The organism is Sedimentitalea sp. (assembly GCF_039973035.1).
GTDB lineage: Bacteria > Pseudomonadota > Alphaproteobacteria > Rhodobacterales > Rhodobacteraceae > Sedimentitalea.
Genome location: NZ_JBDWLR010000106.1, coordinates 1 through 115,037 on the forward strand (window position 1 = coordinate 1; position 115,037 = coordinate 115,037).

General features: G+C 61.4%; 107 protein-coding genes and 3 pseudogenes (1 of these 110 running past the window's edge). 48 read left to right on the top strand and 62 right to left on the bottom strand.

The features are described from left to right. From trbB to ABJO75_RS28160, 12 genes are all read left to right on the top strand, one after another. On the top strand, positions 1 to 986 hold a 986-nt coding region (gene trbB / locus ABJO75_RS28105; protein WP_348432671.1), incomplete at its 5' end, for a P-type conjugative transfer ATPase TrbB. Continuing rightward, complete coding sequence (locus tag ABJO75_RS28110) at positions 976 to 1,350, top strand: TrbC/VirB2 family protein (protein ID WP_348195795.1); 375 nt, start codon at positions 976 to 978, stop codon at positions 1,348 to 1,350. The genes trbB and ABJO75_RS28110, both read left to right, overlap by 11 nt. Continuing rightward, positions 1,343 to 1,642: a conjugal transfer protein TrbD gene (locus ABJO75_RS28115; protein ID WP_348195796.1), complete on the top strand. Its 300-nt coding sequence runs from the start codon at positions 1,343 to 1,345 to the stop codon at positions 1,640 to 1,642. The genes ABJO75_RS28110 and ABJO75_RS28115 overlap by 8 nt, the downstream gene beginning before the upstream one ends. A 6-nt stretch (positions 1,643 to 1,648) precedes the next feature. After that, the gene (locus ABJO75_RS28120) at positions 1,649 to 4,099 is read left to right on the top strand and encodes a conjugal transfer protein TrbE (protein WP_348195797.1); all 2,451 of its coding nucleotides are present in this window, start codon (positions 1,649 to 1,651) and stop codon (positions 4,097 to 4,099) included. A 19-nt stretch (positions 4,100 to 4,118) separates the two neighbouring features. Beyond that, positions 4,119 to 4,868 carry a P-type conjugative transfer protein TrbJ gene (gene trbJ / locus ABJO75_RS28125; protein WP_348195798.1) on the top strand — a complete coding sequence of 250 codons (750 nt, stop codon included), beginning with the start codon at positions 4,119 to 4,121 and terminating at the stop codon, positions 4,866 to 4,868. Further along, entirely contained in the window at positions 4,865 to 5,086 is a 222-nt protein-coding gene (locus ABJO75_RS28130) for a hypothetical protein (protein ID WP_348195799.1), read from the top strand. The genes trbJ and ABJO75_RS28130 overlap by 4 nt, the downstream gene beginning before the upstream one ends. Beyond that, entirely contained in the window at positions 5,067 to 6,230 is a 1,164-nt protein-coding gene (trbL, locus tag ABJO75_RS28135; RefSeq protein ID WP_348195800.1) for a P-type conjugative transfer protein TrbL, read from the top strand. Before ABJO75_RS28130 ends, trbL begins: the two co-directional genes overlap by 20 nt. A gap of 8 nt (positions 6,231 to 6,238) precedes the next feature. Then, positions 6,239 to 6,901 carry a conjugal transfer protein TrbF gene (locus tag ABJO75_RS28140; protein WP_348195801.1) on the top strand — a complete coding sequence of 221 codons (663 nt, stop codon included), beginning with the start codon at positions 6,239 to 6,241 and terminating at the stop codon, positions 6,899 to 6,901. Between the two features lie 19 nt (positions 6,902 to 6,920). After that, entirely contained in the window at positions 6,921 to 7,745 is an 825-nt protein-coding gene (trbG, locus tag ABJO75_RS28145; protein WP_348195802.1) for a P-type conjugative transfer protein TrbG, read from the top strand. Between the two features lie 5 nt (positions 7,746 to 7,750). Beyond that, positions 7,751 to 8,218, top strand: coding sequence for a conjugal transfer protein TrbH (gene trbH, locus ABJO75_RS28150; protein ID WP_348202942.1), 468 nt, complete (start codon positions 7,751 to 7,753; stop codon positions 8,216 to 8,218). Beyond that, positions 8,215 to 9,507 (top strand): IncP-type conjugal transfer protein TrbI, encoded by a 1,293-nt coding sequence (gene trbI / locus ABJO75_RS28155; RefSeq protein WP_348195803.1) that lies wholly within the window; start codon positions 8,215 to 8,217, stop codon positions 9,505 to 9,507. The genes trbH and trbI overlap by 4 nt, the downstream gene beginning before the upstream one ends. Positions 9,508 to 9,587: 80 nt before the next feature. After that, positions 9,588 to 10,292 carry an autoinducer binding domain-containing protein gene (locus ABJO75_RS28160; RefSeq protein WP_348208665.1) on the top strand — a complete coding sequence of 235 codons (705 nt, stop codon included), beginning with the start codon at positions 9,588 to 9,590 and terminating at the stop codon, positions 10,290 to 10,292. 57 nt (positions 10,293 to 10,349) lie between these two features. Here the strand turns inward: ABJO75_RS28160 and ABJO75_RS28165 are convergent, their stop codons facing one another. From ABJO75_RS28165 to ABJO75_RS28205, 9 genes are all read right to left on the bottom strand, one after another. Next, a complete protein-coding gene (locus ABJO75_RS28165; protein ID WP_348195805.1) occupies positions 10,350 to 10,676 on the bottom strand; it encodes a transcriptional repressor TraM in 327 nt (108 codons plus the stop codon). A gap of 296 nt (positions 10,677 to 10,972) precedes the next feature. Further along, positions 10,973 to 11,641, bottom strand: coding sequence for an acyl-homoserine-lactone synthase (locus ABJO75_RS28170; protein WP_348195806.1), 669 nt, complete (start codon positions 11,639 to 11,641; stop codon positions 10,973 to 10,975). A gap of 83 nt (positions 11,642 to 11,724) precedes the next feature. Next, a complete protein-coding gene (locus ABJO75_RS28175; protein WP_348195807.1) occupies positions 11,725 to 12,462 on the bottom strand; it encodes a LuxR family transcriptional regulator in 738 nt (245 codons plus the stop codon). Positions 12,463 to 12,567: 105 nt separating this feature from the next. After that, positions 12,568 to 13,596 carry an MBL fold metallo-hydrolase gene (locus tag ABJO75_RS28180; RefSeq protein WP_348195808.1) on the bottom strand — a complete coding sequence of 343 codons (1,029 nt, stop codon included), beginning with the start codon at positions 13,594 to 13,596 and terminating at the stop codon, positions 12,568 to 12,570. A 75-nt stretch (positions 13,597 to 13,671) separates the two neighbouring features. Then, positions 13,672 to 14,682 (bottom strand): type I pantothenate kinase, encoded by a 1,011-nt coding sequence (coaA, locus tag ABJO75_RS28185; RefSeq protein WP_348208668.1) that lies wholly within the window; start codon positions 14,680 to 14,682, stop codon positions 13,672 to 13,674. Positions 14,683 to 14,704: 22 nt separating this feature from the next. Further along, complete coding sequence (locus tag ABJO75_RS28190) at positions 14,705 to 16,402, bottom strand: electron transfer flavoprotein-ubiquinone oxidoreductase (protein ID WP_348195809.1); 1,698 nt, start codon at positions 16,400 to 16,402, stop codon at positions 14,705 to 14,707. 107 nt (positions 16,403 to 16,509) lie between these two features. Further along, positions 16,510 to 17,373 (bottom strand): pantoate--beta-alanine ligase, encoded by an 864-nt coding sequence (gene panC, locus ABJO75_RS28195; RefSeq protein ID WP_348195810.1) that lies wholly within the window; start codon positions 17,371 to 17,373, stop codon positions 16,510 to 16,512. Beyond that, positions 17,370 to 18,215 (bottom strand): 3-methyl-2-oxobutanoate hydroxymethyltransferase, encoded by an 846-nt coding sequence (panB, locus tag ABJO75_RS28200; RefSeq protein ID WP_348195811.1) that lies wholly within the window; start codon positions 18,213 to 18,215, stop codon positions 17,370 to 17,372. Before panB ends, panC begins: the two co-directional genes overlap by 4 nt. A gap of 527 nt (positions 18,216 to 18,742) precedes the next feature. Continuing rightward, entirely contained in the window at positions 18,743 to 19,534 is a 792-nt protein-coding gene (locus tag ABJO75_RS28205; RefSeq protein WP_348195812.1) for a CoA ester lyase, read from the bottom strand. 118 nt (positions 19,535 to 19,652) lie between these two features. On the opposite strand from ABJO75_RS28205, the gene ABJO75_RS28210 reads away from it, so the two are divergent. Next, positions 19,653 to 20,779 (top strand): IS3 family transposase gene (locus tag ABJO75_RS28210; protein ID WP_348195813.1). Its coding sequence is split into 2 segments (ribosomal slippage): positions 19,653 to 19,917 and positions 19,917 to 20,779, totalling 1,128 coding nucleotides; the frame shifts between segments, so codons are not numbered across the junction. Between the two features lie 231 nt (positions 20,780 to 21,010). Here the strand turns inward: ABJO75_RS28210 and ABJO75_RS28215 are convergent. The 10 genes from ABJO75_RS28215 to ABJO75_RS28260 all read right to left on the bottom strand — a co-directional run bounded on the left by ABJO75_RS28215 (position 21,011) and on the right by ABJO75_RS28260 (position 30,130). Continuing rightward, positions 21,011 to 22,207: a hypothetical protein gene (locus ABJO75_RS28215; protein ID WP_348195814.1), complete on the bottom strand. Its 1,197-nt coding sequence runs from the start codon at positions 22,205 to 22,207 to the stop codon at positions 21,011 to 21,013. Between the two features lie 27 nt (positions 22,208 to 22,234). Further along, positions 22,235 to 23,044, bottom strand: coding sequence for an enoyl-CoA hydratase/isomerase family protein (locus ABJO75_RS28220; protein ID WP_348195815.1), 810 nt, complete (start codon positions 23,042 to 23,044; stop codon positions 22,235 to 22,237). 33 nt (positions 23,045 to 23,077) lie between these two features. Next, positions 23,078 to 24,229 carry an acyl-CoA dehydrogenase family protein gene (locus tag ABJO75_RS28225; protein ID WP_348195816.1) on the bottom strand — a complete coding sequence of 384 codons (1,152 nt, stop codon included), beginning with the start codon at positions 24,227 to 24,229 and terminating at the stop codon, positions 23,078 to 23,080. Further along, entirely contained in the window at positions 24,226 to 25,353 is a 1,128-nt protein-coding gene (locus ABJO75_RS28230; protein WP_348195817.1) for an acyl-CoA dehydrogenase family protein, read from the bottom strand. The genes ABJO75_RS28225 and ABJO75_RS28230 overlap by 4 nt, the downstream gene beginning before the upstream one ends. Then, a complete protein-coding gene (locus ABJO75_RS28235; RefSeq protein WP_348195818.1) occupies positions 25,340 to 25,789 on the bottom strand; it encodes a MaoC family dehydratase in 450 nt (149 codons plus the stop codon). The genes ABJO75_RS28230 and ABJO75_RS28235 overlap by 14 nt, the downstream gene beginning before the upstream one ends. Continuing rightward, the gene (locus tag ABJO75_RS28240) at positions 25,786 to 26,505 is read right to left on the bottom strand and encodes a transglutaminase family protein (protein WP_348195819.1); all 720 of its coding nucleotides are present in this window, start codon (positions 26,503 to 26,505) and stop codon (positions 25,786 to 25,788) included. The genes ABJO75_RS28235 and ABJO75_RS28240 overlap by 4 nt, the downstream gene beginning before the upstream one ends. A gap of 67 nt (positions 26,506 to 26,572) precedes the next feature. Next, on the bottom strand, positions 26,573 to 27,706 hold the full coding sequence (locus ABJO75_RS28245) for a CoA transferase (RefSeq protein WP_348195820.1): 1,134 nt from the start codon (positions 27,704 to 27,706) through the stop codon (positions 26,573 to 26,575). An 11-nt stretch (positions 27,707 to 27,717) separates the two neighbouring features. Next, positions 27,718 to 28,575, bottom strand: coding sequence for a MaoC/PaaZ C-terminal domain-containing protein (locus ABJO75_RS28250; RefSeq protein ID WP_348195821.1), 858 nt, complete (start codon positions 28,573 to 28,575; stop codon positions 27,718 to 27,720). Positions 28,576 to 28,597: 22 nt separating this feature from the next. Next, the gene (locus ABJO75_RS28255; protein ID WP_348195822.1) at positions 28,598 to 29,749 is read right to left on the bottom strand and encodes an acetyl-CoA acetyltransferase; all 1,152 of its coding nucleotides are present in this window, start codon (positions 29,747 to 29,749) and stop codon (positions 28,598 to 28,600) included. Positions 29,750 to 29,752: 3 nt separating this feature from the next. Beyond that, a complete protein-coding gene (locus ABJO75_RS28260; RefSeq protein WP_348195823.1) occupies positions 29,753 to 30,130 on the bottom strand; it encodes an OB-fold domain-containing protein in 378 nt (125 codons plus the stop codon). 96 nt (positions 30,131 to 30,226) lie between these two features. On the opposite strand from ABJO75_RS28260, the gene ABJO75_RS28265 reads away from it, so the two are divergent. Both ABJO75_RS28265 and ABJO75_RS28270 read left to right on the top strand, forming a co-directional pair. Continuing rightward, positions 30,227 to 31,396: a CaiB/BaiF CoA-transferase family protein gene (locus ABJO75_RS28265; protein ID WP_348208673.1), complete on the top strand. Its 1,170-nt coding sequence runs from the start codon at positions 30,227 to 30,229 to the stop codon at positions 31,394 to 31,396. A gap of 4 nt (positions 31,397 to 31,400) precedes the next feature. Beyond that, complete coding sequence (locus tag ABJO75_RS28270; protein ID WP_348195825.1) at positions 31,401 to 32,567, top strand: CoA transferase; 1,167 nt, start codon at positions 31,401 to 31,403, stop codon at positions 32,565 to 32,567. A 25-nt stretch (positions 32,568 to 32,592) separates the two neighbouring features. Here the strand turns inward: ABJO75_RS28270 and ABJO75_RS28275 are convergent, their stop codons facing one another. The 27 genes and pseudogenes from ABJO75_RS28275 to ABJO75_RS28405 form a co-directional block, all read right to left on the bottom strand. Next, positions 32,593 to 33,750, bottom strand: coding sequence for an acyl-CoA dehydrogenase family protein (locus ABJO75_RS28275; protein ID WP_348195826.1), 1,158 nt, complete (start codon positions 33,748 to 33,750; stop codon positions 32,593 to 32,595). 260 nt (positions 33,751 to 34,010) lie between these two features. After that, a pseudogene (locus ABJO75_RS28280) lies at positions 34,011 to 34,172 on the bottom strand (IS3 family transposase); the annotation flags it as partial. Then, positions 34,158 to 34,307: pseudogene (locus ABJO75_RS28285) on the bottom strand (transposase); the annotation flags it as partial. The pseudogenes ABJO75_RS28285 and ABJO75_RS28280, both read right to left, overlap by 15 nt. A gap of 40 nt (positions 34,308 to 34,347) precedes the next feature. Continuing rightward, positions 34,348 to 34,506 (bottom strand): annotated as a pseudogene (locus ABJO75_RS28290) (transposase); the annotation flags it as partial. Between the two features lie 320 nt (positions 34,507 to 34,826). Continuing rightward, positions 34,827 to 35,855, bottom strand: a complete 1,029-nt coding sequence (locus tag ABJO75_RS28295) for an IS110 family transposase (protein ID WP_348195827.1) — start codon at positions 35,853 to 35,855, stop codon at positions 34,827 to 34,829. Between the two features lie 316 nt (positions 35,856 to 36,171). After that, positions 36,172 to 37,098, bottom strand: a complete 927-nt coding sequence (locus tag ABJO75_RS28300) for an FAD-binding protein (RefSeq protein WP_348195828.1) — start codon at positions 37,096 to 37,098, stop codon at positions 36,172 to 36,174. Continuing rightward, positions 37,098 to 37,856 carry an electron transfer flavoprotein subunit beta/FixA family protein gene (locus tag ABJO75_RS28305; RefSeq protein WP_348195829.1) on the bottom strand — a complete coding sequence of 253 codons (759 nt, stop codon included), beginning with the start codon at positions 37,854 to 37,856 and terminating at the stop codon, positions 37,098 to 37,100. Before ABJO75_RS28305 ends, ABJO75_RS28300 begins: the two co-directional genes overlap by 1 nt. A 44-nt stretch (positions 37,857 to 37,900) precedes the next feature. Next, positions 37,901 to 38,683: an enoyl-CoA hydratase/isomerase family protein gene (locus tag ABJO75_RS28310; RefSeq protein ID WP_348195830.1), complete on the bottom strand. Its 783-nt coding sequence runs from the start codon at positions 38,681 to 38,683 to the stop codon at positions 37,901 to 37,903. A gap of 11 nt (positions 38,684 to 38,694) precedes the next feature. Further along, complete coding sequence (locus ABJO75_RS28315; RefSeq protein ID WP_348195831.1) at positions 38,695 to 39,471, bottom strand: enoyl-CoA hydratase-related protein; 777 nt, start codon at positions 39,469 to 39,471, stop codon at positions 38,695 to 38,697. Between the two features lie 90 nt (positions 39,472 to 39,561). Then, the gene (locus tag ABJO75_RS28320) at positions 39,562 to 40,812 is read right to left on the bottom strand and encodes an ABC transporter substrate-binding protein (protein WP_348195832.1); all 1,251 of its coding nucleotides are present in this window, start codon (positions 40,810 to 40,812) and stop codon (positions 39,562 to 39,564) included. 82 nt (positions 40,813 to 40,894) lie between these two features. Then, positions 40,895 to 42,139 carry an ABC transporter substrate-binding protein gene (locus tag ABJO75_RS28325; RefSeq protein WP_348195833.1) on the bottom strand — a complete coding sequence of 415 codons (1,245 nt, stop codon included), beginning with the start codon at positions 42,137 to 42,139 and terminating at the stop codon, positions 40,895 to 40,897. A gap of 34 nt (positions 42,140 to 42,173) precedes the next feature. Then, complete coding sequence (locus ABJO75_RS28330) at positions 42,174 to 42,986, bottom strand: ABC transporter ATP-binding protein (RefSeq protein WP_348202946.1); 813 nt, start codon at positions 42,984 to 42,986, stop codon at positions 42,174 to 42,176. 11 nt (positions 42,987 to 42,997) lie between these two features. Continuing rightward, positions 42,998 to 44,071, bottom strand: coding sequence for a branched-chain amino acid ABC transporter permease (locus ABJO75_RS28335; RefSeq protein WP_348195835.1), 1,074 nt, complete (start codon positions 44,069 to 44,071; stop codon positions 42,998 to 43,000). 4 nt (positions 44,072 to 44,075) lie between these two features. Beyond that, positions 44,076 to 44,963, bottom strand: coding sequence for a branched-chain amino acid ABC transporter permease (locus ABJO75_RS28340; protein ID WP_348195836.1), 888 nt, complete (start codon positions 44,961 to 44,963; stop codon positions 44,076 to 44,078). Continuing rightward, positions 44,964 to 46,883 (bottom strand): AMP-binding protein, encoded by a 1,920-nt coding sequence (locus tag ABJO75_RS28345; protein WP_348195837.1) that lies wholly within the window; start codon positions 46,881 to 46,883, stop codon positions 44,964 to 44,966. Further along, the gene (locus ABJO75_RS28350; RefSeq protein ID WP_348195838.1) at positions 46,876 to 47,766 is read right to left on the bottom strand and encodes an ABC transporter ATP-binding protein; all 891 of its coding nucleotides are present in this window, start codon (positions 47,764 to 47,766) and stop codon (positions 46,876 to 46,878) included. Before ABJO75_RS28350 ends, ABJO75_RS28345 begins: the two co-directional genes overlap by 8 nt. Further along, complete coding sequence (locus ABJO75_RS28355) at positions 47,727 to 48,584, bottom strand: SDR family oxidoreductase (protein WP_348195839.1); 858 nt, start codon at positions 48,582 to 48,584, stop codon at positions 47,727 to 47,729. Before ABJO75_RS28355 ends, ABJO75_RS28350 begins: the two co-directional genes overlap by 40 nt. 104 nt (positions 48,585 to 48,688) lie before the next feature. Further along, positions 48,689 to 49,843: an acyl-CoA dehydrogenase family protein gene (locus tag ABJO75_RS28360; RefSeq protein WP_348432690.1), complete on the bottom strand. Its 1,155-nt coding sequence runs from the start codon at positions 49,841 to 49,843 to the stop codon at positions 48,689 to 48,691. An 8-nt stretch (positions 49,844 to 49,851) separates the two neighbouring features. Beyond that, on the bottom strand, positions 49,852 to 51,066 hold the full coding sequence (locus tag ABJO75_RS28365) for a CoA transferase (RefSeq protein WP_348195841.1): 1,215 nt from the start codon (positions 51,064 to 51,066) through the stop codon (positions 49,852 to 49,854). A gap of 607 nt (positions 51,067 to 51,673) precedes the next feature. Continuing rightward, entirely contained in the window at positions 51,674 to 52,252 is a 579-nt protein-coding gene (locus tag ABJO75_RS28370) for a biotin transporter BioY (protein ID WP_348195842.1), read from the bottom strand. Between the two features lie 45 nt (positions 52,253 to 52,297). Continuing rightward, on the bottom strand, positions 52,298 to 53,464 hold the full coding sequence (locus ABJO75_RS28375; RefSeq protein WP_348195843.1) for an acyl-CoA dehydrogenase family protein: 1,167 nt from the start codon (positions 53,462 to 53,464) through the stop codon (positions 52,298 to 52,300). After that, a complete protein-coding gene (locus ABJO75_RS28380; protein ID WP_348195844.1) occupies positions 53,461 to 55,464 on the bottom strand; it encodes a biotin carboxylase N-terminal domain-containing protein in 2,004 nt (667 codons plus the stop codon). Before ABJO75_RS28380 ends, ABJO75_RS28375 begins: the two co-directional genes overlap by 4 nt. Further along, entirely contained in the window at positions 55,461 to 56,255 is a 795-nt protein-coding gene (locus tag ABJO75_RS28385) for a crotonase/enoyl-CoA hydratase family protein (RefSeq protein WP_348195845.1), read from the bottom strand. The genes ABJO75_RS28380 and ABJO75_RS28385 overlap by 4 nt, the downstream gene beginning before the upstream one ends. A 9-nt stretch (positions 56,256 to 56,264) precedes the next feature. Further along, entirely contained in the window at positions 56,265 to 57,863 is a 1,599-nt protein-coding gene (locus ABJO75_RS28390) for a carboxyl transferase domain-containing protein (RefSeq protein ID WP_348195846.1), read from the bottom strand. Positions 57,864 to 57,866: 3 nt separating this feature from the next. Beyond that, positions 57,867 to 58,496 (bottom strand): TetR/AcrR family transcriptional regulator, encoded by a 630-nt coding sequence (locus ABJO75_RS28395; protein ID WP_348195847.1) that lies wholly within the window; start codon positions 58,494 to 58,496, stop codon positions 57,867 to 57,869. 174 nt (positions 58,497 to 58,670) lie between these two features. Next, complete coding sequence (locus tag ABJO75_RS28400; RefSeq protein ID WP_348195848.1) at positions 58,671 to 59,501, bottom strand: SDR family oxidoreductase; 831 nt, start codon at positions 59,499 to 59,501, stop codon at positions 58,671 to 58,673. 24 nt (positions 59,502 to 59,525) lie between these two features. Continuing rightward, complete coding sequence (locus ABJO75_RS28405) at positions 59,526 to 60,710, bottom strand: lipid-transfer protein (protein WP_348195849.1); 1,185 nt, start codon at positions 60,708 to 60,710, stop codon at positions 59,526 to 59,528. Between the two features lie 336 nt (positions 60,711 to 61,046). On the opposite strand from ABJO75_RS28405, the gene ABJO75_RS28410 reads away from it, so the two are divergent. Further along, positions 61,047 to 61,658 carry a transferase hexapeptide repeat family protein gene (locus ABJO75_RS28410; protein WP_348195850.1) on the top strand — a complete coding sequence of 204 codons (612 nt, stop codon included), beginning with the start codon at positions 61,047 to 61,049 and terminating at the stop codon, positions 61,656 to 61,658. Positions 61,659 to 61,712: 54 nt separating this feature from the next. On the opposite strand, the gene ABJO75_RS28415 is transcribed toward ABJO75_RS28410, so the two are convergent. From ABJO75_RS28415 to ABJO75_RS28435, 5 genes are read right to left on the bottom strand one after another with little or no spacing between them, the layout of a single operon-like run. Then, positions 61,713 to 63,320 (bottom strand): carboxyl transferase domain-containing protein, encoded by a 1,608-nt coding sequence (locus ABJO75_RS28415; RefSeq protein WP_348195851.1) that lies wholly within the window; start codon positions 63,318 to 63,320, stop codon positions 61,713 to 61,715. 2 nt (positions 63,321 to 63,322) lie between these two features. Further along, complete coding sequence (locus ABJO75_RS28420) at positions 63,323 to 63,826, bottom strand: biotin/lipoyl-containing protein (RefSeq protein WP_348195852.1); 504 nt, start codon at positions 63,824 to 63,826, stop codon at positions 63,323 to 63,325. Further along, a complete protein-coding gene (locus ABJO75_RS28425) occupies positions 63,826 to 65,295 on the bottom strand; it encodes a biotin carboxylase N-terminal domain-containing protein (RefSeq protein WP_348195853.1) in 1,470 nt (489 codons plus the stop codon). Before ABJO75_RS28425 ends, ABJO75_RS28420 begins: the two co-directional genes overlap by 1 nt. Before the next feature lie 10 nt (positions 65,296 to 65,305). Next, a complete protein-coding gene (locus tag ABJO75_RS28430) occupies positions 65,306 to 67,105 on the bottom strand; it encodes an acyclic terpene utilization AtuA family protein (RefSeq protein ID WP_348195854.1) in 1,800 nt (599 codons plus the stop codon). A 19-nt stretch (positions 67,106 to 67,124) separates the two neighbouring features. Further along, entirely contained in the window at positions 67,125 to 67,910 is a 786-nt protein-coding gene (locus ABJO75_RS28435; protein WP_348195855.1) for an enoyl-CoA hydratase-related protein, read from the bottom strand. 136 nt (positions 67,911 to 68,046) lie between these two features. Between ABJO75_RS28435 and ABJO75_RS28440 the strand changes: the two genes are divergently transcribed. Genes ABJO75_RS28440 through ABJO75_RS28465 form a run of 6 tightly spaced genes read left to right on the top strand, consistent with a single transcriptional unit; the run spans position 68,047 to position 73,026 of the window. After that, positions 68,047 to 69,261, top strand: a complete 1,215-nt coding sequence (locus tag ABJO75_RS28440; protein ID WP_348195856.1) for an acyl-CoA dehydrogenase family protein — start codon at positions 68,047 to 68,049, stop codon at positions 69,259 to 69,261. A 14-nt stretch (positions 69,262 to 69,275) separates the two neighbouring features. Next, complete coding sequence (locus ABJO75_RS28445) at positions 69,276 to 70,475, top strand: acyl-CoA dehydrogenase family protein (protein ID WP_348195857.1); 1,200 nt, start codon at positions 69,276 to 69,278, stop codon at positions 70,473 to 70,475. Positions 70,476 to 70,483: 8 nt separating this feature from the next. Next, positions 70,484 to 71,335 carry an SDR family oxidoreductase gene (locus tag ABJO75_RS28450; RefSeq protein ID WP_209181572.1) on the top strand — a complete coding sequence of 284 codons (852 nt, stop codon included), beginning with the start codon at positions 70,484 to 70,486 and terminating at the stop codon, positions 71,333 to 71,335. Further along, positions 71,328 to 72,131 carry an enoyl-CoA hydratase-related protein gene (locus ABJO75_RS28455; protein WP_348195858.1) on the top strand — a complete coding sequence of 268 codons (804 nt, stop codon included), beginning with the start codon at positions 71,328 to 71,330 and terminating at the stop codon, positions 72,129 to 72,131. Before ABJO75_RS28450 ends, ABJO75_RS28455 begins: the two co-directional genes overlap by 8 nt. Positions 72,132 to 72,143: 12 nt before the next feature. After that, complete coding sequence (locus tag ABJO75_RS28460) at positions 72,144 to 72,623, top strand: PaaI family thioesterase (protein WP_348202925.1); 480 nt, start codon at positions 72,144 to 72,146, stop codon at positions 72,621 to 72,623. Between the two features lies 1 nt (position 72,624). Further along, positions 72,625 to 73,026: a PaaI family thioesterase gene (locus ABJO75_RS28465; protein ID WP_348195861.1), complete on the top strand. Its 402-nt coding sequence runs from the start codon at positions 72,625 to 72,627 to the stop codon at positions 73,024 to 73,026. Here ABJO75_RS28465 and ABJO75_RS28470 read toward each other — a convergent pair. Then, positions 73,015 to 74,370: a TetR family transcriptional regulator gene (locus tag ABJO75_RS28470; protein ID WP_348195863.1), complete on the bottom strand. Its 1,356-nt coding sequence runs from the start codon at positions 74,368 to 74,370 to the stop codon at positions 73,015 to 73,017. The genes ABJO75_RS28465 and ABJO75_RS28470 overlap by 12 nt on opposite strands. Positions 74,371 to 74,508: 138 nt before the next feature. On the opposite strand from ABJO75_RS28470, the gene ABJO75_RS28475 reads away from it, so the two are divergent. From ABJO75_RS28475 to ABJO75_RS28495, 5 genes are all read left to right on the top strand, one after another. Beyond that, on the top strand, positions 74,509 to 75,270 hold the full coding sequence (locus ABJO75_RS28475; protein ID WP_348195865.1) for a glucose 1-dehydrogenase: 762 nt from the start codon (positions 74,509 to 74,511) through the stop codon (positions 75,268 to 75,270). A gap of 114 nt (positions 75,271 to 75,384) precedes the next feature. After that, entirely contained in the window at positions 75,385 to 77,322 is a 1,938-nt protein-coding gene (locus tag ABJO75_RS28480; RefSeq protein ID WP_348195867.1) for an AMP-binding protein, read from the top strand. Then, the gene (locus ABJO75_RS28485; RefSeq protein WP_348195868.1) at positions 77,319 to 78,173 is read left to right on the top strand and encodes an SDR family oxidoreductase; all 855 of its coding nucleotides are present in this window, start codon (positions 77,319 to 77,321) and stop codon (positions 78,171 to 78,173) included. Before ABJO75_RS28480 ends, ABJO75_RS28485 begins: the two co-directional genes overlap by 4 nt. Then, positions 78,157 to 78,897, top strand: coding sequence for a helix-turn-helix domain-containing protein (locus ABJO75_RS28490; protein WP_348195870.1), 741 nt, complete (start codon positions 78,157 to 78,159; stop codon positions 78,895 to 78,897). Before ABJO75_RS28485 ends, ABJO75_RS28490 begins: the two co-directional genes overlap by 17 nt. A 22-nt stretch (positions 78,898 to 78,919) precedes the next feature. Beyond that, on the top strand, positions 78,920 to 79,375 hold the full coding sequence (locus ABJO75_RS28495) for a PaaI family thioesterase (RefSeq protein ID WP_348195871.1): 456 nt from the start codon (positions 78,920 to 78,922) through the stop codon (positions 79,373 to 79,375). A gap of 81 nt (positions 79,376 to 79,456) precedes the next feature. On the opposite strand, the gene ABJO75_RS28500 is transcribed toward ABJO75_RS28495, so the two are convergent. Both ABJO75_RS28500 and ABJO75_RS28505 read right to left on the bottom strand, forming a co-directional pair. After that, complete coding sequence (locus ABJO75_RS28500) at positions 79,457 to 80,977, bottom strand: AMP-binding protein (RefSeq protein WP_348195873.1); 1,521 nt, start codon at positions 80,975 to 80,977, stop codon at positions 79,457 to 79,459. Positions 80,978 to 81,004: 27 nt separating this feature from the next. After that, the gene (locus ABJO75_RS28505) at positions 81,005 to 83,038 is read right to left on the bottom strand and encodes an NADPH-dependent 2,4-dienoyl-CoA reductase (RefSeq protein ID WP_348202945.1); all 2,034 of its coding nucleotides are present in this window, start codon (positions 83,036 to 83,038) and stop codon (positions 81,005 to 81,007) included. Between the two features lie 96 nt (positions 83,039 to 83,134). Here ABJO75_RS28505 and ABJO75_RS28510 point away from each other — a divergent pair, with 96 nt between their 5' ends. From ABJO75_RS28510 to ABJO75_RS28595, 18 genes are all read left to right on the top strand, one after another. Then, positions 83,135 to 84,316 carry an acyl-CoA dehydrogenase family protein gene (locus ABJO75_RS28510; RefSeq protein WP_348195876.1) on the top strand — a complete coding sequence of 394 codons (1,182 nt, stop codon included), beginning with the start codon at positions 83,135 to 83,137 and terminating at the stop codon, positions 84,314 to 84,316. Beyond that, positions 84,313 to 85,092 (top strand): enoyl-CoA hydratase/isomerase family protein, encoded by a 780-nt coding sequence (locus ABJO75_RS28515; RefSeq protein WP_348195878.1) that lies wholly within the window; start codon positions 84,313 to 84,315, stop codon positions 85,090 to 85,092. Before ABJO75_RS28510 ends, ABJO75_RS28515 begins: the two co-directional genes overlap by 4 nt. Before the next feature lie 10 nt (positions 85,093 to 85,102). Further along, complete coding sequence (locus ABJO75_RS28520) at positions 85,103 to 86,263, top strand: acyl-CoA dehydrogenase family protein (protein WP_348195880.1); 1,161 nt, start codon at positions 85,103 to 85,105, stop codon at positions 86,261 to 86,263. Between the two features lie 26 nt (positions 86,264 to 86,289). Further along, entirely contained in the window at positions 86,290 to 87,681 is a 1,392-nt protein-coding gene (locus tag ABJO75_RS28525; protein ID WP_348195881.1) for an AMP-binding protein, read from the top strand. Beyond that, positions 87,678 to 89,285, top strand: a complete 1,608-nt coding sequence (locus ABJO75_RS28530) for a carboxyl transferase domain-containing protein (protein ID WP_348195882.1) — start codon at positions 87,678 to 87,680, stop codon at positions 89,283 to 89,285. The genes ABJO75_RS28525 and ABJO75_RS28530 overlap by 4 nt, the downstream gene beginning before the upstream one ends. A gap of 10 nt (positions 89,286 to 89,295) precedes the next feature. Beyond that, positions 89,296 to 91,302 carry a biotin carboxylase N-terminal domain-containing protein gene (locus tag ABJO75_RS28535; protein WP_348195884.1) on the top strand — a complete coding sequence of 669 codons (2,007 nt, stop codon included), beginning with the start codon at positions 89,296 to 89,298 and terminating at the stop codon, positions 91,300 to 91,302. Positions 91,303 to 91,306: 4 nt separating this feature from the next. Then, positions 91,307 to 92,266 carry a hydroxymethylglutaryl-CoA lyase gene (locus ABJO75_RS28540; protein WP_348195885.1) on the top strand — a complete coding sequence of 320 codons (960 nt, stop codon included), beginning with the start codon at positions 91,307 to 91,309 and terminating at the stop codon, positions 92,264 to 92,266. Positions 92,267 to 92,278: 12 nt separating this feature from the next. Continuing rightward, positions 92,279 to 93,193 (top strand): SDR family NAD(P)-dependent oxidoreductase, encoded by a 915-nt coding sequence (locus tag ABJO75_RS28545; protein ID WP_348195887.1) that lies wholly within the window; start codon positions 92,279 to 92,281, stop codon positions 93,191 to 93,193. Continuing rightward, entirely contained in the window at positions 93,193 to 93,987 is a 795-nt protein-coding gene (locus ABJO75_RS28550; protein WP_348195889.1) for a citryl-CoA lyase, read from the top strand. Before ABJO75_RS28545 ends, ABJO75_RS28550 begins: the two co-directional genes overlap by 1 nt. A gap of 3 nt (positions 93,988 to 93,990) precedes the next feature. Beyond that, positions 93,991 to 95,154: an acyl-CoA dehydrogenase family protein gene (locus ABJO75_RS28555; protein ID WP_348195891.1), complete on the top strand. Its 1,164-nt coding sequence runs from the start codon at positions 93,991 to 93,993 to the stop codon at positions 95,152 to 95,154. Between the two features lie 10 nt (positions 95,155 to 95,164). Beyond that, positions 95,165 to 96,010, top strand: a complete 846-nt coding sequence (locus ABJO75_RS28560) for a MaoC family dehydratase N-terminal domain-containing protein (protein ID WP_348195892.1) — start codon at positions 95,165 to 95,167, stop codon at positions 96,008 to 96,010. 223 nt (positions 96,011 to 96,233) lie between these two features. Continuing rightward, positions 96,234 to 97,013 (top strand): ABC transporter ATP-binding protein, encoded by a 780-nt coding sequence (locus tag ABJO75_RS28565; RefSeq protein ID WP_348195893.1) that lies wholly within the window; start codon positions 96,234 to 96,236, stop codon positions 97,011 to 97,013. Between the two features lie 4 nt (positions 97,014 to 97,017). After that, positions 97,018 to 99,015 (top strand): AMP-binding protein, encoded by a 1,998-nt coding sequence (locus tag ABJO75_RS28570; protein WP_348195895.1) that lies wholly within the window; start codon positions 97,018 to 97,020, stop codon positions 99,013 to 99,015. 15 nt (positions 99,016 to 99,030) lie between these two features. Continuing rightward, positions 99,031 to 99,915: a branched-chain amino acid ABC transporter permease gene (locus ABJO75_RS28575; RefSeq protein ID WP_348195896.1), complete on the top strand. Its 885-nt coding sequence runs from the start codon at positions 99,031 to 99,033 to the stop codon at positions 99,913 to 99,915. Positions 99,916 to 99,918: 3 nt separating this feature from the next. Further along, positions 99,919 to 100,971: a branched-chain amino acid ABC transporter permease gene (locus tag ABJO75_RS28580; RefSeq protein WP_348195897.1), complete on the top strand. Its 1,053-nt coding sequence runs from the start codon at positions 99,919 to 99,921 to the stop codon at positions 100,969 to 100,971. 35 nt (positions 100,972 to 101,006) lie between these two features. Next, positions 101,007 to 102,245: an ABC transporter substrate-binding protein gene (locus ABJO75_RS28585; protein WP_348195899.1), complete on the top strand. Its 1,239-nt coding sequence runs from the start codon at positions 101,007 to 101,009 to the stop codon at positions 102,243 to 102,245. Between the two features lie 61 nt (positions 102,246 to 102,306). Further along, positions 102,307 to 103,098, top strand: coding sequence for an ABC transporter ATP-binding protein (locus tag ABJO75_RS28590; protein ID WP_348195900.1), 792 nt, complete (start codon positions 102,307 to 102,309; stop codon positions 103,096 to 103,098). A gap of 12 nt (positions 103,099 to 103,110) precedes the next feature. Continuing rightward, on the top strand, positions 103,111 to 103,899 hold the full coding sequence (locus ABJO75_RS28595) for an SDR family NAD(P)-dependent oxidoreductase (protein WP_348195901.1): 789 nt from the start codon (positions 103,111 to 103,113) through the stop codon (positions 103,897 to 103,899). Positions 103,900 to 103,921: 22 nt separating this feature from the next. Here ABJO75_RS28595 and ABJO75_RS28600 read toward each other — a convergent pair whose 3' ends face one another. Beyond that, entirely contained in the window at positions 103,922 to 105,025 is a 1,104-nt protein-coding gene (locus ABJO75_RS28600; RefSeq protein ID WP_348195902.1) for a CaiB/BaiF CoA-transferase family protein, read from the bottom strand. Between the two features lie 112 nt (positions 105,026 to 105,137). Here ABJO75_RS28600 and ABJO75_RS28605 point away from each other — a divergent pair, with 112 nt between their 5' ends. From ABJO75_RS28605 to ABJO75_RS28615, 3 genes are read left to right on the top strand one after another with little or no spacing between them, the layout of a single operon-like run. Then, complete coding sequence (locus tag ABJO75_RS28605; protein ID WP_348195904.1) at positions 105,138 to 105,926, top strand: enoyl-CoA hydratase-related protein; 789 nt, start codon at positions 105,138 to 105,140, stop codon at positions 105,924 to 105,926. Between the two features lie 17 nt (positions 105,927 to 105,943). Then, positions 105,944 to 107,182 carry a thiolase family protein gene (locus ABJO75_RS28610; RefSeq protein WP_348195905.1) on the top strand — a complete coding sequence of 413 codons (1,239 nt, stop codon included), beginning with the start codon at positions 105,944 to 105,946 and terminating at the stop codon, positions 107,180 to 107,182. A 15-nt stretch (positions 107,183 to 107,197) separates the two neighbouring features. Further along, positions 107,198 to 108,364 carry an acyl-CoA dehydrogenase family protein gene (locus ABJO75_RS28615; RefSeq protein ID WP_348195907.1) on the top strand — a complete coding sequence of 389 codons (1,167 nt, stop codon included), beginning with the start codon at positions 107,198 to 107,200 and terminating at the stop codon, positions 108,362 to 108,364. A gap of 271 nt (positions 108,365 to 108,635) precedes the next feature. Here the strand turns inward: ABJO75_RS28615 and ABJO75_RS28620 are convergent, their stop codons facing one another. From ABJO75_RS28620 to ABJO75_RS28650, 7 genes are all read right to left on the bottom strand, one after another. Next, a complete protein-coding gene (locus ABJO75_RS28620) occupies positions 108,636 to 110,021 on the bottom strand; it encodes an MmgE/PrpD family protein (RefSeq protein ID WP_348195908.1) in 1,386 nt (461 codons plus the stop codon). Between the two features lie 547 nt (positions 110,022 to 110,568). After that, positions 110,569 to 111,597 carry an IS110 family transposase gene (locus ABJO75_RS28625; RefSeq protein WP_348195910.1) on the bottom strand — a complete coding sequence of 343 codons (1,029 nt, stop codon included), beginning with the start codon at positions 111,595 to 111,597 and terminating at the stop codon, positions 110,569 to 110,571. Between the two features lie 105 nt (positions 111,598 to 111,702). Beyond that, a complete protein-coding gene (locus ABJO75_RS28630; RefSeq protein WP_348195912.1) occupies positions 111,703 to 112,338 on the bottom strand; it encodes a glutathione S-transferase family protein in 636 nt (211 codons plus the stop codon). Positions 112,339 to 112,348: 10 nt separating this feature from the next. Beyond that, complete coding sequence (locus ABJO75_RS28635) at positions 112,349 to 113,248, bottom strand: SDR family oxidoreductase (protein WP_348195913.1); 900 nt, start codon at positions 113,246 to 113,248, stop codon at positions 112,349 to 112,351. 40 nt (positions 113,249 to 113,288) lie between these two features. Next, positions 113,289 to 113,786 carry a luciferase family protein gene (locus tag ABJO75_RS28640; protein ID WP_348195915.1) on the bottom strand — a complete coding sequence of 166 codons (498 nt, stop codon included), beginning with the start codon at positions 113,784 to 113,786 and terminating at the stop codon, positions 113,289 to 113,291. An 8-nt stretch (positions 113,787 to 113,794) separates the two neighbouring features. Beyond that, positions 113,795 to 114,610, bottom strand: a complete 816-nt coding sequence (locus ABJO75_RS28645; protein WP_348195916.1) for a class III extradiol ring-cleavage dioxygenase — start codon at positions 114,608 to 114,610, stop codon at positions 113,795 to 113,797. 66 nt (positions 114,611 to 114,676) lie between these two features. Further along, positions 114,677 to 115,037 carry the 3' portion of a DoxX family protein gene (locus ABJO75_RS28650; RefSeq protein ID WP_348195918.1) on the bottom strand. The gene runs 47 nt beyond the window's last position, so 361 of the gene's 408 nt are visible here — the last part of the coding sequence; its start codon lies beyond the right edge, outside the window — the gene reads right to left on this strand; the stop codon is at positions 114,677 to 114,679.

A 115,037-nucleotide genomic window follows, 5' to 3' on the forward strand; every position in this document is an offset into this window, starting at 1 on the left:
AATGGAGTTCGCCAATGAGCTCCTCGTCTTCCCATGCCCGGCTGGTTCGCAAACTGCGTGATGCCCTCGGCGAGGTTATTTGTGCTGCGCTTGAGGATGCCGACGTCGTCGAGGTGATGCTTAACCCGGATGGCCGCTTGTTCGTGGAACGGTTGGGGGAGGGGATCGAAGGCATCGGGGAGCTGGCACCAGGTGCGGCCGAGATCATCATCGGTAGCGTCGCCCATGCGCTGCAGACCGAGGCTGACGAAGACAGGCCGATCATCTCAGGGGAACTGCCGATCGGCGGGCACCGCTTCGAGGGACTTCTGCCGCCAGTGGTCAGCGCTCCGAGCTTCACAATCCGCCGCCGGGCCTCACGGCTCATTCCCTTGGCCGACTATGTGACCGCCGGCGTGATGACGAAACTGCAGGCCTCGATCGTCCGGCAAGCGGTTCGCGATCGCCTCAACATTGTCGTGTCGGGCGGCACGGGGTCGGGCAAAACCACGCTCGCAAACGCGGTCATCGCCGAGATCGTCAACGATACGCCGGCGCACCGTCTGCTCATCCTCGAGGATACGGCCGAGATCCAATGTGCAGCCGAGAACGCCGTGGCCTTGCACACATCCGATACCGTCGACATGGCGCGGCTTCTCAAGAGCACCATGCGTTTGCGGCCCGATCGCATCATTGTCGGCGAGGTCCGCGACGGCGCCGCGCTCACCCTGCTCAAGGCGTGGAACACCGGCCATCCGGGCGGCATCACCACGATCCACGCCAACACGGCTCATTCCGCCTTGCGTCGGCTCGAGCAGCTGACGGCCGAGGTCAGCCAGCAGCCGATGCGTGAAGTCATAGGGGAGGCCGTAGACCTCGTCATTTCCATCGAACGGACCGCGACCGGACGGCGCGTGCGCGATGTCGTCCGCGTCCACCAGTACGCGGGCGACCGCTACGAGACCGATCATCATTCCCAAATCGACGAGGACAGCCATGCCGCATAATTTCCAGCGTAACCCGATCCTGAGATTTTCACTTGTCGTGCTGTTGGTGGCAGTTGCCACACCGGCGCTCGCCAGTTCGGGCGGCGGCCTGCCCTGGGAAGGACCGCTGCAGCAGATCCAGGAATCCATCACCGGACCGGTGGCTGGCTTCATCGCGCTCGCCGCGGTGGCAGTCGCCGGCGGCATGCTGATCTTCGGCGGCGAGCTCAACGATTTCGCGCGTCGTCTGATGTATGTGGTGCTCGTCGCCGGCATCCTGCTCGGCGCGACACAGATTGTCGGCTTGTTCGGCGCCTCGGGTGCCACGATTGCCCTCCCTGGTCAGGCGGACCTGAGTGCGGCGGGGGAGGGGAGTGATGGCTGAATCCGTCGCTCCCCTCGCTCATTCGCGTATTCACCGCGCCCTGTCCCGGCCCAATCATCTGATGGGCGCTGATCGTGAACTCGTGCTTCTTACGGGATTGGCGACGGTCATCCTGATGTTCGTGGTTCTGACCTGGTACTCGGTGCTCCTGGGGCTCGCCATCTGGATCGCCGTGGTCGGGGTCCTGCGCATCATGGCAAAGGCCGATCCGATGATGCGGCAGGTCTATCTGCGCCATATCGGTTACCGGCCGAGCTACCGGCCGACCTCGTCGCCCTGGCGGAGGTACTGAGCCGTCATGGTCGCGCTTCGTCAGTTCCGGGATACCAAACCGTCATTCTCCGACCTGCTGCCCTATGCGGGCCTGGTCGATGATGGCGTGATCCTGTTGAAGGACGGCTCGCTGATGGCGGGCTGGTATTTCGCGGGGCCGGACAGCGAGAGCTCGACCAATATCGAGCGCAACGAGGTGTCGCGCCAGATCAACGCCATCCTAGGACGGCTGGGATCGGGCTGGATGATCCAGGTCGAGGCGGTTCGCGTGCCGACCACAGCATATCCCGCGCGCGAGGCCTGCCACTTTCCCGATCCCGTCACCCGCGCGATCGACGAGCAGCGGCGTGCGCATTTCATGGCGGAGAGGGGACACTACGAGAGCCAGCACGCCCTGATCCTGACCTATCGGCCGCCGGAGCCCCGGCGTTCGGCCATGGCGCGCTATGTCTATTCAGACGAGGCGAGCCGGACCGAAACCTACGCCGATAGCGTGCTGACCTCGTTCAAGACCTCGATCCGCGAGGTCGAGCAATATCTCGGCAACGTGTTGTCGATCCGCCGCATGGTGACGCGCACTGTGACCGACCCAGATTCCGGACACGAAGCCCGCTATGACGAGCTCTTCCAGTTCATTCGCTTCTGCATCGTCGGCGAGAGCCATCCGGTCCGCCTTCCGGCGATCCCGATGTATCTGGACTGGCTGGCAACGGCCGAGTTTCACCACGGCCTGTCACCCATGGTCGATGGACGGTTCCTCGCCGTCGTCGGGATCGACGGGTTCCCGGCCGAGAGCTGGCCGGGGATCCTCAACACGCTCGACCTGATGCCGCTGACCTATCGCTGGTCGAGCCGGTTCGTCTTCCTTGATGACCAAGAGGCGCGGCAAAAGCTCGAGCGCACCCGAAAGAAATGGCAGCAAAAGGTCAGGCCCTTCTTCGACCAGCTCTTCCAGACTCAGAGCCGTGCGGTCGACCAGGACGCGCTGACCATGGTTGCCGAAACGGAAGATGCAATTGCCGAAGCCTCGTCGCAATTGGTGGCCTATGGCTATTACACGCCGGTCATCGTCATGTTCGATATCGATGATGCCCGGCTGCAGGACCAGGCCGAAGCCGTCCGGCGTCTGATCCAGGCCGAGGGTTTTGGCTCCCGCATCGAGACGCTCAACGCCACCGAAGCCTATCTCGGCAGCCTGCCGGGCAACTGGTATGCGAATGTCCGCGAACCCCTGATCAATACCCGCAACCTCGCCGACCTCATTCCCGTCAATTCCGTGTGGGCCGGCAGCGCGACCGCGCCTTGCCCGTTCTATCCTCCCAATGCTCCGCCACTGATGCAGGTCGCCAGCGGCAGTTCTCCTTTCCGGCTGAACCTACATGTCGACGATGTCGGCCACACACTGATCTTCGGACCGACGGGGTCGGGCAAGTCGACGCTGTTGGCACTGATTGCAGCGCAGTTCCGGCGCTATGAGCACGCCCAGATCTTTGCATTCGACAAGGGCAAGTCGCTCTACCCGCTCACGACTGCGGCCGGAGGCGACCATTACGAGATCGGGGCAGGGGAGGGGGAAGAAGCTCTTGCCTTCTGTCCGCTTGCGGACCTGACGTCCGAAGCGGACCGCGCCTGGGCGAGCGAATGGGTCGAGACGCTGATCGCAATTCAGGGCGTTTCGATTACCCCGGATCATCGCAATGCGATCGCGCGTCAGATCGGGCTGATGGGTTCGGCACGGGGACGGTCTCTTTCGGATTTCGTCAGCGGTGTGCAGCTGCGCGAGATCAAGGACGCGCTACAGCACTACACGGTCGACGGCCCGATCGGGCAACTTCTCGATGCCGAAGAGGATGGACTGCGGCTCGAGACGTTCCAGACCTTCGAGGTCGAGGAACTCATGAATATGGGGGAGCGCAATCTCGTGCCGGTCCTCCTTTATCTGTTCCGGAGGATCGAAAAGCGTCTCACCGGCGCGCCGAGCCTGATCATTCTCGATGAAGCTTGGCTGATGCTGGGGCATCCGATGTTCCGCGACAAGATCAGGGAATGGCTGAAGGTGCTGCGCAAGGCGAACTGCGCCGTCATCATGGCCACCCAGTCGATCTCGGATGCCGAGCAGTCCGGCATCATCGACGTCCTGAAGGAAAGCTGCCCGACCAAGATCTGCCTGCCGAATGGCGCCGCCCGGGAGCCCGGCACACGGGAATTCTACGAGCGCATCGGGTTCAACGAGCGGCAGATCGAGATCGTCGCGACCGCCATTCCAAAGCGCGAATACTACGTCGCGTCACCGGAAGGCCGGCGGCTGTTCGATATGGCGCTTGGCCCGGTGGCGCTCGCCTTCGTCGCAGCGTCGTCCAAGGACAATTTGAAACGCATTGACGAGCTCCGGCAATCGCACGGTGCCGAATGGCCGCGCCATTGGCTCGAAGAAAGGGGAGTGGATGATGCCAAACGCATTCTCACGCAAAGCTAGATTCGCAATCGCAGCATTGATGTCGGTCTCGACGTTCTCGAATGCACAGGCCAGCGTTGGTGGACTCGGCGGTGCGACCGAATGGACGCAGATCCTCAACAACACCGAGCTTGTCAGTCTGGTCGGATCGTCGGCTGAGCAAGTGCAGAACCAGATCACGCAGATCACTCAGCTGGCGGAGCAAATCCAGAACCAGCTCAAGATCTACGAGAACATGCTGCAGAACACGCTGACCCTGCCCAATCATATCTGGGGTCAGGTCGAAAGCGATCTGATGCGGCTGCAAAGCCTGGTCAATCAGGGCCAGGGGATCGCGTTTTCGATGGGCAATGTCGATGACGTGCTGCGGCAGCGCTTCCAGAGTTTCGCCGATTTCAAATCGGGCCTCGCGAATGGCCAGACCTTCTCGTCGAGCTATCAGGACTGGTCGGACACCAATCGCGACACGATCGCGTCGACCTTGCGTGCGGCCGGTCTGACGGCCGAACAATTCGGTTCGGAAGAAGCAACGATGAACCAGTTGCGGTCAATGTCCGAGAGTTCTGTGGGCCAGATGCAGGCGCTGCAGGTCGGCCACGAGATCGCGGCGCAGCAGGTCGCCCAGGCGCAGAAGCTGCGTGGACTCGTCTCCCAGCAGGTGACGATGATGGGCACCTGGTATCAGTCTGAACAGGCGGCCAGGGACCTCGCACAAAACCGCCGGGAGGAGTTTTTCAACTCGACCGCACCTTCGACCTCTGGCGGCCAGACCATGGAGCCACGCTGGTGAGCAGGACCTTGATCATCGTTGCGACCGTCACTGTGGTTGTGATCGCCGCCGTCTCCGTCTGGGTCGCCATCCGTCCGTCTGACGATATCGGCCAGACAGCATCGCCGGCGACGGTGCCTCAGAAATTCGACACAACGTCGGGACAGGAAATGAAACCGCGTTGGAATGCGCCGGCGGGGCAGGGGAACGGAGGAGCCGATGGCGCGGCCGACAACTAGAGTTGCCCTTCTTACAGTCGCCTTCCTTGCCTTTGCTGGTCCCGCGCTGGCGCAGGACGGATCGTTGCTGACGACGCTTGAGAACGAGATCGCCGACGCGGCTCAGGGCTGGCAGACGACGATCCTCAATGCAGCGCGGTCGCTGTTCTGGATCCTCGCTGGCATCGAGGTCGGGATCGCGGCAGTCTGGCTTGCGATCGCCGCCGCATCGCTCGATACCTGGTTCGCCGAGCTGGTGCGGCGCATCATGTTCATCGGTCTGTTCGTTTTCATCCTCGAGCAGGGTCCGGACCTGACCAAGGCCGTGGTCGACAGCCTGTTCCAGATCGGGGCGGGCGGCGGCTCGGCCTCGCCTGCGAATGTGTTCAATGCCGGGCTGCAGGTCGCGAGCGCGTTGTCATCGAAGGCTCAGTTCGGGCTCTTCGAGGACAACGCGCTGGCGATCGCCGTCGTGTTTGCCATGGTGATCGTGGTGGTGTCGTTCAGCCTGGTCGCAGCGATCTTCGTTGCCGTCATGGCGGAGATGTATGTGGGCCTGCTCGCCGGCATGATCATGCTGGGGCTTGGGGGCAGCTCGTTCACCAAGGATTTCTCCGTCCGGTATCTCGTCTACGCCTTCTCGGTCGGGATGAAACTGATGGCGCTGGTGATGATCGCCCGCATCGGCTCCGAGGTCCTGATCGATCTTGCCAATGCACCATCGGGCGGGGACGAGTTTCTGGCGACCCTCGCCATCGCCGGAATCTCGGTCATTGTCTTCGTCATCGCCATGTATGTGCCCAATATCATTCAGGGGATGGTGCAGGGCGTCTCGGTCACCGGTGGCATGGAGGTCATCCGCCATGGCGGTCAGGCCGCGAGCTTTGCCGCCGGCGGCGCCGCGCTCGCGGTGGGCGGTGCAAGGGCAGGGGGCGCGGCCTTCTCCGACGCCAGGGCCTCGGGCAGTTCATTCGGTGCCGCGGCGCTCAAGGGGATGGCGACGGGTGTCGGCGCCGCCGGTGGCGCGGCCGCATCGGCAGCGCGCGACAAGGCGATCGGTGTGCCGGGAACATGGGGCGCATCCACGCTTGGGCTCGCCAACGCAAAACTCGATCAGTCTCAGGGCCGGCCGGCACGCCGCCCCTCGAGCGACGATAAGGCTTGAGGTGAGGCATGGCCCGGACACCAACGATTGATAATCCCTATATCGCGGCGCGGATGGAGTGGAACGAACGCTACGGTTCCTACGTGAAAGCAGCCTCCGCCTGGCGCATCGTCGGCATTACCGGCATGCTCATGGCGGTGATCGGCTTCTCCTATGCGCTCTATCAGAGCACACAGGTCAAGCTCGTCCCCTATATTGTGGAAGTCGACAAGCTGGGAACGGCCGCAACGGCCGGATATCCGCAACAGATCGAATATGCCGATCCGCGCGTGGTGCGTGCGACGCTCGGCAGCTTCGTCACGAACTTCCGCTCAGTCACACCCGATACCGTCGTCCAGAAGCAATATATCGACCGCGCCTACGCGCATCTCAGATCGTCGGACCCGGCAACCGAGAAGGTCAATGCCTGGTTCCGGAGCAACTCACCCTTTGACCGCGCGCGTGAGAAGACGGTGGCGATCGAGGTCAACAATATCATTCCGCTCTCCAACCAGAGCTACCAGATCGACTGGACGGAATATGAGCGTGACCGGCAGGGCAGGGAAATCGCCACGAGGCGGTTCCGCGGCATTGCGACGGTGACCCTGACGCCGCCCCAGGACGAGGCGGTCATCCGCCTCAACGCGATCGGCCTTTACCTGAAGGATTTTGACTGGACGGCGCAATTGTGAGTGCCGCGGAGGGAATTGAATGAAGAAGAACACGAACCGCGGACCCATCCTGTGCGCAGCCCTCTTGGCGGCGCTGGATGCTTCGCCAAGCTCCGCGCAGCAATTGAGCGGAAACGAAACCCGGGGCACTGAGCTTTCGGCGCAATGGCAGCACGGGCCGGGCGTCGTCGCGCGCGGTCCCGATGGCAAGGTGATCTTCCTGTTCGGAGAAATCCAGCCTTCGGTGGTCTGCTCGCCGCTACAGGTCTGCGACATCGAATTGCAGCTAGGCGAGATCGTCCGTGACGTCCTGCTCGGCGACACGGTGCGCTGGAAGGTCGAGCCGGCGACATCGGGCGCACCGAATGCCCAGGCCGTCCACCTGATCGTCAAGCCGTCCGAGGCGGGCCTCGTGACCTCGATGGTCGTCACCACATCGCGGCGGACCTATCATATCCAGCTCAAATCCCATCATCGCGATTACATGGCGCGGGTCGGGTTCGAATATCCCGAGGACATCAATGCCCGTTTTGCCGAGATCAACGCCCGCATCGAGGCGAGCGTCGTGCCGGGGGCAGGGGTGCCGGCCGAGCAACTGGATTTTGGCTTTCATATGAGCGGATCGGCGCGCTGGCGGCCGACGCGGATCTATAGCGACGGGACGAAGACCTACATCCAGTTTCCTTCGTCACTGGCTGGACAGGACGCCCCGGTGCTGTTCGTTGTGTCCGGTGGCGAGAACCGGATCGTCAACTACCGTATGAACGGCTCGATGATGGTCGTCGATTTCAACATCGACCGCGCGATCCTCGTGTCTGGTGTCGGAATGCGCCGGCAGAAAATCACCATCAGGCGGGGAGGGTAGTCAGGATGACCAAGGTTCGTTCTTACTTCCGCTCGATGGTCCTTGTGGCAGGGCTTAGCACGCTCGCTGCGTGCCAGACCATGAGCGGTGCGGGTCTCACCACCAGCGAGGTCACGGCCGAGCTGACGCCAGAGAGCGCCGGCGCGATCAGTGAAGACATGGTGGCCAAGCTGGCCGAACAGATCGGGCCGGGCAGTACGACGATCGCGTTGCTCTCCGACGGATCCGTGTTCGGCGCCGCGCTCGAAGCGTCGCTTAGAAGCTGGGGCTATGCCGTGGTCACCGACCAGGAGACGGGAGAGGCGATCACGGAACCGCTCGCCTATGTCGCCGATCCGTTCGAAGGAGGGGTGCTTGTGCGGCTCTCGACCCGGAAGGCCGAGTTGACGCGCATGTACACGCTCACCGCCGAGGGTGCGACACCCGCCAGCCCGCTCTCGGTGATGCAGCGTGGACCGGGTGAGGCGATATGACGGAATCGCTCAAACTTGGCGGATCATCTGAGGGGCCGAAGATCAGGCGGCTGAACCGTGTCCCCATCATCCTGGCGATCGCGCTCGTGGTCATCTTCTTCGCCGTGATCTTTTACGGTCTGTCGTCTCGCGGCCTGCGCTTCGGCGACGGCCAGATCGAGCCGTCCTCGGCGCAGCCGGCTTCCAATGATGCGGAGCGGCTCAAGCAGGGTGTGCCCGACGGGATCATCGGCGAGCCGCAACCGGCCGTGCAGCTGCAACCGGTGCCTACCGCCGATCCTGACCCGGCCCGCAATCCCTTCGAGAGAAACGAAGAGGAAGCCGCGGCCCCGCCGCAGGCACCGGCGCTTGAACCCGAGGAGGTCTGGCGGGCGAGGTTGCAGCGCGAATTCGACGAGCAGATGCTGCGCGAATATAACCGCCAGCAGATGGCAAGCATCCAGGCGGATGAGGCGGCTGCGAACTCGCCGATCGCCATCAACCTGCAAGGACTTGAGACCGGCAGCGACACGACGCCGGCGGCAGTCCCGCAGCCAGGTTCCGCTATTAATCGCGGGACAAGCGCCCTGGATCTTTACAGCGTCGCCCTCCAGGCGGGGATCGGCCAACAAAACGCCGATCCGAACGGCCAGGCGGCAAAACAGGAATTCTTCAATCAGGACATCGCCGATCTCGGCTATCTGCCAAATTCGGTCGTGCCGCAGATGTCGCCGTTTGAGCTCAAGCGCGGATCGGTCATCCCGGCCACGCTGGTGACCGGCATCAATTCCGACCTTCCCGGGCGCATCACCGCACAGGTCTCGCAGAACGTCTATGACAGCGCGACCGGGCACCGGCTTCTCATCCCGCAAGGCGCGAAGCTCTTCGGCCGCTACGATTCCGAGGTCTCGTTTGGGCAGAACCGCGTGCTGGTCATCTGGACCGACATCATCTTCCCGAACGGATCGACCCTGCGGATCGGCGGCATGGCTGGCACCGATGCCGCCGGGTATGGCGGCTTCCGGGACAAGGTCGACAATCACTATCTGCAGACATTCGGCTCTGCGATCCTGGTGGCGTTGATTGGCGCCGGCACGGAAATGCTGCTTCCCAAGGATCAGGGCAATTCTTTGAATGGCAACAGCCCCCCGGACGCCGCCCGCAGATCATTCGCCGAGACGTTTGGCCAGATTTCGGAGCAAACCGTATCGAGAAATCTCAACGTCCAGCCGACCCTCGAAATTCGGCCGGGCTACCCTTTCAACGTCCTGGTGGATCAGGACATCGTGTTTCCGAAGGCATATCCATGAGCTTGAGGTCGGAGGTCCTCGTCTCAACGCGTCACGGAGGCTGTGTTCGCAGCACCTTACAATGTCGGATTTTGATCATATTGAACGAGCTACTTTTGCATTTGATCGATACGCTTTCGCTGCCGCTCGAGGAGCGGGCGGCGCGTCGAGTGTTGCGCAATTTTGCCGAAGATGCCGGGTTCGAGTTCTTTGCGTATCTGAACCTTCGGGGGCAGGAGAGCTTCGCCGTATCGAACTATCCCCAGGAATGGCAGGACCGATACGTTCAAATGAATTATCTTCGGGTTGACCCCGTGGTTACGACGGCGAAGCACGGTCCGCCGATCTTTCTGTGGTCGGCCGAAGAGGCAAGGCGGCTTGGTCGGAGGGACGTGACACAGTTCTTCAAGGATGCGGAACGGTTTGGCATACGATCGGGCTTGTCCGTCTCGGTTCCGGTCGGCTTCAAGGACCGCATGGTCTTCACCCTTGCTTCAGACAAACCGAGCGTGTGTATTGATGAGGAACCGGACCCCGTGACCGCCGCGATCGCTGTGGCGTTCGTTCATTCTCGCCTGGGATCCGCAACGCGTGACGCAGAATTGGCGTCGGACATTCGATTGTCACCGCGAGAGGCGGAATGCCTGCGATGGTTCGCAGACGGCATGTCCATGCCGGATATCGCGGATACGCTCGGGATTGGCTACAGATCAGTGCGATCCTATCTCGACGAGGCGACACGGAAACTTGACGCCGGCAATAGTCGCCAGGCTGCAACAATCGCTACCCGGTTAGGCTTGATCTGAGCACGTACGGATCAGGTGGCACATGCCGCATAAGTTTCGTTATGGAACTGAAGACAGTCAGTGAAGCCCGGAGTCCGGCGGCACCTCCGGCACGTGGCCAAGCGTATCGACGACGATCCGGACCAGTTCGTGATACAGCTTCAACTCGAGCAACGCTAGACGGTAGCTGTGCCTCAGATCTTCGTTATCGCAGCCCCTCGAAGTCGGCTTCTCGAGCTGCTCGAACAGCGATTGCGCATGATCGACAAGCCGGCGATTCTTGACGATGACATCAACCGCGAGGCGCGAGAGTTCGTCATTTGACAACCCTTCGAGGATGGTCACGATCGGTCGGTCATTGACCTGACCAGGTTGAAAACTACTGATCGACGCTCGGTTCGGCATTCACGGCCCGCGGCTTGCGCCGCGGTGCGCCCCCGCGACAAGATAAGATCTCGACCCCAAGCCGGGGGTTGGAAAACCGCCACAGACGGTCCTGCGACCTTTAGCACCGAGGCACCTGGACATGCGTCACAGGCCCCCGGCCGTTGGCCAGAGGATCCTCGGTGCCGCATCGGCCGGCACCAAACCGCTGTGGTGGGGTTTCCAAGCCCCGGAACGGCGCGTACCGTCCCGAGGCCTTAATATTCCATCCGGTCGCCGCTTACCAGCCATGCGAACCGAATTGCAACATCATCGTGTCAAGCGACGTGCCGTTCCGCTAATCCTTCTTCCGGTTGCCTTGACGGGCCGGCAAGGACAGTCGAAGGAAGATCGCCCACGGCGCCAAGTCGGCTGCGCATCGTATCCGTCATCTCGAAGACGCCGGCATAAGTCATGGTCTTGCCGATGCGCGTCGGCGTCCCGATGACCTCATACGGACAGTCCGCGGCCCGGAAAATCCTTGCCATGCGGGCGTCGAACACCGAAACGACATGGTCGATGCCCGCACTCCGGCAGACCTCGACGATGCCGCAGAGCAGCTCCAGGGTCGTCTTGTGAACGATGTGGTTGGCTTCCGCTCGTTCGGCCACTGAGAAGACACGCGGATTGATGGCGAAGCGCGAGCTTTCCCAGATCAGCGGGCTCTCCGGCGCACCGCCGGGAACCAGAACCGAAAACACGTCGCGCAGCATGTAAGGTCCGGTTGTCGGCAGCAGGCGGACAGCACCCCGGAGTACGCCGGTTTCGTCGTTGACTGACATAAGATATAGGGGATCTTCGTCGTCGAAGCGGTCGGTTTCGCGGCCGTCATTGACGCTCACCTCCCATCCGAGCCGGCTGGAAAACACCTCCGCGCGCATGCGGAACATCTGATCGATAAGGACAGGATGCTTTTGCCGGTCGATACTTTCGATAGTCATGATCATTTATGGTCTCCGTTGGTGTGTTCACAACGGAAGACCAAGTATCGGCTGACGGGTAGCCTTGTTATCCGGTCAAACGGCCGGATTTACACGATTTGCGAGAACAAACCGGTCTGATAAGCGATAGAGACAGCATGGGTGTTACTGCTCGCATTGAGCTTGTAGCGGCAGCTCTCAAGATAACAGCGCACAGTATGTTCGGAGAGACCAAGAATGACCGAACATTCCCAGGCTGTCTTGCCATCGGATATCCACTGCAGGCATTCAAGCTCACGTGGTGTGAGCTTCGCACGCAAGACCGGCTCCCCCTCAAGCTCCAGCACCTTGTCATGCAAATGCACCGCAAGGAGTTGGAAGTCGCGCATGTATTCGATTTTCTCTTGCTCCCATTCCCGTTCGGACAGATCCGATGTGACGCTAAACAAAGCGCGGTCGCCTCGTCGACCATGGACTGGAATGGTCAAACCGCGTCGACCAAGGCCGAATTCAGCGGCCTCTCCAAAGAAGGTCTTGAGCGCCCCTTCCAGTTTTCCGAACTCGTCCCAGTCCAGCGGCAGCAGCCGGCGCATTCCCGTCTGGATGACGGGATCAATTTTCACATAGCCCCGGTCTTTGTAGTGTTCCACCCAATTCGGGGAGTAGGTTACAGCAAGGTAAGGTTCTCTATTCGAAGCGCCGGACATACCAGCCCCCAGATAGGCGGCAGACCGGACGCCATGGCGGGAAGCCAGGCTTGCCATGACGGCATTCAGAGCCGCGCTAGTTGCAGCGTTGGTGATTTCACATAGGGAATTGACCAGATTGTTGTTTTCAATGAGTTTCATATGGACAGCAAATCCTTTTCACTACCGAGAGTGACTTAACAGCCGGCTCCGGGTTTCGCCCCGAGTTGGCGTCCGCAAACCCGCCCCCCCGGTCATTCGGGACGGTTAGCTTGTGCGGTAGCGGGCGACACCGTCACCGACAATGACTTTGGCCAGTTCCGCACGACGCAGCATGCGATTGATATGCGCGAGCGTTTCGGAAAACGCGAATCCGAATTGGTGCAAGTCCAGTTCGCGATGAAAGATCACAGGCACCAGTTCATTGGCCGTCATGGGCCGATCCAGCGTCGCCTCGCGGATCAGATCGCAACGCCGTTCGTGATGCTCGAGCAGTTCGTTACAACGCGCATGCAGGCCACGAAACGGCAGTTGGTGGCCGGGCAGGACGAGAGCGTTGTCCGGCACGTTGTCGCGGATCTCCCGCGCAGTTCGCAGGAAATGGCCGAGAGGGTCTCCATCGGGCTCGCTCGGCCAGACGGCGACATTCGGCGAAATCTTTGCAATCACCTGATCTGCGCAGAAGAACAGCCGATCCTCGTCGCAATAGAGCATGACTTGCTCGGGCGCGTGCCCGTCGCCCGTAAAGATCCGAAATCGCCGTTTACCCACCAACAGCGTATCGCCCGAGACCAGACGCAGGAAGCTATTCGGAAGCGCCGAGACCATCCGCAGGTAGTTGAGGCCATTGGTGCCCATCAGGTCGGCAACTTCGTTGGAAACACCGTGATTGGTGTAGAAATCGTGGAACTGCCGGTTCTTCACCGATTCCGGATCGAGCGCCAGATTGGCGCAGGCGAGATAGGCGGTCTGGCTTGTGGCCAGCGGAACGCCGGTTTCGCGACACAGCCAGCCTGCCATCCCGATGTGGTCCGGATGATGGTGCGTAACGATCAGTCGGGTCAATCGGGTTCCGGCGAGCGGTCCCGCAAGCAGCGCTTTCCACAATTCGATCGTGCGGTCGTCATGGATACCCGCATCCAACACGCACCAGCCGTCGCCATCCGCGATCAGGTAGATGTTGATATGATCGAGACGATATGGCAGCGGCATGCGCAACCAGAGAACGCCGGGGGCTACTTCCAGAAGCGCACCATTGGCCGGCGGCTCCGGATATGGAAAACGATAGTTTGTCATCACGTTCCCTATTCCCGGGATTTTTCTGCACCGGTCCGGCAAGTTCGATACCCGCACGGTATTCACTGGACGAACCTAAAGCTTCCTGAGGAGGACTTCCTCGACGAGGTGGTTCGCGCCCTTCTTGAGGATCAGGTCGGCGCGCGGCCGCGTCGGCTGGATGTTTTCTTTCAGGTTCTTCAGGTTGATATTGGTCCACAATCCTTCCGCGATGCCGAGCGCGGCGTCCTCCGACAGTTCCGAATAGCGATGGAAGAAGGATTTCGGGTCGCGGAATGCCGTCTGGCGCAGCCGCATGAAGCGGGTCACGTACCAGTCGTGTATCTGCTCCTCGTCGGCGTCGATATAGATCGAAAAATCGAAATAATCCGAGACGAAAGGCACCATCTTGCCGTCTTCCGGCAGATCGCGAACCTGCAGAACGTTGATCCCTTCGAATATCAGGATGTCGGGGCGGTCAATCGTGACATATTCGTCCGGCAGCACGTCATAGACCATGTGCGAATAAAGCGGCGCACGCACCGAGTGTTCACCTGCCTTGATCGCCGAGAGGAAGCGCAGCACCGCGCCGACATCGTAGCTCTCGGGAAAACCCTTGCGCTCCATCAGCCCCTGTTCGCCCAACACGGCGTTGGACAGCAGAAAGCCGTCTGTGGTGACTAGATCGACCTTCGGGCTCGACGGCCAGCGTCCCAGCAACTCCTTAAGGAAACGCGCTGTGGTCGACTTGCCGACGGAGACCGAGCCGGCGATGCCAATGATAAAGGGCGTCTTGATCGCCCCGTCGATGTTGAGGAACTGCTGGCGCTGCTCGAACAGGCTTTGCGAGGCCTCGACAGGCGAATAGAGCAGCCGCGACATGGACAGATAGATGCGCCGCACCTCGTCGAGATCAACCGGGTCGTCGAGCGAGCGCAGCCGCATGACCTCATCCTCGTAAAGCGTTAGCGGCGTGTCAGCTCGGAGTTCCGCCCACATCGCCGCTGGGAAGCGGCGGTACGGCGATAACTCCAAGCCGGAAAGCTGGTCAGATGGGCGCGATTGCGTCGGGATTCCGCTTCTCTTGTCGACCCGGTCCATCAACATCGCCGATTACTCCCTTGAGCATTCACATAACGCTGTAAACCGGCCCCTCGCCGCCCTGCGGCACCGTCCAGTTGATGTTCTGGTTCGGATCCTTGATGTCGCAGGTCTTGCAGTGCACGCAGTTCTGCGCGTTGATCTGGAAGCGGACATTGTCGCCCGGCTTGCGGTCAGCGTCGGCGGGAACCGAGTTGCCGTCGGCATCGATCCACTCGTAAACGCCGGCCGGGCAGTAGCGAGCCGAAAGTCCTGCGAAATCAACATATTCCGAAGATTTCTGAAGGTTCTCGTCCTTGACCTTGAGATGGACCGGCTGATCCTCCTCGTGGTTGGTGTTCGACAGGAACACCGAGGACAGGCGGTCGAAGGTGAGCACGCCGTCGGGCTTGGGATAGGCGATCGGCTTGAAGTGCGACGCCTTTTCGGTTGCGGCATAGTCCGGCTTGCCGTGTTTCAACGTGCCGAGCGGCGACCAGCCGCCGGTCAGCTGGGCGATCCACATGTCGATGCCGCCGATGCCGACGCCGAGCACGGTTCCGAGACGCGACCAGAGCGGCTTGACGTTGCGGACCCGCTTCAGGTCCTTGCCGATCTCGCTGCCGCGCCATTCGTTCTCGTAGGCATCAAGCGCGTCGTCATTGGCCTTGCCGGCGGCAAGCGCCTCGGCGACCTTGTCGGCGGCGAGGATGCCGGAGAGCACCGCGTTGTGCGAGCCCTTGATGCGCGGCACGTTGAGGAAACCGGCCGAGCAGCCGATCAGAGCGCCGCCCGGGAAGGAAACCTTCGGCACCGACTGCCATCCGCCCTCGGTGATGGCGCGCGCGCCGTAGGCGATGCGCTTGCCGCCCTCGAAGGTGCCGCGGATCGCCGGATGCGTCTTGAAGCGCTGGAATTCCTCGAACGGGTAGAGATACGGGTTCTTGTAGTTCAAATGGACGACGAAACCGACCGCGACGAGATTGTCCTCCAGGTGATAGAGGAACGAGCCGCCCCCGGTCGTCATGCCGAGCGGCCAGCCGAAGGAGTGCTGCACCAGCCCCTGGCGGTGGTTCTCCGGCTTGACCTCCCAGAGTTCCTTGATGCCGATGCCGAACTTGGCGTAGTCGCTCTCGGCATCCAGCTTGAAATTGGCGATCAGCTGCTTGGCGAGCGAACCGCGCACGCCCTCGCCGATCAGCGTGTACTTGCCATGCAGCTCCATGCCGCGGGCATACATCGGGCCCGGCGTGCCGTCGCGCTGGACGCCCATGTCGCCGGTGGCGACGCCCTTCACCAAGCCGTCCTCGTTATAGAGCACCTCGGCGGCGGCGAAGCCCGGATAGATCTCGACGCCGAGCGCCTCCGCCCGGCCCGCCAGCCAGCGGCAGACATTGCCGAGCGAGACGATGTAGTTGCCGTGATTGTTCATCAGCGGCGGCATGGCGAAATTCGGCAGGCGGATCGAGACGGCGGGGCCGAGGAACAGGAACTGGTCGTCCTTCACCTCGGTCTTGAAGGGATGATCCGGGTCGTCGCGCCAGTCGGTGATGAGCTTGTCGATGCCGACTGGATCGACGACTGCGCCCGACAGGATATGCGCGCCGACCTCGGCGCCCTTTTCCAGCACCACGACGGACAGATCGGCATTGGCCTGTTTCAACCGGATCGCGGCGGCAAGACCGGCCGGTCCGGCACCGACGATCACCACGTCGAATTCCATGCTTTCGCGCGGTTCGGTTTTCATTTCGGTCTCTCCACTAGCTTGCTCTGCTGAATCCCTCCCCGCGGGTTCCAAGAATTATCCCAACCCAATACAGGAATAAAGTATGTAATAAAAGAAATATTCTATCTCTACTTTGATGCCTCCGTTTTTGTGACTATGACATTGTCAATTAACCTTATTCCGCCAAGCCAAACCGCCGATAGTATCCGAGTAGGCTGATCAGCTTTTACCAATGGAATAAGTTTATATTCATCGCATAGCTCTAAATATTCGACAGATTGAAACCCTTGCGCAAGAATACACGAGCGCGCACGGTTTAAACATTGTGCAATAGGCTCGCCTGCAACAATCTTGTCTGCTGCTTGAAAGAGCTGTCTGGCGAGAATCGGCGCAATTGCCCTTTCGCTAGCCGATAAACGTAAGTTCCTGGACGACATCGCTAGCCCATCTTCTTCGCGCACGGTCGGACAGCCAATGATCGCGACAGGTATGTCGAGATCGGCGACGAGCCGCCGCACCACCTGCAACTGCTGGAAGTCCTTCTCGCCGAAGAAGGCGAAATCCGCGTCCGTCTGCATAAGCAGCTTTGCAACGACCGTCGCGACGCCGTCGAAATGGCCCGGACGATACGCGCCGCACAGGCCCTCACTGACACCGGAGACTGAGACCGTCGTCGCGAAACCCGCTGGATACATCTCTTCACCGTCGGGACAATAGAGGAGATGCGCGCCGAGCGGCGTAAGCTTCGCTGCGTCTTCCTTTTCGGTGCGCGGATAGGCCGCGAGATCTGCCGCGCTGTTGAACTGCTTCGGGTTAACGAAAAGCGTCACGATCACCCGGTCGGAGGTGTCCAGCGCCGCCTGTACCAGGCTCAAATGCCCCGCGTGCAACGCCCCCATCGTCGGCACGACGGCAATGCTCTCTCCTTTGGAGCGCCACTCGGCCACGGTTCGCTTCAACTCGTCGACCGTTCTGGCGATCGGTACGCTCATCTGTTTCCTCCCACTGACGCGCCCGGCGCGGCCTCCACGAACACGTGCTCCCCGCCCGGAAACCGCCGCGCGGCCACCTCCTCGGCGTAGGACTCGATCGCCGCATCCGCTTCACTCCCCAGTTCGGCGTAGCGCTTGACGAACTTCGGCCGGAAGTCGCTGAACATGCCGAGCATGTCGTCAACGACCAGCACCTGTCCGTCGCAGGCCGGCGACGCGCCGATGCCGATCGTCGGCACGGGAATTTCCTGCGTGATCGAGCGGGCAAGGGGTTCCGTCACCTTTTCCAGCACCACGGCGAACGCGCCGGCCTCAGCGACCGCACGGGCATCGCGCCGGATACGTTCGGCGCCCTCGCCGCGTCCCTGCACCTTGTAGCCACCGAAGGCGTTGACCGCCTGCGGCGTCAGCCCCACGTGCCCCATCACAGGGATGCCGCGCGCGGTGAGAAAGCGGATCGTTTCGCGCATGCTCTCCCCGCCCTCCAGCTTGACCGCCGCGCAGCCGGTTTCGGCCATCAGCCGCGCCGCGTTGCGGAACGCCTGCTCGGGGGTTTCCTCGTAGGAACCGAACGGCATGTCTATGACCAGCAGCGCTGTCTCCACGCCGCGCCGCGCTGCCTTGCCGTGCAACACCATCATCTCCATGGTCACGCCGAGCGTCGACGGGAGCCCGTGCAGAACCATGCCGACGCTGTCGCCGACCAGGACGATGTCGCAATGCGCGTCGCAAAGCTTCGCGACCGGGGTCGTGTATGCCGTCAGACACACCAGCGGCGCTCCACCCTTGCGCGCGATGATGTTAGGCACCGAGATGGGCCTCGACTTACCTGGAACGCTCATATGTCAAATACAAACAGGATTGAATTGATGATTCTCCGCCCATCGCCATGCCCACAGAGAGAACGAGGCTCTCGTTGAAGGCATGAAATATAGCACTCTGATGTTATTCTTAAGATAACAGGTCCTAAGTTCAAGAACGATCGATTTTTTGCCCTGATCGGAGTCTGATAAGTAATTTATATTTCATATTTACATCGCATGTTTAATGGTTTTCTGTCTATCTGGATCATTGAGCGCGGTCGGACCCGAGATTTCGCTGAGAAGCTCTCCCACCCCCGAATGGCACATCCAATCGCCTACAGGTGAAAATCGCGAGGAGCTCGGTACATCACTGACTCTCTCTGGTGTACTCCTGCGGTGCCCAAGAAAAGAGCGCGGTTCAGATGAATTCATATACCCAGCCCTTGACATTCCTCTCTGCATGCTCGCTGCTTCCATAGCAAATCCTCCTTGCTATCCTTGTTGGCTGCTTACAACATGGCGTATTTATTCTAGCCATATCCTTTTTGTAAGCTTCGACGATAACATTATCTCCGCTCCACGGTCGCAAGAACGGTTCGGGCCCGGGCGCGCGCAGGCTCGTCCACCATGATACCGTCAATAGAGACAGCACCATCGCCGGTAGCTATTACCCGATGCGCCCAGTCAATTTCTGACTCTGTTGGCGCGAATGCGCGTTTTACTTCCGCGATTTGGCTCGGATGAATACAGAGCTTTCCGGTCATACCAAGATTGCGCGCGTGCGCTGCGTCGTCATAGGCAAGTGCTCTATCATTCAACTGCATCGTTACTCCATCGATTGGCGCCATGATTCCGGCAAGACGCGATGCCAGAACCAACTCGGACCTTGCCGGCAAGAGGACTTCGCGCAGGTGTCCGCACCCCATATCAGCGCAGAAATCGATCGACCCGAATGCGAGACGAGCCACCCCTTTCTGCGCCGCAATGGCGCGAGCCTGCGCCACACCCCGCGCCGTCTCGATAAGTGCTATTAGTGGATTGCCGTTCAATTTGGAAACAACGCCTGCCACTTCCTCGGGATACTCCGATTTGGGCAGCATGACTGCCACTCCACGCAAGTTGCTCACTGCGGCAATATCGGCCTCGTGCCATTTCGTGCCTCTGCCGTTTATCCGGACGATGACCGGAAGACTGGTGAAATCGCAGTCAATGTTCGCCCGCGCGACCTCCTTGTGATGTTCCGCCACGGCGTCCTCAAGATCAAGGATTACCGCGTCTGGACGCGAAAGCACTGCTTTGGGAAATAGCGTGGGCCGTGACGCGGGGACAAACAGCGGCGCTTGTATAAAGCCTACCATTCAGCGAACGCCTCCATTGCTATTGGACCATCGCGACGTGAGGTCCACAATTGGAATAGCCCCCTGAAAGTGGTCCGCCAACTGGGATAGATTTGTCCCGCGAATTGGAGGATCAGCGATGGCTGGGAAACGAGAGAAGCCCGAAGAAATTGTATCGAAGCTTCGGCAGGTTGAAGTGCTGCAGGGACAAGGGTCGACAATTGCCGAAGCGGTGCGCCAGATCGGCGTGACGCAGCAGACGTTCTATCGATGGCGTAAGCTGTATGGCGGGATGCAGCGATCTCAGCTCACTCGGCTGAAGGAACTGGAGAAAGAGAACCAGCGGCTTCGGCGGGCGGTGTCTGACCTGACCTTGGACAAGCTCATTCTGACCGAGGCGGCACGGGGAAACTTCTAAGCCCTTCGCGTCGCAGGAAATGCATCGACCATGTGCGGCGGGAGCTTGGCGTATCGGAACGCCGCGCCTGCCGCACGCTCGGGCAGCACCGATCCACGCAGCGCAAGGTGCCCCAGGGTCGGGCCGATGAAGAACGCCTGACCGACGACATCATCGATCTGGCTGACCAGTACGGGCGCTATGGATATCGGATGGTCACCGGTCTGTTGAACAACGCGGGCTGGCATGTGAACCACAAGCGCGTGGAGCGCATCTGGCGACGTGAAGGGCTGAAGGTCCCACAAAAGCAGAAGAAAAAGGGACGGCTCTGGCTGAATGAAGGGTCGTGCGTGCGTTTGCGGCCCGAACGGCCAAACCACGTTTGGTCCTACGACTTCGTCCAGGATCGCACAGCTGATGGTCGGGTCTACCGGACGCTCAACATCATCGACGAATACACCAGGGAGGCGCTCATGATCCGCGTCGATCGCAAACTCAACTCAACTGACGTGCTGGATGCGCTGACGGACCTGTTCATCCTGCGCGGTCCGCCGGAATACATCAGATCCGACAATGGCCCCGAGTTCATTGCCCAGAAGGTGCGCGACTGGATCGCGGCGGTCGGTGCCAAGACGGCCTACATCGAACCAGGGTCACCTTGGGAGAATGGATACTGCGAAAGCTTCAACGCTCGGTTCCGCGATGAACTCCTCAACGGAGAGCTGTTCTATAGCCTGCGGGAGGCCCAGATCCTGATCGAGCAATGGCGAGTTCACTACAACACGGTCAGGCCGCACAGCGCTCTGGGCTACCGCCCACCCGCGCCGGAAAGCATCGTCCCGATAGACCAGAGGCCCGCGATGCACTAACAATCAAACCGGACCACCCGATAGGGGCACACCACGGGCAGGACACCGAACGCGACATGTTTCTTCTGATGTTACAACTCGCATCGCGTCACCTGCCACGACTGCTGTCCCCGACATCGGGTGGTTCTCCGCATATGAAAACCTGTGTCACATTTACGCCCTGATCAGGTCTTAGTGCTGAGCCAGCCTTGAGCTTTAACATTACAGTCCTGTATGGCGAAGTCTGCGCCATCAACCATCCTTCTGGTTGACGATTAGTGGAGCGTTTTCCGGCAGCGACTGAACAACAGCGACGTCGTCGGCGCGAATGCGGGCATGCAACTTAAACGCTTCGTTGGCGGCCTCACGGCCGGCTTGCTCGTCCGCGCACTCTTCCAGCACTAGGGACAGGCGGACCGTGTCGCGGTCGTTCTCGCGGGTCACGATGGCTTGAGCCGCCTTGGCACCCGGCGTGGCGATGACAACCTCCTCGACCACGCGCGGATAGACGAAGATCTCGCGCACCTTCACCGCCGCTCCGACCCGACCCTGCAACGCCGACAGGCGGCTGACACTGCCATCCGCGTTGCTGTCCAGCGCATAGGCGCTGTCGCCGGTGCCAAACCGGATCATCGGCCAGGTTGCGTGTCGTGCGGTCACAACGATCTCGCCCCGCGCGCCCTGAGGCAGCTGTTCGCCGCTGACCGGATCGCAGATCTGCACCACGCAATCCGGATGCACGACATAGCCCTCGCCCCCATCTTCATAGGCCACCAAACCGAGATCCGCGGTAGCATAGGCCGCCCAGGTTGACACGCCATAATCGGCCTCGATCCGGCGGCGCTTGGCCATCCAGTCGCCCATTTCGCCGCCAAGAAAGGCGGTCTTCACCTTCCAGGCATCGCGGCCATAGGTTTCGATCACCTTGTCCGCCAGGGTTAGAAAGAACGCGGTCGAGGCACAGATCGAGGTCACGCCGGTTTCAACGACGATCTGCGCCTGAAGCTCGGTGTTGCCAACCCCGCCGGGGATCACCGTGGCGCCCGCGGCCTGCGCCGCCTCATCAAAGAGCAGACCCGCCGGCACCAGGTGATACATCCAGGTATTCAGGATGATGTCGCCCGCCCCGACCCCGGCGGATTTGAACAGCAGGTCCAGCCCATGGCCGCCACCGCCCGGCAGCGCCGGCTCAAAGATTGGACCGGGAGAAACATAGATCCGCCCGATATCCTTCATGTCCGCGGCCAGGAACCCGCCAAAAGGCGGGTTGTCCCGCTGAAGCTTCAGAAGCTCCTCCTTCGTCATCACCGGCAGACGCGACAGGTCCTCCAGCGATGTCATGGCTGCCGGATCGAACCCGGCCGCCGCAAATCGCGATTTCAGGCCCGGGGCCTTTTCGGCCGCGGCGGCATAGGCTTGCGCGATGTCTTGATAGATGCTCTCGGACATGACCATACCTCCTCGACCCTGCGCCCCTTAAAGCGGACAGTCCTTGCGAAAGTTCGGCGCTCGCTTCTCGCGGTGCGACAGAACGCCTTCCTTGACGTCCTCGCTCATGAAGCCAAGCATTTCAAGCGCGGTCGAGGCATCGAAGATCGGCCCGGCCTGACGAAGCCAGTTGTTCAGCGAATACTTGGTCCAGCGGATCGCGCTTTGCGACCCGTTGGCCAGTTCGACAGCCGTATCCAGGGCGATCTGCTGCAGCTCGTCATCCTCGACGCACATCGAGACCAGCCCGATGCGTTCGGCCTCTTCGCCCGAAACCGGCTTGCAGGTCATCAGATAGTATTTGGCCTTGGCCATCGAGGTCAGCAGCGGCCAGATGATCGCCGCGACGTCGCCCGCGGCCACGCCCAGCCGCGGGTGTCCGTCGACGATCTTGGCCCGTTTGCCCGCGATCGAGATGTCGGCCAAAATTGCGACCACCAGACCCGCACCGGCGGCCGGGCCGTTGATGGCGGAGATGATCGGCTTATTGCAATTGATGATGTTGTAGACGAGGTCCTTGGCCTCTTTCCACGTCTTCATGATCTCGTGCGAATTGCCGATCATGCTTTCGATCAGGCTGAAATCGCCGCCGGCCGAAAACGCCTTGCCCGCGCCGGTCACGATGACCGCATTGATATCGGGGTCGCGATCGATGTCGATCCACATATCGGTCATCTGGGTATGGGTTTCTGCATCGACCGAGTTGAAGCTCTCGGGCCGATCGAAAGTGATGCGCAGGACGCGATCCGCCGGGTAGTCAAATTTCAGCTTGTCATACTTCGCATAACGGTTTGACACTGTGGGGTTCCTCCCTTGGACGTTGGTATCGGTTCAGCCCGGCAGTCCGAGGACTGCCTTGGACAAGATGTTGCGCTGGATCTCGTTCGATCCGCCGTAGATCGTGGTCGGCCGGGCCTTGTAAAAGCTGGCCAGGACATCGACGCTGACATTTCCGACCTGAAGCGGGCCGATGGTGCCACCATCCGGTCCGGCCGCCTCGATCATCAACTCGGTGATGCGCTGAAAGCACTCGGTCACCCAGATCTTGAGCATCGAGACATCCGCGCCCAGCGTTTCGCCACGCTTGAGCTGATCGGCGAACCGGGAATAGAGCGCGGCGTGGTCTTCCACGTCGAGCGCGGCCTGGGCAAAACGGTCGCGGAACACCGGATCGTCAAACGCCCCGCGGCCGCGGGCGAAAACCTCCAACTGACCCAGAGCATTCTGCGCAAGGCTGGGCGAACCGATGAAGATACGCTCGAAACTCAGGAGCGCCTTGGCCATCGTCCAGCCCTTGTTCAGCTCGCCCACAAGGTTCGCGCGAGGCGTGCGGGCATCGTCGAAGAAGACCTCGCAGAACTCGGTTTCGCCGGCCAGCGTCCGGATCGTGCGCACCTCGACCCCGGGCTGGTCCATCGGCGCCAGAATAAAACTAATGCCCTGCTGCTTTTTCGGCGCGTCGGGATCGGTCCGCACCAGCATGAAGATATGCGTGGCGTCATGCGCCATGGTGGTCCAGATCTTCTGGCCATTGATGACAAAGTCATCCCCGTCGATCTCTGCGCGGGTGCGCAAGTTGGCCAGATCGGACCCGGCGCCTGGCTCGGAATAGCCCTGACACCAGATGTCTTCACAGCTCAGGATCCGCGGCAGCCAATAGTCCTTTTGCGTCTGGGTACCGAACTTGATGATGAGTGGGCCAACCATCTGCACGCCCATGTCGCGCCCACGGTTCACACCCCAGCGTTGCTGTTCTTCGTAAAAGATCAGAAGTTTCGCGGCGCTCAGCCCCATGCCGCCATACTCGGCGGGCCAGGCCGGAGCGACCCAGCCCTTAGCATGGAGCTTGCGATGCCAATGCTCGACCTCGGCAAAGGTCGGGCGGTGCGGAAGGTGGCGCAATTCCTCGGGGTACTCGGATTCAAAGAACTGATGGACCTCGCGGCGGAAATTCTCGTCGGTCATCGCATTCCAGTCCGTCATCTTTCCGCCCCCTCCTTGTCGCGGGCATCAAGCCAGAGCCGCCGGTGATAGGTGTCGTCCCCGAGCCAAGCCGACAGCACCAGCGCCCGGTTCAGGAATAGCCCGATGTCGAATTCGTCGGTATATCCGACCGCCCCGTGAAGCTGGACCGCATCGCGCGTGATCTTCTTTGCCGCCGCGCCGGCGCGAGCCTTGGCGCGGCTGGCCAGGCGGGCACGCGCTTGGGGTCCGGCCGCGGCACGGTCCATCGACGACAACACCTCGCGCACCGCTGCGTGGGCGACCTCCTGCATCACATACAGGTCGGTAGCGCGGTGCTGGATGACCTGAAAGGCACCGATGGGCTTGTCGAACTGTTCGCGAGTCTTGACGTAATCAAGCACGATCTCGAAGGCACGACCGCTTAGCCCGACAAGCTCGGCCGCGGCCAGCGCGGTGGTGTCGCTGACCGCTTCGGCCAGAGCCGCCTCGACCGCCGCCCCCTCGGCCAGAAGCTCGGCCGGCGTCGCCGAAAAGGACAGTTCGCCCAATGCGCTGCCATCGGCCTGCCGGCGGCCTTCGACGTTCAGCCCGGCCGCGCCCGCCTCCGCATAGGCAAGAACCGCGCCGCCGTCGCCTTCGGCCACCACCAGATAGCCGTCGGCCCCGACCGCACCGGCGATCCAGGCTTTCGCGCCGGTCAGCCTGCCGCCCGCAAAGCGGCAGTCCCTGCCCGGCGCGACCCCCGCCGCGCCGCGTTCCTGCCAGGCCGTCGCCAGCACGGTTTCGCCCCCGATGGCCTTTTCCAACATCCCGTGATCCGGGCAAAGACGGTACAAGAGACCGATCGTCAGCCCGATTGTTGCCACCACAGGTTCGGGGGCAATGACACGGCCGACCTCCTCGGCCAGCACGCCGGCAGCAGCAAGACCCATGCCCAGGCCGCCGTTTTCCTCCGGCACCGCGACGCCGAAAACGCCAGCGCCGGCAAGTTCGGTAATCATGCCGTCACCCCACCGACCACCGGCATCGCGCAGTTTTCTGGCGCGGTCGCTGCCGCCTGCCCGGGCGAACAGGGTTTGGGCGCTTTCCCTCAGCAGGCGCAGGTCTTCCTGATCCTGGGTGTTGTCTTCAGTCTGTTTCATTTGGTTTTCGCTTGATCATGACAGGCGTGTCTGTGGAGAAAACGACCTCGCCCGCCGGGTTCTTGGCACGCAGCGTATAGTGGAGAACACCCCGGTCGGGCTTGCTGCGCGACGGCGTGACCGAGTTGACCTGCATCTCGATATCGAGCGGTTCATCGGGGCGAACGGGGCGCGACCAGCGCAGATTGTCAAAGCCCATGCCGCCGATATTGGCCACGTCGACCATCATTTCGATCATGATGGGCTTGAACGCCTCCAGCATGGTCTGAAAACCGGAGGCAATCAGGCTTCCGTGCATGGCGGTGGCATAATCCTCGTCGGTATGCAGCCGCTGCGGGTCCCATTCCAGGGCAAAGGCCTTTATCGACTCCGCGCTCATCGGTGCACTTCGAAAGCGAAACACCTGGCCTGGATGGAAATCCTCCAAGTATTTCATGACTCGCCTTCTACCGAGAACCCGGCATCATAGCCCTTGGACCCGTTGGCAATACGAACGCGGTTGAACTCCTCCAGCTGGGGATAGGTTTCCCGGAAAACGCGCAGGAACTCCGTTATCGGCGCATCGAAAAAGAGACCACGGTCGTTCACGTATTCCATGTGCCGATTGTTCTTTTCGTCGAACTCGTGGAACAGGGCATCGTGATGGCCGTCGAAGACCAGCGGTTTCACCCCGAACCTTTCGCACAGCTCGATATTGAAGGCTGGAGTGACCTTGTAGACCTCGTCATCCAGCCACAGCTGTACATAGCCGTGATAGATGAACAGATCCGTGCCCATCAGCTCTTGCAGTTTGGGTGTGTTCAGGTGGTTGCGGACATCGGCAAAACCCAGCGCCGCCGGTATGCCCGCGGCCCGCAGACAAGCCGCTAGAAGAATGGCCTTGGGGACGCAGAACGCCGCCTCGGCGCCCGCGATCCGACTGGCTCGATAAGAATCCTCGTCCAATGCAAAACAATATGGGTCGTAACGGATGCCATCGCGTACCGCCTCGAAAAGGCGGATCGCCTTGTCCCGGTCGATTGCATCCGCAGGCAGATCACGCAATGCTGAGGAAACGAAATCCTGCACTTCCACGCTGTCGCTCTCAACAAAGCGCGATGGCATCACATACTGACCGGCCTCAGCAGACAAGCCCTCCTTGGACTGTGCCATCGCAACTCTCCCTCATATTTCTAACAAATGTTAGAATAATGTCCGAAAGCCCACGCGTCAACGGGATTCATTTCGGCTCAAGTTCCACCACAGCATGGCGCGCATTGTCTTCTCCCAAAGATGGCGCGCGACCGATTTGATCCGCCGGACCACGAAAACCGGGCGCGATCGGCAATGGCAGGGCCGGCACCTTGGTGCCGGCAATCGCCAGCTTCCGGCCGAACACCCCGCGCGCCGCGAAATGCGGGTCTGCGGCGGCCTCGGCAGGGGTTTTCACGACCGTACAGCAACAATCCGCCTCCTCCAGAAGCGGCGCCCAATCGGACGAAGGCCTCTCTGCCAAACGCCGCGCCACTTCTGCAGCGCAGGTTTCCGGATCAGCCCAATCGTCGCGCAGATCGGCCGGCTGGCCGATCACGTCGCAGAAGGCCTGCCAGAATTTCTCTTCCAGCGCGCCAACCGCGACCTGCCGTCCGTCGCCTGCAGTATAGAGCCGGTAGCGCGCAAGCCCGCCTGTCAGCCGGCTGCCGCCGCTGTCGATGTCCTGGCCAGCGATCACGCCTTCGGCATGGGCCCAATAGGCAAAGGCAAAGGCGCCCTCGGCCATCGCGATATCCAGGTGGATCCCCTGCCCGTTCCGGTCGCGAGCCCGAAGCGCGAGCAGGATGTTCATCACGGCAGGATAGGTGCCGCCGCCAACATCGGCGATCAGACCAGATGGCATCGTCGGATGATCGTCGGGGCCCCGGCTGAGCGACAGTACGCCCGAATCGCCTGCATAGTTCAGATCGTGCCCGGCGGACGCCGCCTTTGGCCCGGTCTGGCCATAGCCGGTGATCGAGCAATAGATGAGCCCCGGATTGATCCGGCGAAGGGTGTCATACCCCAGCCCCAGCCGATCCATGACGCCTGGGCGAAACTGTTCGACCAGCACATCGGCGTTCTCGATCAGGGGGCGCAGCGATTCCACCGCGCCCTCTGCCTTCAGATCAATTGCTACTGACCGCTTCCCATGGTTCAGCACGGCAAAGCCGATGCTTTCACCATTTAATTTGGGATTCGCATGGCGCGCGCCCTCGCCTGTACCGGGGCGCTCGAACTTGATCACCTCAGCGCCGGCCTCGGCCAACATCAGCGTCGCCATCGGACCCGGAAGAAGGGTGCTGAAATCGAGCACCAGGATATCGTCGAGCGGCTGCATCTTTCCCGCCCTCACGCGAACCTGGCGGCCCCATTGTTCAGGACCACCACCTCGCGTAAAGGAACCGAGGCACGGAACCGGGCCTCGCCCCCGTCTTCCCAGATCTCGAACCGCACGGTTTCACCCGGATAGACCGGCGCCGAGAACCGCACATCAAGCCCGACGAGACGGCTGGCGTCGTAGTCCAGCAGCGATTTGAGGATCGCGCGCGCCGCCAAGCCATAGGTGGCCAGCCCATGCAGGATCGGCCGGTCGAACCCGACCGAGCGCGCCACGTCGGGATCGGCGTGCAGGGGGTTGTAATCGCCGCTGAGCCGATAGATCAGCGCCTGCCGCGGCAGCGTTTCGATGTCGCAGACATGATCGGGTGCGCGGTCGGGCAACTCGGCAGGCGTCGGTCCGGGGCGGTTTTCCCCGCCGAAGCCGCCGTCACCACGGCAAAAGGCCGACATCGCTACGCGAGCCAGCTTTTCGCCGGTATCGGCGTCGATGATTTCGCGGCTTTGATAGATGACGGCGCCTTTGCCCTCGCCCTTGTCGGAGATGAAGTCGATCTTGCTGCGACCGACGATATTGCCCTTCACCGGCAGCGGCTTGTAGATGTCCAGCCACTGCTCGCCATGCAGAACCTTCTGCCAGTTCACGCCGGTTCTCGGGTCGCGTAGCCAGAACCCCGGATAGCCCATCGTGACCGCCATGGACGGCACCGCCTTCAGCCCGTCCTCGTAGACATAGGCCAGTTCCTTCTTGTCGGTCGGGTCTTCGCCGAAACCCAGCCCGAGCGCATAGAGAATCGTGTCTCTTTCGCTCAGCGTCTGTTCGATTTCCTCGAAATCCCAATTCGAAAGCGCCTCGAAATCCAGTGGCATGTTTCTTCCTCCCTAGAACGCCCTACAGCGTGTTTCCCGATCCCAAGATCGCCGTGACCTGGCTGGACAGAACGCCGCCATTGCCGTGGGCAAGCGCCAGGTCGATATTCTCTAGCTGCTGTCCGGGCGCGTCGCCACGAATCTGCCGCGCGGCTTCGATCACGGTAAAGATGCCGTACATCCCCGGATGCACACAGGACAGCCCGCCGCCATTGGTATTCACCGGCAGCACCCCGCCCGGGGCGATGCGTCCACCCTCGACAAAGGCGCCCCCTTCGCCCTTGGCGCAGAACCCGAGATCCTCCAGGAACAGGATCGTATTGATCGTGAACGCGTCATAGAGCTCGACCAGGTCTATATCGCCCGGCGCCACTTCGGCCGCCGCGAAGGCGCGCGCGCCGGATTCGCGGGCCGCGGTGGTGGTGAAATCCCGCATCTGTGATATCTGCCGGTGCGAACTGGCTGCGGCGCTGCCCAACAGATAGACTGGCGGCTTCGGACAATCCCTGGCACGGTCGGCGCGCACCATCACCACCGCGCCGCCACCGTCAGTCACCAGGCAACAGTCGCGCACAGTCAGCGGGTCGCCTACCATGCGCGCGGCCAGCACGTCCTCGCGGCTCAGCGGGCCGCGATCGAACGCTTCGGGATTGAGCCGCGCCCAGGCGCGCGCGGCCACCGCCACATCGGCCAGTTGCTCGCGGGTGGTGCCGTATTCGTACATATGCCGGGCCGCGGCCATCGCATAGGCAGAGATCGGATAGCGCGGCTTATACGGGGCCTCGTATTCGGGTGGGCGCGAGGCCGTCACCAGCCGTCCCGACGCGGTTCTCTGATTCGAGCCATAGACGATCAGCGCGACGTCGCACAGTCCCGCATCGAGCGCCATCGCCGCCGAGGTCAAGTAGTTCACGAAGGACGACCCGCCGGTCATCGTACCATCGACGAATCGCGGCTGGATACCAAGATACTCGGCCGCCATCAGCGCCGGCATGCTGTCTTCCATCATGGTGCAGAACAGCCCGTCGACATCGGCCAGCGACAGCCCCGCGTCGGCCACCGCCGCCAGCCCGGCCTGGGCCATGATGTCATAGGCGGTCAGGCCACGCGCCTCGCCGAATCCGGCATGGCCGGTGCCCACGATGGCAGTCTTTCCCCGCAAACCTCCCGTCATCGCTCAGCCCTCCACCGGCCTGCACAGCACCGCAGGCTTTCCGTCGATCTCGCCGACATAGACGGTGACCGCCATACCGATCGCCACATCCGCGGGCGCGACCCCCTCGACCCGGCTCATCATCCGCACGCCTTCCTCCAGCTCGACCATGCAGATGTTGTAGTCCCCGCCCTGCTCGGACCTGCGGCGCACCACGGTCGTCGTATGCACCTCTCCACAACCGCTGGCCTTGTGCCAGGACAACGCCGTTTCATGGCAATGCGGGCAGACGACGCGCGGGAAGAAATGAAATTTTCCGCAACTGTCGCATTTTGGGAGCGCGATCTCGCCATCCGCCAGCGCGCGCCGGAATACCTGATCCGATCCGGTCTTGTCTTGCATTATGGCCCTGCTTTTAATTGCCATCCGAGTGTGTTGATATCATTTCTAACAGATGTTAGATTTTATTCAAGCTGGTAAGTCGAAAGCGAGAAGATCATGAGCAATCAGAATTGCGGGCCGCAGGCCGGACCTTTGGCCGGCACCCTGGTCGTCGCGCTGGAACAGGCCGTCGCGGCGCCGTTCTGCACGTCGCGGCTGGCCGATGCCGGCGCACGGGTGATCAAGATCGAACGCAAGGGAGCCGGCGATTTTGCCCGCGGCTACGACACTGCGGCACATGGCGAAAGCGCCTATTTCATCTGGTTGAACCGCGGCAAGGAATCGGTCGCGCTGGACATCAAGTCCGGCGAGGACCGCGCGCTGCTGCTTGCGATGCTGGAACGCGCCGATGTGTTCATCCAGAACCTTCTGCCCGGCGCGCTGGAAAAGCTCGGGCTCGATTCGGCGACGCTTCGCGAACGGTTCCCGCAGCTGATCACCTGCGACATCACCGGATATGGCGCCGACGGGCCGATGCGGGATGCCAAGGCCTACGACCTTCTGATCCAATGCGAAAGCGGCCTGGCATCGGTCACCGGGACGCCGGACGGCCCTGGCCGGGTGGGGGTGTCGGTGTGCGACATCTCGACCGGCATGACCGCCCATGCCGCGATCTGCGAGGCGCTCGTGGAGCGCGGCCGCACAGGCCGGGGAACCGGCGTTTCGGTGGCGATGTTCGACACGCTCGCGGACTGGATGGCGGTGCCGCTGGTGTTTCACGAATACGCGAACCGGCACACGCCGCGGGTCGGTCTGAGCCACCCCAACATCTGCCCCTATGGCGCGTATACCTGCCGCGATGGCGAACAGATCGTGATCTCGATCCAGAACGAAAGGGAATGGGCGCGGTTCTGCGACACGGTGCTGTCACAGCCGGACCTGGCCACGGATCCGCGTTTTGACAGCAATGACAGCCGCAACAGCAACCGGGGCGTGCTGCAGCCGATGATCGAGGCCGCCTTTGCGGCGCGGGACCGGCCCGACATGCTCGATCTGCTGGCGCGCTCGATGATCGCCTATGGCGCGGTGAACGACATTGCCGCCCTGTCCCAACACCCCCAGCTCGACCGCACGACCATCGCGTCGCCCGCGGGCGCGTTTCGCATGCCCGCGCCGCCGATCAGGCGAAGCGGGGGGAATCCGGCGCTCGGCCCCTCGCCCGGCTTCGACGCGGATGGCGCGGCGATCCGGACGGAATTCGGCGCGATGTCCAGAAAGGACCGCTGAGACCATGAAAACGGAACCCAAGGCATCGATTCTCGATGGCGTGACGATCGTCGACCTGACCTCGGTGGTGTTCGGCCCGCTGGCGACCCAGATGCTGGGCGAGCTGGGTGCCGACGTGATCAAGGTCGAAAGCCCGGAGGGCGACCTTTTGCGGCAGGTCCAGCCGTCGCGGAACAAGAAGATGGGCGCGGCCTTTCTCGGCACCAACCGCAACAAGCGCAGCGTCGTTCTCGATCTGAAGACCGCTAACGACCAGGGACGCTTGCGCAGGTTGCTTGCCGATGCGGATGTGATGATTTCCAGCATCCGGCCCGCCGCGCTCGCGCGCCTGTCTCTCGACCCCGAAACCCTGCGGCGCGAGAACCCGAACCTGATCACCGTTTCGGCCACAGGCTACGGCCAGGACGGGCCCTATGCCGATCGGCCCGCCTTCGACGACATCGTACAGTCGGTTTCGGGGCTGGCCAGCCTTGCCGCCCTGCGCGACCCCAACGCGCCGCCTGCCTATGCGCCGACAATCCTGGCCGACAAGCTGGGCGGCGTGACCGCGGCCTATGCGGTGATGGCGGCGCTGTTTCACCGCGAACGCACCGGCGAGGCACAGCATGTCGAAGTGCCGATGTTCGAAACGCTTTCTTCCTTCCTTCTGGTCGAGCATCTCGACGGTGCCACGTTCGAGGAGACTCCGCAGGATTTCGGCTATGCCCGTATGCTGGTGCCGCACCGCCGACCAGTGCAGACACGGGACGGCTACATCACCATCCTACCCTATACCAATGTCCAATGGGCACGTTTTTTCCAGGCGGTCGGCCGCACCGACATGGTCGATCATCCCTGGGTGACGGACATGGATGCGCGCAGCCGCAATATCGGCGCGGTCTACGACATGGTGGCCGAACTGGCACCGACCCGGACCACCGATGAATGGATGGAGCTGATGCAAAAGGCCGACATCCCGGCGATGCCGGTGCGAAACCTTGCCGATCTGCCAGCCGATCCGCATCTTGCCGCGACAGGCTTCTTTCAGCGGCTGGACCACCCCAGCGAGGGCACGATTTGGGCGACACGCCCGCCGGTACGGTTCTCGGCCACGCCGGCGCGGTCCGACCACCGCCCGGCGCCCCGCCTGGGCGAGCATACCGCCGAGATCCTGGGGGCCGGCGACGACTGACGCCGCACCGGCCCGGTGGCGCGGGTCAGATGTCGATCGACCGCGCGATCAGTTCCTTCATGATCTCGTTGGTGCCGCCATAGATCATCTGCACCCGGCTGTCGGCGTAGAGCCGCGCGATCGGGAACTCCATCATGAAGCCATAGCCGCCATGCAGTTGCAGGCATTCGTGCATGACCTCGTTCTGCGTCTGGCTGCCCCACCATTTCGCCATCGACGCGGTAGCCGCATCCAGCCTGCCGGTTTCCAGGCGGGCTATCCCGTCATTGACGAAGCTGCGCAGCAATTCGGCCTTCGTCTTGCATTCCGCCAGCTTGAACCGGGTGTTCTGGAAATCCATGATCCGGCTGCCGAACGCCTTGCGGTCCTGGACGTATTTCACCGTCTCGGCGATTGCGAAGTCGATGAAGCCAAGCGCGGTGATGCCGATCATCAGCCGTTCCCAGGGCAGTTGCTTCATCAGTTGATAGAACCCCTGCCCCTCCTCCTGGCCCAGCAGGTTCGCCATCGGCACCCGCACATCCTCGAAGAACAGCTCGGCCGTATCCGACCCCTTCATGCCGAGTTTCTTCAGGTTCCGCCCGCGGCGAAACCCTTCGGCATCCTCGGTTTCCAGCACGATCAGCGACACGCCCTTGGCCCCGGCGCTGCGGTCGGTTTTGGTCACGATCACGATGATGTCGGCGGTGTGCCCGTTGGTGATGAATATCTTCGAGCCGTTGATTTTGTAGTGATTGCCGTCCTTCTCCGCATAGGTCTGGACGTTTTGCAGGTCCGAACCCGTTCCCGGTTCGGTCATGGCGATCGCCGCCACGCTCTCGCCGCTGATCAGTCGGGGCAGCCACTTCTTCTTCTGCTCTTCGCTGCCATAGGCGTCCAGGTAATGGATCACGATGCTCTGGATACCGTACCCCCAGCCGGTGTCGCCGGTGCGCCCCTGTTCGTAGACAGTAAGCGCGTCGAAACCGATGCCGCCGCCGAACCCGCCATATTCCTCGGCGATGGAACCGCCCATGACGCCCTGTTTGCCAACCTCGCGCCAGAAATCGCGGTCGACGATCCCCTGTTCGGCCCATTTGTCGACATTCGGCGCCATCTCGGCGTCGAACAGCTTGCGCGTCGTTTCGGCGAACATCCTGTGTTCGTCCGAAGCCCAGGCCGAGGAATTCGTGATCAGCGACATTGTGAAACCCGTATGTTTGCGGTTGCGTTGCAAAAATCTAACAAATGTTTAATTTTTCAGCAACCGACCTGACCCGTGGAAAACGCCGTGTCACGCGCTTTCTCATCGGCAGCGAAATGAGCTTTCGCGACATGCAGGTCCTCACGCGAGTTGTTGGGCTTCAGCACCCGCCGTGCTCGCGGTTCGCCGTAGAAAATAACATTATGCCCCTTCGCCGGTCTTGATGTGTTTGGACTTGTCCGGATTTTGTGGAGCGGCTTTCACTCTGCGATGGCCATTTCGGCCTCGAATGATACCGGCGATTCGTATCCCAGAGCGGAATGCCGCCGACGTGGATTGAAAATGCCATCGATATGTCGGCCAAGAGCCAGTTCTGCGGCGGTGCGGGTCTGGAAGATCGTTCTTCAGACCAGTTCGTTCTCCTTGCGAAGTCGTGCCAGTTCCTTGGCCGTATCCTCGTGCGGACCGGCCAACAAATCAGCTTCCCGGTATTGCCGCTTCCAGCGCGTCAGGCTCGATAATCCGATCCCCAAGTCGTCCGCAACCTGCATAACCGTTGACCTGATCCTCGTCGATCTCCGGCTTCGGTCGGCCCGCGCCCGAAGCGCCTTCGAGCAACACACGCTTCCACTGATGGATCATCGTCGGGTGAACACCGAACCGGCTTGCCAGTTCCGATACCGTCTCCTCGCCCTTTACTGCTTCCAGGGCGACCTTCGCCCTGAAGTCCGGCGAATGCTGCTTGCGTTTCGACATCTCTGATCTCCTTCTCGTCGAAGACCAGCAGACAACAAATCGTAGCTTACGTCAGTGTCCGATTTCCGGGGGGTATGTATGAACTGCCTTCCCCTGCAAGCGATTTGTCGATGCACCGCTGACCCTGCTTCTATGTATTCGGTCTGTTTGTGAGGCCATTCGATCTGCCCCTGACCAAGATGGGAAGTCGCGCGTCCTGTGTCTCGTTAGCTCATCGGCACTCGGGGGCCATGCTCCCCGTCAGACTTACAGAACGCCGATTGGTCGTTGGTCCATCTCCTTCTCGCCCGCAGATTCCTCTATTTTTCGTCTCGCTGGACTTACGAACCGACCAGCGCAGCGGCTCGGTATCGTTCGCCTTTCGTCAAGACGGCCCAGGCAATGCGCGCTAACTTGTTGGCCATGGCAACCGTAGCGACGTTCACATGCGCTCGCTCCTTCAGACCATCCGCCCATCGCGTTATCGGCGACGTCCTGTCGCGCACGAGATGCAGCACCGTTCGTGCGCCGTGGATGAAGAGTTTGCGCAAGTAGCGATTGCCGTGCTTCGAGATACCGATAAGCTTTGCCTTGCCAGCCGTCGTGATTTGTCGCGGAACAAGGCCGAGCCAAGCAGCGAGATCGCGGCCCTTGCCGAAGCTGCTGCCGGTACCGACGGCCGCTACGAGGGCCGAGGCGATCGTCGGACCAACACCGGGGATCTCCATCAGCCGCCGCATGTCGGCGTTTGTCTTGGCGAGTTCCTTGATCTCGGCATCGATGGCCGCAACCCGGCGGTTGATGTCTGCCAGTTCTGTTGCCATGTCCGACAACATCAGGACGATGCGGTGCGATAGATCGACAGTGCCCCCCGCCGCCAGAATTGTCAGTTCTTTCTGAAATACGTGACGGCCTGTACCGACACGAATACCGCGTTCCATCAGAAAGCCACGACCTTGATTGATCAGGCGCGTCCTATCCGACACCAGACGTTCCCGCGCACGGTGCAAAGCCTGGAGGTCGAGTTGCTCTTCAGATTTGATTGCAACGAACGACATTGTTGGTCGGGTGGCGGCTTCGGCGATCGCCTCTGCATCGCGGTCGTCATTCTTGTGAACCTTCACATAAGGCCGGACATACAGCGGCGACATCAATCGGGGCTCATGCCCATGTTGGAGGCAGAAGCGCCCAATGTGATGTGCGCCCCCGCAGGCCTCCATCGCGACAATACAAGCCGGCAACTCCGCCAGAAAATCCAGCAGTCGAAACCGTTGGATGCGTTTGCGGAAAATCACAGCGCCGCTGGCATCAAGCCCCGCAAGGCTGCAAACCGTCTTGCCCAGATCAATCCCAAGAACCGTGATATCCATCAGAATGCTCCTTCTTCTCCACCAAACGCGCGACAATAGCTGCGTCTCGGCGGGAAGGCAGTTCATTCCATTAGCTCAAATCCGGCACCGCCTTGATGACAGCTTACGTTCCGTGTCTGGACTTTGGCTTATACGGCAAACTATTCTGCAACGAGAATCAGCACGCGAACGTCGCGTAACTCACCGCAAGACGAAACGCCGGGTCCGGTGGGCGCTTACTCTGACACCAAAAGAGGCCCCGGTCTTGCCGGAGCCTCCAATCGTTTCCAAACAGGCCGGGATGGCGGGCCTTTTCATATTCGAAGTGGAACTGGACTTACAGCTTTTCGATCAGTTCGGGTACAGCGGAAAAGAGGTCTGCGGCGAGGCCGAAGTCGGCGACCTGGAAGATCGGCGCTTCTTCATCCTTGTTGATCGCCACGATAATCTTGCTGTCTTTCATTCCCGCGAGATGCTGGATGGCGCCGGAAATGCCCACTGCGACATAAAGGTCAGGAGCCACCACCTTGCCGGTCTGTCCGACCTGCCAGTCATTCGGTGCAAAGCCCGAATCCACTGCAGCACGCGACGCGCCGACGGCGGCGCCCAGTTTGTCGGCCAGCCTCTCGATCAACGCAAAATCGTCTTTGGAGCCGACACCGCGACCGCCGGAAACGACCACGCCGGCCGAGGTGAGTTCAGGGCGGTCGCTCTCGGCAACCTTGTCTTCAACCCATTCAGATAGCTCTGGGTTGTGCGCGGCACCGATTGTTTCAATGCTCGCCGAGCCGCCATCGCCGGCAGCGTCGAATGTCGATGTCCGGAAGGTCACAACCTTGGTTACATCCTTTGACCTCACGGTCTGTACTGCGTTGCCTGCGTAGATGGGGCGCTCGAATGTATCGGCGTCAACGACCCCGGAGACATCTGAGATAACCATGACATCAAGCAACGCAGCCACACGGGGCATGATGTTTTTGGCATCGGTCGTGGCCGGTGCGCAAATATGGGAAAAGTCACCGGCTAATGAAGTGATCAGAGCGGCTGTCGGTTCGGCTAGGCGGTGCCCGAGCGAGGCATCTTCGGCCACAAGCACCTTGGCGACATCGTTGATCCTGGCCGCGGCTTCACCCGCCGCAGCTGCCGAAGCGCCGGCGCAAAGCACCGTGACATCGCCAAGCGCCTTGGCAGCGGTAACCGCCTTTGCCGTAGCGTCGAAGGCGAGTTCGCCATTGTTCACTTCTGCCAGTAGTAGGACTGCCATCAGATTGCTCCTGCCTCTTTGAGTTTCGAAACGAGCATGTCGACCGAGTCGACCATTTCGCCCCCCTTGCGTGCCTTTGGCTCGGCTATCGAAACGACCTCGAGGCGCGGACTTACATCGACGCCATAGTCTTCCGGGGTCTTTTCATCCAAATGCTTCTTCTTCGCCTTCATGATGTTGGGCAGTGAGGCATAGCGCGGCTCGTTCAGGCGCAGATCGACAGTCACGACGGCCGGCATCTTCACTTTGATCGCCTGCAGACCGCCATCGACCTCGCGGGTGACCACCGCATGATTGCCGTCTATCTCGACCTTCGAGGCAAAAGTCGCCTGGCTCCAGCCCAGCAATGCAGAAAGCATCTGGCCGGTCGCATTCATGTCATTGTCGATCGCCTGTTTGCCGGCCAGCACGATTCCCGGCTTTTCTTCGTCGATAATGCTCTTGAGGATCTTGGCAACGGCCAGAGGTTCGATATCCGTATGAACGTCTTTGGCGGCAACCACCAAAATCGCCCGGTCGGCACCCATGGCCAAGGCGGTACGCAACGTTTCCTGCGCCTGCTTGACACCAACGGAAACGACAACAATCTCTTCCGCCTTTCCCGCCTCTTTCAACCGGATCGCCTCTTCCACGGCAATCTCATCGAACGGGTTCATTGACATCTTCACATTGGCAAGATCGACATCCGATCCGTCCGCCTTTACGCGGACCTTCACGTTGTAATCGATCACGCGTTTGACGGGCACAAGCACCTTCATAACTGCGGTCTCTCCATAAGTCTCTTGATGTGGCCTCGACCGTGTCAGCGGTCTTTGAACTCTGGTTTTCTTTTCTCCGAGAAAGCCAACATGGCCTCTGGAAAGTCATGCGCGCAAAGCAGAACGCTTTGAGTATCGCGCTCGATGTCCAGCGCTTCGATGTAGCTGCACTCGGCCGAAGCGCGCATGACGCGCTTGGCCGTCTGCACACCGAACATCGGATGCGCCGCAATCTCCCGGGCGATCTCCACGGCGCGGCTTTCGACCTGCCCCGAGGGAACGCATTCCTCGACCACGCGAAGCTCTCTTGCCGCGCGCCCGTCGAGTTCACGCCCCGTCAGCACCAGCATCCGGGCGACGCCCGCGCCAGCCCTTTGCTGCAACAACCAGCTCGACCCGGTATCAGGACAGCCTCCAACACGGGCAAACACTTCGCAGAGGCGCGCATCTTCTGCGGCAACGACAATGTCGGCCGACAGCGCAAGGCTCAATCCGGCCCCATAGGCAACGCCATTCACGGCCGCGATCAGGGGCTTGCGAAAGAGATAGGCGGCGCGCCCGCCATCGTGGACTTTTTCGACCATTTCCGATGTGGCCCTGGCCCCTTTGGCGATTTCCGACCGAAACCCGACCAGATCGCCACCGCTGCTGAAATGATCGCCGCCGGTCATCACCACGGCGCGAACGCCGTCGTCCCGATCAGCCTCGCGCAGGTTCTCGATCAGCGCGTCGACAAAGGCAATGCTGTACGGGTTCCGCTTCCCGGGTTGGAGAAATCGTAGAATGCCGATGGGGCCATCCCTGTCCAGGCGCATCAGCTCGCTCATCGCGGTCTCCTTCAGGTTCCGGTCCACACCGGCTCGCGCTTTTCGGCAAAGGCCTTGGGACCTTCGATGGCGTCATTGCTGGCATAGACCACTTCGTGCAGGCGCTTGCCCTCTTCCAAGCCGCCCGCGCAGCCCAGATCCATTGTGGCGCGTACGCTCGCCTTCGCGGCGATCACCGATAATGGCGCGCCCTTGGCGATCCGCGTTGCCAGATCCCGGGCGCGGGCGCGCACGGCGTCGGGCGTATCTTCGATATAGTTGGTGAATCCGTATTCGTGCAGCCGCTCGATCGGAAACAGGTCGCCGGTCAGGACGATCTCCATCAACACGGGTTGCGGCAGCATCGACAGCGCCGGCGACGCCCAGGGCGAACCGCGGCCGATCTTGACTTCGGTAATGCCGACCTTGGTGCCCTTCAAACCGACACGCAAATCGCAGTTCAGGGTCAGCATCATGCCGCCTGCCATCAGCGATCCGGTCATCGCTGCGATGATCGGTTTCTTGCAGGCACGCATGGTCTCGTGAAAGGGATCGCGCATTTTGGTCAGGATATCCACGCCTTCGGCGCGCGCGATCTGGGTGGCTTCCTTAAGGTCGAGCCCGGCGCTGAACACGCCGCAATCTGCAGAGGTTAGAATCGCCACGCGGATCGCATTGTCGGCCTCGACCCTTTCCCAAGCCTCGGTCAGCCCGTTGGTGGCCGCCACGGAAAGAGCATTCTTGCGCTCTGGACGGTTGATGCAAACCGTCGCAATCCCTTCTTCAACCGTCACTTCGATCGGGTTCATATTCCTGCCTATCTTGATCTGGGAACCGCTTTCGGCCAGCGGACAGCCGGGGGGCTCCCCGCGGCACAAAGGCCGCGGGGAGGATTGGTATTATTCGACCGTGAACTTCGCGGAGCTTTCCTTGATAACCTCCCACACCACATCGGTGTAGTCAGCGCTCCAATCGGTCAGCGGAACCCAAGTCTCGCCGTTCCACTGCTCGACACGGGTTTTGCCACCACCGCCGTGATCGGATGCGGTCACCGTGACCGGAGCCATGAGCCCGTTGCCGTCGAAATCGGAGATCGATTCATAGGCGGTCTTCATGCTCTCCGGCGTCACCGGCCAACCGTTCTGCTTGATGGCCAGACGGACGGCTTCGAAACCGACGGAATAGATCGCCATACCGGTGTTGTAATACACGTCACGGACAAGGGTTTCCGGGCCGCTACCTTCACCCTTCGCATAATACGTTTCGAGCATTGTTTTCACGATCGGTACTTCCTGGCCGCCGGCCACGTTGGTCCCGCGGAGAATGCCCTTGGCGTCGGCCGCACCGATGTTGTTGATGTCGACTTCGTTCAGCCAGTTCACCGACAGATAACGGTCGATCGGGTATCCGTTTCGCCGCATTTCCTTCGCGGCAACCACGTGACCACCGGCGAGCAGCCAGCTGATCACATAGTCGGGCTTGTCGCGGCGAATTTTACTCCAGGCGCCGGACTGATCCGAACCGGGCAGCGGAACCGGATAGAGTTCGAGTTCGAATCCTTCCTTTTCGGCCAGTGTCTTGAGAATCTCGATGGGTTCCTGGCCGAAGGGATAATCGAGGTAAATGAACCCGATCTTGGCCTTGCTCAGATCGCCGTTCATCTGGCCCTTGATGAAGGCGACATCGTTTGCCGCCTGCTGCCAATAGGTCGGACCGACAGGAAATATCCACTTGAACACCTCGCCGTCGACGGCATCACCGCGACCGACGAAGGACTGCATCAGGATGTTCCCATCCTTCATCACCCGCGGCAATACGGCATTCGTCACCGGAGTCGACAGCATGTTGAAGATGGAAACACCTTCACGCTTGAGCTGTTCATAACACTCCACGCCCCGCTGGGGTTCATTACCGTGATCGCGAATGACAACCTCAACAGGATGCCCTTCCACACCGCCATTTGAATTGACGTACTTCGCCAAGTCCTGCGCCGCCTGTGCGACCTGCGGAGAGATAAAGGTATAGGACTTGCTGAGATCGAAGCATAGGCCGAAACGCACCGGCTCTTTGTCTTGTGCGGACGCCTCGGTAGCCCCTAACGCCAACATCGTGGCGAAGGCGGCCGTAGTAACAGTAGACAGAAGTTTCATTTCATTTCTCCCTGGTTGTGGTTTTGTCCGGTCGCCCTGCATCTCCTCATTCGGACGCCGAACAGGCTGAATTGATGCTGCATCATTTGCCGAACTTCGATGAGCTTTCCTTTACTACCGCCCAAACTTGATCCGAATATTCGGAAAGCCAGTCAGTCTGTGGGACCCAGGCTGTGCCGTCCCACATTTCGATCCTTGTTGCTCCGCCGCCTCCGTGGTCTTGCGCGGTAACGGTGATCGGAGCCATCAATCCGTTCGCATCAAAGCCTCGTAGCGACTCTAATCCGGCACGGTAGGAATCGGGCGTTATGGGAAGCCCTTGCAGCTCAACTGCCTTGCGCGCGGCCTCGAACATGATCGAATACATCGCGAGGCCTGTATTATAGAAAACGTCCTGGGTCTTTTCGATCGGACCGTTCCCGTTGCCCTTATCATAGAGCTCGGCCATGATTTCCTTGTAGAGCGGTATGTCCTGGCCGCCGACCACATTCGTCCCGCGCTTGATGCCGATGGCGTTCTTTGCGCCGATGTTGGCGATATCTACTTCGTTCAGCCAGTTGACCGAGATATATTTGTCCATCGGGATACCGTTCCGCTTCATTTCCTTTGAAGCGACGACATGTGCACCGCCAAGCATCCAGACGACAATCTGATCGGGCTTGTCGCGGCGTATCTTGGACCAGACACCTGACTGGTCATTGCCGGGAAGCGGCACCGGGTAGAGCAGAAGCTCGAAACCTTCCTTTTCGGAAAGCGTCTTCAGAATCTCGATCGGCTCCTGGCCGAAAGGATAGTCAAAATAAACGAAGCCAACCTTGACATTCGATAAGTCGCCGTCATGCAGCTGTTTAATATATGCAATGTCATTTGCCGCTTGGCCCCAATAAGTAGGCCCGATCGGATAGACCCAATCGAAGACAGTCCCATCAACCGCGTCGCCCCGCCCAACAAGGGACTGCATGAGGACGCGTCCGTCCTCCATTGCCCGCGGCAGAACCGCAAGCGATACGGGTGTCGACAATGTATCGAATACAAACACTCCTTCGCGGCTCAACTGTTCGTAGCATTCCACGCCTCGTTGCGGTTCATTGCCGTGATCGCGCACGATCACTTCAACCGGCTCGCCTCCGATCCCGCCTTTGCGGTTCACAAGCGCTGCCAGATCTTTCGCGGCTTGAGCAACCTGCGGCGTTGCAAAGGTATAGGCCTTGCTCAGATCGTAGCAGACACCGACCCTGAATGGTTCGGCCAATGCAGCTGCAGGTATGGACATTGCCATCCCGAAGACGATGGTAGAAATAAATGCGGCACTGCTGAGTAGTTTCATGTTTACCTCCCGTAGAAACGACCGGGGCGCCCGGTCAACTCAACCACCGTTTACGCCGACTGTAATGTTTCACGTTGTGGAAATTGCTTCCCTCTTTGCCACCGAGGTAGAAGTCCTGAATGTCGGAGTTCGACTTGAGCGCCTCCGCCGTGTCATGCATGACAACTCGGCCGTTCTCGATCAGGTATCCGTCGGACACGATCTCCAGCGCCGCGAGTGCGTTTTGCTCCACAAGAAGAACTGACAAGCCCTCTTCCCGATTGATTTTCTTGATCATGTCGAAGATCTCGGCCACCAGGAACGGGGCAAGTCCAAGGCTTGGCTCGTCAAGCATCAACAGGTCCGGTTGCGTCACCAGAGCCCGGCCAATGGCGAGCATCTGCTGTTCGCCACCAGACAGATATCCCGCAAAGGAGTTGCGCCGCTCGGCCAGTCGAGGAAAATAATTGTAGATCCTGTCTTTCTCCGCATTCAACGCAGCCCTGCTCATGCCGAGTGGCGCCGCGGCGATCAGGTTTTCATCGGGTGTGAGATGTTCGAAAACGCGACGGCCTTCAATGACATGGCAAATGCCCATCTCCACTCGTTTTTGCGCGAGAGCCTCGGTGATAACGGTTCCGCCAAAACGGATCTCACCGCGGCTGATATGACCACGCTCGGCTTTCAACAGGCCGCTGATTGCCTTGAGTGTCGTGCTTTTGCCCGCCCCGTTTGACCCCAGAAGAGCAACCATCTTGCCCTTGGGAACCTCGATCGAGACGCCTTTGATTGCCAATAGAACGTTATCGTACAGCACTTCGACACTGTTCATCGACAAAATGGGCTCGGCGACAGTCTGGTCTTCCATCGACATGAATTCTATTTCCTAAGCTGATCAAACGGCCAAACCATTAGGTAATCCCGGATGTTGCCGTAGAGTTTTCCAAGACCAAGAGGTTCGATTAGAAGTATGATGACAATCAGCGCGCCGTAGACAGCGTTGGGGATATGCGCGAGTGTTTCGACGTTGAGTTGCATCCCCAACTGCTCAGAGGCGGCGACCACCACCCCGTTGACCAATCCTGGAACCAAGAGAATCAGCGCGACACCAAAATAGGATCCAATGATGCTCCCCAAACCGCCAACGATAACCATCGCCAGCGCCTGGATTGAAACCGCCACCGAGAACTGCTCCGGTGCAGCCAGGAAGAAGAAGGTCGCAACGAGCAAGGCGCCACTAACGCCGCCGATAAAGGACGACATCGCAAACGCCACGATTTTGTAGTAAAAGCTGTACACGCCCAGAATGGCAGCTGCATAATCCTTTTCGCGAACCGCAACCAAGGCGCGTCCAAGGCCGGTGCGCTTGAGGTTCAGCATGAAGATGGTGACCAACAGACACCAGGCGAGCGCCACATAGTACAGACCTGTATCCGACGTGATTTCCTGGCCAAGCAATTTCAGCGTTGGCGCCTGCAGTGAGGCATGCGAACCGCCCGAAATCGCCGGGGAGTGCGTCAGCACCCAGTCCATGATGAACTGCATGGCCAATGTCGTCAGTGCAAGATAGAGGCCCTTGGCCCGCAATGCCGCGAACGCGAACAAGCTGCCAATTACCGAAGCGGAAAGCCCGCCGATGATCAGCGCGAATTCCCACGGCACCCCAAAGCGGGCTGCGTGGATCGCCGAATATGCGCCCACCGCCATGACCGCCGCGTAACCCAAATGCAGCTGTCCCGCCCAGCCGGTCACAAGGTTCAACCCAAGCGCCGCCGAAGTCCAGATAAGCCAAGGCAACATGTAGCTGTTAACGTATAGCGACGGAGCGATAAACGGCGCGGCCACGCCAAGTATAAGGAAGGTCAGAGCCAGGTTCCGGTCAGCGGGAACCTTGTAAATACGGCTGTCCGAGATGTAATTGGTGTGATACACACCAGAAAGGCGGTAGAACATTCAATTACACCCTTTCTATGTCGTGGCGTCCGAACAAGCCGTGCGGACGGATCATGATTGTGAGAATGAGAACCGCGGCTACAATCAGTTCACGACTTCCGCCACCCACAAGCGGATCTAAGAAGTCTGCTCCGACGTTTTCGACAACGCCAAGAATGATACCCGCGACTACGGCGCCCAGGATGCTGTCGAGCCCGCCCAGCACAGCCACCGTCAGGCCTTTCAGCAGCAGCAGCGAAAGAGCTTGGTCCACACCCTGTATCTCGCCCCAAATCACCCCGGCGGAAACCGCGACAACAGATGCCAAGCCCCAGGAAAGCCCCACCCCTCGCTCAACCGAAATTCCGACTGACCATGACGCCATGTAATCGTCGGCTATCGCGCGAAGCTTGACGCCCAGGCGGGTGCGGAAGAAGAGCAGGAAGGCGGCGAGCAAGATCACCGCGACGACCGATCCGACGAGATGAATCCTGCTGATCAGGATATCCCCGAGAAACAGCGGTTCATAACTGATGCCCAGTTCCATCGATCTCGACGTCCCGCCCCAGACCGCAAGTGTTGTCCCGCGCAGGAAGATGTCGAGGCCCAGCGTAAGCATCAGGATCATCACGACAGGGCGCCCAGCAAGGCGCCGTAGCGCAACACGTTCAATTCCAAAGCCAAGTCCGAACATGATGGCGATCGCGAGCGGAATCGCCAGCCACAGCGGCATGCCGACGTCACGCGCCAATGCCAGAACGACATAGGCACCAACCATGGTCAGCCCGCCTTGGGCAAGGTTTGGCACCGAGGAAGCCTTGTAGATCAGTACAAGACCGATCGCGAAAAGCGAGTAGAGCAAACCTGTGAGGGCCCCGTTGATCGCGAGTTCAGCTAGGAAAACCGGATCCATCTATACCTCCCTGATGGGGAGGGTCCGCTCGACCTTCCCGATTTCGCCGGACTCATAAGTCACCTGGGCACTCACTCGAACTTCGCTGCGGCCATCGTAAAGCGCCCCGATCACGACGTCGTATCGAGCCTCGACCACGCTCCGGCGCAACTTGCGTGTCCGGGTTATCTCGCCGTCGTCTGGATCGAACTCCTTGGGTAGACTTACGAAGCGCTTGATTTGCAGTGGCTCGGATATCACGGCGTTCACTCGCCGAAAGGCTTCGTGAAGAAGCGTGGCAACCTCGTCGCGCTGGGAAAGATCCGCATACGAGACATAAGGCACACCATTGACCTCGGCCCAGTGCCCGACAGCATCGAAATCGATGCAAACCATCGCGGTCAATTCCTCCCGCCCGGCGCCAATCACAGCGGCATCCTTTATGTAAGGGCTGAATTTCAGGCGGTTTTCGATGTAGTTGGGCACGTAACGCTCGCCCCCTGCAGTATACATAACCTCCGAAACGCGGCCCAAGACCACAAGATGCCCGTCTTCTTCGAGATACCCGGCGTCGCCCGTGTGCAGCCACCCGCGCTTCAGAGACTCGGCCGAGGCCTCGGGGTTGTTGTAATAGCCCTCGAACACGCTTTCGGACCGCAAGAGGATCTCGCCGTCATCGGCGATTGCAACCTCTACACCCGGAGCTGGCTTGCCCACGGAGTGAAGGCGCACTTCACTCGGTGACTGGATCGTATTGATCGCGCTGTTTTCGGTCTGGCCGTAAAGCTGGCGCAACTTGATGCCGATTGCACGGTAGAAGACAAACGTATCCTCACCAATGGCTTCGCCACCGGTAAATGCGTTTTTCAGTCGATTCATGCCGAACTGGTCTTTGATCGGACCGAATATGAGTGCCTCGCCCAACAGCCGGTTCAGGGGTTCCAGCACACCGCCACCTTTGCCGGCGAGCTTGCGCGACTCCGCAGCCACCGCCCTGTTCATGAAGAATTGGTACAGCCACTTCTTCAATGGTGTCGAATTTTCAATACCGACTTGTATCGTGGTAAGGATGTTGTCCCAGCTCCTGGGCGCGGCCAGGTAGAATGTGGGGGCAACTTCGCGCATGTCTCGAATAACGGTCTCCTGCCGCTCTGGTACACTGACGGTGAAACGAAGAAGCAACGCTGCCGCGACAGTTATGGCGTAGTCGCCGACCCATGCCATCGGCAAATAGGCCAGAACCTCTTCGCCGACCTCGAACGCACCGGCGGCGAAACCATTGCGTGCTGCGGCTATAACGTTCTTCTGACTGAGAACCACGCCTTTGGGCTTACCCGTGGTACCTGACGAATGCAGGAACACCGCCGGGTCTTCCGGCTTGGTCCGGTGAATGAGTTCACCGCGCCGCTTCGGGTCTTCGTTGAGATGATGCCTGCCGACATCGGTCAGGTGTTCCCATGACATCAGCCCGTCGGCTTCATAGAATCCGAGCCCACGTTCTTCGACATATACAATATGTAGAATTCCCTTCGCTTCAGCATCGCGCAGCTCCAGGATTTTATCCACCTGTTCCTGATCTTCGGCAAAGGCGGCGACGATCTCGACCTCGCCTACAAAATGCCGGAGCTCGTCAAGCGTTACGCCGGGATAAGCGGGCATCGCGTAGGCACCGACCAACGCGAGTGCGAGCATTCCTGCGTACAAGCGCGCTCTGTTGTCACCCAAAATCAGGACTGCCTGACCGGGTTTTATGCCGATTTTTTCGAGGCCAGCCGAACACGCGAGCACTTCCTCAGTGTATTCAGCCCAACTGGTCTCTTTCCAGATACCAAGCTCCTTCTCTCGAATAGCGATATCCGATCCGTACTTGTCCGCGTTTCGCGCGAGCAGGGTTCCGATGGTTTCGGCCTCGATCGGCCGATCAAGAACAGAATCAGCCATGCGCACCACCCCCGATGTACGCTTCGATAACCCGCGGATCCTTGACGACATCCTTCGGAATGCCCCCGGCGATCATCTCGCCGTAATTGAGCGCGAGCATCCTGTCGCAAATGCCGACAATCACATCCATGTGGTGCTCAATCAGAAGAACGCTGATTCCCCGTTCGGCACGCGCATCCAGAATGAAGCGAGCCATATACCCTTTCTCCTCCTGATTCATGCCGGCCATTGGCTCATCAAGAATCAACATTCTCGGCTCCGACACCAAAGCTCGGGCGAGCTCGACCCGTTTCTTCAATCCGATGGGAAGGCCATCGACCAATTCGTTGCGAACGCTCTCGAGCTGAAGGAACTCGATCACTTCCTCGACAATCATTCGGTTCGCGATTTCCTCGCGCCGCGCCACCCACCAATAGAGCATCGTGGGAAGAACACCTGGGTGCATATGTATGTGTCTTCCCAAAAGAATGTTGTCGAGCACACTCATTCCGTTGAAGAGGGCGAGATTCTGAAACGTCCGTGCAACACCAAGTCTGGCCACCTTGTGTGGCGCCACGCCGGTGATGTCCTTTCCCGCCATGCGAACAATACCCTTGTTCGGCGGATAAAATCCCGAGATCGCATTTGTCAGCGTGGTCTTGCCGCTTCCATTCGGGCCAACAAGACCAAAAATCTCGCCATGGTTGATGGCGAGGTCCACACCGGTTACGGCGACGACACCTCCGAACCTGCGCTCGATCCCGACACATTCCAGAATCGCTTCGTCGTGGGATTGGTTTTTTTCAGGTCGCATGTACTTCATCTGCTTTGCGCTACCGGCATGTTCGAGATATCCAAAGAAATTTAAGCGATGCGGAAATAGTCTGGGCGCCCCGTCGGCCACGGATCACCCCACAACTGCTGACCACCATCGACATTCAGGACCTCTCCGGTAACGAATTTGGCGGACGGTGCAGCCAAGTAGACAACCGCTTCGGCAACGTCCCATTCGTCGCCGGCATGTCTCATCGGATTTGATTCTTCGAAGGTCGCAGCGCCTTCAGCGGTGTAATTGTGGAAACCATTGCTTTCACAACAGCCGGGAGCGACGCAGTTCACTCTGATGTTGTTGGGCGCCCATTCCACGGCGATCGATTTGGAAAGATAGATGACGCCCGCTCGCGCAGCGCAGCTGTGAGCGATCCCCGGCATGCCTCGCCAGACATCGGCGACGATGCTGATGATTGAACCCGGCCGCTTCGCCTCAATCCATCTCCGCGCCGTAGCCTGCATCATCCACCAGGTCCCGTTGAGGTTGGTGTCGATGACGGCGTTCCAACCCTTCACCGAATATTCGATGGCAGGCTGCGGGAACTGGCCGCCGGCATTGTTGACAAGGATATCGATGCCGCCCAGCTCACTCTCGGCCGCTTCTACAAACGACGTTACCTGCTCCGGATCGCGGATGGACATGGGCTGTGACAGGACTTTACCACCAAAGCCGCGCAGGCATTCTGCAGCCACAGCCAACTTCTCTTCGTTTCGGCCATTGATAGCTATGTTGGCGCCAAGCCGCGCAAACAGGACCGCAATTGCCAAGCCAAGCCCGCCGCCGGCGCCCGTGATCATGACGCCTTTGCCGGCGAAGAGATCACTCGCATACACAGTTGGTCGTTGTTTCAGGTCGTCCATCGACGACCCGAACACAGCCTTCGCCGTCATGTCTCCTCCCGTACCCATTAAGGGTCATTTTCAGAATTAATCTAACACACGTTAGAAAAGTGGTCAAGCCTGCGTCGTGCTACGCACAGAGATCAGGCTCGAAACTAATAGGACTTTGGAAGTCCGAGCGCTTTTTCCGCAATGAAAGACATCAGCATGTGAGGCGTGACAGGCACGATGTGGAACAACAGCGCTTCGCGCACGAGACGTTCAACATGGTATTCCTTGGCGTACCCAAACCCGCCAAAGGTCAATTGGGCGACTTGTGTCGCCTCGACGGCTGCCTCCGCGGCGAGGAGCTTTGCCGCATTGGCTTCCACACCGCAGGACAGTTGTGAGTCGTACAGCTCAGCAGCATGCATGACCATGAGGTTGGCTGCCTCGACTTTCGCCCAAGCTTTGGCCAGAGGATGCTGAACGCCTTGATTTTGACCAATGGGACGACCAAATACGGAGCGCTCCTTGGCATAGTCCGCTGCGCGCATGATCGCGTTGCGCGCGATGCCGATACATTCGCCGGCCACCAGGATGCGTTCGGGATTCAGGCCATGAAGTATCTGACGAAAACCCTGCCCTTCTTCGCCAATCAGGTCATTGGCCGGAACCGGCAGCCCGTCGATGAATACTTCATTGGAATCAACCGCCTTGCGACCCATCTTTTCGATCTCGCGCACATCAACGAATGTCCGGTCGAGATCGGTATAGAACAGACTCAGTCCCTCGGTTGGCTTCTCAACATCCTCGAGCCGCGTTGTCCGCGCCAGAAGTAACATTTTGTCGGCAACCTGTGCGGTCGAGATCCATACCTTTTGACCATGCACCACATAGTGATCCCCCTTTTTCACCGCCATGGTCCTGAGCTTGGTGGTGTCGAGGCCCGTAGTCGGTTCGGTTACCGCAAAACACGCCTTCTCCCGCCCTTCGATCAGGGGCTTCAGCATCCGTGCTTTCTGCTCAGCCGTTCCGAATTTCACGACCGGATTGAGCCCGAAAATGTTCATGTGGATGGCGGAAGCGGCGCTGGCGCCGCCGCCCGATTCTGCGATCGCCTGCATCATGACCGTTGCTTCTGTGATCCCCAATCCCGCGCCGCCGACCGCCTCGGGCATCGCGATCCCCAGCCAACCACCTTGCGCCATGGCCAGGTGCAAATCGTGCGGAAAGCCTCCCTTGCTGTCCCGTTCAAGCCAGTACTCGTCGTCGAAACGCGCGCAAATCCGCAGAATACTTTCGCGGATTTCGCTCTGTTGCTCAGACATCCTGAATGTCATGTCCGTTCCTCCTCAAGGGCGGTCTCAATACATCCTGTCCTCGCCAGATCTGCGATTTGTACGTCATCATAACCAAGCGCCTCCAGCACGGCGGCGGTATCCGCCCCTCTCGGGCGGCCGAGCCAGCGCAAGACACCTGGTGTAATGCTGAAATGCGGGACCGGACCGACAACATGTGTCGGGTCGCCTTCTACCGAGGCTATATCGCCCCGATGGCAAATCTGCGGATGGTCGATTATCTGCTCGACCGATAAAACGGGAGCTGCCACCGCATCGTGACGTTCGAACTCCACTTGAACCTCTGAGAAATCACGTGCCGTGATGTAGGCGTTCAGCGTGTCAAACACCTCCGTCATGTGTTGTGACATGCTGTGCAGGCTCGCAAATCTCGGATCGTCGGCCAAGGAATCGCCGCCAACCGCGCGCAGGAGACGCCGCGCTGTTTCGGCACTGCCGGCCGAAACAGTGACCCATATTCCGTCGCGTGTGCGGAACATTCCGCCCGGCGCAAAATCCATTGGCTGTCGTAATCCATTGCGGATCGGCGCGATGCCGGCGCCCGTCGCCGCCGGGACATGATAATCGATCAGTCGCAAGAGCGCCTCGAAAACGGCCAGATCCACGACCTGCCCGCGCACCACACCGCGTTCCCGCGCATATAGCGCGATCATCAGCCCAAGCGCCCCCATCAACCCCGTCGTGCTGTCAGCGGCGGGAAACCCCGGGTGCATCGGCGAACCATCGGCAAATCCGGTCAGATGCGCCAGGCCGCTCATCGCCTCCGCCGCGCGCCCGAATGCAGGCGTATCGCGCATCGGGCCATCCTGGCCGTATCCCGACACTCTAAGGATCACAAGATCGGGATTCCAACCGTGCAGCACCTCGGGCCCGATCCCGGCGCGCTCCAAAACGCCAGGCCGGAAGTTTTCGACCAGGACATCCGAGCGTTCCACAAGCTTGCGGAGTACCTTCAGCCCCTCTTCGCTTTTCCAGTCGAGACCAAGGATTTGCTTGTTGCGCGCAAGGGTCTTCCACCACACCCCCACGCCATCGATCGCCGTGGGGCCCAGGTCACGCATCATGTCCGGACGTCCCGGCGTCTCCACCTTGACGACCTTCGCTCCAAAGTCGGAAAGCAGAGAAGCGGCAAGCGGTCCGGCGATAACATGCCCGAGTTCAACGATGCGGAGGTTCTCCAGTGGCCCAACCATTATTCCGACCTTTCGCTCGAGGCAGCTTCCAATCACCTTATTCTAACATCTGTTAGATTCTCAAGTCATCATCCAGCCGAACGCAAAAAATTCGTGACACAATTGCCCGCTGCGCCTCAAATAGCCTGCCAGTCGCCCTGCCGCGCGGTTCCGGTGGGCATTCAGATCAAGGTAGCCACCACGCAAGACCCAGACTGCCGCTGTGATCTCCCGTTGGATGCAATGGCACGACCTCTTGGCTTCGTTTCGGCAGAGCGACGTTTCCGCTTCGAGGATATTTACGGGCGTATGAGGACGTGCGGCTCGATGGAAATGTCGTGTCGGCAAGGTTAAAAAGCTCGTCCGACGATCTGTTGGGTGACAACTCCGCTCAAAGACGATTCTCCAATCCATTCAGATCATCAATAAGTCGGATCGGCCGCGGTTACAGTTCCAAGAAAAGGCGCTGCGGCGGTGTGAACCAGAGTCGGGGCACGCTGACCCTTCGTTACACGGCCGCTGCAGCTACCGATATGAACAGACGCCTCATCTCATCTTGGTTATCGCGCGTAGGCGAGTTTGGCAATCAGACAGCAACTGACCTTTGTGCAACTCGCCAATCAGATAACTACCTGATCCTCCGCATCACATGAGAATCGCGGAATATCATGAACAGGACGCAGGCAATCGCGGCTTTTGTGACATCCCCGGATACGAACGGATACAGGCCGGCGGCGAGCAGCTTTTCATCATAACCGAGGAAGCTCCCCAGCCAGGCAAGTCCCGGCATGTAAATGGCAATCGAACCCGAAAGGACAGCCAGAAAGGCGCCGGACACAGGTCGAGTCCCGCTCAATCTCTGCGCAACGAAGCCGGATACAACTGCGCAAAGCAAGAACCCAATCAGATAGCCGCCAGTTGGCCCAAGAAGATAGGCTGGACCGGCGACGGCAGGCGGCGTGCCCGCGAACACCGGAAGCCCCATCAGACCCTCAAAGAGATAAACCGCCACGGTCGCGCCGGCGCGAACCGGTCCGAGGAACAGCCCCAGACAGAGGACCACGAGAGTTTGGGTTGTCATAGGCACCGGGTAAAACGGCACCACGACTTTGGCGGAGATTGCAAGAAGAAGTGTACCTAGAATGATAACGCCGACATCGCGAGCGAGGCTCATTACAGACCGCTGGTTTCCTGCTTCAATAAGCATGCCGTTCTTCCTTTCAATAGTTTCCCATAACTATGGCGTGTTCATTCACATCCGCTTGGCGACTTCTTCCAGCATGACTTCGCTGGCGCCGCCGCCAATGGCCTGAACGCGGGCATCGCGCGACATGCGTTCCACCGGTGTTTCGCGCATGTAGCCCATGCCGCCATGGAACTGGACACAGTCGTAGAGCACGCTGTTCACCAGTTCGCCGCAATAGGCCTTGACCATCGAGACCTCTTTCACGCAGTCACGGCCCGCCGCGTCCAGACCCGCGGCGTGATAGACAAGCTGACGTCCTGCCGCAATCCGCGTCTGACAGTCGGCCAGGCGTTGACGCACCACTTGCTTGTCCCACAAAACGCCGCCAAAGGCCTTGCGCTGCTTGACATAATCCACCGTCATGTCCAGCGCGGTCTGCGCCTCTGCGCAGGCCATTGCGCCCAGCACGATGCGTTCGTTCTGGAAGTTCTTCATCACCGAGTAAAAACCCCGGTTGACCTCGCCCAGCACGTTCTCGGCCGGCACGCGCACATCCTCGAAGATCAGCTCGGCCGTGTCCGAGCACAGCCAGCCGGTCTTGTTCAGCGCCCGGCCGATCGAAAAGCCCGGTGTACCCTTTTCGATCGCGAACATGGTGATCCCGCGCGAACCCTTGGCATCGGGGTCGGTCTTGGCCCCGACAAAGTAAAGGTCACCATGAACGCCGTTGGTGATGAACATCTTGGTGCCGTTCAGCACCCAGTCCGACCCGTCCTGCACCGCGCGGGTGCGCATGCCGGCCACGTCGGATCCCGCGCCCGGTTCGGTCACGGCAACGGCGGTGATCTTTTCACCCGAGGTGATCGACGGCATCCAGCGCGCCTTCTGTTCGGGCGTACCGGCGTTCTCCAGATGCGGCGAGGCCATGTCGGTATGCACCAGAACCGTGGCCGAGAAGCCGCCGAAGGTGGAACGCCCCACCTCTTCGGCCAGCATCACGCTAGCCATCACATCGAGGCCCGCGCCGCCGTATCGTTCGTCATAGCGCATGCCGAGCACGCCCAGATCGCCCATCCGGCGCAACACGTCGCGCGGTACCATGCCGTCCCTTTCCCAGGCGTCGGCCTTGGCCGTCACCTCGGTCTCGATGAAGCGCCGTAACTGGCCGCGGATCATCTCGAGGTCATCGCTGAACGGCCCGCCGGCGGAGGTGATTGCATCCTGTCTGTTCATCTCTTGTCCTCCGGATCGAGTTTGACGAGGGGGGCGTGCCCGGCGACGGTGTCGCCCGGCGCGCAATAGATTTCAGCCACAACGCCCGCGACCTGCGCGCGCAGGCTCTGCAAGAGCTTCATCGCTTCCAGCACCACCAGCGTGTCGCCGGCGGCGACATGGTCGCCGGGCGCGACGCGAATCTCGGCCACGGCGCCCGGCATCGGCGCCACCAGGGTGTCGACTCCGGCGGGCCCGCCCGCCGCGCGGCTCAGGTGCCGGCCCTCCAGCGTGCGCAGGTCCGTCGCTATCATCCCGGCGGGGGTTTGCAGATGCACCCGCCAACGATCGCCGGCGCGTTCGACATGGGCTATGCGCGAGAACGGGACGCCGCCGATACGTCCGTGCAGGCGGTCCCCGGCCAAGGCGGCGGCCTCGGCAGCGACCGTTTGGCCGTCCGGCAGCCCGGCGGCAAGCTCTGCCCCTGAGCCGGTCATGCGGATCGGCTCTTCATTGGCTGTGTCCCAATAAGATACCGCGCCGGCTCGCCCTGCGGGCGCGGTGAGCCGCCATGACCCGAGGCTTTCCCATGGCGATGCGCCCGCCGGGGCGAGATGCAGATGCAACGCCATCGCGGCGAGCGCCATGTCCTGCGCCTCGGGGGCCGGGTGCGTCCAGCCGTCGGGGAACATCTCGGCCAGGCCCGACGTGTGATGCCGGAACGCCCGGAAATCGGGATGGATCAGAAGCGCGCGCTGATAGGCCAGGTTCAGGCCGACGCCCCCGACGGCAAAAGCATCGATCGCGGTGATCGCCCGGCGGATCGCCCCGGCCCGGTCCGGCGCGTGGACGATCAGCTTGGCAATCATGGAATCGTAGTGGTGGCCGACGACCGAACCGCACTCTACTCCCGTATCCAGCCGCACGCCTGAGGGCGGCGCCCAAAGGGTGATCTGGCCCGTTTCGGGGCGGAAATTTTCGCCCGGGTTTTCGGCGGCGATGCGGATTTCAATTGCGTGCCCGTCGAATTGCACATCCGATTGCGCCAGTGTCAGCGGCTCGCCCCGCGCGATGCGCAACTGCCATTCGACCAGGTCGATGCCGGTGATCGCCTCGGTCACGGGGTGTTCCACCTGCAAGCGGGTGTTCATCTCGAGGAAGTAGTATTCGCCACGGGCCAGATCATAGAGGTATTCCACAGTGCCGGCAGAGCGGTAGCCGATTGCCTGCGCCAGCCGCACCGCCGCGGCGCGCATGTCGTCGCGCACAGCCTCGGGAAGATCGGCGGCGGGGGCTTCTTCGATCAGCTTTTGGTGGTTGCGTTGCAGCGAGCAATCGCGGTCGCCCAGATGCAGCACGGTGCCGTGGGTATCGCCGAGCACCTGCACTTCGACGTGGCGGACACGGGGCGCATAGCGTTCGAGGAACACCGCCGGATCGCCGAAGGCGCCTTTCGCCTCGGCCCGAGCTGATGCAATCGCCCCGGGGGCGTCGCCCAGGTCGGTGACAAGCCGCATCCCGCGCCCGCCGCCGCCCGCGCTGGCCTTGACCAGAAACGGCGTGCCAAGCGCCTTGGCCTCTTCCAGCAATCGCGCGTCGGACTGACCTTCGCCGCGATAGCCCGGCAGCACAGGCACACCTGCGGCTTCGGCGGCGGCCTTGGCCTCGATTTTGGATCCCATGCGGGCGATCGCGTCAGGTCCCGGCCCGATGAACACGAGGCCCGCCGCCTCGACCGCAGCGGCGAAACCGGCATTCTCAGACAAAAAGCCATAGCCCGGATGCACCGCCCCTGCCCCGGCCGCACGGGCGGCGTCCAGGATGGCATCGACGTTCAAATAGCTTTCCGACGGCGCGGCCCCGCCAATGCACAGGGCGTGATCGGCCTCGGTCACGAAGGGCGCGTCGCGGTCGGCCTCCGAAAACACCGCCACGCTTTCCAGCCCCAGCTTGCGGCACCCGCGCTGGATGCGGCGGGCGATCTCGCCCCGGTTGGCGATCAGGACGCGAGTGAAACTCATTTGACCCGCCATGACGGGATGGCTTTGTTGATAAAGCTGTTGATCCCCTCGATGCCTTCCTCCGTCTCCCAGGCATCGGCCAGCCGGTCGGCGGTGTAGATCATGTTGGTTTCCAGATCGTGGGACGCGACATAGGCGACCAGCGCCTTGGTATCGGCCACGGCGCCAGGGGCGGCCTGCAGATGATCATGCACCACTTTCTCAACCGCTGCATCCAACTGATCGGCGGCCACGACTTCGGTCAACAGACCGATCCGTTCGGCGCGTGTGCTGTCGAAGAGCGCCCCGGAGAGCATGGTTTCGCGGGAATGCACCTTGCCGATGCGGGCCACGACGTAGGGCGAGATGTTGGCCGGCAGCAGGCCGAGCCTGACCTCGGTCAGACCGAACCGCGCGCCTTCGGCACCGATCGTGTAGTCGCAGACCGAAATCATGCCGACCCCGCCGCCATAGGCCGGTCCGTTGATCTTTCCGATCAGCGGTTTGGGCAGGGTATCAAGGCGGCGCAGCAAACGCGCCAGCGTGGCGCTCTGGTCCACCCGCTCGGCGCGCGATTTTTCGACGTTGGAGGCGAACCAGTTGAAATCCCCCCCGGCACAGAAGCTTTTGCCGTTGCCGGTCAGCACCACGACGCGCACCGTGTCATCGGCGGCCAGCTTCACGGCTGCGCCGTAAAGTTCGGCGATCAGATCGCCGTTCAGGGCATTGTGCTTGTCCGGGCGGTTCAGCGTTACCGTGGCGACGCCGCGCGCATCCGTTTCGACAAGGATCGTTTCATGGCTCTCGGTCACGTCCGGCCCTCACATTCTGAACACGGGGGTATGGCGCCTGGCCTCGGGCACCGAAGAGACAATGGCCAGGCAAAGCCCGAGGATGTCGCGTGTCTGGCCCGGTTCGATCAGCCCGTCATCCCAAAGCCGCGAAGTGGCGTAATAGGGATCGGACTGTTCGCCATACTGGGCGCGCACCTCAGCCTCGATCTTCGCAAGGTCGGCCGCCAGCTTTTCCGGCTCGCCCCCCTTATGGCGGCGCAGTTCCAGCATCACGTTGGTGGCGATGTCGGCGGACATGGTGGCAAGTTCCGCCGTGGGCCAGGCAAAGAGGAAATTCGGCGCGAAACCGCGCCCGCACATGCCGTAGTTTCCGGCCCCGTATGAGCCGCCCAGCAGAACCGACAGGCGCGGCACCTTGGCAACGGACATGGCATAGACCAGCTTGGCGCTGTCCTTGGCGATACCGCCGCGCTCGGCCTCGGTGCCGACCATGAAACCTGAGATGTTATGCAGGAACAGAAGCGGGATATTGCGCTGATCGCACATCGACACGAATTGCGCACCTTTCAGCGAACTGTCGGACAAAAGCGCCCCGTTGTTGGCCAGGATACCAACGCGATAGCCGTGGATGCGCGCCGTACCGCAAACCAGCGTTTCGCCCCATCCCGGCTTGAACTCGCGGAACTCGCCCGCGTCGATCATCCGCAACAGCACCTCGCGCATGTCATAGGGCTGTTTGCGGTCGGCGCTGATCACGCCAAGCAGCTCTTCAGGATCGTGGGCGGGCGCTTCGGGGGGCTGGTCCGGATGCATCTGGCGCGACTGGCCCAGTTCGGCCACGATGTCGCGCATAAGTGCCAATGCGTGGTACTCATCTTCGGCCAGATGGTCGGACACCCCCGAAACGCGCGAATGCATCTCGGCTCCGCCCAGCGTTTCGCCATCGACCTCTTCGTTGATCGCCACCTTGACGATCGACGGCCCGCCCAGATGGATGCGCGCGTTGCCGCGCACCATGATGACCTCGTCCGACAGCGCCGGGATATAGGCCCCGCCCGCCGTGCAGCCGCCAAACACGGCCGAGATCTGCGGCAGGCCGCTGGCGGACATGTTGGTCTGGCGATAAAAGGAATTGCCGAAATGGCGGGCATCGGGAAAGACCCGGTCCTGTTCAGGCAGATAGGCCCCGCCGCAATCCACCAGATAGAGACAGGGCAGCCGGTTTTCAGCCGCGATTTCCTGGGCGCGGATGTGTTTTTGGACTGTCTCGTGGTAGAAGGAGCCGCCCTTCACGGTGGCATCATTGGCGATCATCATGCAGGGCAACCCGTGGACGATGCCGATGCCGGTGACGATCCCGGCGCCGGGCACCTCGCCCCCGTATTGCCCGTAAGCGGCCAGCGACGACAGTTCCAGAAACGCGGTGCCGGGATCGACCAGCAGGTCGATCCGTTCCCGCACCAGAAGCTTGCCGCGCTTGCGGTGCCGCGCGACCATATCGGGACGTCCGCCCGCCGTTGCCGCGGCGACGCGGTCGCGTAGGGTCTGGACCCGCGCGCGCTGCGCCGCGTGGTTGCGGGTAAAGACTTCGGATGCGGTCAGTACCGCGGTTTCAAGTCGCGCCAACCCTCAACCCCCGGTATCGTCTAGGATGCCGTGCAGGAACACATCGGCATAGGATTGCGATAGCGCGCTGGCGCTGCCGCGTTTCGGATCGAACCATTCCAGCGTGGCATTGAGAGCGCCGATCAGCATCAGGCGCAGGCGGCGGATGTCTACATCCGGTTTCAGCGCTCCCTTGTCGCGGAGCCGCGCCAGCAGGCTGTCCCACTCGGCCTCGTAGGCGCGGCGCGTGGGAAGGTTGGCATCGCGGACCGATTGTGGAACCTGCCCGAAGATGCGCACATTGGCCGAGGAATAATCGCTGACATCCAGAAGCGCGCGCAGATGCGCCTCGATCGCGGCGCGCAGGACGGCCTCGGCGCTTGCGCCGGCCGGCTGCGCCGACACCGCCTGGCGCATCCGGTCGTGAACCGCTTGGATGCCGGCATCGAGGATCGCCGCAACGATCTCGTCCTTAGAGCCGAAATGGTAATATATGCTGCCCGCCTTGATCCCGGCGGCATCGGCGATTTTTCTGAGCGATACGGACCCGTAGCCCTGTTCACGGAAAAGCCGCGCCGCAATATCCAGCACGCCATCCCGCCCGACCGCGCTGCGCGATGTCTCGTTGACCTTGCTCGCGTGGGTATCAGCCATGGGTCTTCATTTTACCTCAACACCTAACTAACGACTGTTAGGCACATGAAGCCAGTGAGTCAACCGTCCTGAACGTTTTGGATTGGAGTTTGGAAAAATCCGAGCAAACCTCTTATGGCCGCCCGGACGAGCACGTTCTTCAATGGACCCGATTACAGGGCCCGGGTCGAAGTTCTAGATCACGAACCCGCCGCCACAAATAATGTGCTGGCCCGAGATAAAGTTCGATTCCGGCGAGCAGAACAGATAGACGGCGCCGGCGGCCTCCTGCGGCGTGCCCACACGACCCAGCGGAATCATCCGCTCCATCTGCGACAGAAGATCGGGATTCACGCCGACCTTGATCTCCTTGTCCTCGACCTTGATCGTGCTGTCGCCTTTTGCACTGCCTTCGGTCAGGCGGGTGCGGATCGGACCGAACGCCACCGCGTTCACATTCACCTTGTAGCGCCCCCATTCCTTGGCCATCGTCCGGGTGACCCCCAGAATGCCTGCCTTGGCGGCGGAATAGTTGATCTGACCGGCATTGCCGCCGGTCCCCGCGATGGACGAAATGTTAACCACTTTGCGGAACACTTCCTGCCCGGCGGCGGCTTCTTCCTTGGCCTTGGCGCTGATCACCGGCTGGGCGGCGCGCAGGATCTTGAAGGGTGCCGTCAGGTGGACGTCGATGATCGCCTGCCACTGTTCGTCGGACATCTTCTGAACGACGCTGTCCCAAGTGTAGCCTGCGTTGTTCACGATGATATCGAGCCCGCCGAAGCTGTCTACGCCGGTCTTGATGAACCGTTCGGCGAACCCGCCTTCGGTGACGCTACCGGCGCAGACCACGGCCTCGGCACCCATCGCGCGCACCGCCTCGGCGGTTTCATTGGCCGGATCGGCGTCCAGATCGTTGATCACCACGCGCGCCCCTTCCGAGGCCAGTTTCAGCGCGATTTCCCGGCCGATCCCCCGGCCCGACCCCGAAACCAGCGCCACGCGCCCGTCGAGTTTTCCCGTCATGACGTCTCCTCCCGATCCGTTTCGTCAGGCTTTTTCATAAAGCGTGGTCACGCAGGCCCCGCCGAGGCCCAGATTGTGCTGCAGCGCCAGGCGCGCGCCGTCGACCTGGCGCGCATCGGCCTGGCCGCGCAGCTGCTGGACAAGCTCGGTGCATTGCGCAAGGCCGGTCGCCCCCAGCGGATGCCCCTTGGACAACAGACCGCCGGACGGGTTGGTCACGTATTTGCCGCCATAGGTGTTGTCGCCATCATCGACGAATTTCGCCGCATCGCCGCGCCCGCAAAGGCCGAGCGCCTCGTAGGTGATCAGCTCGTTATGGGCAAAGCAGTCGTGCAGCTCGACCACGTCTATATCCTGCGGCCCGATGCCCGCCGCCTCGTAGACCTGATCGGCCGCGCGCTTGGCCATCGAGAAGCCGACCACCTCGCGCATGTCATGGGCGTTGAAGGTCTCGGGGCCGTCCGTCGTCATCGCCTGCGCCGCGATCCGCACCGAGCTGTCGAGCCCGTGTCTGTCGGCGAACTCCTTGGAGCAGATGATCGCCGCGGCCGCGCCACAGGTGGGCGGGCAGGCCATCAGCCTTGTCATCACGCCCGGCCAGACGACCTGGGCCGCCATGACTTCTTCGGGCGTCACTTCCTGCCGGAACAGGGCAACCGGGTTCCTGGCGGCGTGGCGGCTGGCCTTGGCGCGGATCTTGGCGAAGGTTTCCAGCGTCGTGCCGAACTCCTCCATATGCGCCTTGCCGGCGCCGCCGAAATAGCGCAGCGCCAGCGGGATCTCCGGGTTGCCCACGAGATCGTCGGTTTCCTCGTCGAACGAGGCGAAGGGGCTGACCCGGTCGTGGAACATCGCGCCGATCGCGCCGGGCTGCATCTGCTCGAAACCCAGCGCCAGGGCGCAGTCCACAGCGCCGCTCTCGACCGCTTGGCGCGCCAGAAACAGCGCCGAGGATCCGGTCGAGCAGTTGTTGTTCACGTTCACGACCGGAATTCCGGTCATGCCGACCTGATACAGCGACCGTTGGCCGCAGGTGCTGTCGCCATAAACATAGCCCACATAGGCCTGCTGCACCTTGTCATAGTCGAGCCCCGCATCGGCCAACGCGGCGCGCGTGGCAGTCGCGGCCATCACGTCATAGCTTTCCGATTTCCCAGGTTTCTGGAACGGGACCATCCCGACGCCGGCGACATACGCTTTGTCCTTCATTTCTCTCGCTCCCTTTTCGTTCGGGCACTCCGATACCGGCGCCACGCATTTTCTATCAATTGTTAGATTTTTAGATGCCGGAATGAAGTCGTGTCAATATCCTACATTAGGGCGCGACGTGCTTGAACATTTTTCTAACAACTGTTTGGATAACGTCGCATGAGCCAATCAAGGATACGGTTTGGCGCTTTATGGTAAAAAGCAGGAGCATCCCGGTTGTCAGCGTTTGCAAATTCCGCGAGCCTGGAGGGGAACCAGACTGGCGAGGCAATTGAGGGAACTCCTGCATACGGGTCCAGCATTGACGGATAACCGCGGCAGTCGATGGAGCACGACATGGCGAACTGTTACGAATTCAAAGGCTTCGTTCCGGTCATTCCCGAGGACACTTTCGTTCATCCCCAGGCGATGCTGATCGGAAACGTGATCCTCGGTCACGGTTGCTACATCGGCCCCGGAGCCAGCCTGCGCGGCGATTTCGGACGGATCGTGGTCGGGGATGGCGCGAATGTTCAGGACAATTGCATCCTGCATTCCTTCCCTGGCCGCGACGCGGTGGTGGAACCGGACGGCCATATCGGCCACGGCGCGATCCTACATGGCTGCACCATCGGACGAAACGCTCTGGTCGGCATGAATGCCGTCATCATGGACGGGGTGATCCTTGGCGCGGAATCGATCGTCGGCGCCCAAGCCTTTGTGCGCGGCGAGACGGTGGTCCCGCCGCGCTCGATGGTGGTCGGATCGCCGGCCAAGGTGATCCGAGAGGTCACCGAAAAGGAAGTGGCATGGAAGACGCGCGGCACCGCGGAATACCAGCAACTTGCGCGGGATTGCCTGGCCGGGCTAAAGCCCGTCGCGCCTTTAGGAAGGGTGGAAGAGAACCGCCCCGAAATGGCGGCCTCGGACGTCGTGTCCATCCAGGAGGCACGGCGCCAGCCCAACTGAAACGCTTGGGACCTGTTCTGTCGGGGCGGCGATACAGTGCCGCCCCCGGGGTCCTCACAGCCGGAATATCCCGTAATGCGGCTCGTCGATCGGCGCGTTCAAAGACGCGGAGATCGACATGCCGAGCGCGTTGCGCGTATCGGCCGGGTCGAGGATGCCGTCGTCCCACAATTCCGAGGTCGAGGTATAGGCCTCGACATCGCGCTTGTATCTTTCCAGCACCGGTTCGCGGATCGCGGCGATCTCCTCTTCGGTCAGCTCTTTGCCTTCGCGCTGAAGCTGCCGGATCTTGACGTCCGCCATGGTGTTGGCAGCCTGATCCGCGCCCATCACGCCGATCTCGGCCTGGGGCCACATGAACAGCGTGCGCGCATCCCAGGCCCGCCCGCACATGCCGTAATTGCCTGCCCCGTAAGACGCATTGGCGATCACGGTGAATTTAGGCACGACCGAGCCGCCCTGCGCCATCAGCATCTTGGCGCCGTCCTTGGCGATGCCGCGTTCTTCGTATTCGCGGCCCACCATGTAACCGGTGATGTTCTGGAAAAAAACCAGAGGCGTGCGGTTCTGGTTGCAAAGCTGCATGAAATGCGCGGCCTTGAGCGAGCTGTCGTTGAACAGCACCCCGTTGTTGGCAAGAATGCCGACCTTGTAGCCCCAGATATGGGCAAAGCCGCACACCATCGTGGTGCCATAGTCGGGCTGATATTCGTGAAAGCGCGAACCGTCCACGATCCGGGCCAGAACCTCGCGCATGTCGAACTGGGTTTTCCGGTCCTTGGGAATGATCCCGTAGAGTTCCTTTGGATCGTAGTAAGGCTCCTCGAAGGCCGCGGTTTCGATGATCGTTTTCGGCGTGCGCTTCCACTGGCCGACAATCTCGCGGGCCAGTGAAAAGGCGTGCTGTTCGGTCGCGGCGCGGTAGTCGCCCGTGCCCGAAACTGAGGTGTGCATGACCGCGCCGCCTAGTTCCTGAACGCCGACCTCCTCGCCGGTGGCCGCCTTGACCAGCGGCGGACCGCCCAGAAAGATCGCCCCTGTGCCTTCGATGATGATGTTGTAGTCGCTCAGCGTCGGCACATAGGCGCCGCCAGCCGTGCAGTGCCCGCCGACCACGGCGATCTGCGGGATATTGGCCTGGCTCAGCTTGACTTGGTTGCGAAACACCCGCCCTCCCAGATACCGGTCGGGAAAGACGCCGTGCTGCAAGGGCAGGAAACCGCCCGCGCTGTCGCAGATATGGATGACCGGCAGGCGGTTTTCCAGCGCCACATCCAGAAGGCGCACGACCTTTTTCACCGTATGGGGATACCATGCGCCGCCTTTGACGCTGGCATCGTTGGCGTGAATGGCGACCTCGCGACCCTGTACGATGCCGATGCCGGTCACCACGGCGGCGCCGGGGACCGCGCCATCGTATTCGCGGCAGGCGGCCAGGGTTGAAAACTCCAGGAACGGCGTGCCGGGGTCCAGCAGCAGTTCCAGCCGATCGCGCACGCCCAGCTTGTTCTGCCGGGCCAGACGCTCGATGTCGCGCTGCGGGCGTTCGTAGCGGGCCGCGTGCTGGCGGGCGTGGAACTCTTTCAACCGCTCTGACATCGCGGCGAAATTGGCCTTGAAGTCGGCCGCGTTGGTGTCGATCTGGCTTTCAATCCGGCGCATGGTCACTTCTCCTCCGGTGCCAACTGGGCAAGGACGGCCTTCAGCCCGAAACTGTCGCCGGCGGCAAATGGCATCTCGGCGATCACGCCGTCGCGCGGCGCGGACAGGGTGGTCTCCAGCTTCATGCTTTCGATTACCAGCAGGGGCTGCCCTTCCTTGACGGCGTCTCCGGGTTTGAACGCCACCGACACGACGACCCCCGGCATCGGCGCCACGATGCGGTCATCTGCTGCGCCGCCATCGCTTCCGGCCAGACGCCGAGCGGGATCGACCCGCCCAATCTCGTACGCCCGACCGTTCAGGTGCACGAAGGTCGAATCGGGTCCGATGGCGAGCCGCAGCTCTTGCACGACGCCCCGCGTCCGAAGGACATGGCCGCCCGGTTCCCCGGTTGCGTCCAACTGGCAGGGAACCGCGCCATCGGGCGTGTTCAGGATAAAGCGGCTCCCATCATGGATGAGCCAGCATTCGGTTTCGACGCCGCCGACCTGGAATATCCTGCGCATCAGTTTCTCCACCCACCCATCTTGCGGTGCATCGCCGGTATCTGCATCACTTCGGCCACCAACCGTTCGTCCGACAGGGCCGCCGCCGCCATCAGCAGGTCGGACACGTCATCGCCCGGCGTGGTCAGCGTCTTTGCCTCTTCGGCCAGAAAACCTGTCGAGACGTCACCCGAGGCGAAGCGGGGATGGGCGAGGATCGCATCCAGATAGCCGGTATTGGTCGTCACCCCGAGGATGACGTAGTTCCGCACCGCCTGCCGCGCGCGAGCAATAGCCTCGGCCCGATCGGCGCCGTATATGATAAGCTTGGAAAGCATCGGGTCGAAGTCGGTCGTGACCTTGCCGCCGTCAAGAATGCCGCTGTCCACGCGGACGCCTTCGCCACGGGGTTCGTCCAGCAGCAGGATATCGCCGATCGCGGGGCGAAAATCGGCCGTCGCATCCTCGGCGCAGATACGCAGTTCGATAGAATGACCAATCTGCGGGATGTCGGCCTGCGAGACGCTGAGCCCGTCGCCCGCCGCGATGCGCAACTGCTCGGCGACCAGATCGAAGCCCGTTACCATCTCGGTCACGGGATGTTCGACCTGAAGACGCGTGTTCATCTCCAAGAAATAGAACGCGCCATCTGGGGCATAGATGAACTCGACCGTACCGGCGCCGCGATAGTTGACGGCGCGGGCAATCCCGGCGGCGGTCTCGCAGATGTTCAGACGTTGCTCGGGTGAGAGCGCCGGAGAGGGCGTTTCCTCGATGATCTTCTGGAACCGGCGCTGGATCGAGCATTCGCGTTCCCAGAAATGGACCACATCGCCCTGCCCGTCGCCCATCACCTGCACCTCGATATGGCGCGGGCGTTCGATGTAGCGTTCCACGAACAGCCGCCCGTCGCCGAAATAGCGCTCGCCCTCGCGGCGCGCGGTTTCGATCTCGGTCTCCAGCGTGCGGTCCTCGCGCACAACGCGCATGCCCTTGCCGCCGCCGCCGGCCGAGGGCTTGATCAGCAGCGGATAGCCAACGGCGCGGGCGCGTTCGACAAAACTCGCCGGATCGTCGTCCTCAATGGCGGAGGGAGCGACGGGAAAGCCGCGCTCCTCGACGAAGGCCCGCGCGCGCACCTTGTCGCCCATCAGGTCGATGACCTGCGACGTCGGGCCGACGAAGGTGATGCCCGCCTGTTCCAGCGCGGCCACGAAGCCCGCGTTCTCGGAGAGAAATCCATAGCCGGGATGCACCGCATCCGCGCCGATCCGCATTGCCGCCTCGACGATCTGCGGGATATCGAGATATGCCGCCACCGGGGTCGGCCCCTCGATCGTCACCACCTCGTCGGCAATCAGGTGGGCCGGCCCCTCCTGTTCGAAGGTATGCCGCAGGACGGCAGTTGCCAGCCCCTGCGCCATGGCGGTGCGCAGCACGCGTGCCGCGATTTCGCCCCGGTTGGCGACAAGCAGTTTGGAAATGCTCATTTTTTTCCTTTCACGCACTCTTGGCAGGGCGCAGCCCGTCGCGCGCGGCCAGATCGGCGGGCACGGGTATTTCGATGTCGAGCAGCATCTGCGCGAAGCCCTTGCCTTGCGGATCGATGCGGACCGAGGCGATGCCGCCGCCGCCCAGAGACTCGTGCAGAAGGAAGTTCAGTGCATTGCTGCCCGGCAGGTCGAAACGCTCGATCACTCCGTTGCAGAGGTGTGCAAAGTAGCCCTTCACCACCTCTTCGGTCAGGGCGGTGCGGATATAGGGCAGGTAATCCGGCTTGCGCGCCAGAATGCCGATATTGGCGATGTCCCCCTTGTCGCCGGAGCGGCCCCAGGCCAAGTCCACCAGCCGCACCTTGACCGCGTCCGGACCGGCCTCGCGGCCTTCCGCCGACGGCGCCGCGGGCGGATCGAGGCGCACCGCCTCGGCAGCGATGGCGACGGGCACACCCGCGCCGTCGACCTCGACCGCGAGGGGAGTATCGGCCTTGTCCATCAGGAAAGAGAACAGCCGCACCACCGGCTGCACCTTGGGCCGTCCGGCGAAGAACCCGGTCAGACCCTGCGCGGTCGAAATCGCCATCGGTGCGATTTCTCCGGCAAAGATATTCAGCGCGGCGCGATCGTCATGGACCGCGCCGATCTTCAGCACCACCTCGCGCGTCTGTGCCCGGGCATTGGCGCCATAGGCGGCCTCGGCGCCCAGCACCTCGACGCTGACCTGCCGGAAATCAGCGAGGTTCCTGTTGCGGAAAATTCGGCGGCAGCGTGTCAAAATTGCCTCGGCAACCCTCTCAGCCTTGGCGGGGGCGTCGATAGCGGCAAGCGTAAGCGTAGTGATGGCGCGCCACCCGTCGGCATGGGTCGCCGAGACTTTGTAGCTGCCGGTGCGCCCCAACCCCCTGCCGCCCTTGACCAGCACCCGGTCGGGGCCGACCTGCTCCAGGGTGACCCCGGACCAGTCGCAGATCACGTCCGGCAGAAGGTAGGCGCGCGGATCGCCGATCTCGTACAGCATCTGCTCGCCGACCGATCCGGGCACCACCAGGCCGCCTGTGTCCGGCGTCTTGGTCATGACGAAGCTGCCGTCCTCGGAGACCTCGACGATGGGCATGCCCATGTCGTCCCAGCCGGGCACGTCCCTCCAGTCGGTGAAGTTGCCCCCCGTGCCCTGCGGGCCGCATTCGATCAGGTGGCCGGCCAGCGAGCCCTGGCTGAGCTTGTCCCAATCGTCATCCTTCCAGCCGAATTCATGCATCAAGGAGCCCAGCGCCACCGCGCTATCGGCGCAGCGCCCCGTGATCACGATCTCGGCTCCCGCATCCAGCGCCACGGCGATGGGGCGAGCGCCCAGATAGGCGTTCATGCTCCAGACATCCCCGGGGAAGGCGGCGCCCGAGAACATTTCTGTCTCGCCGCGGGCGCGGATTTCGTCCGCGCGGTCCAGAAGGTCGTCGCCCAGCACGACGCCGATAGAGATGTCGACGCCCGCCGCCTCGGCCGCCCTGGCCAGCGCGTCGCGGCAGCCGCGCGGGTTCACCCCGCCGGCATTGGCCACTACCTTGATCCCCTTGGCCTTGATCTCGGCCAGCCAGGGTACCAGCGCCCTGACGAAATCCGGGGCGAACCCTGCCTCGGGCGACTTCGCCCGCGCACGCGCCATCAGCGACATCGTCACCTCGGCCAGGTAATCGAACACCAGATAGTCGATCCCGCCCTTGTTCACCAATTGCCCAACGGCTTCCGGCGTGTCGCCCCAGAAGCCGGACGCGCATCCTATGCGCAGCTTTCGATCCGGCATATCGTCCTCCTGCCTGGGCTCAGCGCCCGGTCCATTCCGGCATGCGCTTGCCGATGAAGGCCGCGAAGCCCTCTCGCGCGTCTTCCGTCTGCGCCACCCGCGGTAACAGCGATTCGGCAAACCGCATTTGCTGCGGATAGGTCATGTCCTCCATCGCGTGACAGGCGTATTTGCCCAGCCGGATCGCGGTCGGCGATTGCGCGGCGATCTGGGCGACCAGCTCATCGACCTTGGCATCCAGGCTGCTTGACTCTGTCACGTAATTCACCAAATCGTAGCGCAGCGCCTCTTCTGCCGTCAGAGGTACACCGGTGATGAACATCTCCATCAGCCGCCGCCTGGGCAGCACCCGCATCATCGACGGCACAATTGTCATGGGAAACAGGCCCACCTTTACCTCCGGCGTTCCAATCCGGGCGTGATCGACCATTACTGCGAGATCACAGGCGCAGATGATACCTGCGCCCGCGCCCATCGCCACACCATTGATTCGCGCGATGGTCGGCTTCTTGCAGGCCTCGATTTTCTCGAACAACTGACCGGCAAAGTGGCCCGGCTCGGAGGGGTCCATCACAAACGGGCCACCATCGGCACCCGCCTTGATGTCGCCACCAGCACAAAAGGCGCGTTCGCCCGCCCCCGTCAGCACGATTACGCGGCAGCCGGGATCGGCCTCCGCTTTTGAGATCGCAGCAATGATCCCCTCAGCGACGTCCCGGTTCAACGCATTTCGCTGGTCGGGACGGTTAATCGTGATGCGGATCTCGCGTCCGTCGCTCTTACAAAGCACAACCTGATCGGTCATTTTCCCTGCCCCCCCATTTGCGCCACCCAATCGCACTCAACGCCCGACCATGAACGCGGTGCCTTGAAATATTTTCTAACATATGTTTGATTTTGGTCAACAGTGGAAGCTGCCAAGCCGATTGGGAGGATTTGGAATGAGTGTTCAGGCAGGGCCGAAGTTGGCCGAGCTAGAGGCCATAAAGGCCAATTACTCGCTGACAGGCGAACAGCGTCAGATCGTCGATCATGTGGACCGCGTTTCGCGCGAGTTGCTGCATCCGCTGCAGGAAAGAATGGATGCGGAAGAATGGTGGCCCGAGGATCTGTTCAAGCAGATGGGCGAACTTGGGCTTCTGGGCGTCACCGCCCCAGAAGAATTGGGGGGATCAGGTCAGGACGAATTCACCCAGGCACTGGTATCTCAAGTGATTTCGAAATGGAACCCGGCCGTCGGGCTGTCGCACGGGGCACATGACAACCTGTGCCTTAACAACATCCTGCGCAACGGCTCGGAAGAGCAGGTGAAGAAATACGTTCCCGGCCTTTGCTCGGGCGAACTCGTTGGAGCCCTTGGCCTGACCGAACCCGGCGCGGGGTCCGATGCGCTGGGTTCGATGGCGACGACGGCGCGGAAAGACGGCGACGACTATGTCATCAACGGCTCGAAGATCTACATCACCAACGGCCCGATCGCCGACGTGATTCTGCTCTATGCCAAGACCGACAAGTCCAAGGGCGCCAAGGGAATTTCCGCGTTCATCGTCGAGACGGACAATCCCGGCTTCAAGGTGGCGCAGAAGCTGGACAAGATGGGGTTCCGCGGCTCGCCCACAGGGGAATTACTGTTCGAGGATTGCCGGGTGCCGGCCTCGGCCTTGGTCGGCGCCGAAAACAGCGGCGTATCGGTGGTGATGAGCGGGCTGGACCTGGAACGTGCCATGGTCGCCTCGGTCTGTGTCGGCATGGCCGAGCGCGCCCTGGAACTGGGCCTGGAATACGCCAAGCTCCGCGAACAGTTCGGCAAGCCGATCGCAAGCTTTCAGATGGTGCAGTCGAAACTGGCCGAGATTTATATCGAGCTAGAGACCGCCCGCGCCTTTGGCCACCGGGCACTGGCGGCCTGCGTCGGCCTGCCCAAGGGCGCCGGCGGCCGCGGCCAGATCCACAAGCTGACCGCGGCGGCCTGTCTTTACGCCGGCGAGGCGTTCAACAAGGCGGTGACCGAGGCCTGCCACATCCATGGCGGTTCCGGCTACATGCAGGACACCGAGATCAACCGGCTCTATCGCGCCAACAAGCTTCTGGAGATCGGCGCCGGCACCAGCGAGGTGCGCAAGATCATCATCGCCGAAGAACTGTTGCGCGCCTGAGGGAGGACATGACTATGAACCAGACTTTCCGCAATGCCCCCGACCTGCCCTCGCATTTCATGACCGATGAGCAGCAGGCGCTGGCCGATCAGGCCGGCAAGTTCTTTTTCTCCGAGTTCCATCACCTGAACGCGGAGATGGACAACACCGACGACCTGCCGGCCTCGGTTTTTCCGACACTTGGCGAGATGGGCTATCTCGGGCTGAACGTTCCGCCCGAGTTCGGCGGCGCCGGGCTGGATTTCACCTCGGCCTGCATCATCACTGAGCAGTTGTCGCGCGCCTCGGCCGCCATCGGGCTGACCCATGTGGCCCACGACAATCTGTGCGTCAACAACATCTACCGCAACGCCAATGATGATCTGCGGAAAAAATATCTGCCAGGCCTCTGCGACGGCTCGCTGATCGGCGCCCTGGGCCTGACCGAACCCGGTGCCGGGTCGGACGCGCTCGGCTCGATGCGCACTACCGCGCGGAAGGACGGCGACGACTACATCCTGAACGGCGCCAAGATCTACATCACCAACGGGCCGGTCGCCGATCTGGTGCTGGTCTATGCCAAGACCTCGCCCGAGAAGGGCGCCAAGGGCATTTCCGCATTCATCGTGGAAACCGACACGCCCGGTTTCAAGGTGGCACAGAAGCTGAACAAGATGGGGTTCCGCGGCTCGCCCACCGGGGAACTGGTGTTCGAGGATTGCCGCGTTCCCGCCCGCAACATGGTCGGCAAGCTCGACGGCGGCGTGGCCGTCACCATGTCCGGTCTGGATCTGGAACGCGCCATCGTCTGCTTCAACGCGCTCGGCATCGCGCAGCGGGCGCTCGATATCTCGATCGACTACGCCAAGACCCGCCAGCAATTCGGCAAGCCCATCGCCAGTTTCCAGATGGTACAGGCGATGCTGGCCGACATGTACACCCAAATCGAGGCGGCGCGCAGCCTGTCGCTGAAGACGGCGGCCATGTGCGAGGGCCTGGAAGAGGGCGCCGGCGGGCGCGGCGAGATCCACAAGCTGACCGCCGCCGCGATCTTCAAGGCCGCCGCGGCAACCTCGTTCGTGCTGGACAAGGCGGTGCAGATCCACGGCGGCTCGGGCTATATGCGCGACACCGAGGTGAACCGGCTGTTCCGCACGGGCCGGGTGCTGGAGGTCGGCGCGGGCACACAGGAGGTGCGCAAGCTGATCATCTCCGGTGAGCTTCTGAAGAACTGAGGCGCGCCATGACACAGCAGAAACAGAGATACGCATCCGATCTCATGGCCGGCCAGGTTGCCCTGGTGACAGGTTCGGGGTCCGGCATGGGGCGCGCCACAGCGCTTGAAATGGCCTCTTGCGGAGCCAGGCTGGCCTTGTTCGCGCGCCGCGAAGACCCCCTGCAGGAAACCGCAGAGATGATCCGCGCGGCAGGCGGCGAGGCCTTCGTGGTGCCGGGCGACACCCGCAACGAAGACAGCATCGAAGCGGCGATGAAGCGCATCAAGGGCCATTACGGTCGGCTTGACGTGCTGGTGAACAACGCGGGCGGGCAATACATCGCCGCCGCCCGCGATATCACCAACAAGGGCTTTGAGGCCGTGATCCGCAACAATCTGATCGGATCGTGGCAGATGACCCGCGCCGCGGCGGATCATTTCATGTACGACAACGGCGGATCGATCGTTTTTGTCACGGCCATTTCGGCCCGAACCGCGCTGACCGGGTTCACGCACACCGTCGCCGCCCGCGCCGGTGTGACGGGCATGATGAAAACGCTGGCCGCCGAGTGGGGCGAATACGGCATCCGCCTGAACTGCGTCGCCCCGGGCACGATCAAGACCGAGGCGCTCGGACGCTATCCCATTTCGCCGGACCACTGGAAACAGCTGAACCGTTCGGTTCTGAACCGGATGGGCGCGGCCGAGGACATTTCCGGCACGATCATATTCCTTGCGTCCAGATTGGGGGAATTCATCACGGGCGAAGACATTTATGTGGATGGTGGCGAAACCCTGCATCTGGGACACGACGCACGTGACATGATCAACCCCGAGATGTTCGAAAAGCGCGAGCGCGGAGATGGAAAGAATGAGTGAGACCCCAGTCCTGCTGGACATCTCCGACCGGATCGCCACGGTCACGCTGAACGACCCCGCGCGCCGGAACCCGGTTACCGGAAATGACATGATCGGTGCGCTTCTGGAGACCTTCGCGAAGGTGCAGGCAGACCCGCAAGTCAGCGTCATGATCCTGACAGGCGCCGACCCGGCCTTTTGCGCGGGCGGCGACATCAAGGAGATGAACGACCCCGACAGCGTGTTCCGCAAGGAGCCGCTTGCGACCGCTCAAAGCTATGTCGATGGGGTACAGCGCCTGCCCCAGGCTCTTTACAACCTCGACATCCCGACCATCGCGGCCGTGAATGGCGCGGCCGTCGGCGCCGGGTGCGATCTGACCATGATGTGCGACATGCGCATTGCCTCGCAGAACGCGAAGTTCGGCGAGGTCTTCATCAATCTCGGCATCATTCCCGGCGATGCGGGCAGTTGGTTCCTGTTGCGCCGACTGGGGCATCAGAAAGCGGCGGACCTGACCTTTTCGGGCCGGATGGTGGGCGCCGAAGAGGCGCTCGAGCTGGGCATGGTGCTAGAAGTCGTCGCCCATGATATGCTGATGGAATGTGCCCGCGAACGCGCCGCGGTCATCGCATCCAAGCCGCCTCGGGCCGTGCGCGTCGCCAAACGCCTGTTGCGCAACGCCGAACGCATGGATCTTCCCGATTTCCTGAATGCGGCCGCGGCATATCAGGCCTTGATGCACCAGACCGAAGACCATCACGAAGCCATCGCGGCCTTTCTGGAAAAACGAAAACCGAATTTCACCGGCCGCTGAAAGACAGATTGAATGTCCGAAATCACGCAAGAAAAGATGGACCAGATCGCGCAGATGTGGAACGCGCGCGGGAAGGGGCTGATCACCCACATGGCGTTGAAGATCGAGGAGGTCTCGACCGAAGCTGTCCAGGTGCGGATGCCGTTCAATCCCGATTTCTGTGTCGACAGCGATCAGACCCTGCTGCATGGCGGCATTCTGACCGCGCTGCTCGACAGTGTTTTCGGGCTCGCGAATTTCGTCGCCATCGAGGGCGTCAGCACCATGGCCACGCTGGATCTGCGGGTCGATTACCTGCGCCCCGCCCGATCGCGCGCCGATGTGATCGTCCGCGCCCATTGCTATCGCAAGACACGCCATATCGCCTTCAATTCCGGCAGCATCTGGTTTGACAATCATGTCGATGATGAAATCGCGCGCGGGACTGCCTCGTTTGCGTTGACGCGCGGCAAAACCAGCCTGTTTGAGGCAATGACCAGGGGAAAGCCATAAGATGGACCTGCAAGCCGTCAACATGAATGTTTTCCGGGTTCCGTTCTTCCGCTTTCTGAACTTTGATATTCTGGAAGTGGGCAAGTTCCATGCCAAAGCCGAGATGGCGTTTGATTCGCGCCATATCGGAAACCCGATTATGGAGCATTACCACGGGGGGATTATCGCCAGCTTCATGGAAGCCACAGCCGCCATTGCAGTCCAACCCGATTTCGCGGATGTGCCAGCCAAGCCGATCAACCTGACCGTCGACTACCTCAGACCTGGTGTGAAGGGACCGCTGACTGCGCAGGCGACCGTGACGCGGAAGGGATCGCGTATCGCAAGTGTAAGAGTACTGTCCTGGCAGGCAAGCCCGGAGAAATCCGTCGCCGAGGGCTTGTATCACTTCCTATTGGTCTGAGCCTTCGCGAGCGCGAAGTAAGCCGTTAGAGCTCCCCTCTCTAAGCGGTTGTTCCGCCTCGCTGATTCCGTTGAAAAGGAGCCTTACCAGCATGTCGGAAAACACGGACAGGGTGTGGTATCCTTCCAGTCCCGCTTTCCGTGGGTCGAACCATTCAACGGTCCAGTTCAAGGCTCCCAGCATGACCTGGCGCAGAGGAACGATCTGTATGTCCTTTCTCACAGCACCGCTTTGCTGCGCATCGGACAACATCTTGTCCCAAACAGCCGCGTATTCGTGACGGATAACCCGGTGCCTGCGACGAAGCTTCGTGGGCAACATTCCATAGCTACGGACATTTGCCGACGTGAACTCGCTGGCCCTGAATAGGAAATCCATATGAGCCGAAATGGCCGCCGATATTCTGGCACAATGATCGTTGGGCTCCCCGAACTGCTCAATGACGCGACTGACACCGACAAGTAGGTCGCTCAATCCGGTTTGCAACACCTCGTCTACTATCTTCTCTTTTGATTTGAAATGATAGTAGACGCTGCCCGCCTCCATATTTGCCTCAACAGCGATCTGGCGTATCGTCGTAGCCTTGTACCCCCTATCTCTCAAAACGCGCGCGGCCGCGCGCAGGACTTCGCTACGTGTCCTGGCCGCTTTTCCGTGGGGCTCGACCGGCTCCGGGAGGGCTATGACGTATGGCTTGGGGAGGCTACTTCCCGGACGACGCTTGTCGCACATTCCGTCCAGGATCAATCTGCTCATGCGTTCTGAGAGAATACTGACCGGATAACGTTTCACTTCGTACCATTCAACGGTCCAGTTCATCGCACTCAAGATGAATTGGCGGATGGGAGAAACTGAAATGTCTTTGCGCAATAGACCCTTGTCGCGGGCGTTCTGCAGGAATCCACCCCACAACTTAGCATATGAGCCGCGCAGTTCCCGGTGAGCGCGTCGTGCTTCCTCCGACAACATCGGGTAGTTTCGGATATTCGCAGACGTGAAGTCGCTATCTATCAAAAGGAAGGTCAGATGCGTGTCGACCAGTTTCGCGAAAGTTTCGCGGAAGGGTTCGTCATTTGCACCCGCACACCTAATTATCCTAGCCACCTCATTGTATAGACGCCGGACACCGATGTCGAGCACCACATCCAGTATCTTCTCTTTTGAGTCGAAATGGTAATAGATGCTCCCGGCTTCGATGTTCGCTTCACGTGCGATCTCCCGCATCGACGTCGAATTAAATCCCTCATAGCGGAATAGACGCGCTGCCGCGCGGAGGATTTCCTCGCGGGTCCTTTCCGCCTTGCTCTGAACGTCGCCGGCAAGGCATGCTTGAGGCGGCTGCATACACATATGGCTTACATAACAACTGGACAAAGGACTGTCTATTGCGATAAATCTAACGATTGTTAGAATATTGTTAAGCGCACCCTCTAGCTCAGCAGCTCTCACAAAGGTGCTCACAGAAGTAGGAAGGCAGCCCAAATGCATGGATTGAATGGCAAACGTGTCATTGTCACCGGAGGCGGAAGCGGCATTGGCCGCGCCGTTTGTCAACGGTTCGGCGAGGAAGGTTCAGAGGTCGCGGTGTTCGACCTGAACGAAGAAGGCGCACAGGAGACCGTCCGCCTGATCCGGGATGCGGGCGGCAAGGCCGTGGCTTTCAAGGTAGACATCACCGATCGCGCCCAGGTTGACAAGTCCGTTGCCGAGTTCGAGGCCGGAGGTCCGATAAGCGTCCTGGTGAACAACGCCGGATGGGACGTGATCAAGCCATTCCTCGATACAGACGCGGATCTCTGGAAAAAAATCATCGACATTAACCTCTACGGTCCGCTGAACATGCATCACGCGGTGCTTCCGGGCATGGTCAAGAATGGCGGCGGCCGCGTTGTCAACATCGCCTCCGACGCCGGCCGCGTCGGATCGTCGGGCGAGGCGGTTTATTCGGCCTGCAAAGGCGGCATCATCTCCTTTACCAAGACCGTGGCGCGGGAACTGGCGCGCAAAGGCGTTCAGCTGAACGCGGTTGCGCCGGGCCCGACCGATACGCCCCTCTTCGCCCAGGTCGCTCAGGGCGACGCTGGTGAAAAGATCGCGGAAGGCCTCAAGCGGGCCATTCCGATGAAGCGCCTGGCGCAGCCGAGCGATTACCCCGGAATAATCTGCTTCCTGGCTTCCGACGATGCAGGATTCATCACCGGCCAGGTGATTTCCGTTTCGGGCGGCTTGTCGATGCACGGTTGATCGAAAAATGAATACGTCCAATCAAGTGCCATCGCGGTCGAGGCGTGTCTAAGTATCCTCCCCAACTGGCCGCGCCTCAGGTGCGGCCTTTTTTTGTTTCATGCGAGGCAGAGAATGTTCCAACCGGACCCTGTTATTCAACGAGCAAGCACGCTCGCGGCGTTCATTGATGATTGTGGTGCGGGCAGTTACGAAGGTCTCGTCAAACGTGCCAACGCCGAACCGGAATGGTTCTGGGGCCGGATAATCGGCTATGCCGGCATCCGGTTCAATCGTCCCTATACGCAACTGCGGGATATATCCGCGGGACCAGATTCGATCCGATGGGCTGTCGGGGGTACCCTGAATCTGACAGAGACCTGTCTCGACGCCCGCATCGCGGGAAAACTTGGCGACAAGACCGCGATCGACTGGGTTGGCGAGGATGGAAGCCGCCGCCGCTGGACCTATGCCGAGCTTGCCGCCGAGGCCGCCCGCGTCGCATCGGCCCTTGCCGCTCGCGGGGTGGAGCCCGGACAGGCGGTAGGTATCTACATGCCGATGATTCCGGAAATCGAGGCGGCGCTTCTGGGCATCGCACGGTTGGGCGCCGTGGCGGTGCCGCTGTTCTCCGGTTTTGCCGCGCACGCCATCGCCACCCGTCTGAACGATGCCCGTGCCGTTGCGGTGCTGACGGCAGATGCGACGCCCCGGCGGGGAAAACCCGTCTGGATGGAGGAGACGCTGGCCGAAGCCCTGAAGGAGGTGCCACTTGTCCATACCGTGCTCAGCCTGCGGCGGTTCGGCGGCATAGTGGCCGATCCAGTCCGCGATCTCGACTGGCAGGAGACCGTCGGCAAAGCTGACGCGAGGCGTCCCGCCCATCCGGTAGACGCCGATGCGCCCCTGCTTATCGCCTACACCTCGGGTACGACTGGCAAGCCCAAGGGCGTGGTTCATACCCATCTCGGTGTCCAGGCCAAGGCCACGGCCGACTTCTTGCTGTGCCTCGACATGAAACGCGACGATCGTCATTTGTGGATGACTGACATGGGCTGGGTGATGGGGCCACTCACGCTTCTGTCGGTGTTGCTTTCGGGCGCCACGCTGGCGCTCGCCGAGGGTGCGCCCTCGATGCCGGACGACCCCTTCCGGCTGCTGCGCCTAGCCTCGGAGATGGGCGTCACCCACCTTGGCGTCGCCCCCACGCTGGTGCGGCAGTTCATGACTCAGGATCCCGGGCCACTTTCCGGCTACGACCTTTCGCCGTTACGCATCGTCGCCTCGACCGGCGAACCTTGGACCGATGACGCCTGGCTGTGGCATCTCGACCATATCTGCCGCCGCCGCGCGGTACCGCTCAACATTTCAGGCGGGACCGAGTTGTTCGGCGCGATCCTGACTTCAACCGTATTGCACGAGGTCAAACCCGGTGGATTCTCTGCTCAAGCACTGGGGGTCGGCGCAAAAGTGCTGCGCGTGGACGGAAGCGAAGCCGCGCCGGGCGAGGTTGGCGAACTGGTCGTGACCCAACCGCCGATCGGGCTGACACCGACCATTTGGGGAGACCGGGAACGCTATCTCGAAACCTACTGGTCTACCTTCCCCGGCATCTGGCGGCACGGCGACTGGGTGCGCCGCGATCCGGATGGCACATGGTATATCCTCGGCCGCTCGGACGATACGTTGAACATTGCCGGCAAGCGCATCGGCCCGCCCGAGATCGAGGCGGCGCTGACCGAGACGGGGAAGGTGGTGGACGCGGCGGCCATCGCTGCCCCGGACGATCTGAAAGGCGTGGCGGTGGTCTGCGTCTGCGTCGCGTCGCCCGGTGTGTTGCCCGACGCGGCACTAGTGGAGCAGCTCAAGGACCGCGTGGGAGAGATCGTTTCCAAGCCCTTCCGCCCGCGCGAGATCCATTTCGTCGAGGCGCTTCCCAAGACCCGCAGCATGAAGACGATGCGCCGGCTCGTGCGCGCCGCTTTTCTGGGCGAGGATCCGGGCGACCTGTCCTCTGTCAGCAACCCCGAGACGATGGAAGCCATCGCCGCCCTGCGAAAGGACAGATCATGATTACCGTCTTCGGAGCAACCGGCACCACCGGCGTCCCCCTTGTCGATACGCTATTGGCCAAGGGCGCGAAAGTGCGCGCCGTCACCAGCGACCCGGCCAAGCTCGACGCGCTCAAGGCCAAGGGGTGCGAAGCCGTCGTTGCCGATTTCACTGATCCCGCTGCGCTGAATCGTGCCTGTTTAACGGCTGAACGGATCTATTTGGTGACACCCGCGCACCGGCACATGCGCCGCTGGAAGGCCGATACGATCGAAGCGGCGAAGGCGGCAGGGGTGCGCCACGTCGTTCTGGCCACCGGACTTGGTGCCTCGCCCAAAGCCAGGCTGACCTTTGGCATGTGGCATTCGGAAACCCAGGAACTGCTGAAGGAAAGCGGCCTCGACTGGACCTTTGTTCAACCGACCTATTTCATGCAAAACCTGTTGTGGCAGGCCGGAAACATCGCAAGGGACGGGGTTTATTACGACGATCTGGGGGGGCCTGTGGCCTGGATCGATGCCCGCGACATTGCTGACGTCGCGGCCGATGCGCTGACCGGCGCGGGGCATGAAGGCAAGTCCTATGGCCTGACCGGTCCCGAGGCCCTGTCTGGAGAAGAGATTGCGGCAATTCTGTCGGAAGCGACGGGTCGGCAGGTCGCTTGCGCGCCCCTGTCCGCCGAGGACGCCAAGGCGGCAAAGATCGCCGGCGGGATGCAGGACGAGGTCGCCGCGGCCATGGTGGAACTGGCCTCGATCGCACCCAAGGGTTACCTCGCCGGCATCGAGACCACGGTGAGCGACGTGCTTGGACACCCGGCGCGCCGTCTTGCCGATTTCGTGACCGAGAACAGGCATGCCTTCACCGGATGAGGCGGCGCCCGCGCCGCTTTATCTCGAGCTCGCACCGCCGCCCGGGGGGGCCACCCCGGTCGACCACATGTTCGTCTTCCGCGATTGGGGTCATCTCACGGGACATGGCAGCGGCCGTTTTGCCACGGATCTCTTCACGCTTTCCTTCGCTTTCGACCCGCTTCTGGGGAAGAATGCCCTCCCCCGCCCGACCCTCACGCCACCCCGCCCCGCGTTCAGCCCGCGGATCGCGCCCTTCCGGGGAGTGTCGGCAGGGCTGCGACTCGCTTCCGCGCCCGAACGGCTTCCGCCCGAGGCATCTCTCGTCGAACTGGCCGGTTTCCTGCACGACTTTACCACCGGCAACGAGCCTCTTGTTCCGCTTGTAGCCGCGCTTGACCGGCTTGCCTGCGAACTTGGCTTCCCTGCGATCGGCACGGCGCCTACCAGCGCTCGCAGCGAGAGGCGCAGCATCCGGATGGCAACGGGCATGTCGCGCCGTCGGCTAGCCGCAACCCGTCGATTTCGTCATCTACTGGGCGGGCTTGCCAAACACGCACAACCCCTGGGCGAATTGGCGCTCGACACCGGCTACTACGACCAGTCGCACATGTCGGCCGCCTGCCGCGCCTTCGCCGGGAAGCCCCCCGGCGCGATTCGCCTTCAGGCAGCAGCACCATCCGATGGCCGTTTTTTCCAAGATAACAGGTTGAATAGCCGGTTAAGACTGATCATCGATCGCTGAAAAAGGGAGTGCAAGACAGTCTATGCCGGAATTCGAACCGAAGAATCCTGACTATGACGCGCGCGTGCGCGACAGTTTCGAGCGCCAGAAGGTGATGCAAACGCTGGGGATCGGTATTGCCGGACTCTCGCCCGGTCGTATCGTGCTGGAGATGGTACATAATGATGCCTTGACTCAACAGCACGGATTTCTGCACGCCGGGATCGTGTCGACCGCGCTCGACAGTGCCTGCGGCTATGCGGCCTTCTCTCTGATGCCCGCCGAGGCCGCGGTGCTGACTGTGGAATTCAAGATCAACCTGCTCAACCCGGCAGACGGCGAGCGGTTTCGATTCGTCGCGGATGTGGTCAAACCGGGGCGCACCCTGACGATCTGCGAGGCGCGCGCCTTTGCGGTGAAGGGCGGGGACGAAAGGCTCGTCGCCGCGATGACCGGAACGCTGATGGCCCTTGTCGGGCGGACGGGCGTGGCCGGATAAGGCTGCAAGCCGCTTGGTCGGTTGACGGCCGGTCGATCGGCTGCCCGGAGCTTCAACTCCGGTTCTCCCGCCGGCGGCCTCTCAGTTCGTCAACCGGCTTTCCAGGATGTGGCGCTGGATCTTGCCGCTCGTCGAGCGCGGAAAATCCTCGAATGCGATGAACTGGAACTCGCGCGGTCGCTTGTAGCCCGCTAGCTTCTCGCGGCATAACTGCATCAACTCTTCGGCGCCCGGTCCATCGTTGCCGCATGCGACAAACGCAACGGGGCTTTCACCCCATTTCGCATCGAGCGCCCGCACAACCGCTGCATCGACCACACCTGGATGCGCAAGCAGCACACGCTCGATTTCAGCTGGATAGACGTTCTCGCCGCCGGTCTTGATCAGGTATTTCACCCGGTCCACGAAATCGATTGTACCATCGCGGTTTCGGCGGAACAGATCGCCCATATGAAAGAAACCGTTGCGGAAGTCGCTGACGTTGGTGTCGTCGGCATTCCAGTATCCTGAAAACAGGGTCGGTCCACGCAACGCCATTTCGCCGGGCGATCCGATCGGGACGTCACGATCCTCGGGATCCACCAGTCGAACCTCGCAAAATGCGCTGATCCGTTTGGACAATGTCTCGGGCGCGACACCGGGGGCGATCAGATCGGCGGTGCCCGGCGGCAGACCGGTTTCTGTGGCTCCGAAGGAATTCAGATAGGGCGCACCGAGAAGACTCGTCAGTTCCGCGATCTGGTGCGGCGGCACCAGATCGGCCATCGCGCCGCAGACCTTGATCCCTTTCAACGGCAGTGGATTAGCGCGCCGTTCGGCGATGAAGGCCTCAAGCGCCCCGGGCATCATCACGAACCAGCCAATCCTGTGGCGTGACAGCGCCTCATTCATGACCGAGGGCTGCAGTCCATCCACCATCACCACAGTCCCGCCACGCAGAAGCGTCGCCAGCGCTTGATCGGTCGATGCCATGTGAAACATTGGCGCCCATGCGATGAAACCGTCATCGGGATCCAGCGCAAGCTGCGCCGCAAAGGCCATGGCACGCGCGATATGGGCACGGTGGCTGATTAGGGCGCCTTTCGGCAACCCGGTTGTTCCCGAGGTATAGAGTATCGTGAGGCCAGCCTCAGGATCATCCACCAGCGTGCCGGTGCGCGGGTCCGGGTTCGCCGAGGCCAGCGCCTGCTCCCATTCGGGTCCGATCTCCAGGCCGGGCAGATCCGACACTGCGCGAAAGGCATCACGCAATTCGGGTTCGACCACGGCCAGCACCGGTTCGACCAGTTCGATGCAATGCTTCAGCTCGGGCGCGGCGAGCCGCCAGTTCAGGCAGGCGACAATGGCGCCGATTCCCGCCGCCGCAAGTTCCAGCTCAAGATACTCGACGCGGTTATGCGACAGGATGGCGATCCTGTCGCCGGGCGCCACCCCTCGCGACAGAAGCACCGACGCCAAGCGATCCACACGGTCGACCAGTTCGCCATAGCTGCGGCGGGTCTCGCCATCCTCGACCGCAAGCGCGCCGTCCCTCCCCACCGCGCAGGTGCGGAAGACCGAGTACAGATCAGCGCGGCCCGCGCGCAGCACCTCAGGCAGCATCGCATCCTCCATTGTTACGGTGCCATCTCAGAAACTTTGAGCCAAGCGCACCCCTTCATCAATGGCGCGCAATGCATCGAGTTCGGCGGCTTCCTTGGCACCGCCGATCATTGTGACCGCAACGCCGCGCGATGCAAGCTCGTCGGCCAAGCTCCGCTCGGGTTCCTGGCCAGTGCACAATATGATGGTATCGGCGGCAATGACCCTTGGCTTGCCGTCCAAGAGGATATGCAGCCCGTCGTCGTCGATGCTGTCATAGACCACGCCGCACAAGGCCTCGACTCCATGCTTGCGCAGGGCGTTGCGCAGGATCCATCCCGTCGAGACGCCGAGCCCTGCACCGGGCTTCGAAGTCTTTCTCTGGAGCATGACAACTCTACGCCGCGAGGGTTTTGGCGCCAATGGATCGCTTACCAAGGAGCCCGGTGCGGCGAATTCCGGATCGACGCCCCATGTCGAGCAGAATGTTCCGGTGTTGTGGACCTCGGCTGGCTCGGTCACGAGGAACTCGGCTACGTCGTGCCCGATCCCGCCCGCGCCCATCACCGCAACAGTCTCGCCTGCGACGCGCGCGCCAGAGAGAATCTCGGCGTAGGTTGCGACACTGGGATGGTCTATGCCCGGCAGATCGGGAATGCGCGGGACCACCCCGGTCGCGATCACCACATGATCGAAACCCTCCAAATCATCGGCTTGCGCCCGCTGTCCCAGCCGCAGCTTTGCTCCGTGCTTTCTCATCTGACCAGCATAATAACGAAGGGTTTCGTTGAACTCGTCCTTACCCGGCGCCGCGCGCGCAAGGTTCAGTTGACCGCCAAGTTCGTCCGTAGCTTCGAAAAGCGTGACGTCATGGCCAAGCCGCGCCGCTTCGGCCGCCGCCGCCATTCCCGCGGCCCCGCCGCCGACAACCGCCACCTTCCTCGGCAATTCCGCGGGCGTGTCCCGGAATTCCGTTTCGCGCCCGGCTCGTGGATTGACGAGGCACCCGACCGGTCGGTCGGAGAATATGAAATCGAGACAGGCTTGGTTGCATGCAATGCAGGTATTGATTTCCTCGGCGCGGCCTTCGCGCACCTTCTTCACGAAAAGCGGATCCGCCAGGAATGGCCGAGCCATCGAGACCATATCCGCCTCACCGGAAACAATAATATCCTCCGCGATATCGGGAGTGTTGATGCGGTTCGAGGCCACTACCGGAATTGAAACCGCGGCCTTCACGTTGGCCGCGGCCTTTCGCCAGGCCCCCCGTGGCACGGGATAGGCTATGGTCGGTACACGCGCTTCGTGCCAGCCGATTCCGGTGTTCAGAATGTCGGCTCCTGCCTTCTCGATCTTCTGTGCCAGCGCTGCGATCTCCTCGGTCGGTGCCCCCTCTTCGATCAGGTCCGCGGCGGAGATCCGGTAGATGATCAGGAAATCCGGTCCGCAGGCCGCGCGAACGGCGCGCACGATCTCGACCGGAAAGCGATGCCGGTTCTCGACGCTTCCGCCCCAGTCATCCTCGCGTTTGTTCGTGTGCGTGACGGTGAACTCGTTGATGAGATAACCCTCGGAGCCCATGATCTCGACACCGTCGAATCCGGCAGCTTGAGCATTGGCAGCGGCTTCTGCGAAATCCAAGATTGTACGGCGGATATCTGCATCACTCATCTCGCGGGGCGTGTAACGATTGATCGGCGCGCGAATCGGCGACGGAGCAACGCAGTCTTCAATCTTTGCATATCGGCCGGCATGAAGAAGCTGCGCACAGATCAGGCTACCTTCGGCCTGGACTGCTTTGCAGATGGGACGCAGTTTCAGCGCCTCGTCCCGATCATCGATACGCGGACCGTCGGGATCAAATATTCCATCGGCATTGGGCGAAAAACCACCCGTGACCAAAATCGCCGCCTCGCCGCGGGCCCGCTCCGCATAAAAGGCAATCTGCCTGGCGATACCGTCAGGTTCGGTTTCAAGGCGCGTATGCATCGAGCCCATTATCACGCGATTGCGCAACGTCCTGCTGCCCGCGCTGATTGGTGAAAGCAGCGCCCCGTAGCCCGTTTCATCCAAAGACTTCATCATGCTCCCCTCCTTTGAAAACACCTCTTGCGCTGCATTCTAACGTTTGTTAGATTTTTTTAAAGAGGAATTCACCGCAATGGGAGGGCGGAGGGAATGCAGTTCCAGCCTACAGAGGACCAACAAGCGTTCCGCGAGACGGCGAAACGCTTTGCCACCGAAAAGCTGGCCCCCAGCTATCAGGAGCGGGCCGCCAAGCACGAATTCGACCGTGACCTGATCAGGGAAATGGGGGCGCTCGGCCTGATCGGCCCCGACCTGCCCGAGGAATTCGGCGGCTTGGGCGAAAGCTCTGTCACGTCGGGGCTGATCGTCGAAGAGATCGCCTATGCCGATTTCAACGCAAGTTACGTGCAGCTACTGGGATCGCTCATGGGCGGCATGGTCGCCAAGCACGCCTCGCGCGACATCGCGTCGGAATGGGTGCCCAAGGTGGTTTCGGGTGATGCCGTCATTGGTCTGGGCCTGACCGAGCCGCGCGGCGGTTCGGATGCGGCGAACCTGATTCTGAAGGCCGAGAAATCCGGAAACGGCTGGCGGCTGAACGGTGAAAAGACCTCCATGAGTTTTGCCAGCCAGGCCGATGCGGCGGTAGTCTTTGCCCGTACCGGCGATCCCAATGGCGGTTCGCGCGGGGTCAGCGCCTTCTTCATCGACCTGAACCAACCCGGCATCAAGCGCACGCATTTCGACGACATCGGCACCAAGCCCGTCGGGCGTGGATCGGTGTTCTTCGACGATGTCTTCGTGCCGGCCGAAAACATGATGGCCGAGCAGGACCGCGCCTTTGGCACCATCATGATGGGATTCGACTATTCCCGTGCGCTGATCGGTCTGGAATGCCTGGGCGCGGCGCAGGCTTCGGTGGACGAGACCTGGGCATATGTGCAGGAGCGCGAGGCGTTCGGCGCGCCGATCGTGCAGTATCAGGGCGTCAGCTTTCCGCTGGCCGAGGCGGAAACGCAACTGACCATGATGCGCCAGCTTTGCTACTACACGCTGGACCTGCGGGACCGCGGCCTGCCCCACACCTCCGAGGCAGCGATGTGCAAATGGTACCTGCCCAAGACCGCCTGCGAGATCCTGCACCAGTGTCTGATCCTGCACGGGCATTACGGCTATACCACAGACCTGCCGCATCATCAGCGCTACAACGACGTTCTGGGCCTTCAGATCGGCGACGGGACCGCGCAGATCCAAAAGCTGGTGATCGCCCGCGAGAAGGTCGGTCGCATGGCGTTGCAATATGACAAGAAGGCGAAGGGGTCCGCGAAATGAGCGATCCCGTCATCGTCAGCGCCGAGGGCAACGTCGGCATCATCGAACTGGCCCGCCCCGAGAAATTCAATTGCCTGTCACTTGAGGTGCATGAGCGCATATCTGCCGCACGTGCGGAATTTGAGGCGAACCCGGCTATTCGGGCGATCCTCATCCGGGCGCAAGGCAAGCACTTTTGCACCGGTGCCGATCTGGTGGAAGTGAAAGGCAAACTGAACGATCCCGCCGCGCTGGATCATTTCATCGCCTTCGGCATGAACAACCTGCGCGCGCTCGAAACCTCCTCCCTCCCAGTGGTCGTGGCGGTGCAGGGGTTGTGTCTGGCCGGCGGGATCGAACTGATGCTGTCCTGTGACGTGTGTTTCGCCGCCGAGACCGCCCAATTCGGCGATCAGCACGCGCAGTTCGGCCTGATCCCGGGCTGGGGTGGGTCACAGCGGCTGACGCGTCTGATGGGCCTGCGCCGTGCGCTGGACCTGATGTTCTCGGCCCGCTGGCTCAAGGCGGACGAGGCCAAGGATGCCGGCCTGGTCAACTACATCGTGCCGGATGCGGATCTGCATCAGGCCGCGCTGGAATACTGCCAGAAGATTGCCACCCGCTCGCGTCCCGGTATCGCCGAGATGAAGCGGCTGGCACGCGAAGGCGCGGATCTCGGCATCGACCAGCAAATGCGGCTGGAGCGTGACGCCGCCGTGCGCGCGTTGCCCAGCGATGACGTCGCCGAGGGGCTCGACGCGTTCGAGAACCGGCGCGCGCCCGAATTCAAGGCCTGAGGAAGAGACTATGGACTTCACTTTAAACGACGAACAGCGCCAGATTTACGAATACGGCGGCCAGTTGGCGCAGAAATACGACAATGCCTATTGGCTGGACCACGCGCGCAGGCACGAGTTCCCGCGGGAGATGTTCAAGCAGATTGCCGATGACGGCTTCCTGGGCATCATGGTGCCCGAGGAATACGGCGGCGCGGGCCTTGGCATGACCGAAATGGCCTTGTTCATGGAGGGCACCGCGAACCACGGCATTCCGCTTCTGATGATGGTGGTCGGGCCGACCATGTCGTTGGCCCATATCGCCAGCCACGGGAGCGAATTCCACAAGAAAGAGCTGCTGCCGGCGGCCTGCCGCGGCGATATCCAGTTCTGTTTCGCGATCACCGAACCGGGGGCCGGGTCGAACACGATGAAGGCCACCACGCTGGCCAAGCGCCGGGGCAACCGGTTCAGCCTGTCAGGCGAAAAGACCTTTATCACCGGGGCCGAGGTCTCGGACTATTGCCTGGTCGTGGCGCGGACCAAGCCGCATACCGAGGTCAGTCGCAAGACCGACGGCTTTACCCTGTTCGCCGTGGATCTGAAGAAAAAAGGTGTCGAAAAGCAGCGGGTGAAGATCTCGATCCCCCTGCCGGAGGAACAGTGGACGCTGTTCTTCGACGAGGTGGACCTGGGCCCGGAGGATGTGGTCGGCGAGGTCGACGAGGGCTTCTCGATCCTGTTCGACAGCCTCAACCCCGAACGCATCATCCTGGCCGCCCTGTGCTGCGGTATCGGGCGTTTCGCGCTGAACAAGGGGGTGAGCTACGCGTCCGAGCGCAATGTCTTTGGTCAGCCCATTGGCGCGCACCAAGGGGTGCAGCACCCGATGGCCAAGGCGCATACAGCGGTCGAGATGGCCAGCCTGATGACCCGCCGCGCGGCATGTGAGTTCGATAACAAGCTGCCGGCGGGGGCGTCGTCGAACATGGCGAAATACGCCGCCGCCGAGGCCGGGATCGAAGCGGTGGATGCCGCGCTTCAGGCGCATGGCGGATCGGGTTTCACCGAAGACACGGGGCTCTACGAGATGTACCCGCTGGTGCGTCTGCTGCGCACGGCGCCGGTGAACCGCGAACTGTGCCTGAGCTTCATCGGTGAAAAGGTCATGGGCATGCCGCGGTCTTATTGATCGCGCTGCACGTCACGGAGGATGACATGCAATTTGGAATGCGCTTCCGGCGGGAGGACGCCGCCGACAAGTTGAATGATCGTTTCTGGCACGAGATCGAGGGTAAGCCCCTGGACGAGGTCCGCCGCATTCAGGAAGAGCGGCTGCGCGATCAGATGGCCTATCTCAGGGCGAACTCGACCTTCTATCAGGAAAAGTTCGCCGCAGCCGGTGTGGAATTCGACGATATTCGTACCATCGAAGACCTGCGGAAGCTGCCCTATACCTACAAGACCGAGATCAGGGAGAGCCTTGCCGCCGAGCCGCCCTTTGGCAAGCATCGTGCCGCGCCCATGTCGGAGATCATCCAGATGCAGGCCTCGTCGGGCACCACAGGCAGTCCTTCATATGTGGCCCTGACAGAATCCGACGCCGAAATGTGGCACGAGATGACAGCGCGCTGTTTCTTTGCCAACGGCGTTCGGCCCGGCGACATGGTGCTGCATGCGTTTTCGCTGGCCAAGGGCTTTGTCGGCGGTATCCCGGTGATGCAGGGGTTGCAGTACATGGGCGCGATCGATGTGCCGGTGGGGGCGGATGGCGGTGCGGACCGCCTGTTGCGCGCCTGTGCCGACACGCGCCCGCGCTGTATCGTCGGCGCGCCGAATTTCGTTCTGCACCTGGCGGAAAAGGCGCCCGAGGTGCTGGGGTGCAAGGCCAGCGAACTGGGGGTCGAACATGTGATCGTCGGCGGAGAGCCCGGCGGCGGCATTCCCGCAATCCGCGCCAAGATCGAGGCCGCCTGGGGTGCGAAATGCACCGAAATGCTGGGCGGCACCGATCTGGGCGTGACCTACTGGGCCGAATGCGAGGAGCAGTCGGGCATGCATATGGTCAACATGGACTATATCATCACCGAATTGCTCGACCCTGACAGCGGCGAAATCATCCCCTGGGAAAAGGGGGCCGAAGGCGAGATGATCTATACCGCGATCGGCCGACAGGCGAGCCCGCTGGTGCGGTTCCGGTCTGGCGATTATATCGAAGTCATCGACACCGAATGCACCTGCGGCCGCACCGGGCCGAAGATCCGCTGCACCGGCCGCACCGACGACATGCTGATCGTGCGCGGGGCCAATGTCTTTCCGTCGGCCATCAACAGCGTCATCACCGAGATGGTGCCGGAGACCAATGGCGTCATGCGTATCGTGGCCGATTTCGAGGGTCACACAACGCAGGGCGCGCTGACGGTGATTGTCGAACGCGGCCCCGGCCGCGATCCGGCCGACGACGCCGCCCTCAAAAAGAAGATCGAGCAGCGGCTGCGCGACTCTTTGGTCTTCAAGGCCGACGTGCATCTGGTTGCGGCCGACACTTTCGAAAAACCCAGCGCCGCCAAGGTTGCCTTTGTTCTCAGGAAATACCCAGACCTGCCATGACACGAATGAAATCCCTACTCGATACCGGGTCCGACGACTTCCGGAAAAACGACGCGCGCTATCGCGAGAAGGTCGAAAAACTGCATGCGCTTCGGCTTCTGCAACGCGTCGGCGGCCCCGAAAAGGCGCGCGAACGGCATGTAAAAAAGGGCAAGATCCTGCCGCGCGAACGCATCGAGCGCCTGATCGACCCCGGCACGCCCTTCCTCGAGATCGGCGAGCTGGCCGGACTGAGAAAATACGATGGCGTGCCACCGGGCGCGGGTATCATCACCGGTATCGGCGTGATCGAGGGCCGCCAGTGCATGATCATCGCCAATGACGCCACTGTGAAGGGCGGCACCTATTTCGGCATGACCTCGCGCAAGCACGTCCGCGCCCAGAAGATTGCCTGGAAGAACCAGCTTCCGGTCATCACGCTGGTGGATTCCGGCGGTGCATTCCTTCCCGATCAGGAAAACATCTTCCCCGACGAAGGGCAGTTTGGGTCGATCTTTCACCAGCAGATCGGCATGTCCGGTGACGGGGTGCCGCAGATCGCCGTGGTCATGGGGCCCTGTACCGCTGGCGGTGCCTATATCCCGGCGCTCTGCGACGAGGTGGTAATCGTGCGCGGCCAGGGCTTCATGTATCTGGGCGGGCCAGAGCTGACCTTTGCCGCAACCGGCGAAAAGGTGGATGCCGAGGAGCTGGGCGGCGGCAAGATGCATTCGTCCGTCTCCGGTGTGACCGACCATCTGGCCGAGGATGACGCCCACGCCTTGGCCATCACGCGCGAGATCGTCAGCCATCTGGGCGAAAAGCCCAAGCCCCGCAAAACGCCCGAAGCGCCGCGTGCGCCCGCCTATCCGGTCGAGGAAATCTACGGCATCGTCAGCCGCGACCCCAAAGTGCCGACCGACAACCGCGAGATCGTAGCGCGGCTGGTGGATGACAGCGATTTCCACGAGTTCAAGCCGCTTTATGGCGATACGATCATGACCGGCTGGGGCCGTATTCATGGGCACGAAGTGGGCATTCTCGCCAATACCGGCGTGTTGTTCGTCGAAGCCGCGTTGAAGGCGACACATTTCATCAATCTTTGCGTCCAGCGCGATATTCCGCTGCTGTTCCTGGCCGATGTGAACGGCTTTATGGTGGGCCGCGAGGTCGAGCAGATGGGCATCGCCAAGGCCGGTGCCAAGATGATCACGGCCATGTCCTCGGCCCGGGTGCCGAAATTCACCATCATCACCGGCGGCTCTTACGGCGCGGGATACCTGGCGATGCTGGGGCGCCCGTTCCAGCCGGACGCGATGTTCGCCTGGCCGACGGGACGGTCGGCGATCATGGGGCCGGAACAAGCCGCCAGCGTCCTGGCGCAGGTCCGCGCGCAGATCAACGAACGCGAAGGCAAAAGCTGGACCCCCGAGGAGGAGGAAGCCTTCAAGGCGCCGATCCGCAAGGAATACGAAGATTTTCAAGGAGCCTATAATTTCGCCTCCAACCTTTGGATCGACAGCGTGATCGAGCCCTGTGAGACCCGTGACGTCATGGCGCTGATGCTGGATGTGACATCGCGCAGACCCAAGGTCGATACCAACTTCGGCGTGTTCAGGATGTGAGGAGCGAACCGTGAAAATCAAAACGCTTCTGATTGCCAACCGCGGCGAAATTGCCTGCCGGATCGCGCGCACCGCGCGGGCCAGCGGTATCACCCCTGTCGGCGTGCATTCGCAGGCCGACGCCAATGCCCTGCATGTGCGCGAGATCGGCAAATCTGTCTGTATCGGTGCCGGTCCTGCATCCGAGAGCTATCTGAAAATCGACGCGGTGATTGCCGCCGCGCAATCGGTGGGCGCGGATGCGATCCATCCCGGTTACGGCTTTCTGGCCGAAAACCCCGATTTCGCCCGCGCGGTCGAAGCCGCCGGTATGATCTTCATGGGGCCGACGCCGGAGACGCTGGAGCGTTTCGGCGACAAGGCCAGCGCCAAAGTGGCCGCCGTGGCTGCCGGCGTCCCGGTGATTTCGGGCGCCGAAGGCGCGCGGTCCGATCCGCAGCAAATTGCAGACGAGGTGCGCCAGATGGGCCTGCCGGTGCTGCTCAAGGCGGTCGGCGGCGGCGGCGGGCGCGGGCAGCGCCTGGTGACCGACGAGACCACGCTGATGGAGGATATCCAGGGCGCACTGCGCGAGGCGAAATCCACCTTCGGCTCCGAAGGGCTGCTGCTGGAACGGTTCCTGCCCGAGGCGCGCCATATCGAGGTGCAGATCGCCGGCGACGGCAAGGGCCACGTGGTGCACCTGTTCGAACGCGACTGCACGCTTCAGCGCCGCCACCAGAAGGTCATCGAGGAAGCGCCCGCTTGGGGTCTGCCGCGCACGCTTCTGGACGAGATCGCCCATGACGCGGTGCGTCTGGGCGAAACGCTGGACTATCGCGGCCTCGGCACTGTGGAATTTCTGGTCGCGGGGGACGAGTATTTCTTCCTTGAGGTAAATCCGCGCATTCAGGTGGAACACCCTGTCACCGAAGCGATCACCGGGCTGGACCTTGTCGCGCTTCACCTGCGCATCGCCGAAGGCGCGGGCCTGGGCCTGGCGCAGGATGACCTCAAGATCAACGGACACGCGGTCGAGGCGCGGCTTTACGCCGAAGACCCGGCGATGCAATTCGCCCCGTCGACCGGCACGCTCACCACGCTCAGCCTGCCATCGGGCCTGCGGATCGACAGCGGTGTCGAGGAAGGCGATGCGGTCACACCCTATTACGACCCGATGATCGCCAAGCTGATCGTCCACGCGCCCGACCGGGAAACCGCGTTGGCGCGTCTTGCCACGGCGCTTGATCATGTCGCGGTCGAAGGCGTCGAGACCAATCGCGCCTTTCTGACGGCGCTGGCGCGAAACCATGAATTCGAACGGATGCAGGTGCATACCCGCTGGATCGACGGCCGCATAGATCAGCTAACGCAACCGCCCGCGCTGGCCCGCCCCGTGCTGTGGAAAGCGGCGGCGGCGGTGCTGTTCGTGGCCGCGGGGCGGCGCGACACGGCGGCCGAGCCCTGGACCAACCGCGATACCTTCACCGGCTGGCGGCTGGGCCTGGGCGGCGACGCGCTGGAGGCGGGGCAGCGTGTGGCGTTGACCGATTCTGACGACAAGTCCGAGGAATTGCGCGTCGGTCCTGTCAAACCGGGTGCCAGATTCACCGTCTATTCGGAAAACGGCGAGGCGCTGACACTGTCGGCACGTGAAATCACGCCGGGCCGCTGGCGGCTGAGCGAAGGCGACACCGTCCACCTGATCGAAGCGCGGCTCCATGCCGGCGTAGTCGAGCTGGATACGCCCGAGGGACGGCTGGTTTTCCACCCCGCCGCGCCGCTCGACTTTGCCGGCGGCGACGCGGCCGCGGATCGCGCCGTAACCTCGCCGCTGACCGGCATGATCGTCGAGGTCAAGGTCACCAACGGCCAGATCGTGGCCGAGGGCGATGTCATCGCCGTCATGGAGTCCATGAAACTCGAGATCTCGATTCGCGCCGCGGCTGCCGGTACGGCCAACAACATCACCGTCTCGAATGGGGACATGGTCGACCGCGGCCAGGTCATCGCCGAGATCCTGCCACCCGAGGAGTGACCGCATGAGCGACTTTCCCAAATTCGTTGAATTCCGCGAGGAAGGCCCGCGCGAGGGTTTCCAGATCGAAAAGAAGATTTATCCGATCGAACAGCGGATCGAACTGATCGACATGCTCAGCGAGACAGGGCTGAAGCGTATCCAGGTGGGCAGTTTCGTCAGCCCCGAATTCGTGCCCCAGATGGCCGATACGGGCGAGCTGTTCCAGCGCATCAAGCGCAAGCCGGGCGTGAACTACACCTCGCTCTGGTTGAACGACAAGGGGTTTCGCAAGGCCCTGACGGCGCATGAGGTCGATATCGACCCGCGCCTGCTGTTCTACCCCTCCGAAGCCTTCGCGCAAGCCAACAACAACTGCTCCTCCGCCATAATGCGCGAGCGGCAGCGCGACTGGGTGCGCCTTTACAAGGAAGAGGGCTATGCCGTCGACGCGGCCTATGTGATGACCGCCTTCGGCTGCAACTACGAAGGCCCGATCCCGCAGGAACGCATTCTGGACGATTTCCGCTTTATCCTTGATCTGTGCGAGGAAGAGGACATCCCCGTGCCGATCCTCGTGATCGCCGACACCATGGGCTGGGGAAACCCCGAGGCGGTCAAGCGCATGATCGGCGCGTTGCGCGAAATGGCGCCCGAGGCCCGCATTGGCATGCACATCCACGACACCCGTGGCCTTGGCATCGCCAACGTCTATGCCGCCCTGTCGATGGGCGTGGACATGTTCGAAAGCTCGGTCGCCGGGCTTGGCGGCTGTCCCTTCGCGGGCCACGGCCATGCGCGGGCCGCCGGCAATGTCTGCACCGAGGACGCGGTGTTCCTGTGCCACGAAATGGGCATCGAGACGGGCATCGACCTGGACAAGCTGATCGCAGCGGCCGTCAAGGCCGAAGAGATTATCGGCGCACCACTAATGGGCCGGGTCATGCATTCAGGCGGTCTCGACAATTACCGCAAGGCAAGCTGAGGGAGGACGAAGATGGCGAAGGCACTTGACGGAAAGGTGGTCCTTGTCACCGGCGCCGGCGGCGGCATCGGACGCGACATCGCCCTAATGGCGGCGGCGGAAGGCGCCGCGGTGGTAGTGAACGACCTGGGCGCGTCGCTGAAGGGCACCGGCCAGACCGAGACCGCGGCCCAGAAGGTCGTAGAGGAAATCAAGGCCGCAGGCGGCGACGCGATCGCCGATGGCGGCAACGTCACCGATCCCGACGCCGCACGCGCGATGATCGAAGCCGGGGTCAAGGAATTCGGCCGCATCGACGCGGTGGTGAACAACGCCGGCATCCTGCGCGACGGGTTCTTTCACAAGATGACCTATGAGGATTTCGACGCGGTGGTGAAGGTCCATCTTTACGGCTCTTTCAACACCAGCCGCGCGGCGGCCGACTATTTCCGCGAACAGGAAAGCGGCGCGCTGGTGCACATGACCTCGACCTCGGGTCTGATCGGCAATTACGCCCAGGCGAACTACGCCGCCGCCAAGCTCGGTATCGCGGCCTTCTCCAAGTCGGTCGCGCTGGACCTCAAGCGCTGGAACGTGCGGTCGAACTGTATCGCTCCCTTCGCCTGGAGCCGGATGATCTCGTCGATCAAGACCGACACGCCCGAACAGAAGGCGCGCGTCGAGAAGATCAAGGAAATGACCCCGGCCAAGGTCGCGCCGATGGCCTGTTTCCTGATGAGCGACCGCTCCGTCGACGTCACGGGACAGATCTTCGCGGTGCGCAAGAACGAGATCTTCCTGTTCAACCAGCCCCGCCCGGTGCGGTCGGTCCATTCCGGTGATGGCTGGACCGCCGATGAAATCGCCGAGCGCGCCATTCCCGCGCTCAAATCGCAATTCACGCCGCTCGAGGTTTCGGCGGATGTTTTTTCGTGGGATCCGGTCTGATGGGAAAACGCAAGGAAAAGATCAGCTCGAAAATCGGCTGGAGCACGCCCGACCAGATCAACGTGCGCGGGCTCGACCTGCCCAACGAAATCCTCGGCCACATGAACCTCGGCGATCTGGCGTTTCTGCAACTGACGGGCCGCAAGGCCACGCCCGAGGAAAGCCGGGTCTTCAACGCCATCGTCATCACGCTGGTGGAACATGGCATCACGCCCTCTGCCCTGGCCGCGCGGATGACCTATATGGGCGCGCCGGAATCGCTTCAGGCCGCCGTTGCGGCCGGGCTGTGCGGATTGGGCACAGTCTTTGTCGGCTCGATGGAAGGCGCATCGAAGATGCTCTACGAGGCGCTGCCCCAGGACAAGCTGGGCACCAGCGCCGATCTGGACGCGATCGCCGTCGAGACCGTCGAGAAGTTCCGTGCCAGGAAGGCCATCGTGCCGGGTCTGGGCCATCCGGTCCACAAGCCCGTCGACCCGCGCGCGCCGCGTCTGTTCCAGATCGCGGCCGAGAACGGCAAGTCGGGCGAGTACATCGCGCTGATCCAGAAGATTCAAGCCGTGGCCGAGGAGAAATCGGGCAAGATGCTGCCGATCAACGCCACCGGCGCGATCGGCGCGATCTGCTGCGAATTCGGCTTCCCGTGGAAGATCGTGCGCGGCTTTGGCGTGATGGCGAGGGCGATCGGTCTGGTCGGTCACATCCTCGAAGAGAGCGAAAACCCGATTTCCTACGAGCTTTGGCAGCGTGCCGAGCAGGAAATTCTTGAAACGTCGGGTCCGGGAGCGAAGTAACCAATGCAGACGTCAGCCCCAGACACTCACACCGATCTGCGCGACGCCGTGCGCGCACTCTGCGCGCAGTTTCCGCCAGAATATCATCGCAAGTTCGGCGAAAACGAAACCTACCCCGAGGAGTTTGTCGATGCGCTGACCCGCGAGGGGTGGCTGGCCGCGATGATCCCCGAGGAATACGGCGGTTCGGGTCTGGGGCTGACCGAGGCCTCGATCATTATGGAAGAGGTGAACCGCTGCGGCGGCAATGCGGGCCATTGTCACGGGCAAATGTACAATATGGGCACGCTTCTCAGACACGGTTCGGAGGAGCAGAAGCAGAAATTCCTGCCCGGCATCGCCAGCGGCGCGTTGCGCTTGCAATCCATGGCCGTGACCGAGCCGACCACCGGGACCGATACCACCAAACTGAAGACCACGGCGGTCAAAAAGGGTGACCGCTATGTGATCAACGGCCAGAAGGTCTGGATCAGCCGCATCCAGCATTCCGACCTGATGATCCTGCTGGCACGCACCACGCCGCTGAACGAGGTCAAGAAAAGGTCGCAGGGCCTGTCGATCTTTATGGTCGATTTGAGAGAGGCCATCGGCAAAGGCATGGAGGTCCGCCCCATCGCCAATATGCCCGGCCACGAAACCAATGAGGTGTTCTTCGACAACCTAGAAATCCCCGCCGAGAACCTGATCGGCACCGAGGGGCGCGGGTTTTACCACATTCTTGACGGTCTGAATGCCGAACGGACCCTTATTGCGGCGGAATGCATCGGCGATGGCTATTGGTTCGTGGATAAGGCCCGCGTCTATGCCGGCGACCGCGTGGTCTTTGACCGTCCCATCGGCCAGAACCAGGGCGTGCAGTTTCCCATCGCCAGATCCTATGTGAACATCGAGGCCGCCAACCTGATGCGCTTTGAGGCCTGCAGACGGTTCGATGCCGGGCTGGATTGCGGGGCGCAGGCGAATATGGCCAAGCTGCTGGCCTCGGAGGCCAGCTGGGAAGCGGCCAATGCCTGCATCCAGACCCATGGCGGCTTTGGTTTCGCGCGGGAATATGATGTGGAGCGAAAGTTCCGCGAGGCCCGGCTGTATCAGGTGGCCCCGATTTCGACCAACCTGATCCTGTCCTATGTCGGCGAGCATATCCTGGGTATGCCGCGATCCTTCTGAGGCGGGGACCATGAGCAAAACCGATCTTGGCACACTCAAGCCCTGGCTGGGGCGCACCGACACCAAGGACGACATCCTGACCCCGGGGCTGATCGAACGGTTCCGCGCCACTCTTGGTACACATCTTAGCGACCGGGCGGGCGCGGCCCCGCTGGGGATTCACTGGTGCCTGGCGCTAGAGGCGGTGCCGTCCGACGCCCTGGCCGTTGACGGGCACACCAAGAAGGGTGCCTTTCTGCCGCCGGTCCCCCTGCCCTCGCGGATGTGGGCAGGAGGTGACGTGACCCATATCGCCCCGCTCACGGTTGGCGAAACCGTCACTCGGCATTCGGTGGTCGAAGACATCGCCGCGAAACAGGGCCGCAGCGGAGAACTGGTGTTCGTCACCGTGCGGCACGAATATACCTGCCGCGGCCAGGTCTGCATCTCGGAACGCCAGGACATCGTATACAAGGATGTCGCGCCCCCCCGGACCGCGCCGGCACACGCAGCGCCCGACGAAACGGAACCGAACACGCTGAAATCCGTGGTCACTCCGGATCCCACGCTTCTGTTCCGGTATTCCGCGCTGACGTTCAATGCGCATCGTATCCATTATGACCATGTCTACACGACCCGAACCGAGGCTTATCCGGGCCTGGTGGTTCACGGACCGTTGCAGGCGACCCTACTCCTGAATATCGCGGCCGATGCGCTGGGGCATACGCCGGGGCGGTTTTCGTTCCGCGGGGCCGCGCCGGTCACTCTTCCCTGCAGGTTGCATCTGCATTGCAGGGACGATGGCGGCGAAGGCGCGGTCTGGTGTCAGGACCAGACCGGATTGCGCAGTTTCATCGCGAACTACGCCGGAAAATGACGCAACGGCAACGTCGGTCACGCGGCGTTTCATATTGACTCATATTTCTAACGTATGTTAGAAAAATACTAACAGAGTTCGCAAAAACGGACTTGACGGCCCGATACAAAAACGGGGCCGGGAGGAGAACATTGCCAAAGAGTCGTCTCGCTGTTTCTGCGGCGGCAACCTGTGTTGAACTGCAGCCGCGCAGTGTGTGTCGCAGCATCTGCGGAACCATGTCATGAGCGCCGCGGCGGAAACCAGTGCGGCACCGCTTGCGGTGCGCGGCGCGACGCTCAAATTCGGCGGGGTGACCGCGCTTGACGATGTTTCGGTCACCGTCAACGACGGCGAACTGCTTGCGATCATCGGGCCGAACGGCGCCGGCAAGACCTCTCTTCTGAACGTGACCGCCGGGTTCTACCGCCCCCAGCAGGGGCATGTGGAACTGTCGGGAAAGGACGTGACGGGGCTGCGGGTCGACCAGATCGCGCGCAGCGGTCTGGCGCGAACCTTTCAGGGCACCCATCTTTTCGCCGGGCAGACCGTGATCGAAAACATCATGATCGGCCGGCACACCCTGATGAATTCGAACGTTGTTCAGGCCTTTTTCCACTTTGGCCCGGTGATGCGCGAAGAGGCCGAGCACCGCAAGGCTGCCGAGGAGATCATCGACTTTCTGGAAATCGAGGCGATCCGCAACAAGCCTGTGGGCACGCTGGGCTATGGCCTGCGCAAACGGGTCGATCTGGGCCGCGCCTTGGCGCAAGAGCCGTCGATCCTGATGATGGACGAACCCATGGCCGGGATGAATTCGGAGGAGAAAGAGGACCTTGCCCGGTTCATCCTGGACGTGCGCGAGGCGCGCAAGATCCCGGTGGTCCTTGTCGAACATGACATGAGCGTGGTGATGGATCTTGCCGACCGCGTGGTGGTGCTGGATTTCGGGCGGGTCATCGCCGAGGGCACGCCGGCGGAAATCCAGAAGAACCCGGCCGTGATCAAAGCTTATCTGGGATAGTTTCATGGTCACGCAGCAATCTGCCAAAACCTTCACCGACCCCGCCGTCACGCAAAGCGAAACCCTGCCGCAGGTCCTGTTGGCGCGGGCGGGCTCCGCCCCCGATGCCTTGGCCCAGCGTCACAAGCGGCTGGGCATTTGGCGCGAGTTCACCTGGGCCGATGTGCTGGAATGCGTCCGGGCGCTGGCGCTTGGTCTGGAGGAGATGGGTCTTTCGGCCGGCGACTCGGTGATGCTGATCGGCGAGAACGAACCCGAACATTTCTGGGCCGAATACGCGGTTCAGTCTTTGGGCGGCAAGGTCCTGTCGGTATATCCCGACCAGACAACCGAAGAGATCCTCTATCTGGCGCAGGATTCTCGCACCCGTGTCTTTTTGGCGCAGGATCAGGAACAGGTCGACAAATGCCTGGAGATCGTCGACCGGGTCGAGGGGGTGCTTGGGATCGTCTATTGGGATGATTCCGGGCTGTGGAACTACGATCACCCCATGCTGCGCTCGTTCGAGAGGGTCAGCCAGACCGGGAGGCATGTCCACGCCAAGGACCCAGAAAGGTTCGAAGACCATGTGCGGCGCGGCAAGGCCGGCGACATCGCGGTTCTGTCCTATACCTCCGGCACCACCGGCAAGCCGAAGGGTGTGATCATCACCCACCGCTACCTGTTCGACAACACGTCGCGGGTGATGGGTGCGATCGACATCACCCCGGGGACGGAATACCTGACCTACATCTCCCCCGCTTGGGTGACCGAGCAGATCTTTGGCCTGTCCATCGGCCTGATCGGCCCGATGGTGGTGAATTTCCCCGAAGGTCCCGAAGACGTGCTCGCCAATATCCGCGAATTAGCGGTGGACGCGCTGGTTTTCAGTCCGCGCCAGTGGGAGAACCTCGCCTCGATCGTGCAGGCGCGGATGCTGGGCGCCGGTCCGATACGCCGGGCGCTGTACAACTGGGGGATGAAGGTCGGCCGCGGCGTCTATGTCGAACGCCTGGAAGGCCGGACGCCAAGGCTTGCCGCGCGGCTTCAACTGCCCTTTGCCGAGGCTCTGGTGTTGCACCACCTGCGCGACAATCTCGGCCTGGGAAAGGCCCGGAACGCCATGAGCGGCGGCGCACTGATGGCTCCGGACGTGTTCCGCATGTTCCACGCGATGGGCGTCAAGCTGCGCAACGTCTATGGCGCGACCGAGGTCGGGCTGATGACCGCGCATATGGGCGAAAGCTATCAGCTGGAAACCAGCGGCTGCTGGATGCAGACCAATCCCGCCTATGGCGATCCGCTCGAATTCCGGATCTCCCCTGAGGGCGAATTGCAGGTGCGCGGCGGGTCGGGCTTTGGCGGATATTTCGGCAAACCGGACAAGACGGCCGAGGCGCAGACCGAAGACGGCTGGTATGCCACCGGCGACGCGGTCTCGATGACCGACGATGGAGAGCTCTTGTTTTATGACCGGGTGAAAGACATGCGCCGCCTGGCAAACGGTCACAGCTATCCGCCGCAGTTCATTGAAACGCGGTTGCGCTACAGCCCCTTCATCAAAGATTTAATGACATTGGGTGACGAATCCCGTGACTTCGTCGGCGCGCTGATCAATATCGACATGGAAGTCCTCAGCCGCTGGGCGGAAGAGAACAATATCAGCTTCTCGACCTATACCGATCTGTCGCAAAAGCCCGAGATTCTGGATCTCATAAAGGGCGAGATTACGCGCATTAACGCCTTGCTGCCGGAAGGTTCACACGTTGCGCGGTTTGCGAATTTTCCGAAAGAACTCGACCCGGACGAAGGTGAACTGACCCGGAGCCGGAAACTTCGGCGCGGATTTCTGGAAGAGCGATATGCGGACCTTGTCGCGGCTATCTATAGCGGTGCCGACAAGGCCGATCTCAAGATCGCCGTGACCTATCAGGACGGCCGCCAGGGCACGCTTGAGGCCAAGGTTCTCGTGTTGGATGTCGAGAGCATATCAAAGACTGTCAACCGGCAGTCGGAAACATAAGGGAGGTCGGCAACAGTGGTCTACTTCGTCAATGATATCATAACCGGGGCATTGATCGGCCTGCTATACGCGCTGGTGGCCATGGGCTTTGTCGTGATCTACCGCGCCAGCAAGGTTTTCAATTTCGCTCAGGGCGAACTGGTGATCATCGGCGGCTTCATCGTCTGGTTCACCACCTTGCAGGCCGGATTGAGCCTTTGGCTGTCGATACCGCTGTCGCTGCTTCTCGCAGGTTTTGTAGGATACCTGATCGAGCGGATATTTCTGACAAAACTGATCGGTGAATCAGTCTTTTCGATGGTCATGGTGACAGTCGGCCTGCTGATTTTGCTTCGCGGGTTTGTTCTGCTGCTGTTCGGCCCCGCGGTTCGGCCCTTCCCGGTAATCTTCCCGCTGAAACCCCTCTTCCTTGGGGACATGCTGATTCCGTTGAACCTGCTGATTGGTGGAATCATCACCATTGTCGCGGCCGCCGGTCTGTCGTGGTTCTTCAACCGGACCCGACCCGGGCTGCGGATGACAGCGGTGGCCGAAGATCATGTCGTTGCGTCTTCAATGGGGATCTCCGTGAAGAGTTCGATCGCCTTCGCCTGGGTTCTCGGCGCAATCCTGTCCACGGTTGGCGCGATGATCTTTCTCAGCGGCAAATCCCTGACCTTCCTGGCCTCCGATATCGGATTTGCCGCGCTGCCCGTGGCGCTATTCGCCGGGCTGGAATCGATCGGAGGGCTGATTTTGGCCGGGGTCATCATCGGCATCGTCCAGAGCCTGACAACAAACTACCTCGACCCAGTTATCGGCGGCTCCCTGGGCAGTGTCGTGCCCTATATCATCATGCTTGCCATTCTGCTGATCCGTCCCACCGGCCTGTTCGGTTGGCGCACCATCGAGCGGGTATAAGCCATGGATCCTTCAGGCATCTTCCCGACAAGCTATCAAGCCGACAGACGCCTCATACGCACGCGCTGGCAGGCACTTGCCCTCGTCCTGTTCCTCGCTCTCATGCTGGCCGCTCCCTATCTGGTGGGCGCGCGCATCATCGCAGTCCTGAACATGATGCTGATCAGCGCGGTCATCGCCGTGGGACTTCAGATATGCACGGGTTATGCCGGCCAGATCAATCTGGGCCAAGCGGCATTCATGGGTGTCGGAGCCTATACCGCCTCGATACTGGCCTCCAAAACCGGGCTTACATTCCTGTTGGTCATTCCCCTGGCGGGAATCGCAGCCGCGGTATTCGGCTTTCTCTTCGGACTGACCGCGGCCCGGATCAAGGGTTTCTATCTTGCCCTGACGACGATCGCGGCACAGTTCATCTTTCATTTCGCGGTCTTGAATCTGCCGTCGACCTGGATGGGTGGATCAAACGGTATCACTGTGCCGCCTGCGGAACTTTTCGGCCTGCGCTTCGTCAGCGAGACCGCGCAGTTCTATCTGAGTTTCGCTGTTGCCGCGATCATGATTGCGGGCGCATTCGGGATCGTCCGGTCCCGGTTCGGCCGTGCCTTCGTCGCGGTCCGGGACGATGACGTGGCTGCGGGTATCATGGGGATCAACGTCGCGGCCACCAAGGCCAACGCCTTTCTGATCGGTGCTTTCTACGCCGGCGTGGGTGGGGCGCTTTGGGCCTATATGATCCGCTTTGTCGGGGTCGATCAGTTCACGCTGTTCCATTCCATCTTCTTCGTAGCGATGATCATTGTCGGAGGGATGGGGTCGATCGTGGGGGCGTTGATCGGTGTTTTCGTCATTCGCATCATTCAGGAAATTATCGCGACGGTTGGCCCCAACATCGCCGAGTCAGTGCCTTTCGTGGGCGGCGACATCGTGTTCGCCGGCATGAATGTAATTCTCGGCGGCGTGATCGCTTTATTCATGATCCTCGAACCGAAAGGGCTGATGCATCGCTGGAACATCCTGAAGTCATCTTATCGCATCTGGCCGTTCCCTTATTGACGGATCGGGCGGCCAGCAACCAAGGAGGAAGCAAAATGACCTACAAAACACATTCAGGCCTTCGTAGTCTGTTGGCAGTGAGCGCTATCGCCTTCGCAACCGTCGTGCCTGCGAAGGTGCAAGCCGAAACGAGCTATAACCTTGCCCTGTTGTCGGACTTCTCGGGTCCCTATGCCGATATCATGCCTGTTCTGGCAAGCGGCCGCGAGACCGTGTTCAACTGGTGGAATGAGACACGCGGCAAGGAACTTGGGGTCACGCTGAACTTCAAGAACTATGAAACCCGCTACGATGCAGCACAGGTTGCAAGCCTGTGGCCCGGCATCAAATCGGAACTGAATCCGATAGCGGTTGTTGGTTTGGGCGGGCCCGATGTCGCCGCTCTGTCTGAGCGGCTGCCGGAAGACAAGATCCCCATGTTCATGTCCACGGCCGCTTATGGCTTTGCCTGGAAGCCCGATTCCTGGATTTTCAATCCGCGCCCGACCTATTCGCATGAGAGCGCAGGATTTCTGTCCTGGCTGCGCAAGCAGCGGGGCGGAGACGAGCCGATCAAGGTTGCGATCCTGGCCTCCGAAGCTTCTCCTGCCTATGTGGACATGGCGAAGGGTCTCGAGCTTTATGCCGAACAGAATCCCGATGATATCGACATCGTCGAGGTTATCTATACCGAGGTGCAGCCCACCGATCTGACAACCCAGATGCGCCGCGTCGCACGTTCAGGGGCCGAGGCGCTGGTCATCCAGACCAACACTTCGATCGTCGTGGCCGCGAAGCGCGGATTGCAGGCCAACGGCGCCAACGTCCCGATCATGATGAGCTCGCACAACGGGTTGCCGGCCTCCGGAGGGGCCCTGGGCGGTCTCGAACAGCTCGAAGGCGATTACGAAGCCTACGGTATGGCGATTGCGGCCGACGAGGACAGCCCGGCCCGGCAGTTCTATAACACCCTGACCTCGGACTACGGGCTTAAAGCGCCCTGGAACGTGGTGACCGCCATGGGCATTTCTCAAGGTCTCTTTGTCGCCACGGTCATCGAGCACGCGATCCAGGAAAACGGCGCCGAAGGTCTGACCGGCGAAGCTGTGCGCAAGGCGCTCTTTTCCAAGCCGATCACCACCGAGGAAACGAACGGTTTCCTGCCGACGCTAACCTTTACCCCTGATGCGCCCTTCCCGCTGGAAGGCCTCAAGGTGAATATTGGCACGGTCAGAAACGGCAAGATCGTCATCGAAGCGACGAGCGTCGACATTCCCGTCGTTCAAAAATGGTGAGATGAACCGGGCGCCGCACAAGCGGCGCCCGTTTCCGTCCCGAAACCCAGGCGCGAAGGCCATGCTGGAACTCAACAACGTAGAAGTGATCTATTCCGACGTTATCTTGGCGCTCAAGGGTGTTTCCATCACTGTACGCGAAGGTCAATGCGTCGCGCTGCTTGGGGGCAACGGGGCCGGAAAAAGCACAACGCTTAAAGCCATTTCCGGGACGCTGAAATCCGAAGACGGGAAAGTTTCGGCGGGATCGATCATCTTAAACGGCAAGCCGGTCCAGAATCTGGAAGCGTCGGATGTTGTAAAGAACGGACTGATCCATGTGATGGAGGGCCGACGCGTGTTGCGTCACCTGACCTCCGAGCAAAACCTGATCGTGGGCGGGCATATGGCGCCCAACGCGACCGAATTGAAACACCGGCTGGATCACGTATATTCCCTGATGCCGCGCCTTGCGGACCTGCGCAGTCGCACCGCCGGCTTCATGTCGGGTGGCGAACAGCAATTGTTGCTGATCGGCCGGGCAATGATGGCAAGGCCTAGGATCATCGTAATCGACGAGCCGTCGCTGGGATTGGCGCCGATGATGATCCGCGATGTTTACGAAGTTCTCAAGCAGCTCAAGGCCCAAGGCACGACCTTCTTTCTGGTCGAACAGAACAGCGCCGCGGCCCTGTCGATCGCCGACTATGCCTATGTGATGGAAAACGGTCGCATCGTTCTGGATGGCCCGGCAGACAAACTCGCAGAAAACGAGGACGTCAAAGAGTTCTATCTTGGTGTCTCCGCCTCAGGCGAACGGAAGAGCTATCGCGACATCAAGCACTATCGGCGCCGCAAGCGCTGGCTCGGGTAGGAAGGAACGACAATGAGTGACATACTCCATATCAAGGGACGTACTGCAATTGTAACCGGAGCGGGGCAAGGCGTGGGCCGACAGGTTGCGCTTTACCTGGCCGAGCACGGCGCCAGTGCCGTTATGATCAACGACTTCCACGCCGAGCGGGCGGAAAGCGTTGCTGCGGAAGTCGAAGCGGCAGGTGTCAAGGCGCTGCCGATCGCCTTTGACGTCTCGGACTTCGAGGCCGTCGGCGCGGCCTTCGCCGAGGCGCAGTCGGCTCTGGGAAGCGTGGATATTCTGGTCAACAACGCCGGGAACGCGGGGCCGACCTCGCGGCTCGATGATCTGGTGCCTTTTTGGGAATCGGACCCCACGGAATGGAAGCGCTGGATGGCGACCAATTTTGACGGGGTGCTGAACTGTACCCGTCACGCGATGCCCTTGATGGTCAAAGGTGGTTATGGGCGCATCGTGACGGTCATTTCCGATGCGGGCCGTGTGGGCGAACCGCATCTGGCGGTCTATTCCGGCGCTAAAGCGGGGGCCGCGGGTTTCATGCGCGCCATCGCAAAAGCCGGCGGCCGGTTCGGGATCACGGCCAATTGCGTAGCCCTCGGCGGCACCAGAACGCCGGCGGTTGCCGATCTTATCCCCGATGCGGAAACCGAAAAGCGCGCTTTGTCGCAGTATGTGATCCGCCGGTTGGGCGAACCGGAAGATCCCGCGGGAATGATCCTGTTTCTGTGCTCGGATGCGGCCAGTTGGATCACCGGGCAAACCTATCCGGTCAATGGCGGGTATTCCTTTGCCTGCTAACAACCAATGCGGAGAATGGACCTTAGACAGGTCCTTCTCCAAGAAGGGTTTTGTTGTCGGCACCGATGGCCGGCGGCGGGCCGGACAATTCGGTTTCAAAACCGTCGAATTTCAGGGGCTGGACCAGAAAGACCTCGGCACCGCCATCTTCGCGCGCAAGCGTTCGCAACAGGCCTCTGGCGCGCACATGCGGGTCATCAAGAGTTTCGGCCAGCGAATTGACCGGGCCCCAGGGCACCCCCGCCCCATCGAATATCTGCCCCCATTCATCGCGCGTCCTGCCCACCAGTACCGCCGCGATCTCTTGGCGCAGCTCGTCCTTTCGGGCGACACGTTCGCGGCCTTTCAATCCCGCATGCTCGGGCTTGCCGATCACTTCGCAGAACGGGCGCCAGAACCAATCTTCATGCGCGATGGACAGCGTCACAAGCTTGCCGTCGCCGCAGGTGAAAACGCCATAGGCCGGTTCGGCGATGAAATCGCCCAACGGTGTGCCATTGGCCGCGGGTACGAGAAACGCGGTGAGCATGGAAACCACCGCATCCGACATCGACACGTCGACATAGCGGCCATTCCCCGTCCTCTGGCTGGAGACCACTGCCGAAAGGATTGCAATGGCCGCAAACAGCGCGGCGCCGATATCGGCAAGCGGAATAGCCGGCAACACCCCGGGTTTTCCGGTTTCGGCCTGATCTGCCAACAATCCGCCGACACCTTCATAACTCAGGTCGTGCCCCGCCCGGTCACGATAGGGCCCATCCTGTCCGTAGCCCGAAACCGACACGTGAACCAGCCGCGGGTTGATCTTTCGTATCGCTTCATACCCGGCTCCCAGCGCGTCGAGCTTCCCGGGCCGGAATCCCTCGACGATCACGTCGGCCGACCGGGCCAATTCACGGAACCGTGCCAACCCCTCCGTGGATTTCAGATCCAGCGCTACGCTGCGCTTACCCCGGTTCAGCGCCCTGAACAGCGGCGGAAACTGCCGTGCCGGATCGCCAAGGCCCGGGCGTTCGATCATGATGACCTCGGCCCCCATATCCGACAAGAGCATCGTCGCATACGGGCCAGGAAACTGTTCCGCCAGACTGAGGATCTTCAAACCGTAAAGTGGTGCATTGCTCATTTTGGGCTCCCGTTCTCGTTTCACCCGCGCGCGGGCCCGCCCATAGCATCGCAAGATCCCGCAAAAAGCAACCCTAAAATAAAAATTTATCCTTATATTTCAAAGGTTTAGAATGGCTGAAGCGCCCAGGACCCTATCCCTCGAACGGGTCGGTCAAACCGAGTGGATCACTTTCCAGAGAACCGACCAGATGAACGCGATCTCGATGCAGATGCTGCACGAGATGACGCAGGCGATCGAGAACGCCATGAGCGATGACAGCGTTCGCGCCATCGCCCTGACCGGAACCGGACGGGCGTTTTGTGCCGGCGCAGACCTGAAGGAAGTCGCAGGCGCGAAACATGCCCCGGGCGAACCGGATCTTTTGGATCTGGTCGATCACGCATTCGGACTGATGCGCAATGGCCCCAAACCCGTAATTGCGGCCGTGAACGGGCTGGCGATGGCGGGCGGCCTTGAAATGGTGATGGCCTGCGATCTGGTCTTTGCCGCCGAAAGCGCGCAATTGGGCGATGCCCATTCCAATTTCGGCGTCTTTCCCGGGGCCGGTGGTGCGGCGATCCTGCCGCGCCGGATCGGGCTGAACCGCGCCAAATACCTGTTGTTCTCGGGTGAGAACGTCTCGGCGCGCGAGATGATGGACTGGGGATTGGTGAACAAGGTCGTCCCCGATGCCGATCTTCGCAACGCGGTTCAGGTCTTTACCAACAAGTTGTCTGACAAAAGTCCGGCCGTGCTGCGCCGCATGAAGGCGGTCGCCAACCGGTCACTGAACGTCGACGAAACCGCGGCACTGGCCGAAGAGATGCTGAACCTGCGCGCACATATGCGGTCATGGGACATGCGCGAAGGGCTGACGGCCTTTGCCGAAAAACGAAAACCGAAATTCCGCGGCTATTGAGTCAGGGGGAACGAATAATGCAGGATATCTATGTTGTCGGCGTCGGCATGACGCCGTTCGGAAAATTTCGGGAAAAATCGATCAAGGGCATGACCCACGAGGCCGTCACCGACGCCTTGACGGATGCAGGGTTGTCAGGGGAGAAAATCGACGGCGCGTTCTTCTCGAACGCGGTGCAGGGCCACATGGAAGGCCAGCACATGATCCGCGGCGAGATCGCGCTGCGCGAGATGGGCATCCAGGGCATTCCGGTGGTGAATGTCGAAAACGCCTGCGCCAGCGCCTCGACCGGGTTCAAGCTGGCAGTGGATTTCCTCAAGGCCGGCAATGGCGATTGCTGCCTGGCCGTGGGCGCCGAGAAAATGTACTCCGACGACCGCGCGCTGATGTTCTCGGCGTTCGACAGCGGCTGGGACGTGAGCAACGGCGAAGAGGTTGCGCGGCGGCTGGCCGATCTGGGCACCGGGGTGACAGAGCCCGAGGGCTCGAAATCGCCCAAGCCGTACAGCGTCTTCATGGATGTTTATGCCGGCTTCGCGCGGCTGCACATGAAGACCTTCGGCACCACGCAGGAACAGTTCGCCGCCGTCGCCGCCAAGAACCACGCGCATTCCGCGCATAACCCGCTGGCGCAGTATCGCGATTCCATGACCGTGGAACAGGTTCTGGCCGCGCCGCCGATCACCTACCCGTTGACCCTGCCGATGTGCGCCCCGATCTCGGACGGCGCAGCGGCGGCGGTGCTGTGCACCTGCGAGGGGTTGAAAAGGCTGGGTCTCGATCCTGCCCGGGCGATCAAGGTCAAGGCCGCGGTCCTGCGGTCCGGCACCGACCGCGCGCCGGAGGATTTCAGGAACCACCTGACCCGGCTGGCTGCGCTTCAGGCCTATGAGCTGGCCGGGGTCGGCCCCGAGGACATGGCCCTGGCAGAAGTGCATGACGCCACTGCCGTGGGCGAGGTCATCCAGATCGAGAACCTCGGCTTTGTCGAGTTCGGCGAGGGCGGACCGGCCAGCCTGCGCGGCGAGACGAAGATCGGCGGGCGCATCCCGGTGAACCCCTCGGGCGGGCTGGAATCCAAGGGCCATCCGGTGGGCGCCACCGGCATCGGACAGATTTTCGAACTGGTCACGCAGCTGCGCGGAGAGGCCGGCGCGCGTCAGGTCGAGGGTGCGCAGAACGCCATCGCCGAGAACGGCGGCGGGCTGCATGGCGTCGAGGAAGCCGCGGCCTGCGTCACTATTCTGGGCCGCTAAAACAGGAAGACTGCAATGGAAAACGTGATCGCCGCCGCACAGGCAATCTATACCGACGAACAGCGCATGCTGCTGGAGAACTTCCGCAAGATGGCGGAGTCCGAGTTCGCGCCGCTGGCCGAGAAATACGAAGAGCTGGGCTATCCCCCCAATGCGGAAACCCTCAAGGGCCTGTTCGCCAAGGTCGAGGAATTCGGGCTGATCAGCGGGCTGATCCCCGAGGCCGATGGCGGCGCCGTGATCGACCGGATGACCTATGGCATCCTCTACGAGGAACTGGCCCGCATCTGGGCCGATCTGGCCATCGCCGTGCTGATCCAGGGCCACGCGGTGTTCGCGATCAACCTGCTGGGGGACAAGGCGCAGAAAGAGGCCTATCTCAAACCGCTATTGCGCAGTGAACGTATCTGCGCCACCTGCATCTCCGAACCCTCGGTCGGCTCGAACGTGCGCGAGGTGAAAACGCGCGCCGAGCGCGAGGGCGACAAGATCTTCATCACCGGCCAGAAACTGTGGATCTCCAACGGCGCCCAGTCGGATTTCGCGATCGTGGTTTGCAACCTCGACGACGGGATTTCCATGGTCATCGTCGACCGCGACAAGGGTGGTTATGAAAGCCGTGAGCTGCGCAAGATGGGGTTGGTCGGCGCTTCCACCTGCGAACTGTTCTTCGACCGGGCCGAGACCACCTCGGCACATGTCCTGGGCAATGCCGGGGGCGGGCTGTTCCAGACCCTGAAATTGTTCGAAAGCGCGCGCGTCTTCGTCGGGCTGACCAGCGTCGGCATCGCACAGGCCGCGTTGGAATGCGCGGTCGCCTATGCCAAGGAGCGCGAACAGCACGGCAAGCCGATCGGCGGGCATCAAATGATACAGGGGTATCTGGCCGACATGGCTACTCAACTGGATGCCGCGCGGCTCCTTTGCCAGCGCGGGCTGCAACTGCTGGATCTAGGTGTGCGCTGCGATACGCAGACATCAATGGCGAAATGGTATGCGACGGAAATGGCCGTCGAGATCGCCGGCAAGGCCGTGCAGATCCATGGCGGCAACGGCATCACCCGGGAATTTCCCGTGGAACGCCATTTCCGAAACGCAAAGATCATGCCGATCCCCGATGGCACCACCGAGATCCAGAAGCTGGTCATCGGGCGAAACCTGACAGGGTTCAACGCTTTCTAGAGCATCTTCGATGAACGCGGAGGCGGGTGTTTGCGATCGAAGATGGGATGTCGATGCGGGAGGCGGCGCGGCGCTTTTCCGGATCAGGATTTCGGCAGCCGGCATCTGGGATGCCCGTCCGACGCCGCAGCATCGAGACGAGATGGCGCTTTGTATCATCGATTGCTCCCTAAGGCGCGGCGATGCGGCCAATCATGTCGCTGATTGCGCCATCCGTTACCATACCCGATGGATTTTTTTGGTCTGTCGGAATGGATATGAGTCTGGTGTGTCAGACAAGAAGTGGCCCGATCCCATCACTTGACGCGACCGACCAGAGAGTACGGGAAACTTGCGCCCACCTGTCTGCGTCCAGGACTCCACCATATTCTGCCAGACGACCCGCCTTTTCTTCAATCTCATCGCGCGTCAGGGTATTCCCAGGGTCGCCCTTTGGTTCTGCGACGCGGTGCCTTAGGACTGTCCCGTCTTTTAGCGTCACAGATACTTTTCCGATCCAGGATGCCGGGTATTTCTTTTCCACTTCGGGATCAAAAGCCATATCGATCCTGTTCATGAACGACCTTGCCCGTTCATTTTCAAGGATGCCGTCGAACTCGGCCATGCCGGCTCGCCGGTGGATTGCAATCAATGCCAACGTTGCGGGCATAGAGAACTTCGCCTGATGAACAGTGGTTGGGAAGGTGACTGAGCCCAGTACATCAAGTGCTGCCTGGTGCACATGCGCGGTGACATGCTCGATGTCCTCGGTGTTCAAGTAATTTTCCAGCATCAGCTCAAGAAGAGCATCTGCAGCAGGATGAGTGTGGCGGCACGATGCATGATACTTAAATGACGTCTCTGCAAGACCCCATCTGACACCCAACCCGGTACTGATCTTCTCCAGGGCACAGTTCGAAGACATTCCAGCGGCCATTCCTTTTTCGCCTTCAAGGATTTGTTTTGCACCCGTGAAACCTCGGGCGGCAAGGCTTGCCGCAATCACACCATTGCCGGCAGCATTCGCAGTATGAAGCTGTTTGGAATCTGCCGCATCTTTTAGAAACTCCCAAAGACCTGCGGCCTGAGTGCCGGCAGAGCCAAGAGCGTTCAACATCTGCTGGGAATCGAGTTTGAGAAGACGTCCTGCCACGGCAGCCGCAGCAAGCGCTCCTGCAGTTCCAGTCGTATGAAAGATCTTGTAGTGTGGAAGGCCGAGATATTCCCCGATGCGGATTCCGGTTTCGTATCCGGCAACGCACGCCGTTAAAAATTCGGTTCCGCTCGCATTGCAATGCTGCGCGATCGCTAGCCCAGCAGGAAAAACGACCGCACCAGGATGAAACACGGAGCCATTATGGACATCGTCCTGTTCGGAAACATGCGAAGCGGCGGCATTCACAAAAGCGGCAAAATAAGGTGACGTCATGCGGCCTGAGATAAGTACTTCCGATCTCCCCTGATCGGGACCCATTTCCTTTGCGAAATCATCGATCGCAACGATTGCCCGATGACGTGCACCGGAAAATGCGGATCCAGCCCAGTCAACATAAAGGTCGACCGCTCGCTCAACTACATGCGTTGGGATATCAGCTATTGACAGCGACGAGGCGAATTCGGCCAGCTTCGCGGTTCCCTCTATGGTTGAAGTGCTCCAGTCTGTTCTAGTGTCGATCAAGAATGTCTCCCATGAGCCCATTGGATCCCAAACAATCGGTTTGGCACTCGTTTTGATTGTTGCCGTTCGTACCGGACCGCATGAGCCATAGAGGTGTCAAGTACTTAAATGTGTCCCGCGAGGTCGATCACGTTACAGTATCCGACGCCATTGGGCTTGCTGCCGAAAGTTTTCTTCCCTTTCGTCGCACTAACTACGAAGCGGCTCACCGCAAGTGACCGAACGCTGGCGAGGCCGCTTCTAACAGCAATTGTTGAATTGCCAATCATTCTAGGAGACATTTATGGATACCGCCGTTCATGCAAGGCTCTCTTCGAACGATTTGGACGTGTGATCGGGTGCGGTCATGTATCAGGCCTTTCGTTGCGGCACGAATACGACCGCTGGCCGGTATGGAGCTACGCGGACCTGGTGCAAATCAGTTCTGCGAGCTCGTCGCTCACTGACCCGGATGCATTCCCAGACCCACTCTCACCGATCTTTGTCCTTACCGTTCGCTGACCTCCTCACACGCCGACGATCCGTGCTCACAGCAGCGCAGCGTTTGCTATGCCGCAGCCAGCCCGGATCCCTTGTAGCTCTCATTCTTCGTCATCATTGCCCAGATCGACCGAGCCATCTTGTTGGCTAGCGCGATCGCAACGAGCATGCGTGGCTTGCGCGCCAACATACGCGCCAGCCATGAGTTCTCGGGAGGGGATTTGCGGCATGCCCATCGGATCACGGTCATCGCGCCGATGATCAGAAGCCGCCGGATATCGCGTTGGCCCATCTTCGAGGTTCGCCCGAGTTGTTGCTTTCCGCCACTCGAATGATGCTTGGGCACCAGCCCGAGCCAGGCCGCAAAGTCTCGCCCTTTCCGGAATGTGCTCATGGTTGGGGCGAAAGCTTCGATCGCCATGGCGGTGATCGGCCCCATCCCAGGCATCGACATCAGTCGGGCCGAGGCCTCGGAGCGCTTTGCTTCCGATCTGAGCGTCTTCTCCAAGCCGGCAATACGAGCGGAGAGCACCTCGATCTGCTCAAGATAAAGCCGCGCGGTTTCCACGACGACGAGTTCGAGGCCAAGGTTGCCTTCCTCGATGATCTCCGACAGCAAGGCCAGGTTCGCAATTCCCTGTGGCGCAATAACTCCATGCTCAGCCAGGTGAGCGCGAAGAGCGTTGATAAGCTGCGTTTGCTGGCGGACAACCAGATCGCGCGTCCGGAAGATCATGGAACGGGCTTGCTGGCTCTCGGTCTTTGGAACAACGAACCGCATCGAGGGGCGGAGCGCCGCCTCGACAATGGCCTCGGCGTCAGCCGCATCGTTCTTGTGTCGCTTGACGAAGGGCTTCACGTAGGCCGGTGGGAGCAGGCGAACTTCGTGACTGAACTTGCCGATCTCACGTGCCCAATAATGCGCTGTCGCGCATGCTTCCATGGCAACAATGCACTTCGGCAGCTCCGTAAAGAAGGCGAGGATCTGTCCACGCGACAGCTTCCGACGCAAGACAACCGCGCCATCGCTTCCAGCGGCGTGCACCTGAAACACTCGCTTTGCCAGGTCCAAGCCGACAATGCTAATTTCCTTCATGGATGCTCTCTCCTCTCAGTGACGTTCAACGCACATCACTCTGGCACATTGCGATGCCGTCGGGAGGGGGCATCCACTCCATCAGTTCTCTGCGCAAATCAACAGTCAGAGTCCCAAGAGCGCGTTCAGCGGGACCATCGCCTTATGCCAGCTGTCCCTCGCCTCCAGCCGTTCGATCCAGGCGGCAACGGCGGGCCGGGTCTCCAGCGAGATTGCAGCCTGCTTGCGATACATGAAGGTCGTGGCCAGGTAGAAATCCGCAAGGCTGAGATCGCCGGTGATCCAGTCCTGCCGGGCCAGACCCTCTTCCAGCACGTCGAGAAACTGATCGGTGGCCTTGCGCTCGGCTTTGACCGCCGCATGGTCGGCATCGCCCATGCCGAGTTTCTCCTTCAGGAACAGCTCGAAGGACAGTTTCTGCATGGCTGGACCCAGATGGATGGCCTGCCACCAGGCCCACTGGTTCATCAGCGCCCGTTTCCTCGGCGCAGACGGTACCAGACCCGCGTCGGGGGTCTGGCTGACCAGGTAGCCGCAGATCGCCCGCGACTCCCATAGAAAGAAATCGCCGTCCTTAAGGACAGGCACCTTGGCGTTGGGATTGCGCCGGAGGAATTCTCCGGCGCGGTTGTCGCCCCTACGAAGATCGACCTCGACGATCTCGATGTCGATGCCCAGTTCGAAGGCCACAGCGCGCACGCGCAGGGCGTTGGGCGATAAGTTGGCGTTGTAAAGCCGCATGGTTCAGTCCTCAGCGCTGCGGCGGCGTCAATAGTGCCGCGCGGTTCGCTATCAGGAAGTCGCGCACCGATTGGCCAGGTTGGCCGGTCAGCGTCTTCAGGTCGTCGCTGGCCACATCGAGGAAACCCTGCGCCATTGCCTCGTCGAAGGAAACGAAGACCCGCGCCATGAATTCCGGCAGGCCGTTTCCAATCATCGCCCGCGCCAGTTCCTCGGCTGGCAGCGCGATGTACGAGATCTCCTTGCCCGCGACGTCGGACAGGATCGCTGCGACCTCAGCCTGGCTGACCGTCTGCGGCCCGGTGATATCGAGGGTCTGCTTTCCCGTCGCCGTCATTAGCGCCACGGCTGCGGCACGGGCGCAATCCGCCCGCGTCACATATCCGGTCTTGCCCTCTGCCGCGGCGGCGAAGTGCTTGCCCATGGCGACGCTCTGCGAGCCGCCCATCAGCAGAAAGTCGGTGTACATGTTGTTGCGCAGGATCGTGTAATCCGCCCCACTGTCCGCGATCAGCTTCTCGGTCCCTTCGTGGTCGCGGGCGAATCCGATCGGACTTTCCGGGACCGGGCCCGCAAACGATGTATAGACGATATGCCCAATGCCCACCGCCTTGGCCGCCGCAACCGCGTTGGAATGGGCAGCGAGCCGCTTGCCCGGGTGGAGATCGTCGGTCGAAATGATGAGGAGACGCTTGCCGTCAGTAAAGGCGGCCCCAAGCGACGCTGGATAGTTGAAATCGCCCTTGCGGGTCTCGACACCCTTGTCGGCGAGGTCGGCCAGCTTTTCGGTATTGCGCGATACGGCGATGATCGGACCGGCGCCGGCCTGCAGCAGCAAGTCGACCACCTGCCGGCCAAGCTGGCCGGAGGCGCCGGTGACTATGAAGGGGCCGTTCTGAATGTCGGACATGGTTGGTCTCCTGTTCTGATTGCTGAGGAGGCTTTTGCTCTCAGCCGTGGATATGGACGGGGGCGGGGTTCGCCAGCTTGCCGCGAGCGAAGTCCCAGCTCGTGGTCAGCAGGCGCAGCATGACATCGACCTCGTTCTCGTCACGCGGGGCGAAAGCCATGACCGCCGTGGCCGGGATATAGCCCAGCCGCGCCATGGGATGCGGTTCGCCCCAACCTTTCGCGATCAGTTCCTCAACCACGGATGGGGGCAGCATCAGGTGCGACGAGCCATCGTGGGCGGGGTGCACATGGGCAAACTCGCGCCCGATTATGAAGGCCTCGCGTGGTCCGCATGCGTGGGCTACAGGAAGCACCAGGGCCTCGGCGCCGGGGACCGAAACGCCCGACCAGCAGCGCTCGACGAAGGGCAGGGCGAACGCCTTTTCCTTGAACAACGCGTGAATCTTGGCCGACGAGTTCTGGGACACCTGCTCATGCGGTGCGCAATCGGTGGTTTCGGGGCGCGGTCCATGCCGTGGGGGAAGTTCGAAGCTCATGGTTGCTCCTATCCAAATCTGAAGGCGCTTTCGACCGCGCCCAATACGTGATCCTCGAGGGTCTTGCCTCCCCGATCCGCAAAGGCGGCCCCGGCCGCGACGTGCAACGGGATCAGATGTTCCTCGCGCGGATTGGCGTCGCGTGCGCCGGGTGCCTGATCCCACGCGGCCAGCATAGCGTGCCGCACTTCGGGGTCTTCATGGGTCACAGCACTCGTGAGCCATCGGTCGAAATCGAGGCCGCGCACGTTGCCCTCCGCCCCGCCGCGCATGGCGCGCATCATGACGGCCATATTGTGATAGGTGTTGCCGGACCCGATGATCAGCACCCCTTCGTCGCGCAAGGGCGCCAGCGCGCGACCGGCGGCGAGATGCGCCGCGGGGTCGAGATCGGCGCGCAGGCTCAACTGGACGGTGGGGATGTCGGCCTCTGGAAAAGCCACCTTTAGCGGAACGAACACCCCATGATCGAAGCCGCGCGCTGGGTCGGCCCCGGTTTGGAACCCTGCGCCTTCCAGAAGTCCGCTCGCGCGGGCCGCCAGCTCGGGATCGCCCGGCGCGGGCCAAGTCAGCTGATATGTGTGCAGCGGAAATCCCTGATAGTCGAACAGCAGCGGCGGCGCGGGGTTGGTCTGCACGGTAAACACCCGCTCCTCCCAATGACCCGAGATCACGAGGAGCGCCTTGGGCTTTGCCGGCAGGCTCGCAGGTAAATTCTCGAGGAATCGGCGTTGCCTATCCCAGGTGTCAGGCGGGTTCCAGTCCATGAAGAAACACGGGCCGCCGCCATGGGGAACAAACATTGTCGGCTGTCTGTCCGTCATGTCGTCGTCCTTTCGAACCCCAAAGCCAAGCGTGGAAGGGCAGCGCCGTGGCAGCTCGGCATCGGATCAGTTCGCCGCTGACGGAAACGCGGGCGCGTAGGCCGACTTGACCGCCCGCACGCGATTGGCGGTCAGCCACGAGGCGATCAGAAGCACCCAGGTCGCCAGAGCCGGCGGCCAGCCCGGATCGCCCACGCCCACATGCGCCCCGATGGCTAGCACCAGATGCCAGAACATCGCCGCATATGCCCAATCCACCAGCATCGCCGAAGGGCGCCAGAGGATCACCACCGCGCCAACGATCTTCAGAATCGCGAGCGGCCAGATGATGTAGGTGGGATAGCCCAGCACCTCGCGATACATGCCCGCGACCATGTCGTGGGACGAGATGTAGAAGGCCGCGGCACCTAGATAGACCAGCGCCACA

Coding starts and splice junctions, on each gene's coding strand:
- ABJO75_RS28110 (WP_348195795.1), top strand. CDS start 976: ATGCCGCATAATTTCCAGCGTAACCCGATCCTGAGATTTTCACTTGTC.
- ABJO75_RS28115 (WP_348195796.1), top strand. CDS start 1,343: ATGGCTGAATCCGTCGCTCCCCTCGCTCATTCGCGTATTCACCGCGCC.
- ABJO75_RS28120 (WP_348195797.1), top strand. CDS start 1,649: ATGGTCGCGCTTCGTCAGTTCCGGGATACCAAACCGTCATTCTCCGAC.
- trbJ (WP_348195798.1), top strand. CDS start 4,119: ATGTCGGTCTCGACGTTCTCGAATGCACAGGCCAGCGTTGGTGGACTC.
- trbL (WP_348195800.1), top strand. CDS start 5,067: ATGGCGCGGCCGACAACTAGAGTTGCCCTTCTTACAGTCGCCTTCCTT.
- ABJO75_RS28140 (WP_348195801.1), top strand. CDS start 6,239: ATGGCCCGGACACCAACGATTGATAATCCCTATATCGCGGCGCGGATG.
- trbG (WP_348195802.1), top strand. CDS start 6,921: ATGAAGAAGAACACGAACCGCGGACCCATCCTGTGCGCAGCCCTCTTG.
- trbH (WP_348202942.1), top strand. CDS start 7,751: ATGACCAAGGTTCGTTCTTACTTCCGCTCGATGGTCCTTGTGGCAGGG.
- trbI (WP_348195803.1), top strand. CDS start 8,215: ATGACGGAATCGCTCAAACTTGGCGGATCATCTGAGGGGCCGAAGATC.
- ABJO75_RS28165 (WP_348195805.1), bottom strand. CDS start 10,676: ATGCCGAACCGAGCGTCGATCAGTAGTTTTCAACCTGGTCAGGTCAAT.
- ABJO75_RS28170 (WP_348195806.1), bottom strand. CDS start 11,641: ATGATCATGACTATCGAAAGTATCGACCGGCAAAAGCATCCTGTCCTT.
- ABJO75_RS28175 (WP_348195807.1), bottom strand. CDS start 12,462: ATGAAACTCATTGAAAACAACAATCTGGTCAATTCCCTATGTGAAATC.
- ABJO75_RS28180 (WP_348195808.1), bottom strand. CDS start 13,596: ATGACAAACTATCGTTTTCCATATCCGGAGCCGCCGGCCAATGGTGCG.
- coaA (WP_348208668.1), bottom strand. CDS start 14,682: ATGTTGATGGACCGGGTCGACAAGAGAAGCGGAATCCCGACGCAATCG.
- ABJO75_RS28190 (WP_348195809.1), bottom strand. CDS start 16,402: ATGAAAACCGAACCGCGCGAAAGCATGGAATTCGACGTGGTGATCGTC.
- panC (WP_348195810.1), bottom strand. CDS start 17,373: ATGAGCGTACCGATCGCCAGAACGGTCGACGAGTTGAAGCGAACCGTG.
- panB (WP_348195811.1), bottom strand. CDS start 18,215: ATGAGCGTTCCAGGTAAGTCGAGGCCCATCTCGGTGCCTAACATCATC.
- ABJO75_RS28205 (WP_348195812.1), bottom strand. CDS start 19,534: ATGGTAGGCTTTATACAAGCGCCGCTGTTTGTCCCCGCGTCACGGCCC.
- ABJO75_RS28215 (WP_348195814.1), bottom strand. CDS start 22,207: ATGTCCGAGAGCATCTATCAAGACATCGCGCAAGCCTATGCCGCCGCG.
- ABJO75_RS28225 (WP_348195816.1), bottom strand. CDS start 24,229: ATGACGGACTGGAATGCGATGACCGACGAGAATTTCCGCCGCGAGGTC.
- ABJO75_RS28230 (WP_348195817.1), bottom strand. CDS start 25,353: ATGAAACAGACTGAAGACAACACCCAGGATCAGGAAGACCTGCGCCTG.
- ABJO75_RS28235 (WP_348195818.1), bottom strand. CDS start 25,789: ATGAAATACTTGGAGGATTTCCATCCAGGCCAGGTGTTTCGCTTTCGA.
- ABJO75_RS28240 (WP_348195819.1), bottom strand. CDS start 26,505: ATGGCACAGTCCAAGGAGGGCTTGTCTGCTGAGGCCGGTCAGTATGTG.
- ABJO75_RS28245 (WP_348195820.1), bottom strand. CDS start 27,706: ATGCAGCCGCTCGACGATATCCTGGTGCTCGATTTCAGCACCCTTCTT.
- ABJO75_RS28250 (WP_348195821.1), bottom strand. CDS start 28,575: ATGCCACTGGATTTCGAGGCGCTTTCGAATTGGGATTTCGAGGAAATC.
- ABJO75_RS28255 (WP_348195822.1), bottom strand. CDS start 29,749: ATGACGGGAGGTTTGCGGGGAAAGACTGCCATCGTGGGCACCGGCCAT.
- ABJO75_RS28260 (WP_348195823.1), bottom strand. CDS start 30,130: ATGCAAGACAAGACCGGATCGGATCAGGTATTCCGGCGCGCGCTGGCG.
- ABJO75_RS28265 (WP_348208673.1), top strand. CDS start 30,227: ATGAGCAATCAGAATTGCGGGCCGCAGGCCGGACCTTTGGCCGGCACC.
- ABJO75_RS28270 (WP_348195825.1), top strand. CDS start 31,401: ATGAAAACGGAACCCAAGGCATCGATTCTCGATGGCGTGACGATCGTC.
- ABJO75_RS28275 (WP_348195826.1), bottom strand. CDS start 33,750: ATGTCGCTGATCACGAATTCCTCGGCCTGGGCTTCGGACGAACACAGG.
- ABJO75_RS28295 (WP_348195827.1), bottom strand. CDS start 35,855: ATGGATATCACGGTTCTTGGGATTGATCTGGGCAAGACGGTTTGCAGC.
- ABJO75_RS28300 (WP_348195828.1), bottom strand. CDS start 37,098: ATGGCAGTCCTACTACTGGCAGAAGTGAACAATGGCGAACTCGCCTTC.
- ABJO75_RS28305 (WP_348195829.1), bottom strand. CDS start 37,856: ATGAAGGTGCTTGTGCCCGTCAAACGCGTGATCGATTACAACGTGAAG.
- ABJO75_RS28310 (WP_348195830.1), bottom strand. CDS start 38,683: ATGAGCGAGCTGATGCGCCTGGACAGGGATGGCCCCATCGGCATTCTA.
- ABJO75_RS28315 (WP_348195831.1), bottom strand. CDS start 39,471: ATGAACCCGATCGAAGTGACGGTTGAAGAAGGGATTGCGACGGTTTGC.
- ABJO75_RS28320 (WP_348195832.1), bottom strand. CDS start 40,812: ATGAAACTTCTGTCTACTGTTACTACGGCCGCCTTCGCCACGATGTTG.
- ABJO75_RS28325 (WP_348195833.1), bottom strand. CDS start 42,139: ATGAAACTACTCAGCAGTGCCGCATTTATTTCTACCATCGTCTTCGGG.
- ABJO75_RS28330 (WP_348202946.1), bottom strand. CDS start 42,986: ATGGAAGACCAGACTGTCGCCGAGCCCATTTTGTCGATGAACAGTGTC.
- ABJO75_RS28335 (WP_348195835.1), bottom strand. CDS start 44,071: ATGTTCTACCGCCTTTCTGGTGTGTATCACACCAATTACATCTCGGAC.
- ABJO75_RS28340 (WP_348195836.1), bottom strand. CDS start 44,963: ATGGATCCGGTTTTCCTAGCTGAACTCGCGATCAACGGGGCCCTCACA.
- ABJO75_RS28345 (WP_348195837.1), bottom strand. CDS start 46,883: ATGGCTGATTCTGTTCTTGATCGGCCGATCGAGGCCGAAACCATCGGA.
- ABJO75_RS28355 (WP_348195839.1), bottom strand. CDS start 48,584: ATGACGGCGAAGGCTGTGTTCGGGTCGTCGATGGACGACCTGAAACAA.
- ABJO75_RS28360 (WP_348432690.1), bottom strand. CDS start 49,843: ATGTCTGAGCAACAGAGCGAAATCCGCGAAAGTATTCTGCGGATTTGC.
- ABJO75_RS28365 (WP_348195841.1), bottom strand. CDS start 51,066: ATGGTTGGGCCACTGGAGAACCTCCGCATCGTTGAACTCGGGCATGTT.
- ABJO75_RS28370 (WP_348195842.1), bottom strand. CDS start 52,252: ATGCTTATTGAAGCAGGAAACCAGCGGTCTGTAATGAGCCTCGCTCGC.
- ABJO75_RS28375 (WP_348195843.1), bottom strand. CDS start 53,464: ATGAACAGACAGGATGCAATCACCTCCGCCGGCGGGCCGTTCAGCGAT.
- ABJO75_RS28380 (WP_348195844.1), bottom strand. CDS start 55,464: ATGAGTTTCACTCGCGTCCTGATCGCCAACCGGGGCGAGATCGCCCGC.
- ABJO75_RS28395 (WP_348195847.1), bottom strand. CDS start 58,496: ATGGCTGATACCCACGCGAGCAAGGTCAACGAGACATCGCGCAGCGCG.
- ABJO75_RS28400 (WP_348195848.1), bottom strand. CDS start 59,501: ATGACGGGAAAACTCGACGGGCGCGTGGCGCTGGTTTCGGGGTCGGGC.
- ABJO75_RS28405 (WP_348195849.1), bottom strand. CDS start 60,710: ATGAAGGACAAAGCGTATGTCGCCGGCGTCGGGATGGTCCCGTTCCAG.
- ABJO75_RS28410 (WP_348195850.1), top strand. CDS start 61,047: ATGGCGAACTGTTACGAATTCAAAGGCTTCGTTCCGGTCATTCCCGAG.
- ABJO75_RS28415 (WP_348195851.1), bottom strand. CDS start 63,320: ATGCGCCGGATTGAAAGCCAGATCGACACCAACGCGGCCGACTTCAAG.
- ABJO75_RS28420 (WP_348195852.1), bottom strand. CDS start 63,826: ATGCGCAGGATATTCCAGGTCGGCGGCGTCGAAACCGAATGCTGGCTC.
- ABJO75_RS28425 (WP_348195853.1), bottom strand. CDS start 65,295: ATGAGCATTTCCAAACTGCTTGTCGCCAACCGGGGCGAAATCGCGGCA.
- ABJO75_RS28430 (WP_348195854.1), bottom strand. CDS start 67,105: ATGCCGGATCGAAAGCTGCGCATAGGATGCGCGTCCGGCTTCTGGGGC.
- ABJO75_RS28435 (WP_348195855.1), bottom strand. CDS start 67,910: ATGACCGATCAGGTTGTGCTTTGTAAGAGCGACGGACGCGAGATCCGC.
- ABJO75_RS28440 (WP_348195856.1), top strand. CDS start 68,047: ATGAGTGTTCAGGCAGGGCCGAAGTTGGCCGAGCTAGAGGCCATAAAG.
- ABJO75_RS28445 (WP_348195857.1), top strand. CDS start 69,276: ATGAACCAGACTTTCCGCAATGCCCCCGACCTGCCCTCGCATTTCATG.
- ABJO75_RS28450 (WP_209181572.1), top strand. CDS start 70,484: ATGACACAGCAGAAACAGAGATACGCATCCGATCTCATGGCCGGCCAG.
- ABJO75_RS28455 (WP_348195858.1), top strand. CDS start 71,328: ATGAGTGAGACCCCAGTCCTGCTGGACATCTCCGACCGGATCGCCACG.
- ABJO75_RS28460 (WP_348202925.1), top strand. CDS start 72,144: ATGTCCGAAATCACGCAAGAAAAGATGGACCAGATCGCGCAGATGTGG.
- ABJO75_RS28465 (WP_348195861.1), top strand. CDS start 72,625: ATGGACCTGCAAGCCGTCAACATGAATGTTTTCCGGGTTCCGTTCTTC.
- ABJO75_RS28470 (WP_348195863.1), bottom strand. CDS start 74,370: ATGCAGCCGCCTCAAGCATGCCTTGCCGGCGACGTTCAGAGCAAGGCG.
- ABJO75_RS28475 (WP_348195865.1), top strand. CDS start 74,509: ATGCATGGATTGAATGGCAAACGTGTCATTGTCACCGGAGGCGGAAGC.
- ABJO75_RS28480 (WP_348195867.1), top strand. CDS start 75,385: ATGTTCCAACCGGACCCTGTTATTCAACGAGCAAGCACGCTCGCGGCG.
- ABJO75_RS28485 (WP_348195868.1), top strand. CDS start 77,319: ATGATTACCGTCTTCGGAGCAACCGGCACCACCGGCGTCCCCCTTGTC.
- ABJO75_RS28490 (WP_348195870.1), top strand. CDS start 78,157: ATGCCTTCACCGGATGAGGCGGCGCCCGCGCCGCTTTATCTCGAGCTC.
- ABJO75_RS28495 (WP_348195871.1), top strand. CDS start 78,920: ATGCCGGAATTCGAACCGAAGAATCCTGACTATGACGCGCGCGTGCGC.
- ABJO75_RS28500 (WP_348195873.1), bottom strand. CDS start 80,977: ATGCTGCCTGAGGTGCTGCGCGCGGGCCGCGCTGATCTGTACTCGGTC.
- ABJO75_RS28505 (WP_348202945.1), bottom strand. CDS start 83,038: ATGAAGTCTTTGGATGAAACGGGCTACGGGGCGCTGCTTTCACCAATC.
- ABJO75_RS28510 (WP_348195876.1), top strand. CDS start 83,135: ATGCAGTTCCAGCCTACAGAGGACCAACAAGCGTTCCGCGAGACGGCG.
- ABJO75_RS28515 (WP_348195878.1), top strand. CDS start 84,313: ATGAGCGATCCCGTCATCGTCAGCGCCGAGGGCAACGTCGGCATCATC.
- ABJO75_RS28520 (WP_348195880.1), top strand. CDS start 85,103: ATGGACTTCACTTTAAACGACGAACAGCGCCAGATTTACGAATACGGC.
- ABJO75_RS28525 (WP_348195881.1), top strand. CDS start 86,290: ATGCAATTTGGAATGCGCTTCCGGCGGGAGGACGCCGCCGACAAGTTG.
- ABJO75_RS28530 (WP_348195882.1), top strand. CDS start 87,678: ATGACACGAATGAAATCCCTACTCGATACCGGGTCCGACGACTTCCGG.
- ABJO75_RS28540 (WP_348195885.1), top strand. CDS start 91,307: ATGAGCGACTTTCCCAAATTCGTTGAATTCCGCGAGGAAGGCCCGCGC.
- ABJO75_RS28545 (WP_348195887.1), top strand. CDS start 92,279: ATGGCGAAGGCACTTGACGGAAAGGTGGTCCTTGTCACCGGCGCCGGC.
- ABJO75_RS28550 (WP_348195889.1), top strand. CDS start 93,193: ATGGGAAAACGCAAGGAAAAGATCAGCTCGAAAATCGGCTGGAGCACG.
- ABJO75_RS28555 (WP_348195891.1), top strand. CDS start 93,991: ATGCAGACGTCAGCCCCAGACACTCACACCGATCTGCGCGACGCCGTG.
- ABJO75_RS28560 (WP_348195892.1), top strand. CDS start 95,165: ATGAGCAAAACCGATCTTGGCACACTCAAGCCCTGGCTGGGGCGCACC.
- ABJO75_RS28565 (WP_348195893.1), top strand. CDS start 96,234: ATGAGCGCCGCGGCGGAAACCAGTGCGGCACCGCTTGCGGTGCGCGGC.
- ABJO75_RS28570 (WP_348195895.1), top strand. CDS start 97,018: ATGGTCACGCAGCAATCTGCCAAAACCTTCACCGACCCCGCCGTCACG.
- ABJO75_RS28580 (WP_348195897.1), top strand. CDS start 99,919: ATGGATCCTTCAGGCATCTTCCCGACAAGCTATCAAGCCGACAGACGC.
- ABJO75_RS28585 (WP_348195899.1), top strand. CDS start 101,007: ATGACCTACAAAACACATTCAGGCCTTCGTAGTCTGTTGGCAGTGAGC.
- ABJO75_RS28590 (WP_348195900.1), top strand. CDS start 102,307: ATGCTGGAACTCAACAACGTAGAAGTGATCTATTCCGACGTTATCTTG.
- ABJO75_RS28595 (WP_348195901.1), top strand. CDS start 103,111: ATGAGTGACATACTCCATATCAAGGGACGTACTGCAATTGTAACCGGA.
- ABJO75_RS28600 (WP_348195902.1), bottom strand. CDS start 105,025: ATGAGCAATGCACCACTTTACGGTTTGAAGATCCTCAGTCTGGCGGAA.
- ABJO75_RS28605 (WP_348195904.1), top strand. CDS start 105,138: ATGGCTGAAGCGCCCAGGACCCTATCCCTCGAACGGGTCGGTCAAACC.
- ABJO75_RS28610 (WP_348195905.1), top strand. CDS start 105,944: ATGCAGGATATCTATGTTGTCGGCGTCGGCATGACGCCGTTCGGAAAA.
- ABJO75_RS28615 (WP_348195907.1), top strand. CDS start 107,198: ATGGAAAACGTGATCGCCGCCGCACAGGCAATCTATACCGACGAACAG.
- ABJO75_RS28625 (WP_348195910.1), bottom strand. CDS start 111,597: ATGAAGGAAATTAGCATTGTCGGCTTGGACCTGGCAAAGCGAGTGTTT.
- ABJO75_RS28630 (WP_348195912.1), bottom strand. CDS start 112,338: ATGCGGCTTTACAACGCCAACTTATCGCCCAACGCCCTGCGCGTGCGC.
- ABJO75_RS28635 (WP_348195913.1), bottom strand. CDS start 113,248: ATGTCCGACATTCAGAACGGCCCCTTCATAGTCACCGGCGCCTCCGGC.
- ABJO75_RS28640 (WP_348195915.1), bottom strand. CDS start 113,786: ATGAGCTTCGAACTTCCCCCACGGCATGGACCGCGCCCCGAAACCACC.
- ABJO75_RS28645 (WP_348195916.1), bottom strand. CDS start 114,610: ATGACGGACAGACAGCCGACAATGTTTGTTCCCCATGGCGGCGGCCCG.